Here is a 115,343-nt window from a genome sequence, read left to right as displayed (position 1 = left end):
TGCCGGGAAATATCTTTTAAGCGGATCAGGGAACCGGTTTGCTGATTGGCAGAAATAATGATATTGCCAAACTCTTCCGCATCCAGCAAACGCCCTTTTACTTTTACCGTATATTCAAAAGCCTGTTTGTTATTGGCAGGAGGAGCACCCAGTACACCGGCAGGCGCTTGTGTATTCTGTTCCTGTATGGCACGTGCTACATCTGAAGTAGTGATACCCAGCGAAGCCATCTTATCTGGGTTCAGCCATATGCGCATACTATAATCCTGTGAAAACGCATTCACATCACCCACTCCTTCGATCCGGGCAATTTCAGGTTTGATATAAATGTTCAGATAGTTATCGAGAAAGTTACGATCGTAAGAAGCGTTCGGTGAATTCAATGCTACCACCATCAACATATCATTAGAACGTTTCTTGGTAGTTACACCCACCCTTCTTACATCATCGGGAACAGATGGGAGTGCAAGACTTACCCGGTTCTGTACATCCAATGCACTGATATCCGGATTGGTACCAATGTTAAAAGTAACAGTGATACTCATGGAACCATCGTTTGCACTAACAGACTGGATGTACATGGCACCGGGTGTACCGTTCACCTGGTTTTCGATGGGAGTGGTCACTGTTTCTTCCACGGTGGTAGAGTTCGCTCCTATGTAGTTGGCACTTACTGCCACCACTGGGGGCGCAATATCCGGCAACTGTGCGATCGGCAGATTTACCATGCAGATGAGGCCCACAATCACCAGGATGATCGAAATCACAATAGTGGTGTTCTTCCTTTCTATGAATGTTTTTGAGATCATGCTGCGTTGTATTCTATTTAATATTCACCGTATCGCCCGGCCTGATTTTCTGAATGCCTTCCACTACCACCCTGTCTCCCGGCTGCAATCCGGAACGGATCAGCAGCAGGCTGTCTACAATGGGGCCTCTTACTATATTCCGTTGCTGCACTACGTTGTGCTGATCTACCACAAAAGCTTTTACTTCACCCAGCAACTCTACAATTGCTTTGGAGGGAATTGCCAGTGCCGTGTCTGCCGTATTATATTTTAACTGCACTACAGCAGACATACCTGACTTCAGTATTTCTTCCTTATTGGGGAAGGTGAGGCGTACACGGATGGTGCCGGTTTGCGGATCAATGATATTGTTGATCAGTAATACCTTTCCTTCCTGTTGATATACAGCGCCACCATCCTGCACAATAAAATATCTTTGCTGCCCGCCTTTTTTAAATTCGGCGTACCTGCTCTGGGGCAGGTCGATATCTGCATAGATGGGATCTTCATTCACGAGGGTGTTGATGGTTGTTTGCCCTGCACTCACCAGGTCGCCTACACGTACCAGGGCAATACCTATTTTCCCATTCACCGGGGCGCGGATCACGGCATGGCTGATATCTGTTCCGGACCTTGCCTGTGCTGCTTTGGCCGCAGCGAGATTTGCTTCTGCTGTTTTAACAAGTGTAGATGCCTGCTCTACTGTTTGCCGTGCAATGGCATCCTGCTTCAATAGGTTGGAATAACGTTCCAGGTCGCGCTGCTTTTGGGCAAGATCAGCTTCTGCCTGGGACACAGATGCTTTGGCCTGATCGTAACTTGCCATACTGCGGCTCCTGTCTATTTCATACAATACCTGTCCTTTTTTTACCGCACTGCCATCTTTTGCACGGATGGTTTCCAGGAAACCGGTCACATCAGAACGTATCTCCACAATGCTGTGAGCTGTTAAAGTAGCCGGGAAGGTTTCCGTAACAACATACGTGGCCGGTTTAACTTCAAAAGTGCTAACGGTGTTGCGGGGCATGGGACCCTGAGCGGGCTTCTGCTTTCCGCCACAGGCGCATAGCAGCAGACACATTGGTAAAGTGTAAATGCTCCTGGGGAGGTACATGGTAATTATTTTGATGATCGTTATTGTACTTTGATCTTGCCCATAGCCTGATCCAATTTCACTTTGCTGATCAGCGTATCAAGGAGGGCATTGATATAATCACTTTGCGCTTGTTTCAATTCATTGTCTGCAGACACCACATCCAAACTGCTGGAAACACCCTGGTCGAATTTCAGCACTACTCTGTCGTACACCCCCTGTGTAAGGGCCATGTTCTTTTCCTGGGTGAGCAGGGAAGTGGTATTGTTCTGATAATTGGTGTAAGCATCCCGCACTTCCAGTTGGATCTGCTGTGAAAGATTAGTGAGATCGTTTTCTGATTGCTTCAGTGTGATGCGGGACTGTGCTACCTGGTGGATCCTTTCCGTTCCCGTAAAAATGGGGAAGTTGAGGGTAAGTCCCATGGCTGAATTGCCATAGCCGGTTTTGTAGAGATCAGAGAACTGGGGGGCGAACCAGTTCACCCCATAATTAATGAAGGCGCTTAAAGTAGGTACAATGCCCAGGCGTTTGCTTTTAAGGTCCAGCCTGTTCAGTTCCACCTGTACCCGTTGCATATGATACTCCGGCCTGTCCTGGATATTATATTGCTGGCTGTCCGGCATTTCGCGGATACCGGCAAAGGATTTTACATCTTCTTCCAGTTCCAGGGTACTTTGCAGGGGCATGCCCATATTGAACTTCAATACATCCAGGGAATATTGCTGTAAGCGTTCCAGGTTGGCACGCTGGGTTTCTGCATTGTTAAAAGATACCTGCATACGGTCCACATCTATCCTTTCGGAAACACCTTCGTCATAACGGGCACGGGTATCTTTCAGGGTCTTTTGCAGGCGTACGATATTGGCATCCACCAGGCGGATGCTTTCCCGGCTCACGAGCACATTGAAATAAGCATTGCTTACCTGCACACGGGTATCGATGGCGGTACGTTCGAGATCGCGGACAGACAATTCATCATATACTTTAGCAGCTTTGAGGCCGAGAAAATAATCGCTGTTGAGGATGGTCTGGTTCACCTGGCCGGTAACAGCAGAGGCATATTTTGTACCGAACTGAACGGGTATTTTGTTATTAGGATCATTGGCAAAATCGGGGATAACGGAGGTCTGTAGTTTGAGGTTGTCGGTAAAACTTCCGGTGATATTAGCATGGGGTAATAACTTCCCGGTACTCTCCCTGATCCTTTCCCTGGAAGCCTCCCTACTTAACCGGGCATTTTGCACTTTAGGCTGGTTGGCCAGGGCATATTGGATACACTCCTCCAGCGAAAATTGATACGAACGGGCAGTATCCTGCTGGGCCTGCGCAGGCTGCAGGACGGCCATAGCAGTGGTAACCAGCAGTATTGCGCGAAGGGCAGTTGACGGGTTCCAGCTTTTCATGTTGACTAAAGTATTCATTTAGAGAACCGAAGGGTGTGCCTATACAACAACAATCTACCGAAAAATGTTCATTGTTCCCGGCCGCTTATGGAAAATATCAGGTGCCGCATCTTCCTTCAAAACAAACTGCCATGGAAACAACCAAACTCTTAAACTCCGACTTTATCGACATCCTTTTTGATGATCGTAACAAAGATTATGGTGCCTATGAGCTGCGCCGGAAATACAATAAGCGTGTGCGCAATGCAGTGATGGGAATGTCTGCTATTGTAGTAGTGGTTATTGGGGGGTATCTGATCAGTTCTAATCTGATCGCTTCTGATAAGACACATGAAGCGCTGACCATTTACGATGAGCCTGAAATGATAGAGGCGAAAATAAAGGAGGAACCGCCTGTTTACACTCCTCCTCCCGTAAGACAGGAACCGCCGCCAGCAGCAAAAGCAACGGTAGATGCGGCTATTTTCAGAATTGCGCCGGATGAAGATGTAAAACCTGAAGATGAAGTGCCAAAAAATGAAGATCTGATAGATAAGGTGATCGGTGTGGCAAATGCAGCTGGCGATCCTGACGGTGTTGATTTTGAGGTGCCGGATGGAGTGAAAGGAGGAACAGGAGTAATTGAAGCACCTAAAGCAAAAGAAAAAGAAGAGATATTCATGATTGTAGAAATGATGCCGGAGTTCCCGGGTGGGGAAGCTGCTTTGATGAAGTTCCTGCGGAATAATATGCATTATCCCAGCGTAGCCTCCGATAATGGCATCTCTGGAACTGTGTTCGTGAAATTTGTTGTAGACAAAAATGGAGAGATCAATAACGTAACCATAGAAGGAGCCAAAAAAGGAGGCGGGTTGGAAGAGGAAGCCATGCGGGTAGTGAAGAAAATGCCGAAATGGAAGCCTGGCAAACAAAATGGAGAGACCGTAGCCGTTTATTTCAACTTACCCATAAGATTTACACTCGCTGATCAATGATATTTATGGAATCATGCTCATTCCTGCATCATCTCCCCGACATCTATTATTAGCAGTAGATGACGCTAAATGTGGATATGATATTAGGGCCGGCCTTTTCAGGTTGGCCCTTTTTGTTAAATGCATACACTTATCAGAACTATCCCGCCTTTTTAGTATTTTTAAGGATGCGCTATCCAATTCTCCTTTTATCATCTATACTCTTCTTTTGCATGGCCTTCAGAAAGACTGACAAAGAACGCAGAAAACCTGTAGTGATCGCCTATGTTGGCGGCTATCGCGGATTGATCAAAGACCCTGCTTCCATAGAAGTGGAAAAACTCACCCATATCAATTACGCCTTTGTGGATGTGAAGAAAGGGCAGGCCTGGCTCACTAACGAAGCCACGGACTCCATCAACTTTCGTACACTTAATGCCCTCAAACAAAGGAACCCTGATCTTAAGATATTGATTTCCATTGGTGGATGGGCCTGGTCCGAGAACTTCTCAGATGCCGTACTCACAGAACAAGGCCAGCAGCTTTTTGCCGCTACGGCTGTGGACATCGTCCGGAAATATAAACTGGACGGAGTGGACATTGATTGGGAATATCCCGGTGTTCCCGGTGAAGAAGGTAATATCTACCGCCCGGAGGATAAAAAGAACTACACCCTTATGTTCAAAGCCATCCGCCTTTCACTGGATTCCCTGGAAAAGGAAACCGGTAAAAAGTACCAGCTCACCACAGCAGTAGGCGGCGGCCAGTATTTCATTGATCATACAGAGATGCACATCGCCCAGCAATACCTGGATTATGTGAACATCATGACCTACGATTATAAAACAGATGGTAAAGGCATTGCCGGTCACCATACTAACTTATATGGTTCAACGAAGGATTCTACAGAAGCTTCTGCGGACCGTTCCGTAAGACTGTATCTCCGGGCGGGCGTACCTGCAGAGAAACTCGTGATGGGTGTTGCATTTTATGGCCGCGGCTGGACGATGCCTAATGGCGAAAATAAAGGCCTTAACCGCCAGGCACTGAACAGTGCCCGCAGTGGAGGTTACACCCGTTTGAAAGACAGCCTGATGATTCAGGGTTATGACCGTCACTGGGATAAACGTGCCAAAGCACCTTACCTGTTTCACCCGGTGAATAACGTATTCATCACTTATGATGATGAACGTTCCGTGAAAGCGAAATGTAAGTATGTAAAGAAGCATAAACTCGGCGGAGTAATGTTCTGGGAATATTCCAGCGATCCGAAAGGATATCTCCTGCACGCCATTAATCAGTCATTTTAAAAGTAATTACAGCCCGATCGATTATGAATAACGGCCCGCTCAAGCCGTTATTCGTTTTTGATAACTGTAATTAAATCCTAATTATATGCAGCTCAGATTTTTGTTTGTTTGTTTACTATTCAGCTCTTTCGCCCAGGCGCAGAAAACGAATGGTTTGACTATTTCCTGGGAGTTGGTAGAGAATGGTTACCAGGGGAAGGCGCAGTCTTTATCCACGTTCACCATCACCAACAAAACGAAAAAAGCTTTTCCGGCTTCCGGCTGGACGATCTATTACAACTTCATCCGTTTTGTAACACCGGGAGAAGTGGCGCCCGGAATTGAAGCAGGGCACATCAACGGGCACCTGTACACTTTAAAACCAACGGCTGCTTTTAAAGGTATTGCTCCGGGGGATTCCTTAAAGATCAACATTGTTTCCGTGGCCTGGGTCACTAATTACACGGATGCGCCGGACGGGCCATACATCGTATGGGACCAGGAACCGGCAAAAGGGTATTCCTTTGCGGAATTCAAAGTGATCCCTTCCACACAGGAAAAGCAGTTGCGCAGGAATGCCGGGGATAAAAAATCACAGACCACCGCAGCAGATGTTTATCAAAAGAACAGTGCCACAAAAGATATTCCGGTAGAAGAGTTGCCGGCTATTTTCCCCACGCCTCTTACTTATGAAAAGAAAGAGGGCAGGTACCTGTTAGGTTCCGATGTAACTATCAGTGCTGATCCGGCTTTTGCACAGGAAGCTGGTTTCCTGGCAGCAGAATTATCTAAAGTGTTCGGCAAACCTGCTAAGCTGGGTAATGAGAAAGCCAACATCCGCATTACACAAGCCGCAATAAAAGACAGTTATACATTGAGCATTGATGATAACGGTATTGTGATCACGGCACCAAATGCAGAAGGTGCTTTTTATGGTGTGCAATCCCTTCGTTCTTTATTACCTGCCAGGGCCACAGCAGCTGTAACTTTGCAGCATGCACAGGTAGCAGATGCACCGCGTTTTCCTTTTCGTTCTTTTATGCTGGATGTTTCCCGCAACTTCCATGCAAAGGCAGAAATATTCAGGGTGCTGGATGTGATGGCGCTTTACAAGCTCAATGTTTTTCACCTGCATATGAGTGATGATGAAGGATGGCGGATAGAGATCCCCGGCTTACCTGAATTAACGGAAGTAGGAGGGCGCAGGGGGCATGATCTGCAGGAGTTGACTGCTATACAACCTTCTTATGGCTCCGGTCCTGATATCAATAACACCACCGGCTCCGGCTTCTACACAAAAGCAGATTACATAGAAATATTGCAGTACGCGAAAGCACGGCACATTAAAGTGATCCCTGAAATTGAAATGCCTGGTCATGCCCGCGCTGCGATTAAATCTATGGATGCCCGTTATGCAAAATTCATCAAGGCCGGCAATACTGCTGCGGCCAATGAATACCGGCTGAGCGATCCGGATGATAAAAGCCAGTACCGCTCTGTGCAGGAATGGAAAGATAACGTGATGAATGTAGCACTTCCTTCTACCTACAAATTCCTGGAAAAAGTAGTGGATGAACTGGTAGCGATGCATAAAGCAGCAGGGGCTCCTTTAGATGTTATTCACATGGGTGGTGATGAAACACCTGCAGGCGTATGGGAGAAGTCTCCCGTAGCGCAACAACTGATCAAAGACAATTCAGCATTGCAGCATACGGACGATCTGTGGTATTATTTCTACGATAAAGTGGCGCAGATTGTGAATAAACGTGGATTGCAATTATATGGTTGGGAAGAAGCAGGTATGCGCAAAACAAAAAAGGATGGGCATACCGTGATGATCGCCAATCCTGATTTTGGCAACCGCAATTTTCAGCTGGATGTATGGAACAATGTAATGGGCGGTGGTGTGGAAGACCTTACTTACCGTTTGGCCAATGCAGGTTATAAAGTGGTACTGTCCGGTGTAAGCAATTATTACTTTGATATGGCGTATACGCGTGACTATTATGAACCCGGTTTTTATTGGGGTGGTTATGTGGATATCGACAAACCCTTCTATTTTATTCCGTTTGACCTGTATAAAAATGCCAAAGAAGATGGAGCCGGTAATCCTTTACCTGCTTCCACTTTTGTGGGGAAAGACCGTTTAACGGAATATGGGCAGGATAACATTCCCGGTATCCAGGCTGCATTATGGTCTGAAACCGTTAAAACCCCTGCGCAGCTGGAATACCTGTTATTGCCCAAACTCCTGGGTATGGCAGAACGTGCCTGGGCAAAAGATCCTTCCTGGGCAAAAGAAAAGGATGAAGCAAAGGCCACCGCCCTGTATAATGAAGCCTGGAGCGTTTTTGCCAATGTGGTGGGTAAAAAGGAACTGCCCCGGCTGGCAACATGGAACGGAGGGTATGGATATCGCATCCCCACTGCGGGCGCAGTGGTGGAAGACGGAAAAGTTTTGGCCAACGTACAACTTCCCGGCCTGATCATCCGTTATACTATTGACGGGAAAGAGCCAACGGCTAAAAGTCCCGTTTATACGGCGCCGATAGCGCAGAAAGGGATCATAAAACTAAAAGTATATGATAGTGTGGGCAGAAGTGGCAGAACTGTTACCGTACAAAACTAAACCGGCATAAATTATTGAAAGGGGAGGGCGCAAACAGCGATTGTTTGCCCTTCCCTTTGTTTTTTTCCGGTAATCTGTATAATTGGTCAAAAAATTGTATTGTTGTTTACGAACTAGGGAATAATTGAAACTGTACTGGAAAATAAGCATCATTGCTACCCTTAGCTGTTACCTGATTTTGTTTTGTATGCCACAAAAGGCTGTTGCGCAGACGGATACTATCCCTGCGCAGGGCAAAAGGTGGTTCAAGAAGTTCAATACTTATGTCGACTCTCTGAAGAGCAGGCGTTACCGGGATTCTGTACTTTTTAAGCTTTCCCGGCACAATGACCCACCGCCTTCTACAGATGATAGCAGTATGATCAGGAGTGAACAGGGATTTTTGCCTCATACCGGCAAAACGATCCGCCGTATCTACTACCGCCGGGTAAAAGTGTTTGGCCCCCGGAACATCAATGATACCACCTTTACCACTTCCATGCGGCTGATCCATCTGGCCAACCGCCTCCATTTTGATTCGGAGGAATGGCTGATCAAACAATCCCTCTTTTTCCGGGAAAGGGATACGGTGAATGCCTACGAGTTTGCAGATAATGAAAGGTACCTCCGTAACAGGCCATTTATCCAGGATGCCCGGATCCTTATGGTGGTCACGCCTTTCTCGGATTCCGTGGATGTGATGGTGGTCACAAAAGATGTATTCGAATATGGTCTGGACCTCCGGGAAGCCAGTAATACTGCGGTGGCGGCTAAGGTGTTCAACAATAACCTCTTTGGAGCAGGGCAGGGTTTGATGTTCGGATTCCGCTGGAATAATGCGTTTGCCCGGCCCTGGGGTACGGAAGCGAGATATACAAAATATAATATATTAGGAACCTTTTTGGATGCTGCCGTAGGCTACACTCATCTGAACACACAGTTGCCACTGGACAGTAATGTATATGAAGGATCCTATTACCTGCAGGTGGAAAGACCGCTATACCGGAACTCCGCAAAGTTCGCCGGTGGTTTCTCCCTCTCCCGGAATTATTCTATCAACATTTATGGGCAGGCAGACAGTGTTTTCCGGGATTATGCCTATAAAGTACTGGATGTCTGGACGGGGTACAGTTTCTTAAACCGTTTCCGGAATGATGGAGAATCTGAGAACAAAGCTAACCTGGCTATCCTGGGCCGGTATTATAACCTGAAGTTTGATAAGAATCCTTCTCAGCCGGCATTCATCAAAGACCCCATCTATAATGACCGGCATTATTACCTGGGACAGTTATTGTTTTTTAAACAGGACTTCTTCAAAACCCATCAGTTCTTTGGTTTCGGCCGCACGGAGGATATTCCCTATGGTTACAGGATGGGCTTGTCTGCCGGCTGGGAGAACTGGATGGACAGGAAACGTTTCTATACAGGGCTGGAAGGAGAAAAAAACTGGCATACCCGGCTGAATGGCTTGCTTAGTATAGGTGCAGGCATTAGTAGTTTCTGGCAGCGGAATATTTCTGAGGATATGGTGATCAGCGCCAAGGCTGCTTATTACAGCCGCCTGATGCGTTTTTGGAAAGGAGCCTTCCGGTTATTTGTGAACATCGATTATCTCGGCAATCCTAACAATTACTTCTATAAACCACTGGATATAAATATGGAACGAGGTATCTGGGGATACAGGGATACCAAGGTGAGTGGTTTTCACCGGATCAACCTGCGTTCAGAGGGAGTCTATTACAGTCCCTGGAAAGTATATGGCTTCAAGTTTAATTTCTTTGCTTCCGTACAGGCATCACAGGTATCTTTCAAGAACAACTATTTACTGGAGAATCCTGTGTATACAGGATATGGGCTGGGGGTAAGGATCAGGAATGAAAACCTGCAATTGAACACTTTCAAACTGGGAGCGTATTATTATCCAGATGCCCCTCCCGGCCAGCGTAATGTATATTTTGAGATCACCACCGTGGTGGATTTCCGTTTCGATATTTTCGCGATGCGTGCCCCTTCTTTCCTGCAGTTCCGTTAAGGGCATTGTGATTCTGGCTTAGGTTTATTAATTTGACCGGACGAAACTGTCTACTTCTTACCTTAAATCTATTCAACGACATGCCACGTTTACTATCAACGTTCTTTCTTTTATTATGCTGCTTCTGCGCAACTGCTCAGATCCGCCTGCCTGCTGTGATTGCCAGTAATATGGTATTGCAGAGGAATTCTACTGTAAAACTCTGGGGCTGGGCGCATGCCGGTGAAAAGGTGAGGGTACATACTTCCTGGAATAATCAACTTGATTCAGTGGTGACCACCAGGGATGCTAAATGGAGTATCAATATTAAAACACCTGAAGCGGGCGGTCCTTATACCATCACTTTACAGGGAAACAACCTGCTGAAACTGGAAAACGTGCTGATAGGTGAAGTATGGGTTTGCAGCGGGCAGAGCAATATGGCCTGGAGTTCTTACCAGGGCCTGCAGGATGTGAAAGCAGAATTTCCTACCTGTGCAGATAGTAAGATCCGCTTTTTCCAGATCCCCAATACAACAGCAGCTTATCCGCAGGACGACTGCAGTGCCACCTGGGTAGCCTGTGATTCCAATACACTGAAAGGGTTCAGCGCGGTAGGGTATTTCTTTGGAAAGAAATTACGGCATGACCTCAACATTCCCATCGGCCTTATCAATACCAGCTGGGGAGGTACACCTGCAGAGGTTTGGACACCTGCGCCGGAAGTGGAAAAAGATCCAATCCTGAAAGAAGCTGCCACTAAACTCACACCGAGTAATGGCTGGCCGTTCACACCGGGTTATACTTACAATGCCATGATTGCGCCGATCACTAACTTTAGTATTGCAGGTGCTATCTGGTACCAGGGAGAAAGTAACACGGGGACCGCCAGTACCTATACGAAATTGATGGGTACCATGATCAGTTCCTGGCGCAAAGCATGGAACAAAGAATTCCCTTTTTACTTTGTACAGATCGCTCCTTACAACTATGGTAAGGGAACTATCAAAGGTGCCCTGCTGAGAGAAGCACAAACAGCAGCATTGCAGTTCCCGCGTACAGGCATGGCTGTTATTACAGACCTGGTAGCTGATACCGGAAACATTCATCCCACCAACAAACATGATGTAGGCCTTCGCCTGGCCAACTGGGCACTCAGCGATACATACGGCAAAACAGGCATTGCCTATAAAAGCCCGCAGTTTTCACAGATGGAGAAAAAGGATAACAAGATCATCCTGCACTTTGATAATGCGGAAGACGGCCTGGTGCTGAAAGGTAAAAAAGCAGAGCAGTTTTTTGTTGCCGGAGCAGACCATCAGTTTGTTCCTGCGGATGTTGTTGTGAAAGGTAATACGGTAACGGTATCTGCCAAAACAGTGAAGCAACCGGAAGCCGTACGGTTTGCATTTACGAATACAGCCATCGGGAATATCTTCAATAAAGCAGGTTTACCGGTGAACCCATTCCGTACTGATAACTGGGAAGAAAAGTAATGACATGAAGAAAATGATCCTCGCGGGCTGTGCGCTGCTGATAGCATTCAATGGTTTCGCCCAAACAAAGAAAAGACCTAATATCATTATGATCATGTCTGATGATCATGCGCAGAACGCCATCAGTACTTTTCACAAAGGACTGACAGAAACGCCGAACATAGACAGGATCGGAAAAGAAGGTTTGGTCTTTAAACGAAGCTATTGCACCAATTCTATCTGTGCGCCCAGCCGCGCGGTGATCATAACCGGTAAATTCTCTCACCTCAACGGGCACATTGATAACAATGTGCGGTTCGACAGTTCACAACAAACTTTCCCGAAGCTTCTGCAAAAGGCAGGTTACCAAACAGCCCTCGTAGGAAAGTGGCACCTGGTAAGCGAGCCAACCGGTTTCAATTACTGGACGGTAGTACCCGGACAGGGACAATATTACAATCCTGATTTCATCAAAATGGATGGAAAGCGGGAGCGGGTTGAGGGATATGCCACCAATATCATCACAGATAAGGCATTGAACTGGCTGGACGGAAGAGATACTACCCAGCCTTTTTGCCTGCTGTTGTACAACAAAGCCCCACATCGTACCTGGTTGCCGGATACGGCAGACTTCGATAAATTCCGTGGCCGCAAATATCCTTTGCCGCCTAATTTTTATGATAACTACGAAGGGCGCACAGCGGCTGGTTTACAGGAGATGACCATTGCCAATCATATGCACCTGGCTTCTGATCTGAAAGTGGATACCAGCAGTGATCCTAACCGTGAAAGGCCCTGGCAGCAGAAAGTATCCGGTACAGAAAGAATGAACGCTCAACAGAAGGCTGCATGGGACAAAGAATATAATCCCATCATTGCAGCATTCAAAAGGGATAAGCTAACAGGTAAAGCATTGGCAGAATGGAAATATCAGCGTTACATGGAAGATTACATGCGCTGCATTGCTTCTGTGGATCGTAATGTTGGCCGCGTGCTGGATTACCTGGATCAACATGGTCTCGCAGAAAACACCATTGTTATCTATACTTCAGATCAGGGTTTTTATATGGGAGAACATGGCTGGTATGATAAACGTTTTATGTATGAAGAGTCTTTGGTGATGCCTATGGTCATGCGTTATCCCGCTGGTATTAAGAAGAAGGGAGAAGTGAAGGAGATGGTGCAGAACATTGATTATGCGCCCACTTTCCTGGAGTATGCAGGTGTGAAATTACCTGTTGATCTGCAGGGCAGATCCATGAAACCTTTAATGGAAGGAAAGAAAACCGCCTGGCGTGATGCGATCTATTATCATTATTATGAATTCCCCGGAGAGCATAAAGTACGCAGGCATTACGGTGTGCGCACGGATCGTTATAAACTCATTCATTTCTATAACGACATAGATAAATGGGAGTTGTATGATCTGCAAAAGGACCCTACGGAAATGAAGAATGTGTATGGGGATCCCGCATATAAGGGTATTGCTGTAACATTGCATCAAAAACTGGAAGCGTTACGGAAGCAGTATAAAGATGATTCGAAATAGGGGCTTAATGGTACTATATTAACCAATATGGCTGACCGAAGGTGAACCGAACCTGAACCGAAGGAGAACCGAAGGTGAAGCCTATGTGAAGAGTGTGAAAATAGTATTATAACTATAGGGAGGGATACCCAAATATAAGAAAAAAGGAGCTATGTTATATCAGCGAATATGATCCTTTAATACAGTAATTTCGGCAACAAGGTGCACGTGTGTTTAATACAGTAATTTCCGCAGCAAGGTGCACATGTTTTTAATAAAGCAACTTCCGCATGTGTTTAATACAGTAATTTCCGCAGCAAGGTGCACATGTATTTAATAAAGCAACTTCCGCAGCAAGGTGTGCCCCCATTTATTAGTACAGCAGTTTCCGCAACAGGTCCGGCTGTACAATGCGTATACGCGTGCCCTGCATCTCAATCAGTTTCTCAGATTTGAAATCACTCAGCGTGCGGATCAGTGATTCAGTAGCTGTACCCACAAACCGTGCAATATCATCCCGGGATAATTCTATGAGCGCATCCGGCTGCTGTTCCAAATGCAGCTTGTCGTGAATAGCTAAAAGGCCATTGGCTACACGTTTACGGAGAGAATCGTAAGCCAGTTGCAGCAGGCGGTCTTCTTTTTCTCTTACTTCCATGGCAATACGTTTAATGAACGTACGCGCTACACTGATATCATTCAGCAATTGCTCCAGGAATACTTCTTTTGGTATTTGTACAAGTTCCGTCTGGTCCAGGGCTTCTGCATTTTCTTCATAAGGTTTGTCCTCCAGCAAAGGAACATAACCCAGGTAATCACCCTGGCTGAAAAGGTTGGTGATGTATTCCTTCCCGTCATCATTCAGGCGGTAAGCTTTTACTTTCCCGCTTTTCACATAATACAGGAATTGAGGGTGTTTACCTTCCCGGTATACAGGTTGTTTTTTGGCGTATTGGGCTACATCATAAGCTTCCATTTGCAGGTGTAGTAAACCGGAGGCCTGCCAGTCCTGCAACAGGCTGCCAATGGACTGTGTATGTGCAGCTGCGAATTTCTCCTGCAGGAATTGTTGTTTCTTTAATCTTGTTTCCACTGCATTCAGCAGTTCCACATCTTCAAAAGGTTTGGTGATATAGTCATCCGCACCCATTTCCATACCTCTTCTGAAATCACTCCTGTCTGTTTTAGCGGTAAGGAAGATGAAAGGGATATGTTCTGTTTCCGGGTATTTGCGCAGCATATGCAGCACACCGTAACCATCCAGCTCCGGCATCATGATATCACAAACGATCAGGTTAGGCAGATGTTCTTTAGCCATTTCTATGGCCTGTTTTCCATTCTCTGCTTCAAGGGTCTGGTAACCCGCAAGTGAGAGTATTTCCGCTACGTTTTCCCGTATACCGGGGTGATCGTCTACTACCATGATGGTGGCTGTCATTGTGCTTGCAGATTTGGAAAATTAATTAATATCCTGGTGCCTTTGCCCAGTTCGCTTTCCACGCTGATGCTGCCATGCAGCATATCCACATATCTTTTTACGATATGCAGGCCCAGACCTGTTCCCTGAATATTGGTGACATTGCGGGCGCGGAAAAAACTGGAAAAGAGATAGGTTTTGTCTTCTTCAGGTATACCCATGCCTTCATCTTCCACGATGGCGTGAATATAACCATTCTCTTCCCATAACTTCCAGCCGATGCGTGTTTCGGCGGGAGAGAACTTGGAGGCGTTGGTGAGCAGGTTTACGAAAATATGCTTCAGTAACCGTTTGTCTGACCATACATGCAGTTCCATCGGTACTTCAGAATGCAGGTGCTGCCCGGATTTCAGGAGGCCCTGTACTTCTTCCACTGTTTCCAGTGCAAAATTTTGCAGGGAGATCTTTTCAGGATGTACATGAATTTTACCTTCTTCTATCCGGCCAAGGGAAAGGAAGTCCTCCAGCAGTTCGTTCAGGTGGATCACGGAATCCCGTATTTTCTGTACATGCTTTTCCCTGCGTGGCTGATCTTCAGAGGTAGGATATTTCCCGATCAGGGCTGCGGAGGATAAGATAGCACTTAAAGGTGTTCTGAACTCATGAGAGGCCATAGATACAAAGCGCGACTTGATCTCACTCAGCTCTTTTTCTTTTTCCAGCGCATCCTTTAATTCGGCCTGTGAAGAGGCCAGGTGGGAGAGGGCAAGTTCCAGGTTGGCGGTTCTTTTCTCTACTTCTTTTTCTAATGCCTGGTTGAGTTCCTGCATGGTGCGGTAAAGACTTTTCAGGAACAATACCAGCAAAGTGGAACTGATCACGAGGATCAGGGAGAAGAAGTGTTCAATGAAAACCTCCGCCAGGTTGGGATTTTTATGCGGGAGGCAGGCAATCACCACTACCAGGATGGTACAGGCAATGCCCATAATCCTGGTAGGGGTGTCGTTCTTGATGAATATAGTAAGAAGGATGGCTGTGATAAGCCCTCCATCGAAAAAGTTGTAATCAGGCCGCCATACCAGCAAACACGCTGTCACCAGCATGATGAAAATGGAAATAACTAATGTTTGCCGCTGACCGAAATGAAACATGGGTGCTTATTTATCAGGGGCAAAGATAGCACATGCAGGTCTTATTGTTCCTGATCCAGGTCATGGCTGCGCTACATGGTAATCCCCGGACCTGACGGTAGGAAAGGTCACCACTTCCGCTTTATTGCCAGCCTGCGCCAATATCCTGCCTTGTGCATTGCGCACTGCTTTGCCGGCAGGTAACAGCAATCTGCAAAGGCCGCCTTTGCCGGAAGTGATCTTTGCCGTGATTAGTTTTCCTTTCTTCCAGTTCATATCTACGATAAATGCCCCGCGTGCATGCATTCCTTTTACACTACCACTTTCCCAATCTGCATCAGCAGGTAAGGCTGGCAGCATACGGATAGTCTGATCATCTCCATGGCTTTGCAGCAGCATTTCTCCGATACCGGAGGTGCCACCGAAATTCCCATCTATCTGAAACGGCGGATGCGCACTGAAAAGATTAGGATAGGATCCGCCACCAACAGGCTTTACAGGATCTACCGGGTGAAGCAGTTTATGGATCAGTACCAATGCATGATCACCATCGCCCAGCCTTGCCCAGAAATTAATCTTCCAGGCTAAAGACCATCCGGTGCCATCATCCCCACGCTGACGAAGGGTTTCACGTGCTGCAGCACTTAATTCCGGTGAAGCCCATGGTGTTATTTCATCATAAGGATGAAGGCCATAAAGCTGGCTAACATGACGGTGATGCGGTTCTCCGTCTTTCCAGTCATCCAGCCACTCATTCAGATCACCTGCTGCGCCCACCTGGTTAGGGGCTAGTTGCTTGCGTACTTCGCTTAATTCCGCCGCCCATGCGCCATCGACATTTAATATATTAGCTGCTTCAATGCAGGCGCCAAATAGTTCACGGCAGATCTGCATATCCATGGTAGGGCCCATCACCGTATTGGCCTGTGTGCCATCCGGCATGATGTAACTATGTTCCGGTGAATTGGAAGGAGCCGTCACCAGCCATCCATGTTTAGGTTCCTTGATCAGGATGGCGCGTAAGAAACTGGCTGCACCTTTCAGCACCGGGTAATATTGACGAAGGAATGCAGTGTCCTTTGTATAACGGAAATGTTCCCAGAGATGCTCACATAACCAGGCACCTCCTGTAAGTGTGGAACCCCATCCTGCTCCTTCTCCGGGAGAAGTGAACCCCCATGGATTAGTGATCACATGGGCTACCCATCCTGGTGCATTGTAATAGGCTTTCGCTGTTTTCATGCCAGGTTTTACCAGTCCTTTTATATACTGATGTACGGGAGCTGCAATGTCCGCCAGGCCGGTCATTGGTGCCAGCCAGTAATTCATCTGGAGGTTGATATCGATGTGGTAATCTCCATTCCAGGGTGTTTGATATTCCGGCGCCCAGAGTCCTTGCAGGTTAGCTGGTAAACCTCCGGGGCGGGAAGAACTGATCAGCAGGTACCGGCCATAATTGAAATACAAAACCGGCAATTGCGGATCAGGCTGTTTTGCATAATAACGGGCCAGCCGTTCCGGCGTGCTGAGTGTATCAGCAATATGCCCCTCAAGATAAAAGCGGCTGCGGTTAAAATATTGCGCGTAATGTTTGATGTGTTCATTCATCAGCGGCGAATATGGTTTGGATGCAGCAGATTGTACTGTGCTAAGCACACCGGGCAGGGGATCTCCTTTCCGCGTTGCAGAATTTGTGATGTTATAATCAGTGGCGGCGCTGAATATTAAAAGGCATTCATCCGCATTTTCTATTTGGATATCCTTGTCTGTGAGGATCTGTTTACCCCCGTTGCTCTTCACTTGTAAGGCTGCGGCATAACGCATGCCGGGTCTGTTGCCATTCGGTAATTGTCCCTGCATGAGGATGCGGTTATTCTGCATACTTACCTTCGCAAACTCCTTCCGGCTGAGGGTGGTGGATAAGGAGATCTTTCCTTTCTTAGAGGCAGTTATTTTTATGGCGAGGATATTGGCAGGGATACTGATCCATGCTTCCTGTTTATAAGTAACGCCATCCCGTTGCCAGGTAGTGGTAGCTACAGCTTTTTCCAGATCGAGGGTCCGTTGATAATCGCTCCAGGCAGTGATACTGTCTTTCCAGCGAAGGTGAAGGTCTCCCAGCACCTGGTAAGCTCCGAAAGCAACATTGGCGCCATTGCCATGGCCGGACCCTTCTCCTTTGCAGATAAAATATTTTTGCAACAGGTCCTGCGCTTCCCGGTTGCGGCCTTCTAACAGCAATTGCTGGATCCTGGGCAGCACACGGTAGGCCGTATCATTATCAGCATCCTGTACGCCACCAGACCAGAGGGAGATCTCATTCAGGGTGATCTTATCGTTCCAGGGATGGCCAGAGATCAATGCGCCTATCCGGCCATTGCCTAATGGCAATGCTTCCTGGTAATGCGCTGCAGGGGTTTTGAAACGAAGGGAAACATCCGGTTCCTGAGCGGACGCGGAAATAGATAAGGCCAGGAGGCCTGTAAATAGTAGCACGTGGTTCATAGGATTAAATTTAACAGCTAAATGCCTAATTATGAAGGGTTAGGTAAAGAAGACCGATAAATAGAGAATATTCCATCACTGAACATTACTCAGGAGGGAATCGTTAAATTGTAGCGGTTTTATTAATCCCGATGTGTATATGCGATTGACCAACCCCTTCCGGCAGGCGATCTGTTTCCTTTGTATCATGGTATGCTGTTATGCCTGTACGATCATCTCTAAAGATCCTGTATCGGTGGACTATGAGATATTGCCCAATCATCAGTTTTATCCATCCTGCGGCCAGGCGCGTATCTCCGGAGATCTGCCACATGGAGGGTACTATCTTGTATATGTGTTGAGCGATAGCCTGGATGTAAATAATTGTGTGAGCAGCCGCAGGGAAACCATCACCGGAAAAGATACAATGGCCATGCGTTTTGGAAGGGATTTTCTGATGACCATTGCGGTGCATGATGCGGAGAAGGATTGGTTCTTCAATTTTCAGCAGATGGAGGTGGTGGATAGTATGTTGCACATTCATCTCAGGGCATACCACCGGAGTGATAGTACGGTTAATAAACCTACCTATCATTTGTCTGATAATTATGTATGGAAGATCAACGGGCAGGGGGCCAAACTGATCAAGCTATATATAAACGGCAGCAACTATGCCTATGTTCCCGGGCCGCAATGGAGTGATGCTCCCATTAACTGGCAACATGCACATTGGGGGGAATAAATAATTCAGCGTTTTACTTTCTGATCATTATGAAAATAGGAGAGCGCTCCTGAGGGGCATTGCAGTATCTGTTCTATGATCTCTTCCGTAGTGCCGTTCTGTATATTGATCCAGGGTTCTGTATGTGGATCAAAAACGGCCCGCAAACCTTTTACGCATTGGGTGGAAAACTGGCAACGTAGCGGGCGCCACACAATAGTGATCTCTCCATTGGTGAACTCTTTGGGATTGTCTTTCTGCTCCTGTGCCATACCCTGGAAGATTTACGCTATAATGGGAAAAATGTGCAGGTGACTAAAGAGAGACCCGCAGGCGTCTTCGCATCATAGATTGATCATCTAATCTAAACCGCGTTATGAAAAAGCCTCTTTATTGCTACAGACGGCTTACCGGTAACTTGTTTAGAAAGCGGATCAAAACCATGAATAGAAATAAGGCAGGTAACTGAATAGAAACCCGCAAATCCCACACCGGTAACAGCATGGGATGCAGCAATTGAGTATTGCCATACTTTTTGGGGACATCACTGATGGACGGTTGGTTATTCATGTAATATCTTTTGCAGCTGCATATAGTATATAGCTTCGTTAGGCTCATAAAAATTCCGAGCAACAAAGTAGGTCACTGCAAAAAATCATGGAGTTAAAAAGTTGTTAAGCAGTTATGCAATCGTATGGCAAAAGCCATTTCACATACATGTATGCGCCATGATCATCAGGCACAGGATTGCAGCAGGCGAGGCGCCTGCAATGCTTTTGGTGAACTTGATGCTGAAGCCTCCTTTTTCACCGTAGTAATAACTTTCTTTGTATCTATCGTATTCTATGGGAGCGCCGAGATCTTTCATGAGTTTAAGGAACTCATATAGTGTTCGCTCTGAGATACGCAGGCGTTTTGCTAATTGCGCAGGTTTGCCTGTACCTTTAATACGAATAAGATAGTCTATCGTCTGTAGTCTTTCAAAATAGCGCTTGGGCATTGGATCAACAGGGGGTTTAAAAGCTAAATTGGAATTCGGGTTTTGTTCAACGAAATTATACTGCATTTTTATACCAGGAAGTTATTGTAATCACTGTTAAGCTGCATCTCATGTGCAGATAAGTGTATCTCCATGTCTAGGTTTACTACGGATTTTTCCTGGGTCTTTTAAAACTGTGTCTTATTATGGCTCAATAGTTAATCTAAGATAGCACACCACACTGCAATAATACCTCAGTTCAGTATATACGTACACAAAAAAAGCGACTGCTATCTATGGGGAAAATAGACGGCAGTCGCCATAATGAATAGTTAACTTGGAACGTAAAAAACTTATGGATGTATGATAGAATGTCATTGATATATTCAGATACAATGTTACAGGTATATGAGATTTTTGAATGTTAATGCCATGTTAAAGAATTGTCATATTTTTTGAGTGTTAACACCTATACAATTTGGGTTATAACCCTGCAACCTCTTCCTTCTTTCATAGTGTATATACCTCTTTTTTGACCCTTCCGGGAGGTGTCGGAAATTTCTTTTTATAATACATTCACCTTCGTTTCCCCTACACAAAAAAGAACATTGCCCACCGCATTCAAAAAATCTGTGTAATTCAGTGCAGTATTGATTTTCAGTCCTACAGAAAACAGCTGTCAAATGCAGACGCAAATGACAGCCGTTCACCTGAAGTTAAATCGGAGCACTAATTACTTAGCGCGAATAAAAACGCAAAAAAATAAGCTTTTATAAGCGTTAATTTCGAAGGACAATTTTACGGGGATTATATCTGTCTAAATGTTAATCGATTGTTAATGAGTTGTTAATTGAGATAAATGAAGATCCTGAAAGCCATGGTAATTAAATAACACACCCGGGCAAAATGCTATAAGCCGGAGCCATATGGTTGGATTACCTTGCCATGATATAAAACATATATGATGAAACGCACCAGCATCCTACTCTTTCTTTCCACGCTACTTACATTGAACAGCTTCGCCCAGGAGAAAAGACTCTTCTCCGAAACGCCCGAACAAAAAGAAAAACGCCTGGCCTGGTGGACAAACGACCGCTTCGGTATGTTCATCCACTGGGGGCTTTATGCATTACCCGCCCGCCATGAATGGGTTAAAAACCGGGAACGGATCTCTGACTCTGCTTACCAGAAGTACTTCGATTACTTCAACCCGGATCTTTACAACCCAAAGGAATGGGCCAAAATGGCCAAAGCTGCCGGTATGAAATATGCCGTGATCACCACCAAACACCACGAAGGTTTCTGCCTCTTCGATTCCAAATTCACGGATTATAAAGCCACGAATACACCCATCAAAAAAGACCTGATCAAAGAATACGTGGAAGCTTTCCGCGCGGAAGGAATTAAGATCGGCTTTTATTATTCCCTGATCGACTGGCACCATCCTGATTTCACAATAGATGGCACGCACTCTCAACGCCCTAATAACGATGCGGATTATGAACAACTGAATAAGAACCGGGATATGTCCAAATACCGCACTTACCTTCACAACCAGGTAAGGGAACTGCTCACCAATTATGGTAAGATAGATATCCTCTGGCTGGACTTCTCTTATCCCGGTAAACGTGGGAAAGATCATAACGACTGGAACTCGGTAGACCTGATTAAAATGGTACGCAAACTCCAGCCCGGTATTATTGTAAATGACCGCCTGGACCTGAAAGGGTATGCAGACGGGGGAGACTTTGTAACCCCGGAACAATATAAAGTAGCGGCCTGGCCTACCGAAAATGGTAAACGTGTGCCCTGGGAAACCTGCCAGACATTCTCCGGCTCCTGGGGCTACTACAGGGATGAAACAACCTGGAAAGATGTAAAACAATTACTGGTATTACTCATAGAATCTGTTAGTAAAGGCGGTAACGTATTATTGAATGTTGGTCCCACCGCCCGTGGTAAGATCGATTCCCGTGCACAAAGTGCACTGAAAGGAATGGGAGAGTGGATGGAAGTGAACAGCCGTGCTATCTACGGCTGCACACAGGCTCCGGATGAATATACCCGCCCTGATAACAGCCTGCTCACTTACAACCCTGTTACCAAACGTTTGTACGTTCACCTGCTGGATTACCCGCTGCAAAATTTCACCCTGCCCGGCTACAAAGGCAAGATCAAATATGCGCAGTTCCTGCACGATGGTTCTGAGATCCGTTTCAGTGCACCATCCGGATATGGCTACAAAACAAATGACCTCGGGCAGAACGACCTGAACCTCAGCCTGCCTGTTATTAAACCCGGTGTTGAGATCCCCGTGATTGAACTGATATTGGCAGACTAAAGATTAATATTTTTGTATCTTGATAGCGCTGCGGTATAAGAATGCCGCAGCGCTTTTTGTATGATAAAGAAACTCCTCGCTGCTGTATGCTGTTTAATAGCTACTTATAGTTTTATTCCCCAAAAGGAGAATAAGCCTAATGTCATTATCATTTTTATGGATGACATGGGATATGGTGATCCTGCCAGTTATGGTGGTGGCCCGTATAAAACGCCTAACCTGGACAGGATGGCGGCACAGGGGATCCGCTTTACACATTTCTACGCCGCACAGGCAGTATGTTCTGCTTCCCGTGCAGGATTGCTCACCGGCTGTTATCCTAACCGCATTGGTATTCATGGAGCCTTAATGCCTACTTCACCCATGGCATTGAACAATGATGAAGAAACCATTGCAGAACTGCTGAAGAACAGGGGATATAAAACAGGCATGGTGGGTAAATGGCATCTGGGCAGCAAACCTCCTTTCCTTCCTTTACAAAATGGTTTTGATGAATACCTGGGTCTGCCATATTCCAATGATATGTGGCCGGTACATTATGATGGAAAACCTTATACAGATACTACTAACAGCCGGAGCAAGTTTCCTCCGCTGCCCCTGATAGACGGTAACAATACCATCCGCATTATTAAAACACTGGAAGATCAGTCCGAATTAACTTCCATGTATACGGAACGTGCCTGCAAATTTATCCGTGAAAACAAGAAAGGTCCTTTCTTTCTTTACCTGGCGCATAGTATGCCGCATGTGCCCATTGCTGTTTCCAAATCCTTCCGCAATAAAAGTGGTGCCGGTGTTTTTGGAGACCTGATGCAGGAGCTGGATGCTTCTGTTGGAGCAGTGATGCGTACGCTGGAAGAACAGGGCCTCACAAAAAATACGCTGATCGTATTCACCAGTGACAATGGTCCCTGGTTGAACTATGGTAATCATGCCGGCAATACAGGTGGTTTGAGAGAAGGAAAAGGATCAAGCTGGGAAGGTGGTCAACGTGTTCCCTGCATTATGCGCTGGCCCGGAGAAATACCTGCCGGCGTAGTGAGCAGTGAAATTGCTTCCACCATCGATCTCCTGCCAACTGTGGCTACCATCTGCGGTGCCAGGTTACCGGCTAAGAAAATAGACGGGGTGAACATCCTCTCCTTATTACGCAATGAAAAAAATGTACATCCCAGGGATCATTTCGTCTATTATTATGGCGTGAACAACCTGGAAGGTATCCGCAAAGGAAAATACAAACTGGTATTTCCACATAAAGGCCGCACCTACAAGAACAACCTGCCGGGATATGATGGTTTCCCCGGCGCACAACCTAATGTGGATGTTCCCCTCGCATTATATGATCTCAGCATTGATCCCGGTGAAACACTGGATGTAAAAGAACGTTTCCCGGAAGTGGTAAAAGAGCTGGAAACACTCGCAGATACTTATCGCAACACATTGGGAGACGAACTGCGGAAAATACCCGGCACGGAGAGAAGAGAGCCGGGAAGGGTAGCGGTGAAGTGATAATCCCCTATCTTTGAAGTACGCATGTATGCAACTTCATTCCACGATGATGCCTCCGAATGGCAGGCTTTTATAACCGGAAGTCAGGCCTCCTGCGGAACCCTGTATGCCCGTTATGCACCGCAGTTATATAACTATGGCTGCAAGCTGCATGCAGACCGCTCATTGATAGAGGATTGCATTCAACAGTTGTTCCTCTACCTGCTAACGCACCGCAGTCATTTATCAGCCGTACAGAATGTAAAAGCATACCTCGTGAAAGCTTTTCGCCGCGATCTTTTACGCATGGCCGCAGAAAACAGGAAACAACAAGAGTTCCCGGCAGAAGGGTTTGATATCACCATTTCCCCTGAAACCCAGCTGATCAGTGATGAAAGTACCCTCGCAAGACGCCGGAAAGTAGCAGAGGAGATCAATGCACTGCCTCCCCGCATGAAAGAAGTGCTGTTCCTGCGCTTTTATGAAAACCTTTCTTTTGAAGACATAGCAGCTGTTATGAACATTCATCAGAAGTCTGTTTACAAAATGGTATACAAAGCCTTTGATAAACTCCGCCACCGCCTGATAGATTTTCCCTTATGGTTAGCCATGGGCTGGTTGCTCTGGAAATAAAAAAATATTTTCTCACGGAAGGGATAAAATCCCGCTAACCCTCCTCTATGTAAATATGGAATGGAAAGATTATGCGGAATACCGCCAGGAAGATTTCCTTACAGACGATTATTTTTCGGAATGGGTTTTGAGACCCAATAAGGAGAATAATGCTTTCTGGGAAGAATGGCAACAGTTATATCCTTCCAGGCAGCCCATTATCACGGAAGCCCGTAAGATCCTCCTTTCCCTGGAATATACCCGGGAAGAAATGCCTGCTGAAAGTTATGACCGGATATGGAGTGTGATAGCTGAAGAAATGGAAACAGCCGTTCCGGTAAAAAAAAGAAGATGGCCCCTGGCACTTGCTGCAGCCATGGTAACAGGTATGGTGGCCGTAGCTGCATTCTGGCTGTTACGGAGTAAACCTGTTCCGCCTGTTTATACCAGTCAGTTTGGCGAGAACAGAACACTGGTTTTGCCGGATAGCTCCAAAGTAATACTGGGACCACATTCCAGCCTGCGGTTGGGAGATTTTAAAGGCGTAAGGGAAGTGTGGCTGGAAGGAGAAGCTTATTTCAATGTACAGCATACCGCTGTTTCCGCCCAGCCCTTTATTGTGCATTCCCGCTCACTGGATATCGAAGTATTGGGCACCACATTTAATGTAAAAAACTACACAGGTAATACACAGGTAGTATTAAGTTCTGGAAAAATAGCCCTGCGCAGGCAGGATGAAAGACTGATCATGAAACCGGGAGACCTGGTTGAATATAAAGAAAAAGAAGAAAAGTATCTGCGTAAAGAAGTAAAGCCGGAACGTTACGCCTCCTGGGTGGAAGGTACGCTTGTTTTTGAAGACACTCCACTGGAAACAGTGGCTGCTGAAGTGTATCATCAATTCGGGATCAGGCTGGTGTTCAGGGATTCATCACTTGCAAAGGAAAAATTCAGCGCTACGTTAACATCGGCAGACCAGGCAGTAGTACTGGCTGCCATCAAAGAAGCTTTCAGCCTGGAATTAACACAGGGAGCTGATAGCACTTACATATTCACCCGGAAGTAAGACACGACCAAAACAGAAAATTGTTACTCCGTAAACACGTTCTTATGAAACTAAATCGATTACTATGCGGATGCATGTTACTCCTGCCATTTTGCGTACAGGCACAGGATGTAGGATATATTCCGCCACCATCATCAGAAACAGAGGAACCCGGAATGCCGCTCAGATCGGCACTTAATAAATTGGGCAAACTTCATAAGATCAGTTTTGCCTACAGCAGTAAATTAATAGACAGTAAAAAAGTTCCCGCAGTTTCCCCGGAGAAAAAATCATTACCGGAAGTATTGGACGATATGCTCACACCCCTTCATCTGCAATATAAAAAAATAGATGAAGGGCTGTATGTTATCCAGCCTGCATTGATCAGCGCGCAGAATATTGCCGTTCCCATAAAAGGAACTGTAAAGGATAAAGATGGGCAGCCCCTTCCCGGTGTAACCATCCAGGTGAAAGGCACCAGTGTGGGAACGGTTTCCACACCGGAAGGCAACTTTACACTGAATGCGCCGGATGCAAATGTAACATTACTGTTCTCTTATATCGGATATGATCCCCAGGAAATAGCATTGGAAGGCCGTACAGAATTGAACGTGGTAATGGCAACATCTTCCAGTCAGCTGGAACAGGTAGTGGTAGTTGGATATGGCACCCGCCGCAAAAGAGATCTCACAGGATCTATTGGTAGTGTACAGGGAGAAGAACTGACCAAACAACCGGTGAATACTGCAACGCAGGGCGTACAGGGAAAACTGGCAGGTGTACAGATCATTAGTTCCGGTGCACCGGGTTCACAGCCTTTGGTACGTGTGCGCGGTACCGGTAGTATGCTGGCCGGAGCAGAACCTTTATATGTAGTGGATGGTGTACTGACCAACGACATCAGGAATATCAATACGGCAGACATCGTTTCTATGGACATCCTGAAAGATGCATCTTCTGCCGCTATCTATGGTGTGCGTGCTGCAAACGGGGTTGTGATCATTACCACCAAACGTGGAAAGGTAGGGAAGATGGAAGTGAGCTATAATATGAATGCAGGATTCAGAGAGGTGGCACATCTTGTTAAAATGGCTAATAGCACACAATATACAGATTACCTGAAAGATGCAGCCCCCAATGTTACACTACCCGGCTATAATGTATCCACCAACTGGTACGATGCTATTCTGCGTAAGGGCTTTCAGCAGGTGCATAACATTTCCCTCTCCGGTGGATCAGAGAAATTCCTCTATTATTTCAATGCAGGATATCTCACAGATGAAGGGGTAGTGAACACAAATAAATACGACCGTTTAACTATCCGGTCCAACAATGAATACAATATCAATGATAAATTAAAATTCGTTGCACAGTTCTCTTACATGCGTTCCAATACAAAGTATGTGGACCTTGCAGGGATCTATACCAACACTTACCGCGCCTCTCCACTCATACCGGTGATGCAGAACGGAAAATACGGGAACACAGCGGCTTTTGGTAATGTGGGAAACCCCGTGCTCACCATCGATAAGAACAATGACAGGTTGCAGGAGGGCCGCGTACAGGGAACCACCTACCTGGAATATTCCCCCTGGAAGTTCCTGAAACTGCGTTCCAGCATGAGCGTGAACCAGTCTAATTTCAACAGGAAGAAATATAACTATCAATTCCTGAACGATGAAACAACTTTCCTCATAGCAGGTGGTAACCAGCAACGCCCGGAAAGCCAGCTCACCATGGTGAAAGAACAGAACCAGGAATGGCTCTGGGATAATACGGCCACTTTCCAGCAGCGTTTTGGAGATCATGATCTCACCGTACTGGCAGGGTATACTGCGCAAAAATACCAGGGAGAATATATTGAAGGTAGCAGGAGGAATGTACCTATCAGTACAGACCTCTGGTACCTGATAGCGGGTGATCCCAATACTTCCACCGTTACTGCAGATGGTGATAAGTATGCCCGTACTTCTATCCTGGGCCGTGTGAATTATAGTTATAAAGACAAATACCTCGCTACCATATCCTTCCGGAACGATGCCTCATCCCGCTTTCCATCAGAGAACCGCAATGGTTATTTCCCTGCTGTGGGTGTAGGCTGGGTACTTTCGCAGGAGTCTTTCCTCAAAGACCAGCAGATCTTCGACTTCCTGAAACTGCGTGCCAGCTGGGGACGCATTGGAAATGATAACATTGAATCCAATCTCTACGTGTTGACCGGCAGCACAGGCCAGCAGTATTTCTTTGATGGGAAAGCCACCTTGGGTACAAGCCTCGCCGATATTAAAAACCGTAATCTTAGATGGGAAACCACGGAAGAATATGATTTTGGACTGGAGTTCACCACCCTCAAACAAAAACTGACGGGGGAAATCAATTACTACAACAAGAAAACCATAGATGCACTGGTAGGCGTGAAGATCCCCGGTTTATTAGGTGACCCTGATAATGAATATATCACCAATGCGGGTTCATTCGTCAACAAAGGATGGGAATTCACATTGCAATGGAAAGATAAGATCAGTGACGACTTCGATTATACATTCGGCGGCAACCTCACCTTGAATGATAATGAGGTGACTGGTTTGAACCAGGGCCAGCCACTGTTAAAAGGCGGAGGGGGACAACAGGGACCAGTAACAAAAACAGCCAGCGGCCATCCCATCGGCAGCTTTTTTGTATATGATGCCCTGGGTGTATTTATAGACCAGGCAGCTGTAGATGCCTATCTGAATAAAGACGGTCAAAAAATACAACCAGACGCCAAACCGGGAGACCTGCGTTACAGGGATGTAAATAATGATGGCCGTATTACGGTAGATGATAAGATCTATGCAGGGTCCTACCAGCCTAAATTATATTATGGCCTCAATGCTGGTGTGAACTATAAGGGCATAGATCTGAGTGTGGATTTTTACGGCAACGCCGGAAACAAGATCTATAATGGTAAAAAAGCATTCCGTTATGAGGGCACGGATAATATAGAAGCCAGTTACGCTGATAAACGCTGGACGGCTACCCGCCCTTCTGCAACAGATCCACGGGTATTGAGCAATACCATGCCTGCTTCTACTTACTTCGTTGAATCCGGAAATTTCTTCCGCCTTAATAACATTACGCTGGGATATACATTACCGAAGCAATTACTGGAACGCATGAAAATGAACAGGCTAAGGGTATACCTCACCTCTCAGAACCTTTTCACGGTAAAACGTTTCAGCGGTTTCTCGCCTGAAATGATCTCCACCAATCCCAAAGCTGATGGTTTCATCTCTGCGCAGAATAATGCCAGTCCATTGGAAAGTGGCATAGAGTTGATGCCATATCCTACCACCAGAACATTTGCTGCGGGATTGAATGTTACATTTTAAACCACGTTATCATGAAAAGACTAATCAACATAAATATATTACTGATCTGTTTCCTGCTGATGTATGTCAGCTGCGGCAAGGGATTCCTGGATATTCCGCCGCAGGGCAGGGTAACGGAAGAAGAGATAAGGAATAATCCCAATGCAGCGGTAGACCTGGTGAATGGTGTGTATAACGTGATGTGGCTGGGAGGTTTTGGGCCTGACGTGCATGGTTTGCAAATGGTGGTACTCACCAGCATTGCAAGTGATGAAGGAGATAAAGGCAGCACGCCGCAGGATTATGGCCCTGCATTGGAGATAGATAATTTTACTTACACACCGTCCAATTCAAACGTGCAGAATTTCTGGACGGGCTATTATCAGGCCATTGCACGTACTAACCAGGCCCTGGATAAATTACCCTTAAGCCCGCTGGATGATGTTACTAAAAACAGGCTTATAGGCGAAGTGCGTTTCCTGCGCGGATATTTTTATTTTAACCTCGTGCGTACTTTTGGCGGTGTGCCTAAACTGGACCGTGTACCCAAACCGGAAGAAGCGAATGCAGATGAATTCCAGACCCGAGCTACTGCAACTGAGATCTATGATCTTATTATCAGCGATCTGCAGTTTGCTGTAGATAATCTTCCGCTGAAAGGTGCAACCCCTGTAGGCCGTGTTACCAAAGGAGCCGCGCAGGGCATGCTGGCCAAAGTATATCTTTATAAGAAAGACTATCAGAAAGCCTTTGACCTGTCAAAAGCCGTGATCGATTCAAGGTTGTATGATACGCTTTCCAATTATGCCGATATTTGGCGTGCAAAGGGAGCCAATTCAATGGAATCTATCTTTGAAGTGCAAACAGGTACCAATGCTGCGTGTAATGCTGCCATAGAATTGTATGCAAATTGTCAGGGCATCCGGGCAAGGAGAGGCTGGTCTGATTTCGGATTTGGATTTAATAATCCTACCGCAGATCTGGCTGCAGCTTACGAGCCTGGCGACAAACGTAAAGATGGTACCATCATTACTATTCAGCCAGGCGGCACTGTGTTGTGGGATGGTTTCAGGGTACCTTCCAGGGATTCTGTAGAAAATGATCGTTATAATTACAAAGCGTATCATAGCCGTACTCAGGAACCTTATTGCGGAAGTCCTGACCGTACGCCCAAAAACCTTCGCGTGCTGCGCTACGGAGAGGTGCTGCTGATCTATGCGGAAGCTGCCAATGAAATAAACAACCAGGGAGAGGCATTGGCCAAACTGAATATCATTCGTAAACGTGCAGGGTTGGTAGATGCACCTGCAGCAGGACAGGCCGACATGCGCCTGGCTATCTGGAAAGAGAGAAGAGTGGAACTGGCCATGGAGCATGATCGTTTCTGGGACCTGGTAAGGCAGGGACGTGCAGGCCAGGTGATGAGAGCACATGGGAAAAACTTTGTAGATGGTAAACATGAATTATTCCCCATTCCGCAGGAGCAAATACTCTTAAGCGGTGGGCGTTTAAAACAAAACCCGAATTACTGATGCGTTTAATCTTATTAAGCCTGCTTATCGGCTCCGTATTACCGGCAGCCGCACAGAAGAAACAGTTCCCCCGGCCACAGCTGGGGGACTCTGCTTTGCTGACCCTCGTGCAACAAAAAACCTTTGATTACTTCTGGAAGTTTGCGCATCCTTTATCAGGACTGGCTCCTGAACGTACCACCACTCCGGAAGTTGTTACCATTGGCGGTTCCGGTTTTGGTGTGATGGCTATTCTTGTGGGGATAGAACGAAAGTTCATTACCAGGGAGCAGGGGCTGGACCGTTTGTTGAAGATCATCCGTTTCCTTGAAAAAGCAGATCACTATCATGGCATCTGGCCACACTGGATGAATGGCGCTACAGGGAAAACTATTCCTTTCAGCCGTAAAGATGATGGGGGAGACCTTGTGGAATCTGCTTTTATGTTCCAGGGTTTATTGGCTGTGCAGCAGTATTTTGATCGCAATACGCCTAAAGAACAGGAATTAAGGAATAAGATCACCTGGCTCTGGAATGATGCAGAATGGAACTGGTACACGCAGGGAGGGCAGGATGTGTTATACTGGCACTGGTCGCCTAATAACGGATGGTCTATGAATCATACCATCCGTGGATGGAATGAGTGCCTTATTACTTATGTACTGGCAGCCTCCTCTCCTAAGTTTCCCATTTCTGCGAAGGCATATCATCAGGGCTGGGTAGTGAGTAATTACTTTAAGAACGGGAAAGATTTCTTTGGTATTAAACTGCCATTGGGTTTTGATTACGGCGGCCCGCTTTTCTTTGCGCATTATTCCTTCCTGGGTTTGGATCCCCGCGGGCTAAAAGACCAGTATGCAGATTACTGGGAGCAGAACACCAATCATACTCTGATCAACCGGCAGTATTGCATCAATAACCCAAAACAGTTCAAGGGCTATAGTGCAGACTGCTGGGGACTCACGGCCAGCGATAATCATGAATTCTACAATGCCCATTCTCCTACCAATGACCTGGGCGTTATAACACCTACTGCCGCATTATCCTCCTTTCCATATACTCCCGCCTATTCCATGCAGGCCCTTAAATATTTCTATAATAAAGTAGGGGCAAGGCTTTGGGGAGAATTTGGGTTCTATGATGCCTTTTCCGAAACCCATAACTGGTTCGATCATCAGTATCTGGCCATAGACCAGGGGCCCATTGTGGTAATGATAGAGAACTACCGTTCGGGGCTGCTTTGGCGCCTTTTTATGAGCCATCCGGATATTAAAAAAGGCCTCAAAGGATTGGGTTTTTCCAGCCCGGCTATTTGAAATGCGAATTCAATATTAAAAAAGGTTAAAATAGTGTGCATGAAAGTGCAACCGATTGCATAATTTGTGTTACGGATTCAATACCTTTATTGCGCAGAAGTGTCCTAAAGGATGCAAACGTTTGCAGAAAGTAAGACAACAAACTCTTTTTATATGCCCACGGGGGCACCGCGTTATGAAGATTAGACACGTTTTTTCATTACAATTAAGATCATGCTTTGCTGCTATTCACGGGCTGTACGGTTTGTAGATGCCGTACTTCCTGTGAAGGGCAGAAGCAGGTAAACCACGTTTCAACAGATCAACATTACATGAAGTTCCACGCAATTGTATTATTAACACTCGCGGCTGTCGGGGCCTATGGTCAACAAAGCAAACTGGTACAGACCGGAAGCAATGGAAAACTGATCTATGCTACCTACGCGAATGAAGGAGAGAGCAACAGTATTAATAAAATACCTGACTATTCTCATGCTGGTTACAAAGGAGGAGGCATCGCATTACCGCAGGTGCCCGTAAAGAAGACTTTAAGCCCACAGACAGGAGATAATCATAAATATATACAAGATGCCATTGATGCACTGGAAGAACTCCCACAGGACGCAAATGGCATCCGTGGAGCCATTCTGCTGAAAGCCGGTACTTATGAATTGAACGGACTGCTCACCATTAAAAAGAATGGGGTAGTATTAAGAGGAGAAGGACAGGGAGAGAATGGTACTATATTAAAAGACCTGGTTCCCGGTCAGCATAGTTTCATCCGCATCCAGGGAAGTGGCAAGGGCCATGGTAATGATGATAACCGCCATCATATCACTACTGAATATCTGCCCACCGGCGCAACCGTAGTGGAAGTAGATAATACCACGGGATTGAAAGCCGGAGACAGTATCATACTGGTAAGGCAACCTAATCAGCAATGGATAGATGCTTTGAACATGGCGCAGTTTGGTTGGAAACCAACCGGCTATAAAGCAGAATTTGAAAGGACCATCCTCAAAATATCCGGCAACCAGATCACCCTCAAAGAGCCTGTTGTGGATCCTATTCAGAAACAGTACGGCGGGGGATATATTTATAAAGCAAAACGAAGTGGGCGGATCAGCAATTGTGGCATTGAAAACATGCGCCTGGAATCTGCCTATAAAACAGATACCAGCGAAGATCATGGATGGGATGGAGTAGCATTGCTCAGGGCAGAAAATTGCTGGGTGAAAGAAGTAACAGCTAAGTATTTCGGTTATGCCTGCGTATCTATAGAGTCCCAGTCTGTTTACAACACAGTAGTGGAATGTGCGATGCTGGACCCTAAATCCATCACCACCGGTGGAAGGAAATATTCTTTTGTGGTAGAAAGCGGCTCTGCATTTAATTTCCTGAACCGTTGTTATACCCGCGGCGGAAGGCATGATCTTGTAACAGGTTCTGTTGTACCCGGTCCGAATGTATTCCTGGATTGTTATTCCACAGATACTTATGCAGACATTGGTCCGCATCACCGCTGGGCAACAGGTTTGCTCTTTGACAATGTATATGGAGGGCAGATCAGGGTACAAAATCGTGGAGCAATGGGTTCCGGCCATGGATGGTCTGGCGCACAGGTGATGTTCTGGAATAATTATTCTTACAAAAGTGACTTTAAAGTAAATAGTGCATTAGGATCAAAAAACTGGGCCATCGGTTGCTCCGGACAGAAACAGGATGGGCCTACCGGTTACTGGGAAAGCTGGGGAACATCTGTAACTCCCCGCAGCCTGTACCTTCAGCAGTTGAAAGACAGGTTAGGAGATAAAGCAGTACAGAACACAATTACTAAAGCACAGGAATCCGGAAATATCTGGGAATTACTGGCAGCATGGAAAGGAGAAGGTAAACTACGTTAATATGAGAAGTTTCGTTTTAGGATTGGTATTAATAAGCGCACCATTGCTTACACTGGGCCAGAAAGCAGATCCACTGCTCAGGCTCTGGTATCAGCAACCTGCCGCAAACTGGAATGAAGCCCTGCCTATAGGGAATGGCCGCATCGGTGCTATGATCTATGGCACCGTACAGGAAGAAAAAATGCAGTTGAACGAAGCTTTCTTATGGAGCGGTAGCCCAAAAGATGGCAACAATCCCGGTGCAAAAGCGCAACTGCCTGTTGTGCGGGAAGCCCTGTGGAATGCGGAATACATGAAGGCAGATTCCATCAGCCGTTTGATGCTGGGCACTTATTCCGCCAGGTATCTTACCCTCGGTAATTTATTGCTGCGCAATGATCAGCCGGTAGCAAATGCTACAAAATATGAAAGAGAGCTCAACCTGAATAATGCTGTTGCTAAAGTAAAATACAGTTCAAACGGTGTGGAGTATACAAGAGAAACATTTGTAAGTTATCCGGATCAGTTACTCGTGATCCGCTGGCGCAGCTCAAAAGCAGGTGCCCTGAACTTTCATGTGGCTTTCGATAATCCCATGCCTACTAAACTTACTAAACGTAATAACAGTCATATTGTATTAAGCGGTCAATGTCCTTCTTACGTGCCACACCGCCCATATGAAACAAGGAAGTTTGAATACGATCCTAAGAATGGCATTAAGTATGAAGTACATGTACAGGCTATATTGAAAAGCGGCAGCAGTGTGGCAGATGAAAACGGTTTGCAGGTAAAGAATGCAACTGAGGCAGTGCTGCTTGTTTCCATTGGAACCAGTTTCAACGGGGCTTTGAAAAACCCGGTGAGTGAAGGCAAAGACCCTGCTGCAGAAGCATTAAAATACCTGGACAAGCCAAAAGAATACAACACCTTATTACAACAGCACATTGCTGACTATACAAAACTATTCAACCGTGTAAAACTGGACCTTGGTGATGATGGTTCCGGGCCAAAAGCAACGGATGTACGCCTGAAGGAATATACCAAAGCAGGTGGTAACAGGGATCCGCAACTGACCACCCTGTTATTCCAATACGGCCGTTACCTGATGATTGCCGGTTCCCGTAAAGGTGGTCCCGCTATGAACCTGCAGGGTATCTGGAATGATAAGATGCAGCCACCATGGGGTTCTAACTATACCACCAACATCAACACGGAAATGAACTACTGGCCCGCTGAAACTGCTAACCTTTCTGAATGTGCGGATCCGCTGTTCGATTTTATTCAGCAGATCTCAGTAACAGGAAAGAAAACAGCAGAAGTGAATTATGGTATGAAGGGCTGGGCGGTACACCATAACGTAGATATCTGGGCATTGTCTTCTCCCTCCGGCGGCTTCGACTGGAAAGATCCGAAAGGTGATCCGCGCTGGGGCATCTGGCCAATGGCAGGCGCCTGGTTGTGCAGGCATTTGTGGGAACATTATACTTACACAGGAGATGAAAAATTCCTGCGGGATAAAGCATATCCCCTGATGAAAGGCGCTACGGAGTTTATGCTGGACTGGCTGGTGAAAAATCCACAAGGTCAATGGGTAACTAATCCTTCCACTTCTCCGGAAAATAATTTCCTGATCAATGGTGCCAGGAAAGGTAGTGTAAGCATTGCCTCTACAATGGATATCTCTATCATTCATGATCTGTTGAACAGAACAGCAGAGGCGGCGAATGAATTAAATACAGATAAAGCATTCGTTGCACAAATAAATAAAGTATTAAAAGACTTGTACCCCTTCCATGCAGGCCGCCTGGGTCAGTTGCAGGAATGGTACCTGGATTGGGATGATCCGAAAGACAGCCACCGGCACTTATCACATCTCTATGGAGTGTTCCCTGGTAATATCATCACACCACGCCGTCAGCCTGAACTGGCTGCTGCTGCAAAACGCAGTTTAGAGCTGCGTGGAGATGGAGGCACCGGATGGTCTAAAGCATGGAAGATCAACTGGTGGGCCAGACTTGAAGATGGAGATCATGCTTATACCATGTTAAACAAACAACTCTTCTATGCATCAATAGATTCTGTGAGTGTGGCAGATAACAGCGGAGGTTCTTACGCCAATCTTTTTGATGCGCATCCGCCTTTCCAGATAGATGGCAACTTTGGCGTTACTTCCGGTATCATCGAAATGCTGGTACAGAGCCATGATGGCGTGATCCATTTATTACCCGCATTACCTTCTGTATGGCCAAACGGCAGTGTAAAAGGACTGAAAGTAAAGGGCGGTTTTGAAGTGGATATCATCTGGAAAGATAAACGTTTGGTGAAAGCTGTGATCCGTTCTTCTCATAATGGAGGCGAGCAGGTGATCCGCACATCTGAACCGGTGCAGATAAAATCTCCTGTTGGTGCGGTGAAAAAGGCAGACCGTGCTCCAGTGAAAGATTATGGTTATGCTGTAAATAAAGAAATTAAAGATGCATCCAAATTACCAGCGCTGAACCTGAAAAAAGTATATGACCAAAATGTGATGCTCATTGCAGGCGCACATGAGATAACTATAAAATGAACGGAGTAAGAACATACATAGCAGCATCACTACTGGCTGTATCAGCCAATGCCTCTGCCCAGTTCAAGGGAGATGATGATGGCATCCTGATGCAGAAAGCAGCATTGCGGGACAGTATTGCGATTGCTGATGCTATGAACGGTTGGTGGACAGCCTCCATGAAAGATCATGATAAAAGGATCGAATGGTGGAGAGATGCAAAGTTCGGCTGTTTCATTCACTGGGGTGTTTATTCTGTGCCCGGTGGTGAATGGAAAGGAAAGAAAGTAGGCGGATATGCAGAACACCTGATGCGGAAAGAAAAGATCCCCCGCCAAGAGTATAAAGACCAATTGATCAGAACTTTCAATCCCACTGAGTTTAATGCGGACGAATGGGTGAAGCTGATCAAATCGGCAGGCATGCGTTACCTCATCATCACTTCCAAACATCACGATGGTGTAACCATGTATCCTTCTGCCATAGGAGATTACACGTTAAAGCAATCCGCTTTCAAAAGGGATCCTATGCAGGAGCTGTCAGCCGCCTGTAAGAAATATGGTATCAAATTCGGGTTCTATTATTCCCATGCATTCGACTGGGAGGATCCCAACGCACCCGGTAACGATTGGGATTACAACAATCCCGGTGGTGATAAGAACCTCTTCGGTGGTGCCCGCTGGTATGATGAACATTCTGAACTCCTGCCAAAAGCAGTAAAGTATGTGGATGAAAAATCCATCCCGCAGATCCAGGAGTTACTGCGTAAATATCATCCGGATATCCTCTGGTTTGATACACCGCATAAACTGCCTTTATCTGAAAACATCAGGATCCTCAAAGCTATTCGTGAAGTAGATAACAATGTAGTAGTAAATGGCCGCCTTGCCCGTACAGCTGCTATTTCATTCGGTGATTATAAAAACACGGCAGACCGTCCTGCAGAGTTTTACCCGGTAACAGGAGATTGGGAAGCCATTCCTACTACCAATGAATCATATGGATATTCCCGGTACGATAACAGTCACAAACCCGCAGGGTTCTTTATACAACTCATGGCAAAGGCTGCTGCAAAAGGCGGTAACCTGCTGATGAATATCGGGCCGATGGGAAACGGGCTCATCGATCCAAGGGATACCGTGATCCTGCATAAGGTAGGAGCGTGGTTAATTCCAAATGGTGAAAGTATTTACGGCACTGAGGGTGTTTTTGAAGTACCACAGCCCTGGGGTGTTATAACACAGAAAGGCGATAAGAAATACCTGCATGTTTTCAAATGGCCGAAGGATGGTAAGTTATTCGTGAATGGTATCCATCAGGTCAACAACGCAAAACTGCTGATCGGCAATAAAGCATTAACTGTAAAAAAGATCAGTCCTTTCAACTGGGAGATCACCGTTCCGCAGCAAACGCCGGATGAAAATAATACGGTACTGGTGCTGGAAACCACTAAAGGCCCGGCACCGGAGAGCAAGGCAGAAAGACTGTTCACAAAGGATTATGCCAACACATTATTAGCATTCGATGCCATACAGCAGGGAAAAGGTTTTGGATTTGGCGATGGAAAAACGAACAGGTATTATGTACAGAACTGGACGAAGGATAACCAATCACTGCAATGGCTTATCCGCAACGATGAACCGGTAACCTATGCCGTAAAACTGAAGTACGAAGCAGAGGGCGGAGGAAGTTATACGTTATCAGCCGGGGATAAAAAAATCAGGGCAGAAGTATTACCGGGTTTACAGGAACAGGAGATTGGAAATATCACCTTACCAAAAGGAGAACATACGCTGGAAATTAAACCGGAGAAAATAGCCGGAAAGGAATTGATGAAGTTAATGGAAGTGACGCTAACACCAATAAAATGAGAAGGAGTATTCTAATCATATTATGTATACTAACTGCCCAGCTTACAAAAGCTGACTGGCTGAAACAAGCGCTGGACGCCCGTAAAGCAGACATTCAAAAGAAAGCAGAATGGGCTATGCAGCAAAAGCCTGTTACAGTCACCGCTGCAAAGTCGGACCGCAGCGCCGGAGGCCTGCATGATTTTTATTCTGAAGGAGATTACTGGTGGCCTAATCCTGCCAGTGCAGATAGTCCATATATTCAAAAGGATGGCCAGACCAACCCGCAGAATTTTGTGGCGCATCGCCAGGCCATGGTACGTTTCAGCAGAGTGGTGGGAAATCTGGCCGCAGCTTATGTAGCCAATGGCAACAAGCGTTACCTGGATCATGCATTGGTGCATATTAAAGCATGGTTCGTGAATCCGGATACAAGAATGAATCCTAATTTACTGTATGCACAGGCTATCAAAGGCCGCCATACAGGCCGTGGGATCGGTATCATTGATACCATTCATTTTATAGAAATAGCACAGGCTTTACGTATCATGGAAAAGGCGGGTATGATCCCTCCGAAAGATCTGGTGGCTATCAGGGAATGGTTTGCTGCTTATCTGAAATGGATGACGGAACATAAGTATGGTCAGGATGAAATGAATGCAGCTAATAACCATGGTACCTGCTGGGTAATGCAGGTGGCAGCTTTCGCTACTTTCCTGAAAGATCAGCATTGGATAGAATTTTGCCGTAACAGGTATAAAGAGGTTTTATTGCCTAAACAGATGGCAGACGATGGAAGTTTTCCGCTGGAAATCCGTAGAACAAAACCTTATGGTTATGCGTTATTCAATTTAGATGCAATGGCAACAGTATGCCAGATACTCAGCACCAAAACAGATGATCTCTGGAAGTATACTGCATCAACAAAGGCAATTAGCAAAGGCATTGCATATATGTATCCATATGTGCTGAACAAAGAGAGCTGGCCGTTTGCAAAAGATGTGATGTATTGGGATGAATGGCCGGTGGCCCACCCTTTCCTCCTTTTTGGTGCAGCTGCCTATAACAATCCAGTCTACTTTTCATTATGGAAAAAACTTGAGCATGATCCTCAGGTGGAAGAAGTATTGCGTAATCTGCCGATACGGAATCCTGAGATCTTCATGGTTACCATTTAACCTAAAAAAGATAATCATAAACGTACTAAAGATTTTACTGTAGACGTGGAATATGATAACGCCGGTCTCGTCTGAGCCGGCATCTTTTTTTCTATAAGCTGTTCGGGAGAGAGTTTGTATCTGTTATGGGACCGGCAGCTGATCACTATTCAGCCGCCGTTGTGTCACTCACTTCAGCGGTTTGTTTTCTACTGAACGTTGTAGATTTTTTATTGACGCCATTGAATTAGTTCCGGCTATTGAACGGTATAGATTTTTTATTGATGTCATTGAATTACTCCCGGCTGTTTCTTGTGCAGATGTTGTTATTTTTTGCAGGTCTTTTGCGTTTTCCTTTCAGCAGGTTTGTTCGCTATTGAATGTTGTGGATTTTTATTGAAGCCATTGAATTACTCCTGGTTATTTCTTACAGGCATTCCTTGGTTATCTTCCTCCTACAGATCCCCCAATAACTCCTGTGCCTTATCATAGTTCTCTGCATTCTCCGGTATCTTCAGCAACCACTCCCTGCATTTAGCGGTATTCTTTTCTTTCAGGTAACTCAGCGCAGTAAAGAAAGCCCCTTCATATTTAAAAACAGATTCTCCATTATAGATCGCTTCCAGGTCAGGGCGTGCCTTTTCGGGCTGATCGTCTTCGAGGTAAGAAAGCCCGCGGTAATAACGTGCATAAGCATCACCAGGCTGATCGGCTAATAATTTGTCCAGTGTAACAATCGCTGCTTTATAATGACGGTGATTGAATTGCTCCGCTGCCTGCGCCGCCAGGGAATCTTTAACAGAACCCCGTTCTGCAGGAGAGATCATTTCTTCTATGGCATATTGGGAATAAAGGTCTTTCTTCCAGGGGCTCCAGTACATCAGCGCCGCAATCAATACGGCCACTGAAGCTGCCGCTGTCATAAACCTGCGGATGGAAACAACCTTACCTTTCTCTTTGAACTGGTTACGGTTGCTTTGCAGTGTTTGTATTAAAGCCTCCCGCTGGGGATCAGCCTGCAGGGATTGACGTAATGTATCGCTCACATCAGACCAGGTGGCTACCATCTCCCGGAATTCAGGATCCGCCTGCCTGCGGTTTTCAAAAGCCGCCAGTTCTTCCGGTGTCATCTGGCCGGAGAAGTAATGCTCTATCAGTTCGTAATCGATGTCGTTCATGTCAATCCCCATTTTGAAAGGTTATCTTTAATAGCACTGATCAGGGAGGCCATACATTCAGATTTCTTCTTACGAAGGTATCCGTAGGTTACACCCAGTTTGGCGGCGATCTCTTCCTGCGGTTTATCCGTCAGCGAAAGCCGGATGATCTCCTGGCAGCGTTCTCCCATCTGTCCCAGCATGGTTTTAAAGAGCCGGGCCTTTTCATTGTCTGCCCAGGTCTTTTCCGCATCCCGGAAGCTATCCTCGCCAACATTAAATTGCTCATCGAGGTCTTTTGTTACCCCCTGGCGTCCTCTTTTTTTGAGTTCGTTGAGCCACTTGCGTTTACACACCATTAAAAGGAATGCCTCAAAAGGACAGGTAAGGAGGAGACCCTTGTATTTGGCCTGGTTGTAAATATCCACCAGCGATTCCTGGAAGATATCGGCTGCATCGTCAGCGGAGCCGCTGTTCTGCAACACGTAGTATTTCACCTTGGGCGCAAAACGTTGGTAGATCTCTCCCACCACCTGCGTTTCATTATGCAGGAGCGCCTGGATATAATATTGATCTGCGTGTACGAATTGGGTGGACATATAAAAATAAAGATATTAAAAATCCGGGGGTAACAAATCAGGGCTATGGGTTATCTATTGGCAACAGCTCCGTTCCTGTTAACGCCAGATACACCCAAAAGGCCTCCTGTAATTCACAGGAGGGCCTTTTGTCGTTACAGTTAAAATGATATATATTACTGAGGTTTAAACTGTCGGAGCAAGAGAGCCTCAACTATATATATCCTAAATACCGCTTTATGTCGAAATATCTATTCGCCTCCATACTCTTGCTGATACTTACAGGATCCGCCATGGGACAGCAAAGAGTAGCGCCGGATACCATTCCCGCCACCATAGATGTGGAGCAGGATGAGAATAAGACCGTCATAAAAGCCGGCCTGCGGCCTCTCCGCCAGATAGCCGGAGCACCCGAAGCCTTTTATACTTACTTCTGGGAATTCGGGGATGGCACGTTCAGCTTTGCCCCGCAACCTGTACACAATTACAAAGATACCGGCGACTATGAGATCCGCCTCTATGCTACCAATAACTATGATGATGGCAAGGCCCCCAAAGGAAAACCCCGCCGTATCAAAGTAAAAAAGACCATGTACGCAGCCGCGGATGCCCCCTCGTCTTTCTTTGCCGCCTCAGATATGCTGGCCATGAAAACAAACCGGATGCCCAAACCCGGAGAGGAAATGGTGACCATCGTTGGTTATCGTCATCCCGGAGGAACGAGTGCTGTCAGCGGTTCCCTGTTATTGTTCTATAACGAAAAGCAGTTTGCCCAAAAGAACTTCGTCCTCTCCGAAGAACGTAAATACAACAATGAACGCAAGTTTGGATTGGACTCCCTGATGGCGATGGCTCCTTCGGAAGATCTGTATGTACCCCTGGCCGGAGGCCCTTCTAATGCCGCATGGATAGACCCTGTAAGAAAAACGGCGCTGGCGGGTATGCTGTCGGAAAAGAAAACCCTGTTCCGGGAACAACACATCTGGCGGGTAGAAGACCTGAAGGCAGGAGAAGAAAAATTCCTCTTCCTCTCCATGGAAACAACCCCTGAAATGATCAAAGACACGAATGCCGTAGTTACCATCAGTGGAATGTTTGTACCGGATGATCCTGCTTATCCTATCTCTCAATACAACCTGGATATGCAGATCGTGGCCTCACATGATCCCAACAGGATGCAGCTGAAGAACAGGCGCATGAATTACCGCTTCGTGAGTAAGTCGAAAGAATTAAGTTATAAAGTACAGTTTCAGAATACGGGTAAAGGCCCCGCCAGCAAAGTGGCCATTGGTGTTGCGGTGCCCGGAATGCTGAATGGCCAGTCCCTGGAGATTACAGACTATTCCCCTAAATGCGTGATGTGCGATTCTGCTTATGAGCGCCAGAGCTGCCTGGATACTATTATCCGGAAGGACAGTATCTTTTTCGTCTTCAATAATATCTACCTCAAAGGTGTAAAACAGGAAGGTGTGGAAGACCAGGATTCTACGAAAGGGTTTATCAAATACAGGATACGTTTCAGTAAAGAGCTGAAAAAACTCCCCTTCACCAGTCAGGCTGCTATTGTGTTCGACAGGAATGAACCGGTGATCACCAACCGTTCCAAAGGAAGATTTAAACCCGGCCTTTCACCCGGTGTGATCTTAGGTTATGGCAAAGGAATGAGTAATGGAGAATTGCCCTTAGGTATCCCTGCCGGAACACTGGGTTTTACGGTTTCTGCATTTGCTCCTTATAAGCCATACTTTCAGGCTGAGTTGTATTTCAATGTGCAGCAGAAGAATGAAACGCTGCGATCATTTTCCCGGGACCAGCGGGATACAACGATCGGTACCGGCAAATACCTGGTGATAGGCAGAGAGAATTATGAGGTGGTGAGCAGAACAACGATGGATGTAGTGCCTTTACATTTGCGTTATAATATTACCGGCTGGTTAGGAGTGGGTGCAGGTATAATGGTGAGTGTGGTGACTTCTGAAAAAACACAGGAGAAAAAAGTAGTGCAGGCAACAGAAATGGTAGTCCCTCCCTCCGGCACTGTACAGCGCTTTCAAAACCTGGCAGGCGCCATCACCAAAAACTTCTCCGCAGCAGACGGAGCTATATTCGCAGATCTGAATATTGGTAAAGTAAGAGCCGGCCCGGCTCTGGGTATACGCCTCCTGCAATATATAAAAGACCCGCAACAGCGGTTGTTCTTTTATGGCATCTGGAGATTTTAGTTGGCTGAGATTTCTTGTGGCCGTTGTTCTTTTACGGAGTCTGGAAGTTTTAGTTGTTGCCTGAGATTCCCTGACTGCCGCCGTGCTTTTACGGCATCTGGAGATTTTAATTATCTTTAAGAGGGAGGTACCTCCTTCTTAAAACATGATCCGGATCTGTTTTCTTCTCTCTTTCCTATTCTGTATATCGGCAACTGCCGATTTTAGTTTCGTGGGCTTTCCTGAAACATTGAAGAAGAAAACAGCACAACTCAAACAGGACGATAACCTGGAAGAGTGGATCTACTACATGCTCGATTATGTATACGAGCAACCCCTCACCCGCGTAACCGTACTAAATGAAATAGATAACTGGGCATGGCGCAAACCCAAAAATGAAGACGAACGCGCCGCCTGGCTGGATATGCTCATAGCCCAGGGATATTACCTCATGTATGAAGGCAACATCCTTCCTTCCATTGAAACCTACGAAGAAGCCTATCGCTTTTATAACGCCGCACCTTTTCCCGGAACAGATATCCTCGAATACATACTGAAGCCCCTGGGCAATAACTACACCCGCCTCGGAGATTATGAAAGAGCTGCATTCATTCATACCAAAGCATTGGAAATAGCCCGTAAGGAAGGAAATATAAGACAGATTGCAGGTGTATACAATAACCTGGCAGTGGTATTCCAGATGCAGGACATGTTTCCCGATGCCATCCGTTCAGGACTCGCAGGTTTACAGTATGCTCCCGCCAACAGCAGCATAGCAGGGTTGCTGCATTCCTCTTTAGCTGATGTGTATTTAAAAGCCGGCAAAACAGACAGTGCAGCCCTGAGTGCAGCACAGGCTGTAAAGATCTTACGGCAGCCGGGTATCCTGAAAGAAGAGAATGCACCTTACTGGTTATCTTCTGCTTTACAGATGTCCGGCGATGTAGCGTTTAGCCAGCATCGTTACAAAGAAGCGCAGGTTTTCTTTAAAGAAGGATGGAAGGTAATGGAATCCCATTACGCCGGTGCACGTAAAAGAGAAAAAGCAAGACTACTGGAGAAATCCGGCCGCGTAGCTTTACATCTGAAAGAAAAAGCAGACGATTTTGATAAAGGCATTCATTTACTCATACCCGAAAAACTGGCAGGAGGCATCTGGCCACAGGAGAACCAGTTGTACGGAGAATTTATGCTGGCAGATGCATTGGAAGGAAAAGCAGATGCCCTGGTGCAATCAGGACAATTAAAAGATGCATTGACCGGCTACATGCTGATCTTTTCCATAGAAAAATCATTACGAAGAGAATTCTTCAGCCGCGCCACACGATTACTGCATCAGAAGCAAAGCCATGCACTCGCTGAAAAAGCCATGAACACAGCCTTTCAATTATGGGAGCAAAGCGGTGATCAGCAATATGCTTTTACCATGCTGGACATCATGGAGAAGAGTAAAGCACAGGTATTGCTGGAAGAGCAGCAGTTCAATATGCAGAACAGCCAGTTGCAGGTAAAGGATAGTTTGCTGGACCGGCAAAGAAAATTGCAGCAGGCGATTGCATATTACGATAGAGAAAAAGCACTCACCGGTAAAACCGGAGGCGATAGAACAGAACTGGCCTACGCACTTTCACAAATACAATTACAGATCAAAAGAAAGTACCCGGACTTTTTTGAACCGGTAAACCCTTCTCCGCTTTTTGTTCCATTCCTCCCGGGTAAAGACCTCCCGCAGGGTTTGATCGTAAAGAATTTTTTCGCCGGAACAGATCACCTCTATATTATCGATCTGCAAAAACAAGGTATCCTCTCTATTAAAAGATTACCGGATGCGGCACAGAAACTGGATGCCATTCACCAGTTCGTCACCCGCTTCTTTCACAATGGCCCGCAAGCCATGCAGAACGATCCGCAAACGTATTATAAACAGGGATACCAGATCTGGCGCTGGCTGTGGAACGATACCATTGCTGGCAACAAGTATTTATTAGTACCCGATGGCGGATTGGGATACCTGCCATTTGATGCACTACCAACAGACAGTGTATATAATCGTGATCTGAGCAAATGGCCTTTCCTGTTAAAAAAAGCAGCCACCGGTCTGGCCTATTCCATGCAAACCTGGTTACAGCAACAACAGCAGAGCAATGGAAAAACAAATGGCATTACAGGGTTCTTTATTTCAAAAGCCAGTGAAGGTATCACGCTACCTGCAGTACAGCAGGAGTTTGAAGCAGTGAGCCATGCCGCCAAAGGAAACTATTATCAGAATGAAAAGGCCACACTTGCAGCCTTCAGAGAACAATTGGGAAAGAACAGCATCCTGCATCTCAGCACCCATGCATCTTTGGAAGGTGCACAGCAATTACCCGCTATCCAGTTGGCAGACGGGCCTTTCTTCCTGTTTGAATTATATGCCCGTAAATTCCAACCAGGCCTCATTATGTTAAGTGCCTGCAGAACAGGGCAGGGCATGCTGGCAGAAGGAGAGGGGATCATTTCGCTGGCGCGCGAATTTTCTGCATCCGGCGCTACAGGTATCGTTGCCGGCTTGTGGAATGTACACGATGTTACAGTAGCGCAGTTAACCGGTAATTTCTATCAGCAGCTGCCTGCTGCGGAAAGCCCTATGATGGCCCTGCACAATGCAAAGAAAGCATGGCTGGAAGATAAGGATACCAAACAACAGCTAAAGCTGCCCTATTACTGGGCAGCACTTACCTATATTGGTCATCATCATGCTGTGATCCTGGAAAAACCGGAAAAAGAACGGAATTATCTGAAGTGGATCGGGGCTGGCGGGGCCTTGATTATATTGATCTTATTACTTCGCTACAGCAGGAGGTAATATCCCCTCTACCAATCTGAATAAAATATCCCTTAATATTTCTGTATCCTTTTCCCCAATGATATTCGTATAGCCACGCTGAATATCCTGCACACAGGCAGAAGAATCGATCACCAGCTGTTTACCCTTGTCACTTAAATAAATAACAGTGGCCCGGTTGTCCGTTTCATGTTTACGGGTGAATATGAAACCATTCGATTCCAGGTTTTTCACCACCTTGCTCATAGCCTGTTTGGTGATCCTGGCCTTTTTTGCCAGTTCATTGTTAATGGTACCCTCGGGAGATATATTCGCCAGTAATACCATGTCCCCTATCTTAAAGTCCTTATAACCACGCTGTTGTAACTGCTCAATGAGCTGGAAATCAAAGTCCTTCTTAACAATGCTTAATAGCTTGATCAATAAACGCGGCCGCATGGCCACCACATCCATAAATTTCTGCTCCAAAGACGGTGTCGTCATAGTTATATTATTATATACGTTGTAGGCTTTGTCCCTAAAATACTCCCTTTTGTCATGCAAAGATAATCTTTTTATAAATAGACAAATTAGTTGTCTATTATGTCAACTTGGTTTACCTTTGTTCCCATAAAATAAAATCGTACAAAACACACACTACAATGGAAACAACAAAAGCCAATCCCCGGAAAGGGAAGTTAGCAGTGCGCCTTATTTTCATCGGCATCCTTATCCTCGCAGGTATTTTCGGCATCCGCCAATGGATGTACGCCAGTCACCATGAAACAACAGACAATGCACAGGTAGAAGGACATTCCGCTCCTGTGATCGCCCGGGTTTCCGGTTACGTAAAGAACCTGTATGTACAGGACTACGGAAATGTAAAACAAAAGGACACTTTATTAGCTATTGACGATGAGGAATACCGCATCGCATTACAACAGGCCGAAGCGGATTACCAGCAGGCGCAGGCGGACTTATTATCTGCCCGTGCAAGTTTAGGAAATGCCAATGCAGGTATCAGTGTAGCTTCCGCAAATGCACAGGTAGCCCTGGTGCGGAAAGAAAAGGCCAACGCAGATCTCCGCAGAGATCAAAGTCTTTTTGACGATCAGGCCATCACCAACCGCCAGCTGGACGATACCAAATCTGCCAGTCTCACCAACGAAAAACAATACCTCGCCGCACAGGACAATATCACGCTGGCCCGTTCCAGTGTATCCGTAGCAGCCGCAAAAGTAACACAGGCAGAAGCTTTGGTGGCCAGTAAAAAAGCACAGATCGATCAGATGAAACTCAAACTGGGCTATACCAATATCACCGCCAATATCACAGGTAAGATCGGAAGAAAGAATGTAGAGCCCGGTCAGTTTGTACAAGCTGGTCAAAGCCTTTTCACTATTGTGGATGAGAATGGATTTTACATCGTAGCGAACTTCAAAGAAACACAATTACCGCATATCACAGTAGGGCAGGAAGCAGAAATTGAGATAGACGGATTCAGTGATCTTCACCTGAAAGGCCATGTAGCAGCTATTTCAAGAGCCACCGGTGCTAAGTTTTCTTTGCTGCCTCCGGATAATGCTACCGGTAACTTCGTAAAGATCGTGCAAAGGGTTCCTGTTAAGATCTCTATTGATAACGCAGACCAATACCTCGACAAGCTTCGCGCAGGCCTGAGCGTAGAAGTAGCTTTAAAATACTAATAGTATGGCACCCAAACCGCAAGGCTTTGCCAAATGGATCATAGTGGCCACCGTTATTTCTGCCACTATGTTGGAGCTGATCGATACTACGATCGTAAACGTTGCATTATCGCAGATCAGCGGTAACCTTGGAGCAACTATTGAAGATGCTTCCTGGGTGATCACTGCTTACGCGATCGCAAACGTGATCGTTATCCCCATGACGGGTTTTCTGGCTTCCTACTTCGGAAGAAAGAACTACTATCTCGCCTCCATTATCATTTTTACGTTCGCTTCTTATATGTGCGGCGTTTCCGGTTCTCTTTGGGAATTAGTTGCATGGCGTTTTATACAAGGTATAGGTGGTGGTGCTTTATTGTCCACTTCCCAATCCATCCTGTTCGATGCGTTTGAAATATCCGAAAGGCCTACCGCCTCTGCCATCTTTGGTATGGGTGTGATCATCGGGCCAACGATAGGACCAACATTGGGTGGTGTGATCGTAGATAACTTCCACTGGTCACTCATCTTCGACATCAACGTACCTGTAGGTATCATCGCAGCATTCCTGGTGTTTACGTTTATCGACAAACAGGAACACGAGTACAACATCAACCGGAAAGCTATCAAGATAGATTATCTCGGTATTGCTTTACTCATCAGCTGGGTGGGCAGCCTGCAATATATACTGGAGAAAGGGCAGTCGGAAGACTGGTTTGCAGCCACACATATTATAGTGCTTACCGTGGTCGCAGCCATTTCTTTTATTGGATTTATCTGGTGGGAACTAACAACAGACGCACCGGCCGTGAACCTCAAAGTGATGAAGAACCGAACGCTGGCCATTACCACCTTGCTCACTTTTATCATGGGCTTAGGGATGTATTGTTCCATGTTCGTATACCCTGTATGGATGCAAAGAGTAATGAGCTATACACCTACGCTTACAGGAGAATCATTACTTCCGGGAGCTATTGTGGCAGCTATTATGATGCCCATAGCAGGTAAGGCTATGCAAAAAGGACTTCCGTCCAAATACCTCATTTCATCCGGGTTCATCATTTTCGCCATCTTCTGTTTCTGGATGTCTACTGCCAGTCCTGAAGCCGGAGTTGCCTTCTTTTTTGTGCCGCTTTTATTACGTGGGCTGGGAGCAGCTACCTTAACAGTTCCGCTTACTTCTCAGGCAGTGTCTGGCTTAACACCCATGGAAATGCCACAGGGTATTGCCATCAATAATATGTTACGGCAATTGGGTGGTGCCTTTGGTATTGCATTCATGAACACTTATGTAGCGAAGCAATATGCAGAGCACCGTACACAGTTACTGAATTATATCACACCTGATAGTCCTGAAGCAGTAGCCCGTTTGCAACAAACCACCAACGCACTCGCATCTAAAGGGATGGATGCTGCGCAGGCACATCATGTGGGTTTGAATATGCTGGATGGAATTGTATCAAAGCAGGCTTATATCCTTTCTTATCTGGATACATTCCGGATTGTAGGGATCTTCTTTATATGCGTGTTACCATTGATGTTCTTTGTAAAGAAACGTAATCTGAGCGCAGCAGCCATCAAAGAAGCGGCGGAACATGCGCACTAAACAAACTTGTTAAACAAAATGAAAAAGATATTCATCACCATACTCGCTTTTACTGCACTCAGCGCATCTGCACAAACAGTGCCTGATGACCTGAAAGTGATGGTACAGCAAACATTTGATCACCATGCAAAGATCAAATCGATGGAAACCCAGCAGCGTATCGCTGCAGGGCAGATAGAACTTTCAAAAGCCAACCGCCTTCCAACAGTGAATGGTGCTGCCAGTTACAGTCATGTGTACCCCGTGCCGAAAGTACAGCTCCCCGGAAGTGACTTCACCTTCCAGCCTGTGCCTTCCGAAAATGTGAATGCAGGCATCGAAGCCCGCCAGTTATTGCTGGACTTTGGAAAAAGCGGCAGCCAGATCAAACAAAGCCAGGCAGAAGCAAACCTGCTGGGTTCACAAACTACAGAAGCGAAAGATCAACTGGCTTACGATGTAGCCAATGTTTACCTGAACATTGCCTACCTCTATAATAATATTAATGTGCAGGAAGCCAACATCAAACTGTTGGAAGAAACCGAGCGCATGGTAGAGGCCAAACTAAAACACGGCGATGCGATTGATCTTGATCTGATCAATACCCGCGTGAAACTGGAATCTTACCGGAACAGGAAAGTAGATTATGTCAATTCCCTGCAAAAGCAAATGGCTACGCTGGAATATTTAACCGGCGAACATCCGAAAGACTCTATTCATGCAGGTTTTGAATGGCCGGTATCCGGTTCGCTCACTGACCAGGAGTTAAAAAACAACCCTGCGATCAGAACTGCTATGGAGAGAGAAAAGGTAGCTGCCACAGGTGTAGAAATTGCCAAAGCACAATACAAACCCTCTTTATTCCTGGATGCAGGTACCGGTTTTAAAAATGGCTACCTGCCTGATATCGGCGTTGCCAAGTTCAATTACAATGCAGGTGTGAGCCTGAGCGTGCCCATCTTCCATGGTAAGAAATTACGCACGCAGGAAAAGATGGCAGCACAGCAGGTAGAAGTAGCGAAGTGGAATACACAGGACGTGAAAAGCAATTTACAGAAAGAAGTGATACAACAGCAGTCGGATATCGCAGCCAGCAAGGAGCGTTTGCTCACTGCAGAGTCATTATTGCAACAGGCACAACGTGCTTTGCAGTTGGCGCAGAGTCGTTATAAAAATGGTGTGATCACATACCTGGATCTGCAGAATGCGCAGACGAGTATGTTGGAGGCGCAGTTGTCAAAAATACAATATCAATACCAGCTGTCTTTATCCAGCCTGGCGTTGTTACAACTGAACGGCAATGAATTCTGGAAATAGGGTTCATTGTTTTTGTAGTGTGTGTTAAAAAAAAGAAGCCCGGTACGTCTGTACCGGGCTTACTTTATATTTTTAAGCTGAAAATATCTTTACTTCAAAAAGCACACTTCTAAAAAAGTCCTGCAAAAAATACCTTTCTAAAAAAGCTCTGCCTGCAAAAAGGGCCTCTCAAAATAAAGAACACCCTCTTGAAAAAATAAAAGACCGCCTTTTGCAGCGCGGCCCAAATTCAGTCTTACTTCATCCCCCCGGCAATCCCTAACTCCAGTCCCCTCAACTCCGCCAATCCTCTCAAACGCCCAATGGCACTATAACCTGGGTTCGTTTTCTTATGCAGATCATCCAGCATCTGATGCCCATGGTCCGGCCGCATAGGAATGGAAACATTCCGTTTCTGCATCACTGCCAGGATATTCTTCACTACGCTATACATATCTACATCCCCTTCAAGGTGGTTCGCTTCATAGAAATTCCCCTGTGCATCTCTTTTAGTAGCGCGCAGGTGAATAAAGTGAATATGATCCCCTAGGCGTTCTACCATTCCGGCCAGATCATTATCTTCCCGCACCCCGTAAGAGCCGGTACAGAAACACAGCCCGTTAGCAGGAGATGCAGCCGTAGCCAGTAATTCACGGGCATCCTGCTCCGTGCTAACCACTCTTGGCAATCCAAGGATAGGGAATGGAGGATCATCAGGATGTATTGCCAGCTTAATCCCCACTTCCTCTGCAACCGGTACAATCTGTTGAAGGAAATAGAAGAGATGCAGCTTCAGCTTGATCGCATCCACATCTTTATATTTATCCAGGGCCTGCTGGAATTGTTCCAGAGTGAAACTCTCTTCAGAACCCGGCAAACCCGCAATGATATTCCGTTGCAGCAGGCTCTTCTCATCATCCGTCATACTGTCGAACTGCTCTTTGGCGCGGGAGATCTCCTCTTCAGGATAATCATTTTCCGCACCTGGTCTTTGCAACATGAACAGGTCAAATGCCATGAACTGTGCTTTATCGAAGCGGAGGGCTTTGGAACCATCTTCCACCGTATAGGCTAAGTCAGTCCGCGTCCAGTCCAGAACAGGCATGAAATTATAGGTAACAATATTAATACCGCAGGCAGCCAGGTTACGCAGGCTCTGCTGATAGTTCTTGATGTATTCCTTAAACCGGCCGGTTTGTGTTTTAATATCTTCATGAACGGGAACACTTTCTACTACAGACCAGGTAAGACCTGCTGCTTCGATCTCGTGTTTTCTCTGTAGGATCTCTTCTTTTGTCCATACAACGCCGTTAGGGACATGATGCAGTGCAGTAACGATACCTGTGGCGCCCGCTTGCCGGATATCTGACAAGCTAACGGGGTCTTTCGGACCGAACCACCGCCAGGTCTGTTCCATTCTCAACATATTCAAAGCTTTTTTTAGTTACCCAAAAATAGAATCAAATGTGGGATATGCAAATAATCCGCAAGAAATATCCAATCGATTTCAAAAAAGTATTACTTCCTGTTAATAGCTATTAACAGGCTTCTGGAGGAGGATGATCATAATATCCATCACATTAGTATGCGTATGGCCGGTTCTGATAAGGCTTCCCGCGGATTCAAAGAAATGCCAGGCATCATTATTCTCTAAATAGGAAAAGGGATCTTCAGGGGCATGCTGCATAATATCTGCACTCACAATGGCTCCGGCAGCATCAGTAGGCCCATCTATCCCATCCGTTCCGGCAGACAGGAAAGTGATATGGGGCGCATCTTTTAGTTGAATTCCCGCTGCCAGCGTCAGTTCCTGGTTTCTGCCTCCACGGCCGGAACCTTTTACCTGTACTGTAGTTTCACCCCCTGCCAGTATGCAGGCCGGAAAGGGGCCTTTGTAATCAATGGCCAATTGAGCAAGACGGGCACCCGCCTGAGATGCCTCGCCGACAATCAGCTCCGGCAATATTATAGTATGAAAACCCATCTCAGAAGCCTTCTCATTGGCTGCTTTCAGGGCAGTATAATTACTGGCGGCTATGGTAAAAAGGGAATTCGGTAATACTTTAGGCGTTTCCGGTAGTAGCCCTTCCATTCCTTGTTTAACGTATTCCTTCAAACCAGAGGAGATCTGGTATTTTTCCAGCACCGCCCAGGCATCCGCAAAAGTAGAAGGGTCAGGAATGGTAGGCCCCGAGCCAATTACAGCCGGATCATCTCCCGGCACATCTGAAAGGATAATGGTGTAAACCTTCGCCGGGCTTAGCTTTTGAGCCAGCTGCCCTCCCTTGATGGCACTCAGGTGCTTACGCACGGCATTCATTTCTTTGATATTGGCCCCGCTTTTAAGCAAACTGTTGAACAGTTGCTGTACTTCCTCCATGGATGCGCCATCCGGTACATCAGCCAATAGGGAAGAGGCCCCGCCGGAAAGGAGGAAAATAACAACGTCATCAGGATGTATGCCCCCGGCCACTTCCAGCATAGTGGTAGTGGCAATCAGGCTGTTGAGGTCAGGCACCGGATGCCCTGCAATAATAGAAGTGATCTTTTTTAAATGGAAAGGAGTAGGTTGATGAGTGACTACAAAACCTTGTGTGATCCGGTCTCCCAGGATATCTTCTGCCTCTTTGGCCATGGAGGCTGCTGCTTTTCCTGCGCCAAGAACATAAATGCGGCCACTGACTGGCAGGGTTTCTCCCAGAACAGTATCCTCCGTTAAACAGGCACGCATAAACTGCCGCGGTTGCACAGCCGCAACGGCACTTTCAAAAATGGAAATGGCTTGCTGTATGTGCTGGTCCATCAACGATTTGCTTTGCGGGCTTGTCTTTTATCCTGTTTTCGGTCCATTTTAGCTTCCAGCTGCTCTTTCTTCTTCAGTTCCCAGTCATTCCATTTCTTATACTGGGCAGGTGTCAGCACTGTTTTAAAACGATTGCTCCTTTCTGCGTCCAGCGTTTGCCGCACTTTCATGAGGTCACGTGCTTTGAGACTGGTATCTTTTTTAGCCGCTTCCCGGCGGCGGGAGATATCTTCATTAATATCATGGATCTTTTTATTTTGTTCTTTTGTGAGATCCAGTTCGCGATACAATTTATCGCTCATTTTGTCTGCCTTGTCAGCCGCATCCCATTTGGTTTTTTGTTGTGCCCGGGCACTAAACACCGTGAGAAGGAGGAGCATGATGATCGGCCAATTCTTCTTTTTCATATTGACTAGGTTAAGCTGGTTGCCGCAAGTATTATACCGTTCGTAAAATTTATACTAAAATAGTACGGCAAGCGATCAATGATTTGTTAAATTTAACACTTGTAGCTGTAATGCCGGCATTTTCTATCTAAACCTGTCATCAGCCATCATCTAACGCTCTAAATTGAAACTTACATGAAATCAAATCCGTTCCCTGCCGGTGCCTTACCGGTAAAAAGGAAGACCCAACGGCACCTCTTCCGGATGTCGTCCCTATGCGGCGCTATCGGGTTATTACTGGCCGGCTTTAATGCCAGTGCCCAGGAAACCTGGCCCGTAAATGGCGTATCTGAACCTAAAGAAGCCTGCTATGCTTTTACCCATGCCACCATTATTAAAGATGCACAAACCACACTCAGTAACTCCGTTCTCGTGATCCGCGATGGAAAGATCGTAGGAGCCGGCCCGAACGTAGCCATCCCTAAAGATGCCGTAGTCATTGATTGTAAAGGGAAATACATCTACCCTTCTTTTGTGGACATCTATAGTGATTATGGAATGCCCGCTCAGCAAAGAGGCGGCCGTACTTTTGGAGCAGCCCCCCAGATGTTCACTGCTACCAAAGGTGCAGTGGGCTGGAACCAGGCTATTAAAAGTGAAGTGAATGCCATCCAGTTATTCTCCGCAGATGAGCCCAAAGCTAAAAACCTCCGCGAAGCTGGTTTTGGTACCGTGCTGACCCATCAGGCTGATGGCATTGCCCGTGGTACCGGAGCATTGGTAACCCTCTCTGCTGAAAAAGAAAGCCAGACGGTTATCCGCGAAAAAGCATCCGCACATTATTCTTTCGATAAAGGTTCCTCCACACAGGATTATCCCGGATCCTTAATGGGAATGATTGCCCTGCTCCGCCAGCAATACCTGGATGCGCAATGGTATAAAACACAACCTGCTAAAGAAGGACTGAACCTCAGCCTGCAATCCTGGAATGATAATCAATCACTCATACAGATCTTTGAAGCCAATGATAAATGGAATGCCCTGCGTGCAGACAAGATCGGCGATGAATTCGGAGTGCAGTATGTGATCAAAGCCGGAGGTAATGAATATCAGCGTATCCCTGAAATAGCAGCCACGAAAGCTACTTACATCCTGCCACTGAATTTCCCCCAGGCTATGGATGTGGAAGATCCGAACGATGCCCGTTTCGTAGCCCTCGCAGATATGAAACATTGGGAACTGGCTCCTACAGAACCAGCCGCTTTTGAAAAAGCGAACATCCCTTTCTGTTTAACCGCGGCGGAACTGAAGGATGTGAAATCATTTATCGCCAGTGTGCGCAAAGCCATTGAATATGGTCTCACTGAACAAAAAGCCCTCGAAGCTTTAACTAAAACACCCGCCACCGTTTTAAAGGCCTATGATAAAGTAGGAAGTCTTGATGCCGGTAAACTGGCCAACTTCATCATCACTTCAGGCCCTGTATTCCAGGAAAACACCGTGTTGTATCAAAACTGGGTACAAGGGAATAAGTACATCATAAAAGAAGAAGGATGGAGTGATATCAGGGGCACTTACGCTTTACAGTTTGGTGGTGTTACTTACCCCATCGAAATTAAAGGAACACAAGCTGCACCTGCTTTATCTTACCAGGGTAAAGATACCATCGCCGGTAAAATTGATATCGATGGGCAACTTGTAAAACTGAACATCCCGCTTACAAAAGACAGCAAGCAACAATTACGCCTCAGTGGTGTGATCGGAACAGATAACAAATGGAGTGGTTCTGGTGTAGATGATAAAGGTAAATACAGCAACTGGACTGCCACCTTCTCCAAAGCCTTTGTTGCAAAACCAGACACTGCTAAAAAGAAAGAAACACCGCAATACGGTAAAATATATTTTCCTTTCTCCGGTTATGGATATGAAACATTGCCCAAAGCAGAAGATCTGCTGATCCGCAATGCTACTGTATGGACCAATGAAAAAGAAGGAAAACTCGAAGGAACAGATGTACTGGTCCGCAACGGCAAGATCGCACAGATAGGAAAAGGGCTTGCTGCCGGCAATGCCAAAGTAATAGATGGTACCGGTAAACACCTCACACCCGGTATTTTGGATGAACACTCCCACATCGCCATTTCACGTGGTGTAAATGAAGGTTCCCAATCCGTTACATCGGAAGTACGTATTGCAGATGTGATCAATCCGGACGATGTAAATATCTACCGCCAGTTAAGTGGCGGTGTTACTTCCTCTCACCTGTTGCATGGCTCTGCTAACACCATTGGTGGTCAAAGCCAGCTGATCAAATTGCGCTGGGGTGCAGATGCAGAAGAGCTGAAGTTCCAGAACTGGGGAGGTTTCATCAAGTTCGCCTTAGGTGAAAACGTGAAACAATCCAACTGGGGCGACAGGCAACGTGTACGTTTCCCGCAAACCCGTATGGGAGTTGAACAGGTATTGGTAGATGCTTTCACCCGTGCAAAAGATTATGAGAAAGCAGGTGCAGGCAAACGCCGCGACCTGGAACTGGATGCGCTCGTGGAGATCCTCAACAATAAACGTTTCATCACCTGTCACTCTTATGTACAGAGCGAGATCAATATGTTACTGAAAGTAGCAGACCGCTTCAACTTCAAAGTAAACACCTTCACCCACATCCTTGAAGGATACAAGGTGGCAGATAAAATGAAAGCACAGGGCGCAGGCGCTTCCACGTTTGCAGACTGGTGGGCTTACAAAATGGAAGTGGTTGATGCCATCCCGCAGAATGCCACTATCATGCAACGTGTTGGTCTCACTGTAGCCATCAACTCAGACGATGCCGAAATGGCCCGCCGCCTGAACCAGGAAGCTGCGAAGAGTGTGAAATATGGTTCCATGGCTGAAGAAGATGCATTGAAGATGGTGACCTTAAACCCTGCACAGTTATTGCATGTGGCAGACCGCATCGGTAGTGTGAAAACAGGTAAGGATGCCGACCTGGTACTCTGGAGCGATCATCCCCTCAGCATTTATGCAAAAGCAGATAAAACCATTGTAGACGGTATCGTGTATTTCGATCGCGATAAAGACCTCGAACTGCGCGCCCGCATAGCAGCAGAGCGTACCCGCTTGATCGGTAAGATGCTGGGTGAGAAAAAGAAAGGTGCTCCTATGGCAAGGCCTACACCAAGCCGCGAAGAGATCTGGCATTGCGAAGATCTTCAGGCAGGCCACCAACATCATATCATGCGTGATGTGAACCATGAAGCAGAAGACGCTAAATAATGTAACCAGTAAATTCGCATTCAACATGAAAAAATTATTCTTATATATACTTGGATTTACCGCCAGTTACACTTCCCTGCATGCGCAGGAAACAGTGTACCCTGCTCCTGCGCAGAAGGGCCTGGTGTTTCTGAAGAACGCCACCATCCACGTAGGGAATGGCCAGGTGATCAATAACGGTACCATTGGTTTTAACAATGGAAAGATCACTGCTATCGGTGCAGATGTAGCGATACCTGCAGACGATGTGAAAGTTTTTGATGTAAATGGTCAGCACATCTATCCCGGCCTCATAGCCCCGGAAAGTAACCTCGGCCTCACAGAAGTAGAAAGCGTACGCGCTACCAACGACTTCTCAGAAGTAGGAGAGATCAATCCTTCCGTTCGCTCTATTGTTTCTTATAATACAGATTCCAAGATCATTGCTACCCTTCGTACAAATGGCATACTCTTAGCACAGGTAGTACCACAAGGCGGTCTGCTTAGCGGAAGTTCTTCCGTAGTACAGCTCGATGCATGGAACTGGGAAGATGCTGCCTACAAAACAGATAATGGCTTTCACTTCTACATGCCCCGCCTGATGCCACGTGGTAATCCTTTTGGTGCGCCTGCTGCCGGTCCCGGTAATGATGCCATCAAAGCTGCCATGGCAGAGATCGCCAGCGTGAAAGCTTTCTTCCGCGAAGCAAAAGCTTACTCTCTTGCTCAAAAACACGATGCGGTGAACCTGAAATATGAAACGGTAAAAGGCTTATTTGATCGCACGCAGAAACTCTTCATTCACTGCGATCTGGTGAAGGAACTGGTGGTAGCGACAGACATCGCCAAAGAATTCAATTTCGATGTAGTGATCGTTGGTGGTACGGATGCATGGCTGATCACCGATGTGCTCAAACAAAACAACATCCCCGTGATCCTCACCCAGCCGCACAGCCTCCCTGTGATGCAGGACGATGATGTGGACCAGCCCTATAAAACAGCTGCCCAGTTGCAGAAAGCAGGCATCCTGTTCTGCATCAGCAACGAAGGTTTCTGGCAGCAACGTAACCTGCCTTTTAATGCAGGTACAGCAGGAGCTTATGGTTTGAGCAAAGAGGAAGCCCTCAGCGCTATCACCCTCAACGCAGCTAAGATATTAGGCATTGGAGATAAAACGGGTTCGCTGGAAGTAGGGAAGGATGCGAACATTGTAGTGAGCACCGGGGATATATTGGATATGAAATCCAGTGTGATCACGAAAGCTTATATCCAGGGAAGAGAAGTGAGTTTGGAGGATAAACATAAACAGTTGTACGAAAGGTACAAGTACAAGTATGGTTTGAAATAAGTTTTTATAAGAAAGAGGGCATTCCGGATGGGATGCCTTCTTTTCTTAGCTTCTTATTTTCACACAGGCTTTATAAATGTCCAGTGTGATCTGTGCTATACGTGTTTCAACCAAATGTGAGCATCCTGCTAAAGAATAGGTGTTGTCCTGCGGGGAAGGTTCCGCGCTTACCCTGATCCGCTCTATTTCATGACTTCCATATTCCTTTGTTGTATCTGTTGAAAGATGTATGGAAATATAGTCGGTTTCAAAAGAACGCCGGGTTTTTGCCTTGCTGAGATCGAAAGTATGCCAAAAGGACTTGTCTTTATCATAAGGTACCAATGGCTGATACCGGTTAAGTGCCTCCTCTATATTTGTTTGCAGGTCCTGGAATTTGCAGGGCCATGTATCCACGATAATATTTTCCTGTTCTACATGCAGGCCGATATCAGCCTCCCAAAAGGGACAAACAGGATCTGTTGGTACTTTTCACTGATATAGATGTTGCAGGCTCTGTAAGGATATTTGCCTGCTTGAGATCGTTTCTTTTTAAACCAGAACATAGGTAAAGCTAAAAATAATTCCTAAAACAACAACGCCTCCACCCTCCCCCCAAGTTCATACAGATCAACACCCCCTGAATTCGTCAGAAGGATAATTGTATATCCCTGCCTGGGATAATAATTATTCATCGCATGCCACCCGGAACTATCCCCCGAATGCCCAATGCTTTTATCATTAATGATCCAGATATAACCAAAGTGCGAACCTTCCCATGCAGAAGTATGTTTGGTCATCATTTGCGAGAGGTACTTTCCATGTACAACTTTGCCGGAGAATACCGCTTTGTCAAATTTATAAATATCTTCCACACTACTCCATGCCCCGCCAGCCGATAAGGGAATAGATCCGTTATCATAGTTATAAGGAATGGCTTCATCATTCTTGCGATAGCCGATAGCATATTTTCTCTGCGTGTCATCCAGTGCCCAGTAAGGAGTAAAACTGGTATTGGTTAAGCCCAGGGGATCAATAAATGTCGTCTTGATATAATTCTGGAAACTCATCCCCGTGATCTTTTCAATAATGGCCCCTAATACAATGCAGTCACCTGTTGAATAGATACAACTATCTCCTGGCGGATACACCGATGGTAATGATCTCATAAAAGTCAGCATGTCGATGCAATTCCTTACTTTATTATAACTGAAATCTTTGGCGTTGAAGAAATCATCCAAACCCGCAGAATGGGTGAGCATTTGATGGATGGTTATACCGGAAGGAAACCCTTTGATGTATTGCCCCAGCGTATCGGTAAATTTCAATTTCCCTTGCTGGGCCAGATAAGTAATGGCCGTACCCGTAAATACCTTTGATGCCGATGACATGCTAAACCTCGTGGCGGGAGTATTTTTAATTTTGTTTGCCCTGTCGGCATAGCCATAACCTTTCGATAACAATATCCCTGAACTGTCTGCAATGAGAACTGCACCGGAAAAGGACATCTTAATTAACAGCTGGTCAACCGACGCAATATTCTTTGACTGACCATACAGGGGCATTGTTCCAATTAAAAGGACTATAAATGATAGGGTGATTTTTTTCATCTTCAAAAAGATGAATTTACTCCTTTTTACTCATAAGGCGGTGCCCCTACAGGAATCCTCTTCGGTCCCATACGCTTCAATATCTTCTCAGCAGAGTCCAGGTGTTTATAGAACATCGCCAACTGATCCGCCGCAAAAGCCTTCACTTCACTATCGGTTGCATCCCTTGCAGCTTTCTGAAATTCCCTGATATCTTTCCTGTGATCATCCACCATGAGGTTTATATAAGCCCTGTCAAAATCACCATTAGGTTCTTTCAGTAGTTTATCTTTTTGCTTTTGCTGTGCGGCAGATATAGAATCCGGCAATACAACGTTTTTAGCTATAGCGAGCCTTTTAAGCTTTTCTCCACCTTCTTCATGGTCTTTGACCATCATACTACCAAATGCTCTCACCTGTTCACTGGTTGATTTGTTCTGCGCCATGTGCCCCAATTGAATTTCCATATTTCCTCCACTCGCAGCCTCCACAAGAAAATCAGCATCTGATCTGCTAAGCGAAACAGGTCCTTCATTCAAACTAGCCTGGCTATCGATCCTTTCCCTGTTTTCTTGCTTCGCTCTTTTTTCGCTATCTGCAGGTCTGTTATTACAACTGATCAACAGTAGTATTAACAGCAATGAAAGTGACTTTTTCATAATAGCCTCCTTTTCTGATAAAGACTTCAAAACACATGCCTTAAATTCCCTATACTCGTCGGAAATTCCCTGGGTGGCTATGTTGCCATTCTATGCACCCATCAGTATCCCGAAAAAGTAGCCCGTTTAGTCTTTACCGGCAGTTCAGGTCTTTATGAAAACAACAGCATGGGTGGTTACCCCCCACCGGATGTAGCACAGGAATTCTTAAGGATGTTACCTGATTCACAGTTAGTTATGATCGAAAAGTGTGGTCATGCCCCCATGATGGAACGGCTCGCACAATTCAACCGTATCCTGGAAAATTTCCTGAAAACCTAAAATAAATTTGCGCAGTTGAATGACTGCACATATATTTGCAGTCAAACGGCTGCACAATGGGAATCAGAAGAGACGTATTTCAAGCAATAGCAGACCCTACACGTAGGGCCATCATTACTTTGGTCGCTATACAGGCCATGACGCCTGGCGCTATAGCAGAGAATTTCAATTCATCCAGGCAAACGATTTCGAAACATATACAGATCCTGACAGAATGTGAACTACTGAGGCAGGAGCAGACAGGCAGAGAAATTTATTATCACATCAATGCAAAAAAAATGAAAGAGGTAGCAGATTTTATAGAACCGTTCCGCAAACTCTGGGACGACCGTTTTAATAAACTGGAAGACGTTATGAAAAAGTATAAACCAAAGAAATAGTATATTATGGAACGTAAAACAAAAGTTACTGCCGAAAAAGGCAGACACGACCTGACTATCACAAGGGAATTTGATCTGCCATTGGAGCTGCTGTTCAAAGCATATACTGAACCCGAGCTTATTGAACAATGGATGGGCACCAAAGTGCTGAGACTTGACAACCAAAAGTACGGCGGCTGGCATTTTCAGACCTCATACGAAGGTAATGTAGTGTTCGAAGCCAGCGGCGCCTATCATGAGTTTATTCCGGAGCAAAAGATCATCCGCACGCATGAAATGCACAACGCTGATTTTGATGTAGTACTCGAATTCTCAGCATTCGAAAAACTCACGGACGACACCAGCAAACTCACTATGCAAATGGTGTACAGATCAGTAGAACACAGAGATAAAAACCTGAAGTTACCTTTTTCATATGGTATCAACATGGCCCACGATGCATTGGAAAAAGTTGTCAGTAAACTCAAACTTAAATAAAACGTTATGACAAAGAGAAACAAGATCATCTACTGGATTGCCACTATCTGGCTTGCATTGGGAATGGTGTCAACCGGCATTGTTCAATTACTCAGGCATGAAGCAGAAACAGCCATGATGGGAAGATTGGGTTACCCTGTTTATTTCCTCACCATCATTGGTATCTGGAAACTATTGGGAGTAATAGCCATCTTAGTTCCTAAATACCCCTTGGTAAAGGAATGGGCCTACGCCGGTTTTTTCTTTGTAATGTCTGGCGCTATTTTTTCACATATTGCAGTGGGAAGTCCCGCTATGGATCTGTTTGGCCCGTCATTGCTGATAGTACTTACAATAGTATCATGGTATTTCAGACCCGCAACCAGAAAAGTTTAACCTATAAAACAAATAAGCATGAATCCTAAAGTTGATTTTTATTTCAAGAAAGCCAAAAAGTGGCAGAAGGAACTGGAGCAATTGAGGTCTATCATGCTGGATTGTCACCTCAATGAAGAGTTGAAATGGGGCGTTCCCTGTTACACGTTCGAGAAAAGTAACATCGTATTGATCCACGACTTCAAAGATTATTGCGCACTCCTGTTTCACAAAGGCGCTTTGATGAAAGACCCTCATGGCATATTGATCCAGCAAACAGAGAATGTTCAATCCGCCCGCCAGGTAAGGTTTACCAGCCTTGCAGAAATAAAAAAGCTGGAACCCATCCTGAAAGAATATGTGTTTGAAGCCATTGAAATAAAAGAAGCTGGTTTGAAAGTGGAGTTTAAAAAAGTCTCCGAATACAAGGTGCCCGAAGAGTTTGAAAAGAAACTGGCGGAGATGCCTGCACTGAAAAAAGCTTTTTATGCATTGACACCGGGCCGGCAAAGAGGATACCTTCTTCATTTTTCCTCCGCCAAACAATCCAAAACCCGCGAGTCAAGGATCGAAAAAGTGCTGCGGCAGATCCTTGACGGAAAAGGCCTGGAAGATTAGATCAGAACTGATCTAGGAATTGTTTGATCCTGTTTTCCAGTTCAGGATTGTTGTCTGCCATATCAGCATGCCCCCTGTCATAAGAAAAGAAGGTAAAAGCAGCGCCCGATCCTGACTGGTTAATTTCCTCCTGTAATGCATGTCCTTGTGCAATGGGTACATTTTTGTCTTTTATGCCCATGTGAATTTGCGTGGCAGGCAATTTATCAGCAAAGTAAAGTGGAGAGCTGGCAATCATCTTAAGCCTGGTGGAAGCCATGCTGGCCTGCTGATGCACTAAGGCATCCAGGAATTGACATTGATAGGTTGCATCGTTTTCACTCACGGCAGTTAAGGCCATCAGATCAGTGGGGCCAACAACGTTCACCACGGCTTTGACCCTTTTGTCCCTGATGCCTGCCAATAGTGCAACCGTTCCGCCACGGCTGCCGCCTCTTACCGATGTGCGGTTAATATCAGCTTTGTTTTCCGTTGCCTGTATGAGGTTCAGAAAGGCGATCACATCATCTGTTGCGCCGTCAAACGCATCGCAATGTTTTCCTTCAGAAAGGGGAGAAGAATACGCTGTGCCATTGACAGTAAGCGCCAGCTTTTGGCCACGTAATGCAGGAATAGCCAATATAAAAGGTTGATCGGAGTTATCTCCTATTGCAATGATCCGCGAAGTCACAGCATGATCAATGCTGAAGCCGCTGATCATCACTCTTACAGGAACAGGCGTATTTGTTTTAGGAATGATGAGTGCGCCATATTCTTTAATACCTGCTACAGTAAAGGATACTATCTTGAATGTATACTTACCGTCTGATAATGGTGTTTCCTGCACTACGGCGTAACCCGTAGGCGTAAGGTTCCTCGATTGCCATTCATTCAGAACGGCATCTGTTTCAACAGCAGAAGGAGCTGCAAACAAGGCGCGCTTATCGAACCCTGCTAAGAAATCTTTTTTCTTACAGGAAACAGAAATGCACAGGAGAAAGAATAGGGCAAGGGACCGCATGGCTTTTTTTTTCAAATGTACCCAGCCAAATGTTAAGCAGAACCTAAAATTGGATTAACCCGCCAACCGGTAAACCACTGGGAACGGATGCTGGCATTTTTTTATCATAATTACCATCATTCAGGGTATTGAGGAACTCAACAATGGCATTGATATCCTTAAATTCAACTTTCATTTCCTGCGCCAGCGGGTCTAATTGTGTTCTTGCTACATGCTGGTTCTGCAATGGTTTCCCATGCAGATCTTCATAAAGGAATAACACATCCTTGAGAGTGGCTATCTTTCCATTGTGCATATAGGGTCTTGTAAGCTGAAGGTTCCGGAGAGAAGGCGTCCTGAATGCATAGGTACTTTGATAACCGGAATCAGAAAAGGGTAATTTCTCATTATCAGCAACGCCCAGCACATGAGGTTTGAAGTCCGACAGCATAGGCCCGCTATGGCACCTTGCGCAGCCTGCCTTGAGGAACAGGTTCATGCCTTCCACTTCCTGATCAGATAATGCGGACCTGTCTCCACGCATATATTGATCAAACCGGGAGTTATTGGCAATAAGGGATCTTTGAAAAGCGCCCAATGCTTTGGAGATATTAAGCAGGTTTATAGAATCATTTTCAGGGAACGCCTTTTCAAATAAGCGCTTATATTCCGCAATGGCTGCCACTCTTTTCACCACTTCATCCGCAATATTCTCTTCAGCAAATCCATGTCCCCGCATTTCTTCCAGTGCTTTCACGGGAAAAGTTGCCTGATCCTCCAGTCCTTTAGCCCGAAGATCCCAGAACATAGGAGCATCCTCCGGCGTATAATGCCCATCCGGCCCTATGCCGTTAAAAGCTATATTGAGAAGAGATTGTGAATTCCGCTTAGTAAAAGGAATATCATTCTTAAAATTAAATTTCCGATGCTCTCCCAACCCCTTCCCATTTACCCCAATAGACAGATCAAGGTTTTCCGCGTACCCAAAATCAGGATGATGGCAGGTAGCACAAGACACATCCCTTCCTCCGGATAGCACAGGATCATAAAACAACAACCTCCCTAATTCAATCTTTTCCACCGAAGAAGGGTTATCAGCCGGAGATCTATAATTAGCCGGCAATGCGTCAATACTCCCCAGGCCTAATGGCTCCCTTTTTGCAGCAGGAGGTTTAGCCCTATCCTGGCAAGCAAATAGCAACACAACAAAAGATATCCGAACCAGCGAACGCATGCAGAAAAGTAGCATTATTTATTTGCTTATCAAAGCACAATTTAATATTTTAGATAGGCTTGACATAGGCTCAAGATAGGGTACCTCTTCTCTCATCCTATACCCATCCCCCCAACTCCCACCCAAAAGCCCACCAGCGGAAATAAGCATAAAAAAAATTCGTCCGAAAACTGTTCCCCATTGCCTTTTATAACCATTGGGCTAGTTTTTTCGGTCGAATTTTTTTTATGCTTATTGGGAGCGGAGCGGGAACTAAAAAAGGCCATCCCTCTCAGGACAGCCCTTCAATATGATTAAGAAAGCAACTCACACCACCTTCACCAGTATATAATTTTTCTTCCCTTTCTGAAAGAGAATATTCTTCCCAATGATCAACGCCTCATCATTGATCACCAGGTCAATCCCCGTGATCTTACTCCCATTCATACTCACTCCACCACCCTGTATCGTCTTCCGCGCCTCTCCCTTACTCGGAAACACCTTCGCATCCGCCAGAAAACTCACCACATCCTTCCCCGCAGCAAATTCCGCCATCGGCACCTCAAACGTAGGAACCCCCGCCATCACCTTCAGCAACTGATCTTCAGACAATGATTTCAACACCTCCACAGACGCATTGCCAAACAATATCTGCGAAGTCTTCACCGCAAATTCATATTCCTCAACACCATGGATAAAGGAAGTCACATGCTGCGCCAATACCTTCTGCAAAGCCCGTTTCCCCGGATCAAGCCTATGCTCCGCAATAAGCGAATTAACAGTTGGCTCATCCAGGAAAGTAAAGGTTTTAATATAACTCTCCGCATCATCATCACTCGCATTCAGCCAGAACTGATAGAATTCATAAGGACTCGTTTTCTTCGGATCCAGCCAGATATTCCCCTTTTCAGACTTACCGAACTTGGTTCCATCCGCTTTCTTGACAAGAGGGCACGTAAAAGCATACGCCTCACCACCTCCGATCCGCCTGATCAACTCAGTGCCTGTAACAATATTCCCCCACTGGTCAGAACCACCCATTTGCAATTTGCAGTTCTTAGCCGTATAGAGATGATGGAAATCATAGCCTTGTATCATCTGGTAAGAGAACTCCGTAAAAGACATCCCACTATCGCCTTCCAGCCTTTTCTTCACAGAATCCTTCGCCATCATATAGTTCACCGTGATATGTTTACCCACATCCCGGATGAAGTTCAGGAAACTGATCCCCTTGAACCAGTCGTAGTTATTCACCATTTCAGCCGCATTTGGCTTGGAAGGGTCAAAATCCAGGAACTTTTCCAATTGAGCTTTGATCCCTTTCTGATTCAGCAGCAGGGTTTCTTCGTCCAGCATCTTTCTTTCCTCCGCCTTAAAAGAGGGATCTCCCACCATACCGGTAGCCCCGCCAACCAGCGCCAGGGGTTTATGCCCGGCTTTCTGAAGATGTACCAGCAGCATGATCGGCACCAGGCTGCCCACGTGCAGAGAGTCTGCCGTAGGGTCAAAACCAATATACCCCGTGGTCATTTCCTTTTGCAGTTGCTCCTCAGTTCCAGGCTTGATATCCTGCACCATGCCCCGCCAGCTTAATTCCTTGATAAGATTCATGAAAGATGATAAAATTTTGTGCAAACCTACAATTTTCTAGGGACATGCTTTATCTTGGAAATAATCGTATATTAGGAAAGTATGAAATGTCTCTGGATAACCACCACGTTGTTATTGTTTGCAGTTATAACTGCCACCGCACAGGATTGTAAGAATTTTTACTACATGACGAACAACGCCGTTGTGGAAATGAGTATCTACAACGACAAAGAGGAGTTGATGGGTAAACAGCTTTACAAGATTGCGGAGGTTGAAAAAAAGGGAAGCGATTTGGTGTCTACCTTCACTACTTCCTTTTTAGACAAGAATGGGAAAGAGATCTCTCAGTCCGCGGGTACATTCAAATGTAATGGTATTACTATCGGGGTGGACATGAAGATGAATATTCCCGGGGCTTCCGCAGGGAATATGAGTGCTAAGATGAAGTCTTCAGACTCCTATCTTATGTATCCCACAACATTAACAGTAGGGAAGTTCCTCGCTGATGGGGCTTTCCATATGGAATCAGAAGTGAACGGGATGCCCATGGTCATGGATTTTAAAATAACACAGCGGAAAGTAGAAGCAAAGGAATCCATTACCACAACAGCCGGTACCTGGGATTGCTTTAAGATCAGCTACAACATTGAATCCAAAGTATCTGTAATGGGAGCGGGCGTACCTATGGAATTAAAGGCTACAGAATGGTTCGCACCTGGCTTTGGAATGGTTAAAACCATAAGTTATAATAAGAACGGGAAGTTGATGGGCAGTACGCAGATCACTAAACTGGAGAAGTAAGTTTATACCCTTGGCTTCCAGGGAATTTCTTCTACCTGTAATTGATGACCCACATAACGGGCAAGCACAAACAGGTAATCACTCAGGCGGTTAATATATTGTAACACCAGCGGTTCTACAAAAGTATCCTGCTCCTGCATCTCCACACACAACCTTTCCGCCCTGCGGCAAACGCAGCGGGCAATATGACAATGGGATACGGCTACATGCCCTCCAGGTATGATAAAGAACTTCATCTCCGGTAACACGGTATCCATTTCGTCCATCTTATCTTCCAGTAGTTTAACATCGGCCTCATGAAGGTCGGGGATCTTCATTTTGGTACCCTTATCAGGGTCAGTAGCCAGTGAAGCGCCTATGGTGAACAGGCGGTCCTGTATATATTTGTTGAATGTGATGATGGCCGGCTCCGTCATATGGTCGTTCACCAAACCCAGCCAGGAGTTCAGTTCATCTACCGTGCCATATGTTTCAATGCGAAGGTGACTTTTAGAAACCTTCGTACCCCCAATGAGCGAGGTTTTGCCCTTGTCACCTGTTTTGGTGTAGATCTTCATTGCCATATAGCGAAGATAAAAAAAAGGTAACAGCCACCGGCCATTACCTTTCAATATGATTTTTGAGTTATGCTCTTTTAATGCGCCAAGGCCATTTCAGTCCGAGATTGCTTTCTTTCTGATTCTGTCCTTCTCTTTAATGCGCCAAGGCCATTTCAGTCCGAGATTGCTTTCTTTCTGATTCTGTCCTTCTCTTTAATGCGCTAAAACCTCATTTCAGTCCGGCATTGTTTTCTTTCTGATTCTGTCCTTCTCCCTTTAATACTTTAAAACCTCATTTCAATCCGGCATTGCTTTTTTATCTTTTCTGATGCAGTCCTTCTTCTTAATGCGCCACTACTTCCTTCACTGCATTCATCTTATCAGACTCGATCACCCCATCCCGCAGGCGGATGATCCGTTTCGCATGTGCAGCAATATCTTCCTCATGCGTAACCAATATCACCGTATTCCCGGAAGCATGGATCGTACTGAAAATATCCATGATCTCAATGGAAGTTTTGGTATCCAGGTTACCTGTTGGCTCATCCGCCAGAATGATAGAAGGATCATTTACCAGTGCCCTGGCTATAGCCACCCGCTGGCACTGTCCACCGGACAGCTCATTGGGTTTATGTTTATAACGGTCTCCCAATCCCACTTTCTCCAGCATCGCCCTGGCCTTATCTTCCCTTTCCTTTTTGCCGACACCGCCATAGATCAGCGGCACCGCCACATTTTCGAGGGCAGACAAACGAGGCATCAGGTTAAATTGCTGAAATACGAAACCGATCTCCTGATTACGGATACGTGCCAGTTCATTGTCTTCCATACTGCTCACATCATGCCCGCTCAGTACATACTTGCCGCTGGTAGGAGTATCCAGGCAACCGAGAATATTCATGAGGGTAGACTTTCCGGAACCGGAGGGCCCCATCAGTGCTACATATTCATTCCTGTTGATATTCAGGGAAACACCCTTCAATACAGGCAACTCGTTCTTGCCAATGAAATAGCTTTTACGGATCTGATCGAGTAGGATAACAGTCTGGGACATATTTATTTCTTGATTACTTTAGGGACGCTGAAATACTCTGCCGTATGGGCTGGGGCGTTCTGTAAACCCTCTTCCCGGCTGATATTCGGCAGAACAGTATCCTCCCGGAGGATATTGGTGTCTGCCGTCATAAACAACATAGGTTTCACGTTGGCGGTATCCAGCTCACTTAACTTTTCAACGAATGTGATCATTCGCTGTAAGTCGTGCCGGATCTCTTCACGCTCTCCGGCATTGAATTCCAGCCTTGCCAGGGTGGCTAATTGCTGAATCAGTGCATCATTCACTTCCATGAGTTCAATATTAATGAATTAAAGCTAATAAATAGTGTTAAAATATAGGATAATATGTAGCAATTCGCAAAAATATGCAATTCCGTCATCGTCAATCTTAAATTTCTTAAATTGCGCCCCGATATGGGAACAGAAAAAGAAATCGTTGTCAGCGGCATCCGCTCCACAGGTATTTTGCACTTAGGGAATTATTTTGGCGCCATCCGTAATTATATCCGGATGCAGGAAGAGTTTAACTGTTACTTCTTTGTGGCAGACTGGCACGCGCTTACAACACACCCTGATCCAAAAGAACTGCGCGGCAACGTATACCGGGTACTGGCTGAAAACATCGCCTCCGGTCTGGATCCCGAGAAGGTGACCCTCTATGTACAAAGCGATATTCCCGAAATAGCAGAACTCTACCTGCTCCTGAATATGATGGCCTATAAAGGAGAACTGGAAAAAGTACCCACTTTCAAGGATAAAGTAAGGCAGAACCCGGATAACGTGAATGCCGGCCTGTTAACCTATCCCGTATTGATGACGGCTGATATCCTCGTTCACAGAGGCCTGAAAGTACCCGTGGGGAAAGACCAGGAGCAGCACCTGGAAATGAGCCGCAACTTTGCCCAAAGGTTTAATAACCGCTATGGTTACCTCTTCCCGGAACCTGTGCCCTTCAATTATGGCGATGATCTGATCAAGATCAACAGCCTGGACGGGGTAGGGAAAATGAGCAAAAGCGAGAACCAGAACTCCACTATCTTCCTGAACGACAGCGATGACGATATCCGGTATAAAATAAAAAGAGCCAAAACAGACAGCGGTCCCCAGGAACCCAATTCCGCCAAACCTGACTATATCGCGAACCTCTTTACTATGATGGGCCTGGTTTCTACGCCGGATACCATCAAACACTTCGAAGATACCTTTAACAACTGCACCATCCGCTACGGCGATATGAAAAAGCAACTGGCAGAGGATATGGTGACCTTTATAGCCCCGATCCGTGAAAAAGCCGAAGCCATTCAGCAGGATACTGCCTATTTGACCCGCATTATGCGCTACGGGGCTGAAAAGGCCAGGGCATCAGCGGCACAAACTTTGCAGGAAGCACGTAAATTAATGGGTATTAACTTTTATTGATTTATTTTATCTTGTTACTTACAATATTCCCCCATGCATGGCAAAAAATAAGATCAAGCACATAGCGATTGCCGGAAATATCGGCGCCGGAAAAACCACCTTAACCGAAATGCTGTCTAAGCACTATAGGTGGATTCCCCAATATGAAGATGTTGAGCACAACCCTTACCTGAGCGACTTTTATGATGATATGCCACGCTGGTCTTTCAATCTGCAGGTCTACTTCCTACATAGCAGGCTCAAGCAACTGGTAGATATTCAACATGGAAAAGATACCGTTATCCAGGACCGTACCATCTATGAGGATGCGCACATTTTCGCGCCCAACCTATACGAAATGGGCCTGATGACCAAGCGGGACTTTGATAACTACTTCAATTTCTTCGAAACCCTGAAGTCCATGGTAAAACCTCCGGACTTACTCATTTACCTGCAGGCATCCGTTCCAACACTCGTGGCGCAGATCCAGAAAAGGGGAAGGGAGTATGAAGAAAATATTCGTTTGGACTATCTCAAACGCCTAAACGAGTTCTACAATACATGGATTGAAAAATACAAAGATGGTCCTTTGCTGATCATTGATGTTGACAAGAATAAATTCCCTGAAAACGATGAGCACCTGGGTGAGATCATCTCCCGTGTAGACTCAGAGTTGTACGGTTTGTTTTAGTTTTTCAGGAAGCTATTAATCTCCGAATTTCGTGGTATAACCTCCGGAATTCGGAGATATTTATTTTGGAGCAGATCGTAATTGCCATTAATTTTATCCCCGTTGTTTGTTCACCAAAATGCGATCTACATGTTAGGAATTATTTGTAGCCTTTGTGCGCTGTTATTATTGGCGCAACCTCCGCGGCTCCCGTCTATTGGAGTTTACAGCCTTAAGTTTACCGAAGTATTTGCTGCCGATAGAAACCCCGCAGCCTTAGCCGGTATAAAAAAATATACAGCAGGCATATATGCAGAACGCCGTTTTATGTTGAAAGAAATGAGCGGGTATGCATTGAATGGCGCATTACCTGTAGCAGCAGGAACAATGGGCATACGCATTAAACAGTTTGGGTTTAGCTTATACAAAGAACAAATGTTCGGCCTGGGATATGCGCTGCCATTGGGGAAAAAACTCAAGGCGGGCATTCATCTGAACTACAACATGCAACGCGCACCACAATTTAACGAAGCAGGAATGATAGCAGAATGTGGTGTACTCTGGCAGATAGCAGAACAGGTTGGCATAGGTGTAAATGTTTTCAATCCTGCCGGCAAAGGACTGAAGTTATATACATTGGGCATGGGATATGCACCTTCTTCACAACTCCTGATAGAAGCAGAATGCAGAAAGGAAGAAGGTAAACCCCTCAGCACCCTGGTTGATGGTGTATACCGTCCCTTGCAGAGATTCTGGTTATTGGGAGGTTTTGCCACACAGCCTGTGTACCAGTTTGCCGGCTTAGGTTTTGTGTTAAGGAATATGCGCATCAGTGTTACTGGTAGCCGCCATCAGTTATTAGGTTTCACACCAGGCATCACTGTAATATGGGAAGCAGAGTAACATGGTGTTTGTTGTTGTTAATATGCAACAGTGTATATGCACAGGAAGAAGAACCCATGCAGCTTTCAGAGCAACAGGAACAAACCCTGCCGGAAAATGATGAACAAACCCAGCAACTGCAATCATACGCATGCAGAAAACTAAACCTGAACACGGCGGATGCCGCAGCACTGGAATCACTAGGCCTGTTGCATGCCTTACAGATAGAACAATTCCTGTTGTATCGCCGCACACTGGGTCCTTTGATCAGCATTTATGAATTGCAGGCAGTACCGGGTTTTAATGTGCCGCTGATCAGAACATTGTTGCCTTATGTACAGGCGGGGAATGGCTTAGAGCCCTACTACACCTGGAAGGATTATGTGCAACGCGGCAAACATTCCCTGCTGCTGAGATACACACATCCCTTTCAAAGTGAAGGGAAATATAATGGTAGTCCTGATAAAATGATGTTACGCTACAGGTACCAGTTCTCCCGTTACGCCAGCTGGGGCATCGTTATGGAAAAGGATGCCGGAGAAGAATTATTTGCAGGAAAACAAAAGAGCGGATTTGATCATTACGGCATCCATCTGTTCTTTAGAAATATAGGGCGAATAAAAGCATTAGCGCTGGGAGATTACACTGTGAACATGGGACAGGGGCTCATACAATGGCATGGGCTTGCATTCGGAAAAAGCAGTGCCGTGATGCACACAAAAAGGGAGGGAGATGTATTAAGGCCCTATGCCTCCGCCGGTGAATTCTTTTTCTACAGGGGAGCAGGCATCACTTATCAAACCGGGCCTTTTACTTTCACCGCATTTCTTTCCGGCAGGAAGCTGGATGCAAGGATAGGAGAGATCCCAGACTCAGCGGGCACCCTGATTAGCACAGGTTACCACCGCACCGATGCTGAAGCTGCATTAAAGGGAAACATTACACAAAGCTCCGCAGGTACAGTGCTCAAGTGGTCTGCAGCAAAAGGGCATGTAGCATGGAACGTTATCGCGCATCAGTTTTCTAAACCCTTAAGCAAAGGAGATAAAGCCTACCAGCTATATACAGCAACAGGAAGCCAGTGGCTGAACACCAGCATAGATCATGCTTTCAACTGGCGCAACCTCCACTTCTTTGGAGAAACCGCCATCAGCAAACAGGGCAAAATGGCTATCCTGCAAGGTGCCATGATCACCCTCGCACACAATGTGGATATGGGAATACTATACCGCAAAGAAAGTACAGCCTATGAAACACTCTACGGGAATACATTTGGTGAAAATGCAATGCCCGGAAATGAGTCAGGCCTTTACACAGCTGTATCATTGCGATGGGGAGCAAAATGGGAACTCTCTGCATATGCAGATGTATTCCGTTTCCCCTGGCTGAAATACAGGATAAACAACCCCTCAGAAGGATATGATGTTTTAATGTCCATGACCTGGCGCCCCGATAAAACCACGGAATTGAATGCGCAATTCCGGTATGATGATAAACCACTAATGCAGCGTCAACAACTCCGCGCTCAATGGAGCATGAAAATAACAGACGAAGTCATTTGGAGATCGAAAGTACAAGTAAGTAAAGTGAGAAATATCCCACAATCAAATACCGAAAACTCTCTAAACCGAATACCTTTTGTAAACGAAGAACTAAACCTGTCACATCCGGCAAACCCGGCAACCACCTCCTTCCTGGCCCACCACCAATGCCAGGCCAAATGGAAACACTGGCGCCTCATAGCAGGATATACCTGGTTCGATACCGCCGAAACAGAAGGCCTCTACCTCAGCGGCCAGCAATTTCCCGGCGATAACGCTTTATCCCGATTCTCAGGAAAAGGATATTCCACCCGCCTGGCCATCCAGTTCCATAAGATCTGGTGCCACTGGGTAAGAACTGTCACAAAAGAAGTGAACACTGCCGTTATGCTGCAGTACCAATTATAGCACTAATAATATTTTAACGCCTTGGATCAACGAAAATCCCACATTTTAATAATCATATCTGCACGTTTCGCATTCGCAACAAACACCGAAACAGCAGCAAATTTTTAGGCATTTTCACTAGATAAGATTAAGCAAAGAAGTATGCGAAGAATTTTTTTTATGAATTTTTCAGATGCTATCTGCTTGAAAAACAATGGAGTATAAACTTATCTTGTGATAGTTTTAACAAAAGGTTAACCAGAAAATTTTGTGAGTTGAAAAAAATACTAACTTACAAGAGTCATCCAAAAGCAGTATAAATAAATTCATCCAAAGTACGAAAGTGGTAAAATACCATCTTCACCCCTATTTGAAATGCCAAACGACAAAATCAACGCTCTAAACTAAACTTCTAAAATCTAAATCGATCTATTCATGCTCAAAGCATCGACCTCTTAACCTTAAGCTTGTTTTCAATCAGATAAAAAAGAACAGCCATTCTTTTAACCTATCGTTGCATTTAAATAACCCGGAACCTACATAAAAACAATCCGTTTTTATGCTGGAATACTATTGCCACTTACCTAACGATGCTGTCAACCACTAAACACTGCCAAAAAAATAGCATACCATATGACCTGATTAAAAAACTAACAGACAACAAAGCCATTTACTAAGAACAACAAGTTCAATTCATCCAAAATCTGAATCTTTTTTTATGAAAAAAGCGTTACTTCTATGCACCATACCGATGGTGACAGTCAGCCTGGCGTTTGCACAACAACGCCAGGTGACAGGGAAAGTGGCAGGTGACGACGGCGCACCGATCTCATTTGCCACCATCCAGATTAAGGGAACCACAACGGGAACCACCTCTGACCAAAACGGAAATTTTAAACTGAATGTTTCGGGTAACAACGTAGTACTGATCTTCAGAAGCGTAGGTTACGCACTCAAAGAAGTACCTGTAGGCAGCAACTCCGATCTCTCTGTTACATTGATCACAGACAACAAAAGCCTCCAGGAAGTAGTAGTGACAGCACTCGGTATCAAACGCTCGCAGAAATCTGTTTCCTATTCCGTGCAACAGATCAATGCAGACAAACTCACACAAACAAGGGAAACCAACATCAGCACTGCTTTGGCTGGTAAGATCGCCGGTGTGCAGATCCAGGGCCAGTCCGGAGCAAAGATCGGCGAAGGTGCCGTGATCCGTTTAAGAGGCGCCGGCTCTCTGGTGGATAAAAATCCATTGTTCGTATTGGATGGTACACCTATCAGTCCGGACGACATCAATATGGATGACGTGGAAAGTGTTTCCGTCCTCAAAGGCCCCACCGCTACAGCTTTGTACGGCCAACGTGCAGACGCAGGTGTGGTGATAGTTACCTCCAAAAAAGGGAAACTGCAATCCGGCATTGGCCTGGAAATAAATCAAACCACCACATTCGATCGCGTGTATCTCATCCCTGATTATCAGAACAGGTATTCTGGCGGAGGTAACTCCGAACTCACGCAATACAAATGGGCAGCCGGCCAGCCGGAAGAATGGAAAGCGCTGGACGGAAAGTATTATCACGACTATTCCGATGATGCCAGCTGGGGTCCAGAAATGACAGGCCAGGAATATATTCCATGGTACGCCTGGTATCCCGGTGCAAACTTTGGTAAAACAGCATCCCTGACCCCCCAGAAAAATAACGTCAAAGATTTCTACAGGACCGGCCTTTCACTCAATAACAATGTGCAGTTCAGCCAGGGTGGCGATAACTACACCGTAAGAGTATCGTTCACTAATCTGCAACGTTCTGGTGTAATGCCCGGAACCAGCATAGATAAGAACAGTATCTCCACGCAGAACTCATTTAACCTCGGCAAACATTTCACCATCGCATCCAACATTTTCTACACCACTGAAAAGTTGAAAGGGGAGTTTGTGGATGGATATTCCAATAACTCTACCGGGTCATTCAACCAGTGGTTTCACCGGGATCTGGATATGAAGAAAATGAAAGAACTTAGAGATCTCCGTTCTCCGCAAGGTGCATTGGGAAGCTGGAACCATAACAACCCCGAATCCTACTCCGCATCCAACCCCAAAGCTTTCTACGGGCCTAACTACTGGTACAATCCATTCAGCTATTTTGATAACGTGGATAACCAGGCAAACAGGAACCGCCTGATCGGAGATATCAACCTTACCTATAAACTCAACGATCACTTCAGGATAGCAGGGTTCCTGAGAAGGAATGAACTGAATACCAGTTTCGAGAATAAAATACCCTACATCCTGGAAGTAAGCGCTAACCAAACAGGCGTAAAACAAAGTTATTCCACCAGGCAAACTTTTGCCCGTGAGGATAACTATGAAGTATTGGCCACCTACAATAATAAATTCTTTAATGATCTCTCTGTAGATCTGAACATCGGTGGAAACGTAAGAAAGAATACCACTTCCTTTATTGCCGCAAATACGAACCAGGGTTTAACTGTACCCAACCTCTTTGCACTGAGCAATTCTGTCGATCCTATCAGTTACTCAAATACCCGCACCAGGAAAACAGTAAGAAGTGCTTACGGAAGAGGTACACTGGGCTGGAAGGAAACGTTCTTTGTAGACTTCTCTATCCGGAACGACATCAGCTCTGCATTACCCAAGGATAATAACTCCTATTGGTATCCTTCCGTGGGTGCCAGTATTGTATTCAGTGAATTCCTGAAAGAAAGTTTCCCTGCACTTACATTTGGTAAAGTAAGAGCCAGCTGGGCACAGATAGGATCTGACCTTGATCCTTATGGCCTGGACCTGTTATATACTTTAGGCCAGAACCCATTCGGCCCGGGCAACTCTGTGATGACCACGCCGAATATCCAACCCAATGATGGTATCCTGCCTTCTCTTTCTTCTTCCGGAGAACTGGGCCTTGACCTGAGATTCTTTAATAGCCGCGTGGGCGCCAGTTTCACCTATTATCACGAGGATAAAAGGAATGAGATCCTGGATGTGAATATTTCAAACGCCAGTGGATTTTTATCCAAAACCATCAATGCCGGCAGCGTTGTAAGAAGTGGTGTGGAAATACAGTTGAATGGTACACCTGTTGCCAGCAAGAACTTCAGCTGGGAAACGATTGTGAACTTTTCAAAAGGTACTTCCAAAGTTGTAAAACTGGCTCCGAACCTCAGTACCTATACCTTGCCTAATACAGATAGAGGAGGTGCTGCACCTGCATTTAGCGCAGTACAGGTAGTACATTCTGTAGATAACCAGGAATGGGGACAATTACGTGGTAACGGTATCAAACGCAATGAAGCAGGTGTACCCATCTTAAAAGCGGATGGTACATTCGAAATGGCACCGAATCTCTATTTCGGTTCTGTATTACCTGAATTCACAGGCGGATGGTTCAATACTTTCACTTACAAAGACATTACACTGAGTGCAGTGGTCGATTTTCAGAAAGGGGGTAAATACTTCTCCCTGTCTGATTTCTGGGGTTCTTTCTCCGGCCTGATGGCTAAAACTGCCGTTAACAATGATAAAGGTAATCCTGTACGGGATCCCGTTGCAGATGGTGGTGGTGTAAATGTATCCGGTGTAGATAAAGATGGAAAACCGGTGAAGATGTATGTAGATGCACAATTATACTGGCATCAGTTCCGTACCAATTCCAACATGGCTGAGATGTCTATCTACGATGCATCCTTCATCAAACTGCGGGAAGTATCATTGGGTTATAATTTCCCTGTAGCTAATATGGCCCGCAAGATCTTCACACGCGCTAATATTTCAGTAGTAGCCAGGAATGTATTAATGATCTACGCAGATGAAAAAGGATTCGATCCATCCGAACTCTCTGGCCGCTTCGGTGAAAATGGTCAGATGCCGGGTGTACGTTCCATTGGTATTAATCTCAGGTTAGGATTCTAAAATTTACGACAATGAAAAAATTACTCTATATAGGAATACTGAGCGCCACATTGATCAGCGCACCGGCCTGCAAGGATTTTGGAGACCTGAACGTTTCCCCGAACTCTGCTACCGGGCCTGTTACATCCGCACTCTTAACAAACTCACTCGCCTACTTTGGCAGCGGCAGAAGTATGACGGTTACTTATGCATTTGACGTGCGCTTCTTAAATGAAGGCGCTATGTATGCACAGTATACTTCGCAAACACAGTATCCGGATGAATCACAGTATTCAGTTACTGCAAGAGGCTGGTCCCAATTTTATGCAGGCCCGCTGGAAGATCTCACCAATATCATTAAGTATAATACAGACGCTGATAAAAAAGGATTGGCAACAGTTACTTCCGGTGGTTCTAATAATAACCAGATAGCCATTGCCCGGATCCTGAGGGTGTATTACTTTGCACTGCTCACAGATCAGTGGGGAGATATACCTTACACGGAAGCATTATCTGAAACACCAACACCTAAGTACGATACCCAGAAAGATATCTATACAGATCTCTTTAAGGAACTAAAAGAGGCAATGGCGCAGTTCGACAATGGTGCTGCTGTTAAAGGAGATATCCTGTTTGGCGGCGATGCGGCACAATGGAAACGTTTTGCCAACACTTTCCGTTTGATAATGGCACTCCGCCTCTCCAAAAGGAATACGGATATGGGCAACCTTCCTAAAACCGAATTTGCCGCAGCATTGGCAGATCCTGCAGGGCTCATAGATGCCAACAGCAAAAACGTGATCATGAAATGGCCCGGCAGTTCTTTTAAAAACCCCTGGTTCCAGATGTATGACGGCCGTTCTGACTATGCCATCTCCAATACACTGGCAGATACCCTGGGCGCTTATAATGATCCCCGTGTAAACGCATTTGCGGATGCAATTGCCGGTGGTGTCATTAAACCGGTGCCGTATGGTCTTACCCGCCAGTTGCTGATTGAATGGTCTGCCCTTAACCCTGTATATTCTAAAGTAGGCAAGAATATTACAGGCCAAACATCTCCGGATTATGTGATCACGGCTGCACAGGTATTATTATCCCGCGCAGAAGCAGCAACATTAGGCTGGACGGCCGAAAACGCAGGACAATTGTACAACGATGCTATCAAGGCATCCTGGGAACAATGGGGCGTTTTCACCCAGGCGGCTTATGATGCCTATATTGCTAATCCAAAAACATCCTGGGCAGGAGGGGAAACTCCCCGCAAGCTGGGTACCCAGAAATGGATAGCGCTGTATCCCAATGGCTGGGAAGGATGGGCAGAATGGAGAAGAAGTGGTTTCCCTGCATTGAAACCAACTATTTATGCGGTGAATTCAAGTAAACAGATCCCCCGCAGATATGCATACCCGGTAAATGAAGCCACCCTGAACGAGCCAGCCTATAAAGAAGCTGTTGCCCGCCAGGGTGCAGATACCCACGATACCCGTGTCTGGTGGGATAAACAATGATCTTGAAAACCCCAAATAGTGTCCCGATAATCAAAAAGTAGCAACTTGTAAAAAACAGTCTCCAAATGCGGGGGCTGTTTTTTACTTTTGTACCACATTAAAGCACAAATAATGGAAAATCAGGAAGAGCAGCAGCAGTTGAACATAGAGCTGACCGAAGAAATTGCAGACGGAACTTATGCTAATCTGGCTATTATTACCCACTCCCCGTCTGAGTTTGTGGTAGATTTTATTAATGTGATGCCTGGTTTACCCAAAGCAAAAGTAAAATCAAGGATCATCCTCACGCCCCAGCATGCCAAAAGGCTGATGAAGGCACTGGCGGATAACGTTAAGAAATATGAATCGCAGCATGGTACCATTCAGGACCAGGAACCGGTTTCATCTATTCCCATGAATTTCGGAGGGCCAACAGCGCAAGCATAATGGAACAGGTTTTTCCCTACGAACATCTCCACGCTTTTACCCGGGACGTTTTTATAAAAATGGGCTGTTCCCCCGAACATGCAGAACTGGCCTCCACGGTATTGCTTTCTGCGGATCTCAGGGGAATAGACTCTCATGGCGTGGCACGCCTTTCCGGTTATATCCGTCTCTGGGAAGCCGGCCGTATCAACGCCAAACCGGATATTAAGATCGTTCACGAAACCCCCAGCACTGCTGTGGTGGATGGTGATAGCGGCCTTGGCCTGGTAGTGGCCCCTTTTGCCATGCAGGTGGCCATCGATAAAGCTAAAATTGCCGGTACCGGCTGGGTAAGTGTCCGTAATTCCAATCACTTCGGTATTGCAGGTTATCATGCTATGATGGCCCTGCAGCAGGATATGATCGGAATGGCAATGACCAATGCCAGCCCCCTCGTAGCGCCCACTTTTGCCACGGAACGTATGCTGGGCACCAATCCCATTGCCGTAGCCATCCCGGCTAATCAGCAACCGGCTTTTGTGGCGGATTTTGCCACCACTACGGCTGCTAACGGCAAACTGGAAATATTACAAAGAAAAGAACAGGAAGCCCCACTGGGCTGGATCCAGGATAAACACGGTGCTCCCAGCACAAATCCCAACGAACTCAAGAGTGGCGGGGCTTTGCTGCCTTTGGGAGGCGACCGGGAACATGGAAGCCACAAAGGATATTGCCTCGGATCTGTGGTAGATATTTTTTCTGCCGTACTTTCGGGCGCAAATTATGGTCCATGGGCGCCGCCATTCGTTAGTTTCTTACCTTTGCCGCCCGATCCGGTGGGAAAAGGACTGGGACATTTCTTCGGAGCCATGCGGGTAGACGCTTTCAGGCCGGCAGACGAATTTAAAGACCATATGGATAAATGGATCGGCAGGTTCAGAAGTGCCGAAACGGTGGAAGGAGAAGAAAAAGTACTGATCCCCGGCGATCCGGAAAGGGAAATGGAAGCAGACAGGAGAGTAACTGGTGTTCCTTTATTGGACCCTGTAGTAAGGGACCTCTCCGAAATAGCCATGAGATTTAAAATCGATTTTTAAGCAACATATACCGTAACAATTAATGAAAGTCTTGAAATTTGGCGGAACCTCGGTTGGAAAACCAGAGCGTATGCATGCCGTAGCGAAGTTGATAACAGCGGATAACGATGCCAAGATTGTGGTATTATCCGCCTTATCTGGCACAACCAATTCCCTCGTTGAGATCAGTCAATCGCTCGCAGAAGGAAAGAAGGACGTGGCTAAACAGCAGATAGACAAGCTGGAAGCACACTACCGTACTTTCTGTGATGAATTGGTGAAAAGTGATGCCGGCCGCCAAAAGGCTAAAGCCATCGTAGACGAACATTTTGAGTTCCTCAACATCATCCTCCGCATCTCTTTCAACGAAGCCTTGAATAAAGATATCCTGGCACAGGGTGAACTGCTCTCTACCAAACTCTTCTGCGCTTACCTGGAAGATGCCGGTATCAAAGCAGTTTTGCTCCCCGCACTGGAATTCATGAGTATCGATGAGTTTGAAGAACCTGAGATCCCACGCATGAAAGTCCGCCTCAGTGCTTTGGTTGATCAGGAAAAAGGTCATACGCTCTTCATCACGCAAGGATACATCTGCCGCAATGCACGCGGTGAAATTGATAACCTCAAGAGAGGTGGCAGTGATTACTCTGCATCCCTGATAGGTGCCGCTATCCAGGCTTCTGAAATTCAGATCTGGACGGACATTGATGGTATGCATAATAACGATCCCCGTGTTGTAAAGAAAACTTTCCCCATCGATCAGCTGTCTTTCGATGAAGCAGCTGAGCTGGCTTATTTCGGCGCCAAGATCCTGCACCCTGCATCTATCTGGCCTGCACAGCATTTTAACATCCCTGTTAAATTGCTCAACACCATGCAGCCGGAAGCAAAAGGTACCATCATCACGGAAATGCCGGATGGTAACGGTGCAAAAGCTATCGCTGCAAAAGATGGTATCATCGCTATCAAGATCAAGAGCAGCCGTATGCTGCTGGCCTACGGTTTCCTCCGTAAGATCTTTGAAGTGTTTGAAAAATACCGCACACCCATCGATATGATCACTACTTCCGAAGTAGCTGTTTCTATCACCATCGATGATAAAAAACACCTGGAGCAGATCCTGAAAGAACTGCAGCCCTTTGGCTCTGTGGAACTGGATCACCACCAGGCGATTGTTTCTATCGTAGGAAATGAAGTAGCCGCTACGCCTTCCATCATCAAGAAGTTATTTGAATCACTGGAAGAAGTGCCTTTGCGCATGATCTCCTATGGTGGCAGCAGGCATAACATCTCTATCCTCGTAGGTGGACAGTATAAGGAACAAACCTTACGCTTACTGAACAAAGGATTATTCAATCTCGATTAATAGAATAAAAGAAACAAAAAGAACAGGCTGTATCCATAAAAGGGTACAGCCTGTTTTGATGTATATATGATGGAGAAAAGCCTACCTCGCCATCATCTGTACGGCGGCACCAGGAGTTTTATCCTCAAAGTACCCGATCTTCCGCATCACATGTACATCTAAGGTATACACCCCAAATTCCTCCATTACCCTGCCTTCCATAATATAGAAACCACTTTTCATAAATGGATATTGCCGCAGGCTGTCCGGAAAATGTACGGTGTCCATGAAGTCACCTTCCTTGTCCAGGAAAGTACCAAAACACATGGGTTCGTTTTTACTGGTGTATACATGTTTTAAACATACCAGGTAACCGATCGTATGCACATGCCTTCCAAGGTTCTGCGAAAAATCCCTGGCAGGCATATATCTGCGATGGTCATGTTCCAGTATGTCGAATGGGGAACACAATGGAAATCCCAGTAATTCTATTTCATCAAAAGCATCTTCATGCTGGCGATAGGAGAGCATGGGAAGATCCCAGCTGCGGGAAGGTTCTGCAAAGAGCCGGGGTTTGTTTTCATCCGGTGGCGCTGTTCTCAATAAAACAGCACTCTTCCAGAGCAGTTCTTTTTTAGTGTAGCCGGTAAAGTTAAATGCCCCGATACGGATAAGGATCTCCAGTTGCTCCGCACCGGGATCGGTTCTTTCCACAAAATGCTCAAGACTGCTGTAAAGCCCGTTGTGCTTACGGTCCAGGAGTACTCGTTCCATCCATGCCTGCTCCAGTCTTTCTACATGAATGAAACCCACAAATACCTGCCGGCCTTTGATATTGGTAGCATAATCACTGTTATTGATGCAGGGAGGAAATAAGGCCACACCTGTTTTCTGCAATTCCCGGAAGTACAATTCTCTGTTATAGAACCCGCCGAAATTATTGATCACCGCTACCATGAATTCCGCAGGGAAAAATGTTTTCAGGTATAAGCTCTGGTAACTCTCTACTGCAAAACTGGCGGAGTGTGCTTTTGAAAAAGAGAAGTTCGCGAAGCTGGCTATCTGCCGCCATACCTCCTGGCTTATCTCTTCAGGATGTCCTATCCTGGCGCAGTTATCAAAGAACAGTTTTTTGATCTTCTCGAAATTATTCTGTCCCCGGTATTTACCTGCCATCGCTCTTCTTAAAATATCTGCATCAGCAAGGTCCATATCTGCAAAATGATGTGCTACTTTGATCACATCCTCCTGGTACACCATTACGCCATATGTTTCTCCCAGCAGGGATTTCATAATAGGGTGAAGGTATTTCACCTTATCCGGCGCATGGAAGTTCAGTACATATTGCCGCATCATACCAGCCTGTGCAACGCCGGGCCGGATAATAGAACTCGCTGCCACCAGGGTAATGTAATCATCACATTTCAGTTTCAGCAGCAGCTGTCGCATGGCAGGAGATTCTATGTAAAAGCAACCGATAGTGTTAACCGTTCTCAAGGCATTTTTTACATCTTCATTTTCCATGAAGGTTTTTACATCATTGATATCAACCTCCTGACCTTTGTTTTCACGGATAAGGTCCATGGTATCCCTGATATGCCCCAGCCCTCGCTGGCTCAGGAGATCAAATTTGAATAAGCCGATGGCTTCTGCCATATGCATATCCAGTTGCGCCGTACTGAATCCTTTTGGCGGCATATGCGTTGCGCAATATTGATGAATGGGAGCATCACTGATCAGGATACCGCCTGCGTGAATACTGAGGTGATTGGGAAAACGGTCCAGCTTCCTGCCGTATTGGATAATACGCTGATGCACGCCGTCTTCCCCAAGTTTCACCTGGTAAGGGTTCTCAAGGATTTTGTCCAATTCTTTTTTAGGCAATCCGTATACCTTGCCCAATTCCCTTACGATAGCGTTTGTTTGGAATGTAGTAACCGTGCCTAACAAGGCAGCGTGTGCTGTTGTGTATTTATCAAAAACATATTGGATCACTTCGTCCCTGTCCCGCCAGGAAAAATCAATATCAAAATCAGGAGGAGAGGTACGATGCGGATTAAGGAAACGTTCGAAATAAAGATCCAGTTCAATGGGATCCACATTCGTGATCTCCATGCAATACGCGATCACGGAATTGGCGCCACTTCCACGCCCTACATGAAAAAAGCCCCTGTTCCTGGCATAACGCACAATGTCCCAGGTAATGAGGAAATAAGCGTTGAAATCCTGCTGGTCAATGATCTGCAATTCCTTTTCCACTCTTTCCTTCGCTTCTTTATTATCCGGGCCGTAACGGTAGATCATACCCCGCATGGCTTCACTTCGTAATAATTCCCGGTCTCCTTCCCGGCTGTCTGTAAAACGTTGTTTATTTAAATGATTGCCGAACCGGAAGCGGATCTCACAGGCTTCCATGATCGTTAGCGTGTTCTTTACAATGTCCGGCAATTCCCTAAAATGTTCCAGTAACTGATACGGTGAAATAAAACATTCATCCAGGCCTGCTACTTCTTCCGCAGGAAGCTGACTGATCAACAGATTATTGTCTACCGCCCTTAATACCCGGTGCAGTTGTTGTGCTTCCTTGTCCTGGAAAGTGAGTGGTTGTAATACCACGAGTTTATGTGCCCATTTTTTGGTGTCAAAACGGAAGAGTTTGTTCACTTCCCTTGGCCGTACGCCCATCAATTCGTGTTCAGCAAGATCCTGCAGCGGACGGCTTCCCCATGCATAGATCACAAATGTATGCGGGAGAAAAGGTGCATTCTCGGGAAAGGGTGTTTCTGTTTGCAGATGATGTGATAAGAAACGATTGATCTCCAGCCAGCCCTCCATGTTACGGGCCAGGATCACATAACGGAAGGCGGCGCCGTTCCTGCATTCCAGCCCAAGGATAGGTTTAATGTCCCGCTGCATACATTCCTGTATGAACATCCAGGCATCTGTAGTGGCATTGATATTGGTGAGTGCCAGGGAAGTGATCCCGCACTGCTGTGCCAATGCCGCTAATTCATCTGTTCTGATCGTGCCATAGCGAAGGCTGAACCAGGTTTTGCAATTCAGGTACATAAGCTATTTGGGGTAACGGCGTTTCATGGTGAATGTTTCTTTCTTCTGATAAGGCTGTAGCTCCTCTTCAAACCTGCCGCCACTGCTACTGCCACGCATCAGCAATTGCCAGCCATACTGACTTTTGATACTATCGATCGCCTGGTATAAAGAGATCATTTCATGCGTGTCTTCAAAAAGACTGATCTGGTAATTACCGGACACCATATGGCTGAAACGCACGCCTATCAGCCGGATCAGCAAACGGCGGTCGTACAGTTTAGAGAAGAGTTCTTTTACTTTTTCCAGCAATACATGATCGCTGGCGGTATAGGCAATACTCATTTGTTTGGTAACGGTTTCAAAATCCGAGTACCGGATCTTAACTGTCACACAACCTGCTAACCTGTTCTGCTGGCGGAGTTCAAATGCCACTTTTTCCGTCATGCGCACCAGTTCACTATGAATAAAATCCATATCGATAGTATCCGTAGAGAAAGTACTTTCCGTAGAAATAGATTTTTGTTCGTGGAAAGGGACCACCGGAGTTTCATCAATACCGTTGGCTTTGTTCCAAAGGGAAATACCGTTTTTACCCAACCAGGCTTCCAGTAAACCAATGGGGATCTCACTGAGTGTTTTCACTGTTTCCACTCCGCGGCGCCTTAATTGTGCCGCGGTTTCTTTTCCTACCATGGGTATCTTGTCAATAGGCATCGGTGCCAGGAATATTTTTTCCTGCCCGAAAGGGATGGATAACTGACCACTTGGTTTGGCTTCATTTGTGGCGACTTTCGACACCATTTTGTTGGAAGCAAGCCCCAATGAAATAGGCAGTTTGGTTTCGCGCATGATCTTTTGCCGCAATTCACTTGCCCATTTCAGCGAACCAAAATATTTATCCATGCCGCTGATATCCAGGTAAAATTCATCAATGGACGATTTCTCATATAATGGGGCATTACCTGCAATAATATCGGTAACATGACGGGAGAAATTGCTGTATTCTTCCATATCCCCGCCGCGGATGATAGCATGAGGGCATAGGCGGAGGGCCATTTTCATGGGCATGGCGGAATGGATCCCAAAAGTACGGGCTTCATAACTACAGGCGGCTACTACAGCTCTGTCTCCACGCCCGCCTACCAATACGGGTTTTCCTTTCAGACTGCGATCCTTAAGACACTCCACGGACACGAAGAAACAATCCATGTCGATATGAGCTATGGTTCTCTGTCCATCTAGTAGCATACACACTTATTTGAACCAAAAATACTAAATAATTTAGTATTGCTAATGTAGTTAGTAGAAAATAAACCTTTTTAAACTTAATTGGCCCGAATAATGTAGATATATATGTACAACTAATCCTTTTTCATATGAAACATCCGGATTACGTTAAAGAACTACTGCTGTTACTGCTTGTATTTGTGCCCATGGTTTATCTGGGCGTTATCTGGAACAGCCTCCCGGAGATCATTCCCACCAATTATAATCTGAACGGCGTGCCTGACAGGGTAGGGGATAAGCAGGAATTTCTGCTGCTGATGATCTTTCTTTTTTTCACAAACGGCCTGCTGTATTTTCTGTTCCGGTATATCCCCAAACCGGACGAAAAGGAAGAGCCGGCTATTGAAACGGCCAACCACATAAAGGCGTACTATCGTATCCGTTTCAGGATCCATATTTACCTGGCGGTATTCACTACCATTATTATATACCTGGTGAGCGTGGGCCGGGGAATATTCCTGGAAAAATGGGTATTTATCGGGGTGGGATTACTGATCTCGATGATCGGTTTAGTACTGCGGAACCTGAAGCCCAATAACTTTGTGGGGGTCCGAACACCCTGGACCATGCAAAGTGATGAGATCTGGCTGAAAGTACATGCTTTTGCGGGCAAATTGTGGCTGTATGCGGGGATCGTGATCGTTATAGCCGGGATGTTCCTGACAGTGGTGAGCGGCGTGTTCATGTTTATTTTTGCCGCCATGGCTTTGGCTGCATTGCCTTATATCTATTCATACCGACTTTTCTATGTTACACATGGGTAATGCATTATGAACCAGAAGAGCAGGGTTGATGGCAAGCACCCGCTCCTATTTTTACGAGGCCGTCTGGTAAGACGGTCTCTTTTAAACAAAAAAGCCGGGTACTCACAGCGTACCCGGCTTTTTTATATCAATGAATTATTTAGAAGGAAGGAACCAACGCTCTGCCAACAGCCTCACGTCCGGGCCATGGGATCAGGGCCAGGATCAGGATCAGGGCAAGACCGAAAAAGATCAGCGCTGTTTTATGTTTTTTGGCATCGGAAGCAGATTTTTTGATCTTGCTACGGCCGATATGTACAAGGGCTAAAGCCACTAATGCCATCAGGGTGTGCTCCACGGTAAAGAAACGGAGACCGGCATTTTTCATAGCGGCACCCATATCTGACGTAGCAGCTTTGATCAGCGGGCTTACGATGAACAGGATAATACCCAGCAGGAACTGAATATCTAAAAAGATCATAAAGAAAAGGCCGGCTTTAGTATCCGCTGCGGTATAGGCAGATTTGCTACTAACGCCCATCACTGCACGAATAACAGCCCATACACCGAATAACAGGATCAGCCATCTAACCACTGAGTGAATACCTAACAAAGTATCTTGCATAATAATTGAGTTTGTCTGCAACAAAAATAAGTGAACAACCCAAGAATAATTTGGTAATTATAAAAAATAATTGCTAATTTTGTTAGCATTACCATACTAAATTATTTAGGGATGTCTACTGTTTGTCGTAATCTTAAATATCTGCGCAAGCAAAAAGGCTGGACGCAGCAGGAGTTCGCCGACCGTCTTTCCATTAAACGTTCCCTGTTGGGAGCATATGAAGAAGAACGGGCAGAACCACGTACCGAAGTACTGGAGCAGGTTTCAGACATGTTCCGTGTATCCATCGATGATCTGTTACGCCGCGATCTGAGTTCCTCGAAGGAAAGCTTCCTGGAAAGACGCCGCCAGCAAAAGATGGGAGGTAGCAAAGACCGGCAGAATGTTGTTTTCGTTCCCGTTAAAGCCGCTGCCGGTTACCTGGCAGGTTTTAATGATGACGAATTCATCGAAGAACTGAACACCTTCACCTTACCCATGTTAGGTGCCGGAAGTTACAGGGCTTTCGAAATAGCCGGAGACTCCATGTTACCGACACCATCAGGCTCTGTAGTAGTCTGCCACAAAGTGGATGGCTGGGAAGATATCCGCAATAACGAAGCGTATATCGTAGTCACCAACCGCGAAGGCATTGTGTACAAGCGCGTGGTGAAAAGCAACCGCTCCAAAAGTAAAGTAACGCTCGTTTCAGATAACCCGCAGTACGATCCATACCCCGTAAACATGGAAGAAGTACTCGAGATCTGGCAGGCAGATGCCGTGATCCAGAAAATGGGCCAGCAGCACCGCCTGAGTGTAAACCACCTCGCAGGCATGGTCAGCCAGCTGCAGGATCAGGTGAGCATGCTCAAGAAACAGATGAAGAACTAAAGATCTTGCCATAGGATAGCATCGTATCGTATGCAAGGGAACTAAAAAGGGTTCTGACATAAGATATCACAGTATCGTATGCAGGAGAACTAAAAGTCCTGCCATAAGATATCATAGCATCATATACAAGGGACTAAAGATTTTGACATAGGTTGATACCAATGTCATATGCAAGGGAACTAAAGAATGCATTGTTTGCCCCCAGTTAACCATTAAAGTGTCGGGAGTTTTCTCCTGACACTTTTTCTATGTAGGATGAACAGGATCCCATAAAAAAAGGACGGCCGAAGCCATCCTTTTAACTATTCTCAAAGAAAGAAAACTAATTCCAGGTCTTCTCCCCCTTCTTCATCTTATTAAGCGTCTCTTCCAAAGGCTTCTTATCCTTCGCGAGGCTCACCGCTTTCTCCTGCACGGCAATCGCTTCATCTTTACGGCCCAGCTTGTAAAGCAGGTTCGCATAAGTATCCATGAAATTCGGATCCTGGTTTTCAGCAAAAGAACGTTTACTCCATTCCAGCGCCTCTTCCACACACTTCATATCCTTGCAGCTTTCAAAGATCGTCCAGGCAAACTGGTTCAGATCCATTGGACTGGCCTTGTCGCTATATTTCTTCATATAAGCTACAATGCTGTTCACAGAATTCTCAGCATCTTTTTTATTGGCATAATAGATCACTTTGCTTTTAGCTATCAGCTCATCCGCCAGCTTAGGATATTTAGCAGTCAGCTCAGATTGCAGTACAGCCCAGTCCGGAGCTCCGGCATCTTTCTTAAAGACCTTGGGATATATTTCTTCATTGCTGACAATGCTACCTACAATTCCTTCCGCTTTGCCCTTACCCAATATTTTATTGGCCTTGGCAGACTCATTCAGGAAAATAGCAAACCCTTTGTCCTTGCTGGTACGGGTGAACTTAGCCAGCATCTCCAGGTTGTCTTTCGTGAAAAGATCTTTCTGTGTATCAAAGTATTCTTTGGATACTGCCTGTGCTGTTTTTGAATCATAGGCATTTAATGCAGTCAAAGCAAAACTGCGGAGGAAGGCCTCGTCTTTATTGCCTTGTTCATATTTGGCCAGTTGCACATAATATTGTTTTGTGGGATCCAGCGCTTCTTTACTGCGGGCAATGAAAGCTTCTGCTTCGCCACCACCTACCATGCGGTGTACCACTTTGCCATCCGGCGCAAAGAAGAGGAAAGTAGGATAGGCCCTAACGCTATATTGCTCTCCAATAGCCTTGGCATCTTCATACCATTTTTTCACTTCTTCATTATCCCCTTCCGTTACATCCATCTGTAATTTTACGTTGATGAATTTACTATTGAAGAAATCACCTACTTCCTGCTGTGGAAAAATGTTGGCGGTCATATACTTGCAGGGGCCGCACCAGGTAGTGAAGCAATCAATGAAGATATATTTGTTTTCAGCTTTGGCTTTAGCCTGTATTTCTTTCCAGGATAATCCATGTTCAAAGTGTATACCCTTGTCCTGGGCTATAGCAAACAGGGGTAGGAGGAATAGAAGGAATAATGCTTTTTTCATGTCGGTTTTTTGATGATGTTGTAAAATCGGGTTAGAGCGTATGTGTTCTAATTTACTGAAATATCCGGAATATCTTCTTTTCCGCAATTACAAACACTGCGGATTCCGGTTCCGGGTGCAGGGAATACAAACCGGTAAATCCGCTGAATGCCGGCAGAACAGCCCCTTCCATCCCAAAATAAAAACAGGGCAGCCGTAAACTCTGCCTTCCGGCTCCTATCATCCTGATCCCCGGATGGATATGCCCGGAAATGAGGTAATGGCCTTCCAGCACGGAAGGTTTATCCTCCCGGTCATGCACAAAATAGAAATTACGGAGGGAGAGTACCTGGTGAAGATTGATCTGGAGGTCTTCGTATAAGGATGGTTCCAGGATGTCGTGATTCCCTTCAATCAGTTCAAAGGCAATATGTGCAAACTGCCGCCGCCAGATCTTAAAGTATTGCACTTCGTTATTGGCGGAGCTGTGGAACATATCTCCCACGATCAGTACTTTTTCCGGATGGTATTTGGTGATCAGTTGCTGCAAACGGTATAGGTCTTCCTGCACAATGTTCGCAGGCACGGCAATCCCTGCTTTCCGGAAGTGGGCAGACTTTCCCACATGCAGGTCTGCCACAATCAATGCGTTCTCTTCTTCCCAGTAAATAGCCCTTCCGGCTGAGAGCCGCCAATGCTGGCCCTTAAACTCAAATGCGGTATCCTCTAAGCTCATTCGTACGTAAATAAAGTCATTTTTTTGATGCGGTCTTCCAGTTTTTCGCTGGTTAATTGTTCCCGCAGGCTGTCCACTTTGATCGGGAAGCAGAAAGGGGTAAGGCGTTGCGGGAAAGTGATCACAATCTTGTTATGATAGATCCTGTCCATCGATTCGCGCAGCCGTGCTTCTTCCATCTGGTAAAAGAAGGCTTCATTGAATGCCTGCCGCAGCAGGATATTCTGGGAATCGTAATCGTTAAACACATTGAACAGCAGGGAAGCAGAAGATTGCAGGTGACGGTTGGCTTTGGCCTTTCCGGGGAATCCCTGGAATATCAGTCCTGCTATCACGGCAATATCACGGAATTTGCGCCTTGCCATTTCTGTGGCATTCACACTGCGTTGCAGGTCGAGGGTCAGATTATCCAGGGCGAAATATTCCTGGGCGTTTGTATCGTCTACGGGAATGGGCTGGTCTGAAAGTAATTCAAAACCATAATCATTCATGGCGATGGAAAAAGTAATGGGATGTTTTTGGCTGATGCGCCATGCGAGGAGCGTGGCCATTACTTCATGTACCAATCTTCCTTCAAAAGGGTAGACGAAAAGGTGATAGCCATCCTGTGTTTCGATCTGCTCCATGAGCAGTTCATCTTCCTTAGGAATATGGGAGAGTAATTGCTGCAGATCGAATAAAGGTTGCAGGGTAAGAATCTCCTCTTCCCGTGCTGTACCTGCCATGGCTTCATGGAATTTGCGCCGCAGCATTTTACCCAGGTTGGCGGAAAGGGGCATGCGCCCGCCATTCCAACTGGGTACGATACTTTTCTTCGATTTCGATTTGCGTACCAGCACCGTCATATCCTTGATCATCACAAATTCCAGGTTCTGCCCACTGAGGCTGAAGCTGTCTCCTGCGGTTAAGCGGGAGATAAAATATTCTTCTATTACACCAATGTAGCCACCTGTGAGAAAACGCACTTTGAGCATGGCATCACTCACAATGGTACCAATATGCAAACGGTGGCGCATGGCCTGTTGCCGGCTTACGCAATGATAGCTGTTGCCTACTTTATGCAGTTTGTGGAATTCATCATAGCTCTGCAATGCTTCCCCGCCCGTGGTAAGGAAGGAAATGATCCACTGCCATTCATCGGCAGTGAGGTCACGGAAACAGAAGGTGCCTTTTACTTCCTGCCATATTTCGTTGGCCTCAAAACCATCAGACACGCCGAGGGTCATCAGGTATTGCAGGAGTACATCATATGCCAGGATCACCGGCATGCGGCTTTCTATCATATTAGCCTTCATGGCATCTTTGAGGGCTGCGGCTTCTACTAATTCCAGCGAATGGGTAGGCAGGAACCATATCTTGCTCACAGCATCAGGGCGGTGACCACTTCTGCCTGCACGTTGTAAAAAACGCGCAACCCCTTTGGGGCTGCCCACTTGTATCACAGTGTCCACCGGGCGAAAATCCACACCCAGGTCAAGACTGGAAGTGCAGACCACCAGTTTCAAAGTGCCGGTATGCAAAGCTTCTTCCACCCATATCCGCAATTCCGCATCAATGGAACCATGGTGTAAAGCAATGGCCCCTGCTAACTCCGGACAGGCTTTGAGGATCTGCTGATACCATATTTCAGATTGGGAACGGGTATTGGTGAAGAGCAGGGTGGTATTGCTTTCCATGATCACCGGCAAAGCTTTGTGTAATAGTCTGATGCCCAGGTGCCCTGCCCAGGGGTATTTCTCAATTTCATCCGGGAGGATGCATTGCACATCAATGGCTTTGTGTACATCGGCCCGCACAATCGCTGTTTGCTGAGATGTGTTGCCCATCAATACATCCAGTGCTTCTTCCAGGTTGCCGATGGTGGCAGAGATCCCCCAGGTCTGCAATCCCTTGTTCATGCCGCGGAGGCGGCTCAGCGCTAATTCCACCATCACCCCTCTTTTGCTGCCCAGCAGTTCATGCCACTCGTCCACCACCACGGTATGCAAACCGGCAAAGCGCAGTGGATATTCCTTCTGCGACATTAAAATGTGAATGGATTCCGGCGTGATGATCAGTATTTCCGGCATCTGGCGTTTCTGCTGTTCCCGTACACTGAGTGTGGTATCTCCACTGCGGATGCCCACTTTCCAGGGAATGTGCAATTCATGGAGCGCTTCTTCCATGGCGCGGCCAATATCTTTGGCGAGTGCGCGTAAGGGAGTGACCCAGAGTAATTGTAAGCCATTGTGCTTTTTAGTGCGGTATTCCGGCTCCTCATTGATCCACCTGATCACTGCCCCCAGGAATAAAGAAAACGTTTTACCGAAGCCCGTAGGGGCATTTACAAGGCCGGAATAGCCCTGCAGGTAATGTTCCCAAGCTTCTTCCTGGAAGGTGAACGGCTTTAATTCTTTTGCCGCCAGCCACTGTTCTATCGCTTTCCAGCCGGGTGTGTTTTTCATGCTTTTCGAAATTAGGAAAATTTAAGTCAAACCCTACCTTTGCTTTATGCGCGATATCTTTCGTTTACACGAAAACGGTACTACTGTTAAGAAAGAACTGCTGGCAGGCCTTACTACTTTTTCCACAATGGCTTATATCCTGGCGGTGAATCCCATGATCCTCTCCAAAACAGGGATGGATTTTAATGCCCTGATCACTGCTACAGCGCTGGCTGCAGCTATCGGTACACTGGTGATGGGATTGTATGCCAAACTGCCCATTGGTTTGGCACCGGGTATGGGACTGAACGCTTTTTTTGCGTATACCATTGTGCTGGGCATGGGATATAGCTGGCAATTTGCTTTAACGGCTGTTTTCCTGGAAGGCATTATTTTTATTTTCCTCTCCCTCTTTCATATCCGCGAAGCGATCATTAACAGCATTCCTGAAAATCTCAAACACGCTATTTCAGTAGGCATCGGGCTATTGATCGCATTGATAGGAATGGCGAATGCCGGGATTATTGAAACCGGCATGCGGCATATAGGAAATGATAAACTGGATGGTGTGATCCTGAAGATAGGGGATATCACCAGCGCAGGGCCTTTGATTGCATTAACGGGTTTGATCGTAAGCGCTGTGCTGATGTACCGCAAAGTGAATGCTGCTTTACTGATCGGGATATTGGTAGCCACGCTGGCAGGCATATTATTAGGCGTAACTACAATAGGCCCCATAATAAGCTTACCACCATCATTAGCCCCAATAGCATTCAAACTGGAGTTCAGCAAAATATTTACCATGGATATGGTAGTGATCTTATTCACACTATTAATGGTAAACCTCTTCGACACAGTAGGCACCCTCATTGGCTTATGCAGTAAAGCAGGATTGCTGGACAGCCAGGGCCGTATCCCAAGAGCCAAACAGGCTTTATTTGCAGATGCAGTTGGCACTACTGCTGGTGCATTATTGGGTACCAGTGTGGTAACAGCCTACGTGGAAAGCGCCAGTGGCATTGCCTCCGGTGGCAGAACAGGTTTAACGGCTGTTACGGTAGCGGGCATGTTCCTGCTCTCGCTATTCTTTGCACCATTATTTGCCATGATCCCTCCGGCCGCTACCGCACCAGCTTTGATCATTGTAGGGATGTTGATGATGAGTGCAGTAGTGAAGATCGATTTTGAAGATGCTACGGAAGCGATCCCTGCTTTTCTTGCAATCGTGATGATGCCATATACTTACAGTATTGCGGAAGGCATTGTATTCGGCATGCTTTCTTATGTATTGCTGAAAGTATTTACAGGAAGATACCGGGAGATCAGCCCGGTGATGTATGTGTTGGCAATATTGTTTGTACTGAGTTTCTTATTACATTAAGTGAGGATCAACCGCACGCCAACGATCAGCAAAGCCCCGGCCAGCGCAAGGATGATGCCTTTGGGTTTTACGCGGGAAGAAAGCCCCGCTCCCAGTTGCGCACCAATCACTACACCAACGCCAATAGATAAAGCAGTTTGCCAGCCTTCCCAGAAACTCCCCTGGATCATATGTACGATAGTACCCGCCAGCGCCATGATGGCCAGTATCAGGTGAGAAGTGGCTGTGGCTACATGTATCGGGAAATTCAGCAGGCTGATCAGTGCCGGCACGTGAATAATACCGCCACCGATACCTAATAAACTACTGATAAAACCAACGAGAAAGCTAATACCAATGCCCGTCCAGATATTAAAAGAGAAACGGTGTTCTTCACCACTGCGTTCTGTTACGCAACGGTCCACGCAACGGCCTTTGTTAGCTCTTCCTGCATAAGCACCCTGTTGGGGTTTCAGCATCAGGAAGCCGGCTACCACTATCAGCAATGCGCCTAAAATAATATTGAAAACGTGACGGGATAATAAAGTAGTGGTGAATGCCCCGATAATAGCACCGGGTAAGGTGGCCAGCGCAAATATCAGCGCAGAGCGGTAATCAATGCGTTTCTTACGGGCATAGGCAATGGAGCCGGAAGAAGCATTCAGAAATACTACGGCCAGGGAAATACTCGTCAATACATCCGGAGACATATCAGGGTACATTAACAACAGCAGCGGCATCAGGATGAATCCGCCACCAGCACCAATGAGTGTTCCAAAGGTACCAATGAAGAATCCTAAGCCTACTAATAACAATGCATTCAGCGCATCCATTCGTGAAATAGTTAACGGCAGGTGGTTGGTTTTTTCCTGCGAAATAAAACAATTGCGTATTCTTAACGTTGGTTCTGTAATGCAAATGTAGGGGGTTATATCAACACATAATCTGTAGACTAAAGGGGTATGGTTCAGACCAGTTTTTTAAGATCGTCTAAAGTATTGATCTCCTCCACTGGCTTGTCTTTCCGCCATCTGTGGATCCTGGGGAAACGAACGGCGATCCCGGATTTATGCCTGCTGGAAAGCCCTATGCCCTCAAAGGCAATTTCAAACACCAGTTCCGGTTTCACGGTACGCACCGGCCCAAACTTTTCCAGTGAATTGCGCTTCACCCAATTGTCCACTTCAGCAATTTCCTTATCTGTTAATCCGGAATAAGCTTTGGCAAAAGGCACCAGCTGATCACCATTCTTCACAGCAAAAGTATAATCTGTATAAAGGTTAGAACGTCTGCCATGGCCCTTTTGCGCGTAGATCATCACGGCATCCACGGTGTAGGGATCTATCTTCCATTTCCACCAGTCGCCACGCCTGCGGCCGGTTTGATACACAGAGCTAAGTTTTTTCAGCATCAGCCCTTCACTGCCATTGTTCCTGGATTGTTCTCGTAAAGAGATCAACTCATCCCATGCGCTGAAAGCAATCGCAGGAGAGAGTTTCAGGGCAGGCTGGTTCACGGTGTTCACTAACTTTTCCAACAACGCCCTGCGGTCCAGCAATGGTAAAAGGCGCAGATCCTGTTTGTCAAACTCCAGCAGATCGTAGCTGTGAAAGATCACGGGGGCTTCCTGTAATTGTTTTTTGGTGAGGTTCTTTCTGCCGATGCGCGTCTGTAATGCCTGGAAGGGTAAAGGACGGTCCGTTGAGAGATCGTATGCTAATATCTCCCCGTCAATAGCGCAACCATCCGGCAGGAAATCCAATAGCGCCGTGATCTCCGGGAATTTATCTGTAATGAGTTCTTCCCCGCGGCTCCAGATAAAGAGCTGTCCGTTTCTTTTGATCACCTGCCCGCGGATGCCATCCCATTTCCATTCCGCCTGCCATTCTTCGGGATCGCCCAATGTTTCAGGGCCTCCTTCCAATGCATAAGCAAGGAAAAAAGGATAAGGTTTGGAGTCATCTATGGTACTGGTTTCTTCATTCAGCAAGGCAGCCATGGTAATCTGCTGCGGGTCCCAGTTTCCACTGATAAGATGAGAAACGGTGGCGGGTACAATGTTGTATGTTTTTGCCAGGGCATTCACAATCGTGCTTTGGGAAACACCTATCCTGAATCCGCCGGTGATCAGTTTATTGAATACAAATCTTTCCCGGTATTCCATCTGGTCCCAGGCATTGCGTACAAAGCCGGCTTTTTCTTCTTCACTGGCTTTATCCAGCCGCAGCAATCCATCCAGCCAGTGATGCAGGGGATAGGAGCCGGCTTTTGTTTCAGGTGGTGGTAATAATAATGCGATTGTTTCTGCGAGGTCACCTACGGTATGGTAACATTCATTAAACAACCATTCAGGTAAACCGGTAAGCTCCATACTCCATTGCCGCATCTGCGCAGAATTCACTACCCGCTTGGGTCTTCTGCCACTGAACAGTGCAAGCACCCAGGGTTTATCTTTTTCATCTGCCGTAGCAAAATAACGACTGAGTGCCTCCAGCTTTTCGTTGGTTTTAGTGCTTTGCGCCAGGGTGGATATGAGTTGTGAGAATTGCTGCATCAGGCTGTTGTTTCTTCTTCTTCACTACCATAGGCCGTTTTTACTTCTTCGGCCGATAAACCATTTTCCTGCAGGTAACGTGCCAGTACACTGGTGAAACCATGTGTTACAAATATTTTTTCTGCACCGGTCTGTTTGATCGTATCTAGTAATCCCCGCCAGTCCGCATGATCTGATATGGGAAAACCTGCATCTACATTACTTCTTCGTGCATTTCCCCTTACCTGCATCCAGCCGCTGCAAACACCCAGTGAATAAGGGTTGAAACGTTTCATCCAGGCCGAGTCTGCTGCTGAAGGCGGCGCAATGATCAGGCTGCCTTTATAACTTTCTTTGGGTGTTTCCGGTGTGATCAGTTCTGCCTGGGGAAGTGGCCATCCATTCTGGAGGCATACTTCATGTGCATTGAAAATAGCACCATGCACTAAAAAACGGGAAACGTGCTGTTGCATATTATACAGTAACCGTTGTGCTTTGCCCAGGCTGTAAGCCACCAGTACACTGTTCTTCCCCGCCTGCTCATTTTCATTCATCCAGTTACGGATATCGCTGAAAATAGATGATTGCGGTTTCCAGTGATATATTGGTAATCCAAATGTAGATTCTGTAATGAACACATGGCATTTTTGCGGTTCAAATGCACCGGAGATCCCGTCATTTTCTACTTTATAATCTCCGCTGGCCACCCAGGTCTGTCCCTTATACGTCACCTTCACTTGTGCAGAACCGATCATATGACCCGCAGGATGAAAGGATACGGTTACGCCGTTGATATAGATCTCTTCTCCATAAGCCAGACCCTGCACACTGATCTCTTTGCCGAGGCGTAATTGCAGAAAAGGAACACTGTCTTTTGTACAGAGATAATGCTGATTCCCCCAGCGGGCATGATCTGAATGGGCATGCGTGATCACCGCCTTGGGAACAGGTTTCCATGGATCGATATAAAAATCGCCCGCAGCACAGTAGATGCCTTTGTCTGTAAAAGTGAGCATGCTTTATAAATATAACATAAAAACAAAAGGGACAACCAGTTGGTCGTCCCTTTTATAAATACAGCAATACATCTTACAGGGCTGAATTCATCTTGAAGTCAGCACTGTCTCCCTTTTGGATAATGTAAATATTTTTATTCTCGAAGTAAGCCGGTACTACATCTCCTTCTTTCAGATACACGGGTTGAAAATTGTAGGAAGTGAACATCCGGTTGCCTGGTTTATTAATATCCTTGTTGAAATAAACACCATCCTGCGCGAGTAGTTTTACAAAGTAGTACGTCAGTTCAAAACCTTTGAAAGCCATGTCTGACGGGCGGGATTTGTAAACATTCTTGAAGTGGTCTATTACATACTTACTATAGATATCTGTTTTGTCGTTGTAATAAGGAGAAGAATAATACATGGTGATACCTGAAAATTCAGGCTCCTTGAACTTCATCACATCCCAGGTAGGCATCCCGAAGATATGCATCGGGTAAGTGGCTTTTTGCGTGGCCAGTTTACGGAGGATGGTTTTTGCACCCAATTCATCCAATGCTGTTACGATCAGAAGATTAGGACGGTCCGTCAGCAGGTATTGCGTGAGTTGCAGATCGGTGGTGGTTTCACTCCAAACCACTTCCCTTATCCTTGCCTTCTTATCATAGTTCATCTTCTCGTAAGCATGTTTGATCTGGTTGGCAATATCAGCTTCAAAAGCAGTACCTCTTCTTACAATAAGGATGTTCTTATTGGCAAATCCTTTCTGTGTGTAATCATGAATGGCTTCCACATGAGACTTGAGGGTGCTGCTGCCGATCAGCAGGAAAGGATTATCTGAGATGCCGGCGGCATTAGGGTAAGTAGCGGAAACGAGGTTGATCTCTTTTTGTTTGGCAAAATCGCTCAGTTGTTTCAGCTCCGGCGTACTCACTGCGCCGATGATCAGATCTACTGCATCCAGCTGGCGGTTGCGGATCAGGGCTGCAACATCTGCCTGGCGGGCTTTGTTATCAAACACCTGTACGTTCAAACGCAAGCCTTGCCTGCTCAGGGAGTCCAATGCCAGTTGCGCACCTTCGTAGAATTCCAGTCCGGGCAGCACATACCTTGGCATGGTGCGGCCGGGGATGTCCAGGCTGGTGGCAAAAACAGAATCCAGGTACATCGGGGCAAAAATGGCCACATTGTAACTGGCGCGTTTTACTTCTTTTGCAAACGCGGGTACATTAAATGGCGCCTTTACTTCCGGTTGTTTTTCTTCTGGTTTCTTTTCTTCCGTTTTAGGCTTGTTCAATACTGGCGGCGGACCGTCAGTTTTTGCCGGAGCCTTCCGGAAGACGCTACAGGCTTGCATGAGTATCAAACATGATACTGCTATTACAAGTCTGGTGATTGTTCTCGATCGGTTCATATCGTGCCAAAATTGCAAAAATCGTTCCTTAATTCAATCCTATTCCCATTCTATTGTTGCCGGAGGTTTGGAGCTGATGTCGTACACCACCCGGTTAATTCCTTTCACCTTATTAATAATGTCGTTGGAAACTTTGGCGAGGAACTCGTAAGGAAGGTGAGCCCAGTCTGCCGTCATACCATCTGTAGAAGTTACCGCGCGGAGGGCAACACAGAACTCGTAGGTTCTTTCATCTCCCATAACGCCCACACTCTGAACCGGTAACAGGATGGTACCTGCCTGCCAAACCTGGTTGTACAGGCCGGATTCTTTCAGGTTTTCAATATAAATGGCGTCTGCTTCCTGCAGCATATCCACTTTTTCAGGCGTGATATCTCCCAGGATGCGGATAGCCAGTCCGGGACCGGGGAAAGGATGGCGGGCCAGGAAAATATCGCTGATGCCGATCTCTTTGCCCACGCGGCGTACCTCATCTTTGAAAAGAAAACGCAGGGGCTCAACAAGACCCATCTTCATTTTCTCCGGCAGGCCGCCCACATTGTGGTGTGATTTAATGGTGGCAGAAGGGCCATTCACGGAAACGGATTCGATCACGTCCGGATAAATGGTGCCCTGCCCCAGGAAGGCGATATCTTTTAATTCATTGGATTCCTGCTGGAATACCTCAATAAAGAGGCGGCCAATGATCTTGCGTTTTTCTTCAGGATCTTTTACACCACTCAGCTGGCCATAGAACAGGTCTTTGGCATTTACCCCTTTCACATTGAGTCCCATATGTTTATAGGAGTCCAGCACGGTTGCATACTCGTCTTTGCGTAAAAGACCATTATCTACAAATACGCAATACAGGTTGCTGCCAATGGCTTTGTGAATGAGTTCTGCTGCTACGGTTGAATCTACGCCGCCGCTCAGGGCCATCACCACTTTTTTATCGCCCACCTGTTCTTTGATGCGGGCTACGGTTTCCTGTACAAAAGCTGCCGGCGTCCAGTCCTGCTTAATACCGCAGATATGGATCAGGAAGTTGCGGTAGATCTGTTTGCCTTCCAGGGAGTGGGTTACTTCCGGGTGGAACTGTAAACCGAAAAGCGGGTGTTTGGCGAGTGTGAAACTCTTAAAAGCCGCTACGGGTATATTTTCTGTATGAGCAATAGGCGTGAAGGCTTCCGGGAGACGTTTAATAGTGTCCGCATGGCTCATCCAAACCTGGCTCTTGGAAGAAATGTCATATAATAATGGTTCCTCTTTGTCATTGTGCTCCATAAAGGCACGGCCATATTCACGGGTACTGCTTTTAGCTACTTCTCCGCCAAATACTTTGGCCATCAGCTGTGCGCCATAGCAAACGCCTAAAACCGGTACTTTTTCACCCATGGCGGCAATGTCCACTACGGGGGCCTGCGGGTCGTTCACGGAAAATGGTGAACCGGAGAGAATGATGCCTTTAATACTGTCTTCCCAGGTAATGGGCTTCGTACATGGTTGTATTTCACAATAAACATTCAGTTCCCTTATGCTTCTTGCAATCAATTGAGTGTACTGGGAACCGAAATCGAGGATCAAGATCTTTTCTGTCATGGTGCGGCAAAGATAGTGGAATTTCGGATTTTGCTTTTCCCGAATTGGGGACAATGATGTGAAATGCATGCGGAACGCGGAATTCTTTGTAAATTTCGGCATCTAGTCCCAAACCCTTAAACCCAGGTTATGCTTACGAATTTGAAATATTTTGCATTAATGCTTCTTTTGGCACCCGCTTTTGTGTCTTGCGATGAAGTGCGTGGCAGCGGCAACGTTAGTAAAGAAGAACATGATCTTAGTAAATTCTCTGTTGTAGAGGCATCCGGTTCCATGGATGTATATATTACCAAAGGCAATGCTTCTCATGCTACCATAGAGGCGGAAGACAATATCCTCCCCCTTATAGAGCTGATAGAAGAAAACGGCCGCCTGGAAGTGCGTTTCAAAAGAAATGTGCGTGTAAATACCCGTAAACAGGTGAAGGTTTTCCTCACAACAGCCCAACTGGAGGCCGCCAGCCTTTCCGGTTCCGGGGACCTGGAAATTGAGAGCCATTTCGAAACACCCGTTCCGGTACACCTGAGCCTTTCCGGCAGCGGTAACCTGAACGCCAGTTTCACTGCGCCGGAATTGAATATCGACCTTGCCGGATCTGGTAACTTAAAAATAAAGGGAGACACCCGCGATCTGAAATTAAACCTGGCCGGAAGCGGAGATGCACACCTGGAAGACCTGAAAACGGAAACAGCTGATCTGGACATTGCCGGCAGCGGGGATGTGGACCTCCATGCCAGCCGTACCCTGAAAGCCAATATTGTAGGTTCCGGAGATGTTAATTATAAAGGAAATCCTACCGTAACGGTGAATAAGATCGGTTCCGGCTCCGTGAAGAAGCAGTAAGACAAATTGGAAATCTTTTGTATGTTTGCACGCTTTTTATATAGACTTTCCGAACCAACTTATGACGCAAAAACCTAAGATATTAGTGGTGTATTTCACCCAAACCGGTCAGCTGCGGAGAATTATTGATCATGTGACAGCACCTTTGCAGGGCAAGGCAGATATTGTGTTCGAGGAACTGGTACCTATTCAGCCATTTCCCTTTCCCTGGTCCAAACAGGAGTTCTTTGATGCCATGCCTGAAACAGTGCTGGCAAAACCGCGTCATATTATGCCACTGAAAGTGGACCCGAATGCGCATTTTGATCTGGTGATCCTGGCATATCAGCCATGGTTCTTATCACCATCCCAACCGGTGGCAGCATTTTTGCAAAGTGAGGAAGGTAAACGTTTGCTGAAAGGCAAACCCGTGATCACCCTGCTCGGTTGCCGGAATATGTGGATCAATGCACAGGAGAAAACCAAACGGTACCTGCAGCAGGCAGCAGCCAAACTGGTAGGGAATATCGTGCTGGTGGATAAAAACCCCAACCTGGTATCCCTGATCACCATCATCCGCTGGGCCACCAAAGGGAAAAAAGAGGCTTTCTTTTTATTTCCGCCCGCAGGTGTACAGGAAAAAGAGATTACGGAGTCCGGTAAGTTTGCAGGTCCCATCCTGCAGGCGCTGGAGCAGCATAATTATGACCAGCTGCATACACAATTACTGGCGCTGGAAAGCGTTGAGTTAAAACCAAGCCTGGTGGTACTGGAATTCAGAGGGGTAAAACCTTTCCGGTTCTGGGCAAATTATATCAGCGAAAAAGGCGGCCCGGGTGACGCAGGAAGGCAGGGGCGCGTTTCCATGTACAGGACCATCTTGCTGGTGGCCATTCCTGTATTGTCTCCTTTTACAACCATTGCCTCCTGGTTAAAACTGTTACTGCAAAAGAAGCAACTGGCAGAGGATGTTACATATTATAAAGGAGTGGGTCTCCGGGAAGCATGAACTTCATAGATTTGTAATGTTGTGTGATATTCGATTATCCATTCAAAATTTTATCTTTACGCCCGCTTAAACTTTTTTAAATCCTGACATGAAAGAAGTATATATTACGAGGCTCTCCAAATTTTTGCCGAACGAGCCAGTAGGGAATGATGAAATGGAAAGCATCCTCGGAATGGTGGACGGAAAGCCGTCCCGGGCCAGGACGATGATCTTGGGAAACAACAAGATCAAAACACGCTACTATGCATTGGATAAACAAGGAAAAACTACCCATTCCAATGCAGAGATGACTGCTGAAGCAGTACGGAACCTGTTTGATGAAAAGTATCCGATCAGCAAGCTGCAGCTGTTAGCTTGCGGTACTACCTCTCCCGATCAATTGTTGCCCAACCATGCCGCAATGGTACATGGTATACTGAAATGCCAGCCCGTAGAGCTGATCGCCGCAACCGGCGCCTGTGCTGCAGGTATGCAGGCTTTCAAGTATGCGTTCATGTCTATTAAATGCGGAAACACCAGCAATGCCGTAAGTACCGGCTCCGAAAAATTCTCCAGCTGGATGCTGTCACAGAAATTTGAACCGGAAACCGAAAACCTGAAAAGCCTTGCTGAGAACCCGATCATCGCTTTCGAAAAAGACTTTTTAAGATGGATGCTCTCCGATGGCGCCAGCGCGGCCCTCTTCCAGGATAAACCTAACGAAGAAGGCCTCTCGCTCCGCGTGGATTGGGTAGAGATCGCATCATATGCCAACGAACTGGACACCTGCATGTATGCCGGTGCCATTAAAAACGGTGACGGTTCTACGAAAGGATGGACAGATATGACCCCTGAAGAGTGGGCTGCCAACAGCGTATTTTCCTTCAAACAGGATACCCGCCTGCTCGGCAAAAACATTGTTCCTTCCGGTTCACAGATGTGGAAGGACCTGGTGGAGAAATACAACATCAATATTGATGAACTCACTTATTTCCTGCCGCACCTTTCTTCTGAATATTTCCGCTTTAAGATAGATGAAGAGATTGCAAGGCTGGGTGTACACATTCCACAGGAAAAATGGTTCACCAACCTCACCCGCGTAGGAAATGTTGGTACTGCTTCTCCTTATTTTATGCTGGAAGAACTGCTCAACCAGGACCTGTTGAAGAAAGGTGATAAGATTGTGATGATGGTGCCGGAGAGCGCAAGGTTCTCTTATGCATACGCACACATTACCGTAGTATAGGAAATTCATTACGAGCACAATATAAAATGCAGCAGGGGCCGGAATTAAGGGCTCCTGCTGCATTTCAGTAATATCCTTCAAAACTGCAACAATGAAAAAAGAAGAAGTTCCGCAGGATGGCGACAACCTGCACAAAGGCACCTTTAAACAACTTTTTTATGCAGTAGATCAATCCGGTGAATACAAAGAACCTGTGACCAGCGTAGGCTGGGAACCGGAAAATGTAGCACTGGGGCAGGCCTGGGAAGAAGTAGAGCACCGTGTGAATGAAACCAGGGAGCAGGTATTGGCCGGGCAGAAAAGTCCTATTGCATACTATATGGAAAGAACTTTGCTGGATCTGCCTTTGCTGGCCAGTAAAGCCGGTAAGTTCGGCTGGCAGGTAAAACGGCATATGAAACCTGCCGTATTTAAAAAGCTGAGTGCCGCCATGATCGCAAAATATGCAGCCATCTTTTCCATTCCTGCAGAGGTATTACAAAAGGGTGAATTGTTGCCATTCCAACGACCCCAATAAAAAACTTTCATGACAGCGTTCAATCACGTACAAACAGCTCATTGCGAAAGCGGCGTAGTTTCTAACTTGTTCCGCCATTATGGTTTGAAGATCAGCGAGCCCATGGCATTCGGCATAGGCGCAGGCATTTTCTTCGGCCATCTTCCTTTTGTGAAAGTGAACGGGGTACCCGGCACCACTTACCGCATCTGGCCCGGCGCTATTTTTTCCAGGGTTTGCAAACGCCTCGGCGTGAAAATGGAATCCCGTAAATTCAGCACGCCGGAAAAAGCACAAACGGCGCTGGATGAAGTGATCGGGAAAGGAATTCCGGTAGGCATGCAATCCAGCGTGTACTATCTGCCTTACTTCCCCGCATCCTACAGGTTCCACTTCAATGCACACAACCTGGTGGTGTTCGGTAAAGAAGGAAGTGATTACCTGGTGAGCGACCCTGTAATGGACACTGTTACGAAAATAGACCCCGGTAGCCTTGCACAGGCCCGTTTTGCAAAAGGGTTCCCGGAACCTAAAGGCAAAATGTACTATCCCGTAAGCGTTCCCCAGAACGTTGATTTCACAGGGCCCATTAAAGCAGGCATCAAACAGGCCTGTTATTTTATGTTGAAGGTGCCCATGCCGCAATTCGGCATAAAAGGCATCCGCTATCTCGCCAAACGTGTAAAACAATATCCTGAAAAACAGGGAGAAAGACGCGCAGCATTGTACCTCGGCAATATCATCCGCATGCAGGAAGAAATTGGTACCGGCGGTGCAGGCTTCCGTTTCATGTATGCCGCTTTCTTACAGGAAGCCGGTACTTTATTGAAGAATGAAGAACTGATCACTATCGGAAAAGACCTTACACTGGTAGGTGACCTCTGGCGCAACTTTGCATTTGCTGCCGGCCGCGTGTGTAAAGCCCGTGTGGTGGATAACAGTCCATATAATGAACTGGGAGATATGCTGCTGCATATTGCAGACGAGGAAGAAAAGATCTTCCGCCGTTTATCAAAAGTGAAGATATGATGAGCATAGCCGTAAAGGATCTGCATAAAACTTACGCAGGAGCATTAACGCCCAGCCTGGAAGGGCTGAGCTTCTCCTTCCCGGAAGGAAAGATCGTAGGTTTGCTGGGCCCCAACGGTGCCGGTAAAACCACTACTATCTCTATTTTATGCGGACTGGTAAAAGCAGGCAGCGGCACTGTGAAGATCTTTGATATCACACAGGATGCATCCCGCCGTGAAGCCATCAAACGCCTCATTGGCATTGTGCCGCAGCAGATAGCATTGTTCCCGCAGCTTACAGCAAAAGAGAACCTCTGCTACTTCGGCAACCTCTACGGTTTTAAAGGCAAAGCCCTGAAGCAAAAAGTAGATCATCACCTGGAAATATTCGGGCTGGAAAAAGCAGCGAATAAAGAAGTAGGCAAGTTTTCAGGCGGTATGAAAAGGCGCACGAATATCATTGCGGCTATCTTACACGAACCCCGCCTGCTCATCCTGGATGAACCTACAGCGGGTGTGGATGTGCAATCACGCAGCATGATCCTCCAATTCTTAAAAGAATATAATCAGAAAGGGAATAGCGTAGTATATACTTCTCATTTACTGGACGAAGCACAGCAGATCTGCGAAGACGTAGCAATTATTGATGAAGGAAAGCTGGTGGTACAGGGTAATCCGATAGACCTGATCAAACAGCATCCGGAATGCAGGAACCTCGAAGATGTGTTTTTACATTATACAGGGCACGCAGTTAGAGATTAAAAAAACATGTTAAGGCTCATTGCAACAATACGAAAAGAATGGCTGCTGCTCCTGAGGGATAAAGCGGGACTGGCATTGCTCTTTGCAATGCCCCTGATCCTCATCACGGTAATGGCCCTTATACAGGATGCGCCATTTAAAGATTACCAGGAAGTGAAGTTCGATATCCTCACCGTGGATAACGATCATGGCAGGCTGGGGCGTTACATCAGGGAAGGCTTGGGTAGCAGCGGGCAATTTAATGTGATAGATTCATTAAATAACCAGCCTGTAAGTGAAGCAACAGCTAAAACATTAATAGGAGAAGGGCATTATAAGATCAGCATCGTTATCCCCAAAGGCAGCACGGCAGAGATTGTCAGCAATGCCAATAAGATAGTGAACGATATCTCCAAAAGAATGGGCATTCCGGCACAGCTGCCGGTAAAGGCCATCGCCTCAGATTCACTGGCAGTACAACTTTACTTCGACCCCGCAGCCAAGAAAGCATTCAAAAGCGCTATCCGCCAGGCCCTGGATAATTTTCTCACGCAGGTACAAACAGACCTGCTGCTGGAACGCATCCAGATGCAATTGAGGAGTAAGGACAGTACGGCAACAGATACCTTCCCTGCCATCAAACTTAAAGCAGTAGGCTTGCAGGAAACCAACCTGGGCAAAAACCAGGAGATAGATGTGATCTCCAATTCCGTGCAGCACAATGTACCGGCATGGAGCATCTTCGCCATGTTCTTCATTGTGATCCCCATTGCAGGTAACATGATCCGCGAAAGGGAAGACGGCAGCCTGGTGAGGATGAAACTCATTCCCGGTAATTATCTTTCTATCCTCTCCGGCAAACTCCTGTTCTTTGTGGGCATCTGCGTAATACAATTCTACCTGATGATTGCCGTGGGCATTTACGGTATGCCACTGCTGGGCCTCCCGGCATTGCAACTGGGAGTGGACCATTGGGCAGGATTCATAACAGCTTTAAGTATCAGCATTACAGCTACGGCATATGGCATTCTGATCGGTACGATATTTAAAACACCCAACCAGGCACTGAACTTTGGTGCTATTTCCATTGTGATCCTGAGCGCCATCGGCGGCATCTGGATACCACTGGAGATCATGCCGGAGAAGATCCAGACCATAGGAAGGTTATCTCCTTTGAGCTGGGGCCTGGATGCGATAAATGATGTTTATTTAAGGAATGGAGATATAAAGTTCATCTTGCAGGACATTACCCGTTTACTGGCCTGTGGCCTGGTGATGCTGGGAATTGCGGCATGGGTGGAACAGAGAAGGATCAATTAACAGAGAATAAACATTTTCTTAACACAGGTAAAACAATTAATTTTACTCCCTTGGAGAGGCGCCACGAGCGTGAAACCTACAACATTATGGAAGCGTTAAAACTGAAATTGAAACAGCAGATCATTGAAGCTCTGAACCTGCAGGACACCCGCCCTGAAGATATTGACGACAATGCTGCATTGTTCGGCGAAGGATTGGGATTGGACAGTATCGATTCACTGGAATTGATGGTGTTGCTGGAAAGGCAATACAAGATCAAAGTAGAAGATCCCCGCGAAGGGCGCAAAATTTTGCAGTCTGTACAAAGCATGGCTGAGTTTATCCAGAGCAAACAACCAGCTTAACGAAGGCATGGCAGAACGTGTGTTTATAACCGGTGTAGGTATAATCTCTGCCATTGGTAACAATGTGCAGGAAAATCTCCATCATCTGCGTGAGCAGAAGAGCGGATTGGGATACACCCGTCATATCGATACCATTCATAAGGATGTACTGCCTGTTGGAGAAGTAAGGGCAGATACGCCAACACTGGCCGCTATGGCCGGTGTGCAGGATACTCCCGGTTACACCCGTACTACCCTCTTAGGCCTGGTGGCCATACAGGAAGCCCTGCAATCTGCCGGTATAAAGGATGCACGGGAATTACCCACAGCCTTCATCAATGCCTCCACGGTGGGCGGCATGTGTGATACGGAGAAAGTATATTTCGATATCCTGGACCCCAACAAAGAAGGAGACTTCCTCAAATACATAGATACGCTGGACTGTGCCGATTGCACACAACGCATCGCAGATGCTGTTGGTATCGATGAATATGTAACCACTATCAGCACAGCCTGTTCTTCTTCTGCCAATGCCCTGATGTACGGCGCACGCCTCATTCAGCAGGGCCTGGTGCAACGTGCCATCTGTGGTGGCACGGAAGCACTCACCCGTTTCACCATGAACGGTTTTAATTCCCTCAAGAACATCGATAAGCAATTCTGCCGCCCCTTTGATCAGCAGCGTAATGGGCTGAACCTGGGAGAGGGCGCCGCTTACCTTGTACTGGAAAGTGAATCGCTGGTGAAAGAACGTAAGGCACAGGTGCTGGCAGAACTGAGTGGCTGGAATAATACCAACGAAGCTTTTCATCCCACAGCTCCTTCTCCGGAAGGAGATGGCGCATATGAAGCCATGAAGAATGCGTTGAAGATGAGTGGCAGAAGTACGGCAGATGTGCAGTATGTGAATGTACACGGCACCGCTACTTTAAACAATGATATCTCAGAAGGGATTGCCCTGGAGCGTTTATTTGGTACACAGGTGCCTAAATTCAGTTCCACCAAAGCATTCACCGGACATACCTTAGCCGCCGCAGGCGCTATAGAAGCTATTTTTGGCGTACTCGCCATCAGGGAAGCGTTGATCTTTCCGAATCTTCATTTCTCCCAGAAGATGGAAGAACTGAACATTACACCTGAAACACAATTGCTGGAAAACTATCCCGTGAACAATGTGATCTCCAACTCTTTTGGTTTCGGTGGGAATAATGCATCACTCGTGATCAGTAAATATGAAGGGTAAATACTACATACAGGCCAGCGCCGCTATCTCTCCCCAGGAGAGCTTTTCCGGCCCTTTTATTCCACAGCTGCCCGTGCTGGCGGATAAGAACCTGTTGCGTATACAGGAACCGGATTACAGCGGTTTCATTCCTCCCAATAGTTTACGCCGCATGAGCCGCGTGCTCAAAATGGGACTGGTAGCAGCATTGCAATGTTTACGCAACGGCGGTGTGAATATGCCCGGCGCTATTATTACCGGCACCGGTAAAGGCAGTTTGCAGGATACCGAACGTTTCCTCAAGAACATCACAGAGTACGCAGAAACTGCGCTCAACCCTACGCCCTTCATTCAATCCACCTATAATTCTGTGAACGGCCTCATTGCCCTGCAGCAGAAGTATATGCAATACAACAACACCTTCGTTCACCGTGGTTTTTCCTTTGAACACGCCCTGCTGGATAGCATGATGCAACTCAACGAAGGCAATACAGATGTAGTGCTGGTGGGTGCTTTCGAAGAAATATCCGATGAGCATTTTTATATCAAAGGCCGCATTGGTTACTGGAAAGAAGCACTCACGCAACCCGCAGAACTGCTGACCAGCAATACCCCAGGCACCATTGCCGGAGAGGGATCTGCTTTCTTCCTGTTGGGCAATCAACCCGGAAACGATCCACAGGCCTGCATTGAAGGCATGAAGATGTTGTATAAACCTACGGAGGAAAAATTACATGCTGCACTGGAAACCTTCCTCTCGCAACACAATCTTCAACCTTCAGATATTGATCTGCTGATCACCGGCCAGAACGGCGATACCAATCACGATCACTATTATCACAACCTGGTAGTGCAATATTTTCCTGCTACGAATTCCCTTCCTTTTAAAACCTTATGCGGAGAATATGATACGGCTGCTGCCTTTGCGCTGTGGATCGCTACGCGTGTGATAAAGGAGCAGGGTTTGAAGAAGGTACTTATCTATAATCATTTCTACGGAGATCAGCATACTTTCCTGTTGCTGAGTAAGTGAACGCATTGCAATAATAGCAATCACTTTACCCGTTACTCCTGATTGTTACTAAAACGAAAAAATATTTCTTTCCAGGAAAGTGAAGACAATGTATTTTTGAGGGCATGACACAGGACGGATCCCTGGAAAAGGAACAATTGGTTTATTTTAAGATCGGTGGCATCATAAGGAAATACAGAAAGGAAAAGGACATGAAGCTGTTAGACCTTTCTGCCATTACCGGTATCGGCTCTGCCATGCTTTCCAAGATTGAAAATGGCAGGATGATCCCTACTATTCCCACACTTTTCACCATTATCCAGAAACTGGGTATTTCACCGGAAGTGTTTTTTTCGCAATTGAATCCGGACAATAAATTTCCGGGGTATTATTTTCTTCCCAAGGATCAGTTCACTGCGTATGAGAAGGAAGAAGGGGCTAAAGGGTTTGAATATTTCTCCATCCTGGAGCATAGTATGGAAACCGGCGGGGCTTTTCAGATCTCCATCCTGCAATTGAAGCCAGGTGCCAGTCGCCCGCTGGTAACTACTTCTGCGTATGAATTTATTTATGTGTTAAAGGGGAAGGTTGATTACATGCTGGAGGACACATCTTTTGAAATGACAGAAGGAGATGCATTATTCTTCGATGGCAACATTGCGCATGTACCGGTTAATAAATCCAGGCAAACGGTTTCCCTGCTGGTATTCTATCTTTTTACAGATGCCAGATCATAGATCTTCAGTAACTCCGGGTTAGAAAAGTAGTCTACCGGGTCATAGAACAATGCAATGTATTCCTTGTTATCCTGTGCTTTAAACCGCGCTACAGACAGGGTTTCCAATGTATGATCATAGGTGAATGCAGCTTTGTCGAAAGTGCTCTGCCCTTGCTCAATCAATGACTGGGCCAGTGCATAGTTCGCATCATTGAACTCTACATTAAAGTAGACCTCAAAGGATCTGAATCCGGTAATGAAGAAAGTTTTATCCTGCAGGATCTCCTTTTGCAGCAGCTCTTCGAACGAAGGCCCTGATTTAGGAACTGTTCCACCGCCAAAGATCCTGGATATATATTGAAAGAAACGATTACTCACTTTTACTTACCTTTTTACTTTTATAAAACTTCGATATCGCCCACACAGCAGCTGCTGTCACAATACTGACCCAGCCTTTCCCCAGCGAAAGCAACGTTATACCAATACCTGCAAGGAAGATCTCCGTTAAGGTAGGCTCCGTTGCTGTATTCTTCACTTCCTGCCGGTTAAAGAACATCAGCCGGATGGCAAAGATGATATGCACTGCAATGATAACAATAGTAATAGGGATCATCAAAGGTTATTTCAAAGGATCAGGGAAATGCAGTAAATATATTATAATAATTCCAATGTTAACTCCCGCTCAATTTTAAAAGGTACCTCGCGCTGGCATTGTTTGTAAGTACTGTCGCAGTTCAGTTTTACTTTCAGGTTCAGGAGGTTGTGCATGTGGGCCTTTTCAATCCTGCCATCTGTGGTACGGATGAAAGTGTTGATGGTAAAGAACTCACGGCCATACTGTACATTATATAACCCCGCCGCGCCCGGGCGCACCATCTGAAAATTATTCAGCGTGTCTTTGATCACTGGCTCTTTCATCTCTGGTAACAGGAGATCAAGACAGGGGCTGGCAGGAGGGAGGAATTGTGTTGTAATAACGGCTTGTTGTTTGTTGATGGCAGAAAGACTGGAAATAACCTGCAAACAATCATGCCCTGTAAGAATGGTGGTGCCATTGGAAAAATCACCTTTCACCAGATCTGGTTTCACCACTTTATCCCCTGCTTTTTTCAACTGCTGCAATCCAAGTTGTGGACCTACAGCTACATAGAAGGTGTGAAAATCAGTGATGGGGCCGGTCATGCCTGCTACATTTATCTTGGGCAGAGCAAGGTTGCCGCGGCTGTCCAGCGAAAGGGTGTAGGGTTTCACAGCCAATGCAGTAGCTGATTCATCCGTAGTATCTGTTCCTTTGATGCTTTTTAGGCTGATCCATTTCACTTCTTCGAAAGGAACCCCTTTCTCATCCTTGCCGGTAGTTACTTCACAAACCGCCAGTGAAGAAGGTTGTGGCTGCCCGTTATAGCTGAAAGAAGTGAGCAACTGATAACGGTGTTTGGCACCGGTTTTATATTGCAATGCTGGTACCTGTGCCAGAGCGGCATTGCTCATAAACAAAAGGAGTAAGGATAAGGGTTTCATATAGAGGGATTTATTACTTAACAATACGATACACAGGATAACGCATAAACCCGGGTTCGTTCCAGGGAGAATTGCGGTATACAAAATTCAGCTGTGCAGATGCGCTTTGTGCAAATGTGCTGTCCTCCGCTCTTTTCTTCTCCAATTCTTTCTTCACTTCAGGGTGCTGCTTGAGGAACTCAGCTGCTGTATCTTCAAACACATACGTTGAATAACCTTCTTTCTGCCCAAGTATGGCATCAAAGAAATTCCATGCAAAGAAGGAGTCACCACCTGTTGGTTCCAGTGTTTCTATGAGGTACCTGTTAGCAGTCTGATTCATAGGAACATAATAATCCCCTTTCAGGAATTTGAGCTTTTGCTTGCTGGTACTCACTTTCACACTATTATGAATGTAGTGTTTTTCATAAGGGCGTTGAGGTGTTTTGTAATCTTCGATCTTATAAGCCTCTACTTCAATGGTGGTATCATTCGCCAGCTGCTGCATTTTCACTTTATTATTCTGCAGTAGTTCTATCACTGCCCACCAGCCCTGCGGAATAATGTAAGCTTCCGGTTTATTCACGTAATCACCACCTGTGAAGGTGTTGAATATTTTAATCTGTTTCTCGTAAGGTTGATTGCGATCATAATAGAGCCGGGGTAATCCGGAGATCTCACTGGGTTTTCTTCCAGCTTTAAACCCTTTGAAGGTATAATACTCAAACCGGGTCATATCAGCTGCCCAGCTGAGCGGGAACCTTTCCTGTGTTTTTACAGCTTCTTTTGTTTGTTTACGCAGCCTGCTGATCTCTTCACTGTTTTCGCTGGTGAACCGGATGAAGCATTCCATAAGTGCATATGTTGCCTCTACCCGTTGTTTGTAAGGCTTCAGCATATGGGTTTCCGGTACAAAGCCGAAACTGTGGAAGAGGGTAGAATAACCGCTGGAATATCTTGGGCCATCTGCATAAGCTACCCAGCCACTATCCGGCGTATCTCCAAAGTGGTTGACGTAAGGGAGAAGATCGTAACCCTTTTCCTTCATCAAACGGTACAGGCCGGGTTCAAAGGTTTTGTGGATGAATTCGCCCATCACGCCACCCAGTTTACCGTGCTGGGTAGTGAGTAATGTCATGATGTGTTGATAATCAGCGCCATTGCTCACGTGGTTGTCTACAAACACATCCGGGTCTGTCATCTGGTAGATCTGCTGGAAGGCCCGGGCATTCCGGGAATCAGCTTTGATAAAATCCCGGTTCAGATCAAGGTTCTGGGCATTGCCTCGGGAACCGAACTCCTCGGGGCCATTCTGGTCTACCCGGTAAAAAGCACTCCGGTTCAGGGAGCCGCCTATGTTATACAGCGGGATCACTGCCAGTACCACATTCGCCGGTAATTTCTTCTTTCCCTGTACAATGTCCCGCAGGAGCATCATACTGGCATCAATACCATCTGGTTCGCCGGGATGTATACCATTGTTTATCAGGATGATACGTTTATTTTTTCTATGGAGGCTTTCGAAGTTGAAGTCTTTGTCCTGGGAGAGAACAACCAGGTGCAGGGGGTAACCTGCATCGGTTTTCCCTACTTCCAGCATTTTAAGCTGGGGATAGCGTTTTACGAGGGCTTTGTAGTAAGCAATGCATTCGTGGTAAGTAACGGTCTCTTTTGTGTTGGTACGTTCATATTTGGTGGTGAAATCCTGGGCTGAAACGGAGATGGTCAGGCAGGATAGCAGCAGCGTAATGGAGAAATTCCTCATGGGCATAAAAATACAGGGTTAGGGCTGAAAATCCCTGCCTTCTTCGTGGGAAATTTTAAAGCTACCCCTGGATAAAGACATAATAAGCCCTCCTTTACTTGTAGATAAGTCGTAGATAAGCCGTATCTATTAGGGACGGCTTATCTACGGCTTATATACGGGTTATATACGACTTATATACGGCTTATCCTATCTCAAAATAGCCATAGAAGGGGCTTGACAGACAGATCATCTGCGGATAAAAGGTTGTAAATCAGTGATTTTTATAAAGGAATGTAAGAGGAGTTGAGGCCTAGCTCAGGGTAAAGGGCTGTAATCAGCTATTGGTTAACACAAATAAAAAAAGCTCTTCCCTTTACCAGGGAAGAGCTGAAGTATGTTTACGCAGCGCAGCTTAAGCCAGGGTGTTCACCTTGGAAGAGAGTTTGCTCTTCAGGTTCGCAGCCTTGTTCTTATGGATAATGTTGCGCTTAGCGAGTTTGTCGATCATGGAGATAACTTCAGGTAAGTTCTCTGAAGCAGCCGCCTTATCAGTCAGCTTTTTCAGGTCCCGTATGGCATTACGGGTAGTTTTACCGTAGTAACGGTTCCGCTCATTTCGCTTGCTGCTTTGACGTACGTCTTTTTTCGTTGCTTTATGGTTTGCCATTGTGTAATTTTCAAGTTTCGGAGGGCAAAGGTATGTTTTTACTTATTACAAACAAAATAAAAAGAAGGCTTTTCCTCCGAAGCCGGAGAAATAACCTTCCGAAGAGCCGGCTCAAAGATAACAAAATATATACATATTAAGCCTTGAAATCCTCATAAAACCGCTGTGGAAATACCATAAAATCCCAAATCTTTAGCGATATTTGCAATCCCATATCCCGTTTTATTTGTTAGATAACTACGGAATGTGTTAAAGAATCAAAGACCAAGCTTAAATTTCGTTGTAAATGAAGGACTTTTCGTTTGTCACCAACTCGCACCCGGCGTATATCGAATCGCTGTACAAAGAGTATAGTACAGATCCGGCCAGTGTAGATCCGGAATGGATCCGGTTTTTTGAAGGATTTGACTTTGCGGTGAGCAATACTAACGGTAAAGCGGCAGCCCCTGCTGCTGGTGGCACGGCAACTCTGCCGGTGAGTAGCGAACAGCTTGTTAAGGAACTGGGCGTATATCGCCTCATTCAGGCCTATCGCAAAAAAGGCCATTTAGTGGCCAATACCAATCCCATTCGTCCCCGGAAGGACCGTCAACCTAACCTCGACCTCCATTTTTTCGGCCTGACAGACGCAGACCTTAAAACAGAATTTTTTGCC

At 46.1% G+C, this 115,343-nt stretch carries 94 protein-coding genes (2 of these 94 only partly in view); 55 read left to right on the top strand and 39 right to left on the bottom strand.

Annotated elements, in window-relative coordinates:
• The 3 genes in view from AAHN97_RS19910 to AAHN97_RS19900 are tightly spaced (at most 53 nt apart) and all read right to left on the bottom strand, a layout consistent with a single transcriptional unit that may run on beyond the window.
• Nucleotides 1-809, bottom strand: partial view of an efflux RND transporter permease subunit gene (locus AAHN97_RS19910; protein WP_343303834.1) — the 5' portion only. It extends 2,386 nt beyond the left edge of the window; the window shows 809 of its 3,195 coding nt (coding positions 1-809); it begins with the start codon at nt 807-809; the stop codon falls past the left edge of the window.
• A gap of 13 nt (nt 810-822) precedes the next feature.
• A complete protein-coding gene (locus tag AAHN97_RS19905) occupies nt 823-1,869 on the bottom strand; it encodes an efflux RND transporter periplasmic adaptor subunit (protein WP_343303832.1) in 1,047 nt (348 codons plus the stop codon).
• A gap of 53 nt (nt 1,870-1,922) precedes the next feature.
• Nucleotides 1,923-3,287, bottom strand: a complete 1,365-nt coding sequence (locus AAHN97_RS19900; protein WP_343303831.1) for a TolC family protein — start codon at nt 3,285-3,287, stop codon at nt 1,923-1,925.
• A gap of 131 nt (nt 3,288-3,418) precedes the next feature.
• Here AAHN97_RS19900 and AAHN97_RS19895 point away from each other — a divergent pair, with 131 nt between their 5' ends.
• The 6 genes from AAHN97_RS19895 to AAHN97_RS19870 all read left to right on the top strand — a co-directional run bounded on the left by AAHN97_RS19895 (nt 3,419) and on the right by AAHN97_RS19870 (nt 13,172).
• Nucleotides 3,419-4,261: an energy transducer TonB gene (locus tag AAHN97_RS19895; RefSeq protein ID WP_343303830.1), complete on the top strand. Its 843-nt coding sequence runs from the start codon at nt 3,419-3,421 to the stop codon at nt 4,259-4,261.
• Between the two features lie 212 nt (nt 4,262-4,473).
• Entirely contained in the window at nt 4,474-5,550 is a 1,077-nt protein-coding gene (locus AAHN97_RS19890) for a glycoside hydrolase family 18 protein (RefSeq protein WP_343303829.1), read from the top strand.
• Nucleotides 5,551-5,635: 85 nt separating this feature from the next.
• Nucleotides 5,636-8,158 carry a family 20 glycosylhydrolase gene (locus tag AAHN97_RS19885; RefSeq protein ID WP_343303828.1) on the top strand — a complete coding sequence of 841 codons (2,523 nt, stop codon included), beginning with the start codon at nt 5,636-5,638 and terminating at the stop codon, nt 8,156-8,158.
• A 187-nt stretch (nt 8,159-8,345) separates the two neighbouring features.
• Nucleotides 8,346-10,169, top strand: a complete 1,824-nt coding sequence (locus tag AAHN97_RS19880) for a hypothetical protein (protein ID WP_343303827.1) — start codon at nt 8,346-8,348, stop codon at nt 10,167-10,169.
• An 80-nt stretch (nt 10,170-10,249) separates the two neighbouring features.
• Nucleotides 10,250-11,644: a sialate O-acetylesterase gene (locus tag AAHN97_RS19875; protein ID WP_343303826.1), complete on the top strand. Its 1,395-nt coding sequence runs from the start codon at nt 10,250-10,252 to the stop codon at nt 11,642-11,644.
• A gap of 4 nt (nt 11,645-11,648) precedes the next feature.
• Nucleotides 11,649-13,172 (top strand): sulfatase family protein, encoded by a 1,524-nt coding sequence (locus AAHN97_RS19870; RefSeq protein ID WP_343303825.1) that lies wholly within the window; start codon nt 11,649-11,651, stop codon nt 13,170-13,172.
• A gap of 352 nt (nt 13,173-13,524) precedes the next feature.
• On the opposite strand, the gene AAHN97_RS19865 is transcribed toward AAHN97_RS19870, so the two are convergent.
• From AAHN97_RS19865 to AAHN97_RS19855, 3 genes are read right to left on the bottom strand one after another with little or no spacing between them, the layout of a single operon-like run.
• Nucleotides 13,525-14,589, bottom strand: coding sequence for a response regulator (locus AAHN97_RS19865; RefSeq protein ID WP_343303824.1), 1,065 nt, complete (start codon nt 14,587-14,589; stop codon nt 13,525-13,527).
• The gene (locus tag AAHN97_RS19860; protein WP_343303823.1) at nt 14,586-15,719 is read right to left on the bottom strand and encodes a sensor histidine kinase; all 1,134 of its coding nucleotides are present in this window, start codon (nt 15,717-15,719) and stop codon (nt 14,586-14,588) included. Before AAHN97_RS19860 ends, AAHN97_RS19865 begins: the two co-directional genes overlap by 4 nt.
• A 60-nt stretch (nt 15,720-15,779) precedes the next feature.
• Nucleotides 15,780-18,203, bottom strand: coding sequence for a glycosyl hydrolase family 95 catalytic domain-containing protein (locus AAHN97_RS19855; RefSeq protein WP_343303822.1), 2,424 nt, complete (start codon nt 18,201-18,203; stop codon nt 15,780-15,782).
• Nucleotides 18,204-18,342: 139 nt separating this feature from the next.
• Between AAHN97_RS19855 and AAHN97_RS19850 the strand changes: the two genes are divergently transcribed.
• The gene (locus AAHN97_RS19850; RefSeq protein WP_343303821.1) at nt 18,343-18,924 is read left to right on the top strand and encodes a hypothetical protein; all 582 of its coding nucleotides are present in this window, start codon (nt 18,343-18,345) and stop codon (nt 18,922-18,924) included.
• Nucleotides 18,925-18,929: 5 nt separating this feature from the next.
• Here the strand turns inward: AAHN97_RS19850 and AAHN97_RS19845 are convergent, their stop codons facing one another.
• On the bottom strand, nt 18,930-19,175 hold the full coding sequence (locus tag AAHN97_RS19845) for a (4Fe-4S)-binding protein (protein ID WP_343303820.1): 246 nt from the start codon (nt 19,173-19,175) through the stop codon (nt 18,930-18,932).
• Between the two features lie 437 nt (nt 19,176-19,612).
• Entirely contained in the window at nt 19,613-19,903 is a 291-nt protein-coding gene (locus AAHN97_RS19840; protein WP_153662621.1) for an HTH domain-containing protein, read from the bottom strand.
• A 943-nt stretch (nt 19,904-20,846) separates the two neighbouring features.
• Between AAHN97_RS19840 and AAHN97_RS19835 the strand changes: the two genes are divergently transcribed.
• The 11 genes from AAHN97_RS19835 to AAHN97_RS19785 all read left to right on the top strand — a co-directional run bounded on the left by AAHN97_RS19835 (nt 20,847) and on the right by AAHN97_RS19785 (nt 38,980).
• Nucleotides 20,847-22,223 carry an alpha-L-fucosidase gene (locus tag AAHN97_RS19835; RefSeq protein WP_343303819.1) on the top strand — a complete coding sequence of 459 codons (1,377 nt, stop codon included), beginning with the start codon at nt 20,847-20,849 and terminating at the stop codon, nt 22,221-22,223.
• A 60-nt stretch (nt 22,224-22,283) separates the two neighbouring features.
• Nucleotides 22,284-23,732 (top strand): sulfatase family protein, encoded by a 1,449-nt coding sequence (locus tag AAHN97_RS19830; protein WP_343303818.1) that lies wholly within the window; start codon nt 22,284-22,286, stop codon nt 23,730-23,732.
• 24 nt (nt 23,733-23,756) lie between these two features.
• Nucleotides 23,757-24,344 (top strand): RNA polymerase sigma factor, encoded by a 588-nt coding sequence (locus AAHN97_RS19825; protein WP_343303817.1) that lies wholly within the window; start codon nt 23,757-23,759, stop codon nt 24,342-24,344.
• Between the two features lie 55 nt (nt 24,345-24,399).
• On the top strand, nt 24,400-25,389 hold the full coding sequence (locus tag AAHN97_RS19820; protein WP_343303816.1) for a FecR family protein: 990 nt from the start codon (nt 24,400-24,402) through the stop codon (nt 25,387-25,389).
• A gap of 44 nt (nt 25,390-25,433) precedes the next feature.
• Nucleotides 25,434-28,739 carry a SusC/RagA family TonB-linked outer membrane protein gene (locus tag AAHN97_RS19815; RefSeq protein ID WP_343303815.1) on the top strand — a complete coding sequence of 1,102 codons (3,306 nt, stop codon included), beginning with the start codon at nt 25,434-25,436 and terminating at the stop codon, nt 28,737-28,739.
• A gap of 11 nt (nt 28,740-28,750) precedes the next feature.
• Nucleotides 28,751-30,250 (top strand): RagB/SusD family nutrient uptake outer membrane protein, encoded by a 1,500-nt coding sequence (locus tag AAHN97_RS19810; RefSeq protein ID WP_343303814.1) that lies wholly within the window; start codon nt 28,751-28,753, stop codon nt 30,248-30,250.
• The gene (locus AAHN97_RS19805) at nt 30,250-31,545 is read left to right on the top strand and encodes a glucoamylase family protein (RefSeq protein WP_343303813.1); all 1,296 of its coding nucleotides are present in this window, start codon (nt 30,250-30,252) and stop codon (nt 31,543-31,545) included. The genes AAHN97_RS19810 and AAHN97_RS19805 overlap by 1 nt, the downstream gene beginning before the upstream one ends.
• A 311-nt stretch (nt 31,546-31,856) precedes the next feature.
• On the top strand, nt 31,857-33,428 hold the full coding sequence (locus tag AAHN97_RS19800; RefSeq protein WP_343303812.1) for a hypothetical protein: 1,572 nt from the start codon (nt 31,857-31,859) through the stop codon (nt 33,426-33,428).
• A 1-nt stretch (nt 33,429) separates the two neighbouring features.
• Entirely contained in the window at nt 33,430-35,973 is a 2,544-nt protein-coding gene (locus AAHN97_RS19795; protein WP_343303811.1) for a glycoside hydrolase family 95 protein, read from the top strand.
• Complete coding sequence (locus AAHN97_RS19790) at nt 35,970-37,823, top strand: alpha-L-fucosidase (RefSeq protein ID WP_343303810.1); 1,854 nt, start codon at nt 35,970-35,972, stop codon at nt 37,821-37,823. The genes AAHN97_RS19795 and AAHN97_RS19790 overlap by 4 nt, the downstream gene beginning before the upstream one ends.
• Nucleotides 37,820-38,980: an alginate lyase family protein gene (locus AAHN97_RS19785; RefSeq protein WP_343303809.1), complete on the top strand. Its 1,161-nt coding sequence runs from the start codon at nt 37,820-37,822 to the stop codon at nt 38,978-38,980. The genes AAHN97_RS19790 and AAHN97_RS19785 overlap by 4 nt, the downstream gene beginning before the upstream one ends.
• A 434-nt stretch (nt 38,981-39,414) precedes the next feature.
• Here AAHN97_RS19785 and AAHN97_RS19780 read toward each other — a convergent pair whose 3' ends face one another.
• Together AAHN97_RS19780 and AAHN97_RS19775 are read right to left on the bottom strand one after the other, a co-directional pair.
• The gene (locus AAHN97_RS19780) at nt 39,415-40,137 is read right to left on the bottom strand and encodes a hypothetical protein (protein WP_343303808.1); all 723 of its coding nucleotides are present in this window, start codon (nt 40,135-40,137) and stop codon (nt 39,415-39,417) included.
• Nucleotides 40,134-40,715, bottom strand: a complete 582-nt coding sequence (locus AAHN97_RS19775; RefSeq protein WP_343303807.1) for an RNA polymerase sigma factor — start codon at nt 40,713-40,715, stop codon at nt 40,134-40,136. The genes AAHN97_RS19780 and AAHN97_RS19775 overlap by 4 nt, the downstream gene beginning before the upstream one ends.
• A gap of 218 nt (nt 40,716-40,933) precedes the next feature.
• Between AAHN97_RS19775 and AAHN97_RS19770 the strand changes: the two genes are divergently transcribed.
• Both AAHN97_RS19770 and AAHN97_RS19765 read left to right on the top strand, forming a co-directional pair.
• Nucleotides 40,934-42,916 (top strand): PKD domain-containing protein, encoded by a 1,983-nt coding sequence (locus AAHN97_RS19770; protein WP_343303806.1) that lies wholly within the window; start codon nt 40,934-40,936, stop codon nt 42,914-42,916.
• A 229-nt stretch (nt 42,917-43,145) separates the two neighbouring features.
• Nucleotides 43,146-45,740 carry a CHAT domain-containing protein gene (locus tag AAHN97_RS19765; RefSeq protein ID WP_343303805.1) on the top strand — a complete coding sequence of 865 codons (2,595 nt, stop codon included), beginning with the start codon at nt 43,146-43,148 and terminating at the stop codon, nt 45,738-45,740.
• Here the strand turns inward: AAHN97_RS19765 and AAHN97_RS19760 are convergent.
• On the bottom strand, nt 45,717-46,202 hold the full coding sequence (locus AAHN97_RS19760) for a MarR family winged helix-turn-helix transcriptional regulator (RefSeq protein ID WP_343303804.1): 486 nt from the start codon (nt 46,200-46,202) through the stop codon (nt 45,717-45,719). The genes AAHN97_RS19765 and AAHN97_RS19760 overlap by 24 nt on opposite strands.
• A gap of 158 nt (nt 46,203-46,360) precedes the next feature.
• Between AAHN97_RS19760 and AAHN97_RS19755 the strand changes: the two genes are divergently transcribed.
• The 3 genes from AAHN97_RS19755 to AAHN97_RS19745 are packed head-to-tail and all read left to right on the top strand — an operon-like array spanning nt 46,361 to nt 50,285.
• Entirely contained in the window at nt 46,361-47,404 is a 1,044-nt protein-coding gene (locus AAHN97_RS19755) for an HlyD family secretion protein (protein WP_343303803.1), read from the top strand.
• 4 nt (nt 47,405-47,408) lie between these two features.
• Nucleotides 47,409-48,989 (top strand): DHA2 family efflux MFS transporter permease subunit, encoded by a 1,581-nt coding sequence (locus AAHN97_RS19750; protein ID WP_343303802.1) that lies wholly within the window; start codon nt 47,409-47,411, stop codon nt 48,987-48,989.
• A gap of 18 nt (nt 48,990-49,007) precedes the next feature.
• Nucleotides 49,008-50,285, top strand: a complete 1,278-nt coding sequence (locus AAHN97_RS19745; RefSeq protein WP_343303801.1) for a TolC family protein — start codon at nt 49,008-49,010, stop codon at nt 50,283-50,285.
• Between the two features lie 235 nt (nt 50,286-50,520).
• Here the strand turns inward: AAHN97_RS19745 and uxuA are convergent, their stop codons facing one another.
• From uxuA to AAHN97_RS19730, 3 genes are all read right to left on the bottom strand, one after another.
• The gene (uxuA, locus tag AAHN97_RS19740) at nt 50,521-51,690 is read right to left on the bottom strand and encodes a mannonate dehydratase (RefSeq protein ID WP_343303800.1); all 1,170 of its coding nucleotides are present in this window, start codon (nt 51,688-51,690) and stop codon (nt 50,521-50,523) included.
• Nucleotides 51,691-51,792: 102 nt separating this feature from the next.
• On the bottom strand, nt 51,793-53,067 hold the full coding sequence (locus AAHN97_RS19735; RefSeq protein ID WP_343303799.1) for a glycerate kinase type-2 family protein: 1,275 nt from the start codon (nt 53,065-53,067) through the stop codon (nt 51,793-51,795).
• Complete coding sequence (locus AAHN97_RS19730; RefSeq protein ID WP_343303798.1) at nt 53,067-53,474, bottom strand: hypothetical protein; 408 nt, start codon at nt 53,472-53,474, stop codon at nt 53,067-53,069. Before AAHN97_RS19730 ends, AAHN97_RS19735 begins: the two co-directional genes overlap by 1 nt.
• 174 nt (nt 53,475-53,648) lie before the next feature.
• Between AAHN97_RS19730 and AAHN97_RS19725 the strand changes: the two genes are divergently transcribed.
• Nucleotides 53,649-56,726, top strand: a complete 3,078-nt coding sequence (locus AAHN97_RS19725; RefSeq protein ID WP_343303797.1) for an amidohydrolase family protein — start codon at nt 53,649-53,651, stop codon at nt 56,724-56,726.
• A 25-nt stretch (nt 56,727-56,751) separates the two neighbouring features.
• Nucleotides 56,752-58,053 carry an amidohydrolase family protein gene (locus tag AAHN97_RS19720; RefSeq protein ID WP_343303796.1) on the top strand — a complete coding sequence of 434 codons (1,302 nt, stop codon included), beginning with the start codon at nt 56,752-56,754 and terminating at the stop codon, nt 58,051-58,053.
• Nucleotides 58,054-58,098: 45 nt separating this feature from the next.
• Here the strand turns inward: AAHN97_RS19720 and AAHN97_RS19715 are convergent, their stop codons facing one another.
• The 3 genes from AAHN97_RS19715 to AAHN97_RS19705 form a co-directional block, all read right to left on the bottom strand.
• Complete coding sequence (locus AAHN97_RS19715) at nt 58,099-58,449, bottom strand: hypothetical protein (protein WP_343303795.1); 351 nt, start codon at nt 58,447-58,449, stop codon at nt 58,099-58,101.
• Nucleotides 58,450-58,619: 170 nt separating this feature from the next.
• Entirely contained in the window at nt 58,620-59,642 is a 1,023-nt protein-coding gene (locus tag AAHN97_RS19710) for a serine hydrolase domain-containing protein (protein WP_343303794.1), read from the bottom strand.
• A gap of 26 nt (nt 59,643-59,668) precedes the next feature.
• Nucleotides 59,669-60,280 (bottom strand): DUF4142 domain-containing protein, encoded by a 612-nt coding sequence (locus AAHN97_RS19705; protein WP_343303793.1) that lies wholly within the window; start codon nt 60,278-60,280, stop codon nt 59,669-59,671.
• 168 nt (nt 60,281-60,448) lie between these two features.
• Here AAHN97_RS19705 and AAHN97_RS19700 point away from each other — a divergent pair, with 168 nt between their 5' ends.
• The 5 genes from AAHN97_RS19700 to AAHN97_RS19680 are packed head-to-tail and all read left to right on the top strand — an operon-like array spanning nt 60,449 to nt 62,430.
• Nucleotides 60,449-60,601, top strand: a complete 153-nt coding sequence (locus AAHN97_RS19700) for an alpha/beta fold hydrolase (protein ID WP_343303792.1) — start codon at nt 60,449-60,451, stop codon at nt 60,599-60,601.
• Nucleotides 60,602-60,657: 56 nt separating this feature from the next.
• Nucleotides 60,658-60,981, top strand: coding sequence for an ArsR/SmtB family transcription factor (locus tag AAHN97_RS19695; RefSeq protein ID WP_343303790.1), 324 nt, complete (start codon nt 60,658-60,660; stop codon nt 60,979-60,981).
• Between the two features lie 6 nt (nt 60,982-60,987).
• Nucleotides 60,988-61,458, top strand: coding sequence for an SRPBCC domain-containing protein (locus tag AAHN97_RS19690; RefSeq protein WP_343303789.1), 471 nt, complete (start codon nt 60,988-60,990; stop codon nt 61,456-61,458).
• A 6-nt stretch (nt 61,459-61,464) separates the two neighbouring features.
• Nucleotides 61,465-61,833, top strand: a complete 369-nt coding sequence (locus AAHN97_RS19685) for a DoxX family protein (RefSeq protein ID WP_343303788.1) — start codon at nt 61,465-61,467, stop codon at nt 61,831-61,833.
• Between the two features lie 18 nt (nt 61,834-61,851).
• Nucleotides 61,852-62,430, top strand: coding sequence for a YdeI/OmpD-associated family protein (locus AAHN97_RS19680; RefSeq protein ID WP_343303787.1), 579 nt, complete (start codon nt 61,852-61,854; stop codon nt 62,428-62,430).
• A 1-nt stretch (nt 62,431) separates the two neighbouring features.
• On the opposite strand, the gene AAHN97_RS19675 is transcribed toward AAHN97_RS19680, so the two are convergent.
• The 3 genes from AAHN97_RS19675 to tyrS all read right to left on the bottom strand — a co-directional run bounded on the left by AAHN97_RS19675 (nt 62,432) and on the right by tyrS (nt 66,233).
• Complete coding sequence (locus tag AAHN97_RS19675) at nt 62,432-63,430, bottom strand: alpha/beta hydrolase family protein (RefSeq protein ID WP_343303786.1); 999 nt, start codon at nt 63,428-63,430, stop codon at nt 62,432-62,434.
• A gap of 43 nt (nt 63,431-63,473) precedes the next feature.
• Nucleotides 63,474-64,613: a cytochrome-c peroxidase gene (locus AAHN97_RS19670; RefSeq protein ID WP_343303785.1), complete on the bottom strand. Its 1,140-nt coding sequence runs from the start codon at nt 64,611-64,613 to the stop codon at nt 63,474-63,476.
• 336 nt (nt 64,614-64,949) lie between these two features.
• Nucleotides 64,950-66,233 (bottom strand): tyrosine--tRNA ligase, encoded by a 1,284-nt coding sequence (gene tyrS, locus AAHN97_RS19665; RefSeq protein ID WP_343303784.1) that lies wholly within the window; start codon nt 66,231-66,233, stop codon nt 64,950-64,952.
• Nucleotides 66,234-66,314: 81 nt separating this feature from the next.
• Here tyrS and AAHN97_RS19660 point away from each other — a divergent pair, with 81 nt between their 5' ends.
• Nucleotides 66,315-67,013 carry a TapB family protein gene (locus AAHN97_RS19660; RefSeq protein WP_343303783.1) on the top strand — a complete coding sequence of 233 codons (699 nt, stop codon included), beginning with the start codon at nt 66,315-66,317 and terminating at the stop codon, nt 67,011-67,013.
• Between the two features lie 2 nt (nt 67,014-67,015).
• Here the strand turns inward: AAHN97_RS19660 and AAHN97_RS19655 are convergent, their stop codons facing one another.
• The 3 genes from AAHN97_RS19655 to gatC all read right to left on the bottom strand — a co-directional run bounded on the left by AAHN97_RS19655 (nt 67,016) and on the right by gatC (nt 68,899).
• Nucleotides 67,016-67,576, bottom strand: coding sequence for a cob(I)yrinic acid a,c-diamide adenosyltransferase (locus tag AAHN97_RS19655; protein ID WP_343303782.1), 561 nt, complete (start codon nt 67,574-67,576; stop codon nt 67,016-67,018).
• A 319-nt stretch (nt 67,577-67,895) separates the two neighbouring features.
• A complete protein-coding gene (locus tag AAHN97_RS19650; protein ID WP_343303781.1) occupies nt 67,896-68,606 on the bottom strand; it encodes an ABC transporter ATP-binding protein in 711 nt (236 codons plus the stop codon).
• A gap of 2 nt (nt 68,607-68,608) precedes the next feature.
• Nucleotides 68,609-68,899, bottom strand: coding sequence for an Asp-tRNA(Asn)/Glu-tRNA(Gln) amidotransferase subunit GatC (gene gatC, locus AAHN97_RS19645; RefSeq protein ID WP_343303780.1), 291 nt, complete (start codon nt 68,897-68,899; stop codon nt 68,609-68,611).
• Between the two features lie 123 nt (nt 68,900-69,022).
• On the opposite strand from gatC, the gene trpS reads away from it, so the two are divergent.
• From trpS to AAHN97_RS19600, 9 genes are all read left to right on the top strand, one after another.
• Nucleotides 69,023-70,027, top strand: a complete 1,005-nt coding sequence (gene trpS, locus AAHN97_RS19640; protein ID WP_343303779.1) for a tryptophan--tRNA ligase — start codon at nt 69,023-69,025, stop codon at nt 70,025-70,027.
• Nucleotides 70,028-70,064: 37 nt separating this feature from the next.
• Nucleotides 70,065-70,697: a deoxynucleoside kinase gene (locus AAHN97_RS19635; protein WP_343303778.1), complete on the top strand. Its 633-nt coding sequence runs from the start codon at nt 70,065-70,067 to the stop codon at nt 70,695-70,697.
• Between the two features lie 129 nt (nt 70,698-70,826).
• Entirely contained in the window at nt 70,827-71,579 is a 753-nt protein-coding gene (locus tag AAHN97_RS19630) for a hypothetical protein (RefSeq protein ID WP_343303777.1), read from the top strand.
• On the top strand, nt 71,564-73,507 hold the full coding sequence (locus tag AAHN97_RS19625; RefSeq protein ID WP_343303776.1) for a ComEA family DNA-binding protein: 1,944 nt from the start codon (nt 71,564-71,566) through the stop codon (nt 73,505-73,507). The genes AAHN97_RS19630 and AAHN97_RS19625 overlap by 16 nt, the downstream gene beginning before the upstream one ends.
• Before the next feature lie 697 nt (nt 73,508-74,204).
• On the top strand, nt 74,205-77,417 hold the full coding sequence (locus AAHN97_RS19620) for a SusC/RagA family TonB-linked outer membrane protein (RefSeq protein WP_343303775.1): 3,213 nt from the start codon (nt 74,205-74,207) through the stop codon (nt 77,415-77,417).
• A gap of 11 nt (nt 77,418-77,428) precedes the next feature.
• On the top strand, nt 77,429-78,907 hold the full coding sequence (locus tag AAHN97_RS19615; protein WP_343303774.1) for a SusD/RagB family nutrient-binding outer membrane lipoprotein: 1,479 nt from the start codon (nt 77,429-77,431) through the stop codon (nt 78,905-78,907).
• A 111-nt stretch (nt 78,908-79,018) separates the two neighbouring features.
• Nucleotides 79,019-79,333: a DUF3467 domain-containing protein gene (locus AAHN97_RS19610; protein ID WP_343303773.1), complete on the top strand. Its 315-nt coding sequence runs from the start codon at nt 79,019-79,021 to the stop codon at nt 79,331-79,333.
• Nucleotides 79,333-80,409 (top strand): Ldh family oxidoreductase, encoded by a 1,077-nt coding sequence (locus AAHN97_RS19605; protein ID WP_343303772.1) that lies wholly within the window; start codon nt 79,333-79,335, stop codon nt 80,407-80,409. Before AAHN97_RS19610 ends, AAHN97_RS19605 begins: the two co-directional genes overlap by 1 nt.
• A gap of 22 nt (nt 80,410-80,431) precedes the next feature.
• Entirely contained in the window at nt 80,432-81,754 is a 1,323-nt protein-coding gene (locus AAHN97_RS19600) for an aspartate kinase (RefSeq protein ID WP_343303771.1), read from the top strand.
• An 81-nt stretch (nt 81,755-81,835) separates the two neighbouring features.
• Here AAHN97_RS19600 and AAHN97_RS19595 read toward each other — a convergent pair whose 3' ends face one another.
• Both AAHN97_RS19595 and dinB read right to left on the bottom strand, forming a co-directional pair.
• Nucleotides 81,836-84,802, bottom strand: a complete 2,967-nt coding sequence (locus AAHN97_RS19595; RefSeq protein WP_343303770.1) for a DNA polymerase III subunit alpha — start codon at nt 84,800-84,802, stop codon at nt 81,836-81,838.
• Between the two features lie 3 nt (nt 84,803-84,805).
• Nucleotides 84,806-86,032: a DNA polymerase IV gene (gene dinB, locus AAHN97_RS19590; RefSeq protein ID WP_343303769.1), complete on the bottom strand. Its 1,227-nt coding sequence runs from the start codon at nt 86,030-86,032 to the stop codon at nt 84,806-84,808.
• 128 nt (nt 86,033-86,160) lie between these two features.
• Here dinB and AAHN97_RS19585 point away from each other — a divergent pair, with 128 nt between their 5' ends.
• A complete protein-coding gene (locus AAHN97_RS19585) occupies nt 86,161-86,835 on the top strand; it encodes an SdpI family protein (RefSeq protein ID WP_343303768.1) in 675 nt (224 codons plus the stop codon).
• 139 nt (nt 86,836-86,974) lie between these two features.
• Here AAHN97_RS19585 and AAHN97_RS19580 read toward each other — a convergent pair whose 3' ends face one another.
• On the bottom strand, nt 86,975-87,439 hold the full coding sequence (locus tag AAHN97_RS19580) for a hypothetical protein (RefSeq protein WP_343303767.1): 465 nt from the start codon (nt 87,437-87,439) through the stop codon (nt 86,975-86,977).
• 111 nt (nt 87,440-87,550) lie between these two features.
• Here AAHN97_RS19580 and AAHN97_RS19575 point away from each other — a divergent pair, with 111 nt between their 5' ends.
• Entirely contained in the window at nt 87,551-88,309 is a 759-nt protein-coding gene (locus tag AAHN97_RS19575; RefSeq protein ID WP_074242554.1) for an XRE family transcriptional regulator, read from the top strand.
• 322 nt (nt 88,310-88,631) lie between these two features.
• On the opposite strand, the gene AAHN97_RS19570 is transcribed toward AAHN97_RS19575, so the two are convergent.
• From AAHN97_RS19570 to AAHN97_RS19560, 3 genes are read right to left on the bottom strand one after another with little or no spacing between them, the layout of a single operon-like run.
• Complete coding sequence (locus AAHN97_RS19570; RefSeq protein ID WP_343303766.1) at nt 88,632-89,855, bottom strand: thioredoxin family protein; 1,224 nt, start codon at nt 89,853-89,855, stop codon at nt 88,632-88,634.
• Between the two features lie 52 nt (nt 89,856-89,907).
• Nucleotides 89,908-90,570, bottom strand: coding sequence for a ligase-associated DNA damage response endonuclease PdeM (gene pdeM / locus AAHN97_RS19565; protein WP_343303765.1), 663 nt, complete (start codon nt 90,568-90,570; stop codon nt 89,908-89,910).
• Nucleotides 90,567-93,014, bottom strand: a complete 2,448-nt coding sequence (locus tag AAHN97_RS19560) for a ligase-associated DNA damage response DEXH box helicase (protein WP_343303764.1) — start codon at nt 93,012-93,014, stop codon at nt 90,567-90,569. Before AAHN97_RS19560 ends, pdeM begins: the two co-directional genes overlap by 4 nt.
• A 46-nt stretch (nt 93,015-93,060) precedes the next feature.
• On the opposite strand from AAHN97_RS19560, the gene AAHN97_RS19555 reads away from it, so the two are divergent.
• A complete protein-coding gene (locus AAHN97_RS19555; RefSeq protein WP_343303763.1) occupies nt 93,061-94,374 on the top strand; it encodes an NCS2 family permease in 1,314 nt (437 codons plus the stop codon).
• Here the strand turns inward: AAHN97_RS19555 and AAHN97_RS19550 are convergent.
• From AAHN97_RS19550 to guaA, 5 genes are all read right to left on the bottom strand, one after another.
• Nucleotides 94,371-95,186 carry a sulfite exporter TauE/SafE family protein gene (locus AAHN97_RS19550; protein WP_343303762.1) on the bottom strand — a complete coding sequence of 272 codons (816 nt, stop codon included), beginning with the start codon at nt 95,184-95,186 and terminating at the stop codon, nt 94,371-94,373. The two genes, AAHN97_RS19555 and AAHN97_RS19550, sit on opposite strands and share 4 nt — an antisense overlap.
• A gap of 134 nt (nt 95,187-95,320) precedes the next feature.
• On the bottom strand, nt 95,321-96,907 hold the full coding sequence (locus AAHN97_RS19545) for an ATP-dependent DNA ligase (protein WP_343303761.1): 1,587 nt from the start codon (nt 96,905-96,907) through the stop codon (nt 95,321-95,323).
• Nucleotides 96,907-97,902, bottom strand: a complete 996-nt coding sequence (locus tag AAHN97_RS19540) for a ligase-associated DNA damage response exonuclease (protein WP_343303760.1) — start codon at nt 97,900-97,902, stop codon at nt 96,907-96,909. Before AAHN97_RS19540 ends, AAHN97_RS19545 begins: the two co-directional genes overlap by 1 nt.
• 73 nt (nt 97,903-97,975) lie before the next feature.
• Nucleotides 97,976-99,241 carry an ABC transporter substrate-binding protein gene (locus AAHN97_RS19535; RefSeq protein WP_343303758.1) on the bottom strand — a complete coding sequence of 422 codons (1,266 nt, stop codon included), beginning with the start codon at nt 99,239-99,241 and terminating at the stop codon, nt 97,976-97,978.
• Nucleotides 99,242-99,337: 96 nt separating this feature from the next.
• Nucleotides 99,338-100,876 (bottom strand): glutamine-hydrolyzing GMP synthase, encoded by a 1,539-nt coding sequence (gene guaA / locus AAHN97_RS19530; protein WP_343303757.1) that lies wholly within the window; start codon nt 100,874-100,876, stop codon nt 99,338-99,340.
• A 129-nt stretch (nt 100,877-101,005) separates the two neighbouring features.
• On the opposite strand from guaA, the gene AAHN97_RS19525 reads away from it, so the two are divergent.
• From AAHN97_RS19525 to AAHN97_RS19475, 11 genes are all read left to right on the top strand, one after another.
• Nucleotides 101,006-101,719: a head GIN domain-containing protein gene (locus AAHN97_RS19525; RefSeq protein WP_343303755.1), complete on the top strand. Its 714-nt coding sequence runs from the start codon at nt 101,006-101,008 to the stop codon at nt 101,717-101,719.
• 61 nt (nt 101,720-101,780) lie between these two features.
• On the top strand, nt 101,781-102,707 hold the full coding sequence (locus AAHN97_RS19520) for a hypothetical protein (protein ID WP_343303754.1): 927 nt from the start codon (nt 101,781-101,783) through the stop codon (nt 102,705-102,707).
• An 88-nt stretch (nt 102,708-102,795) separates the two neighbouring features.
• The gene (locus AAHN97_RS19515) at nt 102,796-103,932 is read left to right on the top strand and encodes a beta-ketoacyl-ACP synthase III (protein WP_343303753.1); all 1,137 of its coding nucleotides are present in this window, start codon (nt 102,796-102,798) and stop codon (nt 103,930-103,932) included.
• A 91-nt stretch (nt 103,933-104,023) separates the two neighbouring features.
• Nucleotides 104,024-104,449, top strand: a complete 426-nt coding sequence (locus AAHN97_RS19510) for a hypothetical protein (protein WP_343303752.1) — start codon at nt 104,024-104,026, stop codon at nt 104,447-104,449.
• Between the two features lie 9 nt (nt 104,450-104,458).
• On the top strand, nt 104,459-105,457 hold the full coding sequence (locus tag AAHN97_RS19505; protein ID WP_343303751.1) for a BtrH N-terminal domain-containing protein: 999 nt from the start codon (nt 104,459-104,461) through the stop codon (nt 105,455-105,457).
• A complete protein-coding gene (locus tag AAHN97_RS19500; RefSeq protein WP_343303750.1) occupies nt 105,454-106,200 on the top strand; it encodes an ABC transporter ATP-binding protein in 747 nt (248 codons plus the stop codon). Before AAHN97_RS19505 ends, AAHN97_RS19500 begins: the two co-directional genes overlap by 4 nt.
• Nucleotides 106,201-106,206: 6 nt before the next feature.
• Nucleotides 106,207-107,499: an ABC transporter permease gene (locus AAHN97_RS19495; protein WP_343303749.1), complete on the top strand. Its 1,293-nt coding sequence runs from the start codon at nt 106,207-106,209 to the stop codon at nt 107,497-107,499.
• The gene (locus AAHN97_RS19490) at nt 107,472-107,843 is read left to right on the top strand and encodes a phosphopantetheine-binding protein (protein ID WP_343303748.1); all 372 of its coding nucleotides are present in this window, start codon (nt 107,472-107,474) and stop codon (nt 107,841-107,843) included. Before AAHN97_RS19495 ends, AAHN97_RS19490 begins: the two co-directional genes overlap by 28 nt.
• A gap of 7 nt (nt 107,844-107,850) precedes the next feature.
• The gene (locus AAHN97_RS19485; RefSeq protein ID WP_343303747.1) at nt 107,851-109,065 is read left to right on the top strand and encodes a beta-ketoacyl-[acyl-carrier-protein] synthase family protein; all 1,215 of its coding nucleotides are present in this window, start codon (nt 107,851-107,853) and stop codon (nt 109,063-109,065) included.
• Nucleotides 109,055-110,077 (top strand): beta-ketoacyl synthase chain length factor, encoded by a 1,023-nt coding sequence (locus tag AAHN97_RS19480; RefSeq protein WP_343303746.1) that lies wholly within the window; start codon nt 109,055-109,057, stop codon nt 110,075-110,077. Before AAHN97_RS19485 ends, AAHN97_RS19480 begins: the two co-directional genes overlap by 11 nt.
• Before the next feature lie 104 nt (nt 110,078-110,181).
• Entirely contained in the window at nt 110,182-110,793 is a 612-nt protein-coding gene (locus tag AAHN97_RS19475) for a helix-turn-helix domain-containing protein (RefSeq protein ID WP_343303745.1), read from the top strand.
• Here the strand turns inward: AAHN97_RS19475 and AAHN97_RS19470 are convergent.
• From AAHN97_RS19470 to rpsT, 5 genes are all read right to left on the bottom strand, one after another.
• Nucleotides 110,766-111,152 (bottom strand): hypothetical protein, encoded by a 387-nt coding sequence (locus AAHN97_RS19470; RefSeq protein ID WP_343303744.1) that lies wholly within the window; start codon nt 111,150-111,152, stop codon nt 110,766-110,768. The two genes, AAHN97_RS19475 and AAHN97_RS19470, sit on opposite strands and share 28 nt — an antisense overlap.
• Nucleotides 111,145-111,387 carry a hypothetical protein gene (locus AAHN97_RS19465; RefSeq protein WP_343303743.1) on the bottom strand — a complete coding sequence of 81 codons (243 nt, stop codon included), beginning with the start codon at nt 111,385-111,387 and terminating at the stop codon, nt 111,145-111,147. The genes AAHN97_RS19470 and AAHN97_RS19465 overlap by 8 nt, the downstream gene beginning before the upstream one ends.
• 41 nt (nt 111,388-111,428) lie before the next feature.
• On the bottom strand, nt 111,429-112,295 hold the full coding sequence (locus AAHN97_RS19460; RefSeq protein ID WP_343303742.1) for a hypothetical protein: 867 nt from the start codon (nt 112,293-112,295) through the stop codon (nt 111,429-111,431).
• Between the two features lie 13 nt (nt 112,296-112,308).
• The gene (locus AAHN97_RS19455; RefSeq protein ID WP_343303741.1) at nt 112,309-114,045 is read right to left on the bottom strand and encodes a M14 family metallopeptidase; all 1,737 of its coding nucleotides are present in this window, start codon (nt 114,043-114,045) and stop codon (nt 112,309-112,311) included.
• A 388-nt stretch (nt 114,046-114,433) separates the two neighbouring features.
• Nucleotides 114,434-114,688, bottom strand: a complete 255-nt coding sequence (gene rpsT, locus AAHN97_RS19450) for a 30S ribosomal protein S20 (protein WP_343303740.1) — start codon at nt 114,686-114,688, stop codon at nt 114,434-114,436.
• Nucleotides 114,689-114,974: 286 nt separating this feature from the next.
• Between rpsT and AAHN97_RS19445 the strand changes: the two genes are divergently transcribed.
• Nucleotides 114,975-115,343 carry the beginning of a 2-oxoglutarate dehydrogenase E1 component gene (locus AAHN97_RS19445; RefSeq protein ID WP_343303739.1) on the top strand. The gene runs 2,394 nt beyond the window's last position, so 369 of the gene's 2,763 nt are visible here — the first part of the coding sequence; it begins with the start codon at nt 114,975-114,977; its stop codon lies beyond the right edge, outside the window.

The sequence above is a fragment of the Chitinophaga niabensis genome (genome assembly GCF_039545795.1).
GTDB lineage: Bacteria > Bacteroidota > Bacteroidia > Chitinophagales > Chitinophagaceae > Chitinophaga > Chitinophaga niabensis_B.
This window is presented reverse-complemented; position numbering and strand designations above follow the sequence as displayed.

Excerpts from the sequence above, each read along its gene's own strand:
- AAHN97_RS19600 (WP_343303771.1), top strand. The coding sequence starts at position 80,432 with ATGAAAGTCTTGAAATTTGGCGGAACCTCGGTTGGAAAACCAGAGCGT.
- AAHN97_RS19605 (WP_343303772.1), top strand. The coding sequence starts at position 79,333 with ATGGAACAGGTTTTTCCCTACGAACATCTCCACGCTTTTACCCGGGAC.
- AAHN97_RS19820 (WP_343303816.1), top strand. The coding sequence starts at position 24,400 with ATGGAATGGAAAGATTATGCGGAATACCGCCAGGAAGATTTCCTTACA.
- AAHN97_RS19710 (WP_343303794.1), bottom strand. The coding sequence starts at position 59,642 with ATGAAAAAAATCACCCTATCATTTATAGTCCTTTTAATTGGAACAATG.
- AAHN97_RS19525 (WP_343303755.1), top strand. The coding sequence starts at position 101,006 with ATGCTTACGAATTTGAAATATTTTGCATTAATGCTTCTTTTGGCACCC.
- AAHN97_RS19650 (WP_343303781.1), bottom strand. The coding sequence starts at position 68,606 with ATGTCCCAGACTGTTATCCTACTCGATCAGATCCGTAAAAGCTATTTC.
- AAHN97_RS19905 (WP_343303832.1), bottom strand. The coding sequence starts at position 1,869 with ATGTGTCTGCTGCTATGCGCCTGTGGCGGAAAGCAGAAGCCCGCTCAG.
- AAHN97_RS19540 (WP_343303760.1), bottom strand. The coding sequence starts at position 97,902 with ATGCTCACTTTTACAGACAAAGGCATCTACTGTGCTGCGGGCGATTTT.
- AAHN97_RS19855 (WP_343303822.1), bottom strand. The coding sequence starts at position 18,203 with ATGAACCACGTGCTACTATTTACAGGCCTCCTGGCCTTATCTATTTCC.
- AAHN97_RS19615 (WP_343303774.1), top strand. The coding sequence starts at position 77,429 with ATGAAAAAATTACTCTATATAGGAATACTGAGCGCCACATTGATCAGC.
- AAHN97_RS19595 (WP_343303770.1), bottom strand. The coding sequence starts at position 84,802 with ATGTACCTGAATTGCAAAACCTGGTTCAGCCTTCGCTATGGCACGATC.
- AAHN97_RS19455 (WP_343303741.1), bottom strand. The coding sequence starts at position 114,045 with ATGCCCATGAGGAATTTCTCCATTACGCTGCTGCTATCCTGCCTGACC.
- AAHN97_RS19725 (WP_343303797.1), top strand. The coding sequence starts at position 53,649 with ATGAAATCAAATCCGTTCCCTGCCGGTGCCTTACCGGTAAAAAGGAAG.
- AAHN97_RS19720 (WP_343303796.1), top strand. The coding sequence starts at position 56,752 with ATGAAAAAATTATTCTTATATATACTTGGATTTACCGCCAGTTACACT.
- AAHN97_RS19890 (WP_343303829.1), top strand. The coding sequence starts at position 4,474 with ATGGCCTTCAGAAAGACTGACAAAGAACGCAGAAAACCTGTAGTGATC.
- AAHN97_RS19660 (WP_343303783.1), top strand. The coding sequence starts at position 66,315 with ATGAAATGTCTCTGGATAACCACCACGTTGTTATTGTTTGCAGTTATA.
- AAHN97_RS19845 (WP_343303820.1), bottom strand. The coding sequence starts at position 19,175 with ATGGCACAGGAGCAGAAAGACAATCCCAAAGAGTTCACCAATGGAGAG.
- AAHN97_RS19500 (WP_343303750.1), top strand. The coding sequence starts at position 105,454 with ATGATGAGCATAGCCGTAAAGGATCTGCATAAAACTTACGCAGGAGCA.
- AAHN97_RS19520 (WP_343303754.1), top strand. The coding sequence starts at position 101,781 with ATGACGCAAAAACCTAAGATATTAGTGGTGTATTTCACCCAAACCGGT.
- AAHN97_RS19900 (WP_343303831.1), bottom strand. The coding sequence starts at position 3,287 with ATGAAAAGCTGGAACCCGTCAACTGCCCTTCGCGCAATACTGCTGGTT.
- gatC (WP_343303780.1), bottom strand. The coding sequence starts at position 68,899 with ATGGAAGTGAATGATGCACTGATTCAGCAATTAGCCACCCTGGCAAGG.
- AAHN97_RS19755 (WP_343303803.1), top strand. The coding sequence starts at position 46,361 with ATGGAAACAACAAAAGCCAATCCCCGGAAAGGGAAGTTAGCAGTGCGC.
- AAHN97_RS19885 (WP_343303828.1), top strand. The coding sequence starts at position 5,636 with ATGCAGCTCAGATTTTTGTTTGTTTGTTTACTATTCAGCTCTTTCGCC.
- AAHN97_RS19835 (WP_343303819.1), top strand. The coding sequence starts at position 20,847 with ATGAAACGCACCAGCATCCTACTCTTTCTTTCCACGCTACTTACATTG.
- tyrS (WP_343303784.1), bottom strand. The coding sequence starts at position 66,233 with ATGAATCTTATCAAGGAATTAAGCTGGCGGGGCATGGTGCAGGATATC.
- pdeM (WP_343303765.1), bottom strand. The coding sequence starts at position 90,570 with ATGAGCTTAGAGGATACCGCATTTGAGTTTAAGGGCCAGCATTGGCGG.
- rpsT (WP_343303740.1), bottom strand. The coding sequence starts at position 114,688 with ATGGCAAACCATAAAGCAACGAAAAAAGACGTACGTCAAAGCAGCAAG.
- AAHN97_RS19785 (WP_343303809.1), top strand. The coding sequence starts at position 37,820 with ATGAGAAGGAGTATTCTAATCATATTATGTATACTAACTGCCCAGCTT.
- AAHN97_RS19510 (WP_343303752.1), top strand. The coding sequence starts at position 104,024 with ATGAAAAAAGAAGAAGTTCCGCAGGATGGCGACAACCTGCACAAAGGC.
- AAHN97_RS19505 (WP_343303751.1), top strand. The coding sequence starts at position 104,459 with ATGACAGCGTTCAATCACGTACAAACAGCTCATTGCGAAAGCGGCGTA.
- AAHN97_RS19465 (WP_343303743.1), bottom strand. The coding sequence starts at position 111,387 with ATGATCCCTATTACTATTGTTATCATTGCAGTGCATATCATCTTTGCC.
- AAHN97_RS19550 (WP_343303762.1), bottom strand. The coding sequence starts at position 95,186 with ATGGATGCGCTGAATGCATTGTTATTAGTAGGCTTAGGATTCTTCATT.
- AAHN97_RS19875 (WP_343303826.1), top strand. The coding sequence starts at position 10,250 with ATGCCACGTTTACTATCAACGTTCTTTCTTTTATTATGCTGCTTCTGC.
- AAHN97_RS19610 (WP_343303773.1), top strand. The coding sequence starts at position 79,019 with ATGGAAAATCAGGAAGAGCAGCAGCAGTTGAACATAGAGCTGACCGAA.
- AAHN97_RS19865 (WP_343303824.1), bottom strand. The coding sequence starts at position 14,589 with ATGACAGCCACCATCATGGTAGTAGACGATCACCCCGGTATACGGGAA.
- AAHN97_RS19795 (WP_343303811.1), top strand. The coding sequence starts at position 33,430 with ATGAGAAGTTTCGTTTTAGGATTGGTATTAATAAGCGCACCATTGCTT.
- AAHN97_RS19800 (WP_343303812.1), top strand. The coding sequence starts at position 31,857 with ATGAAGTTCCACGCAATTGTATTATTAACACTCGCGGCTGTCGGGGCC.
- AAHN97_RS19675 (WP_343303786.1), bottom strand. The coding sequence starts at position 63,430 with ATGCGGTCCCTTGCCCTATTCTTTCTCCTGTGCATTTCTGTTTCCTGT.
- AAHN97_RS19535 (WP_343303758.1), bottom strand. The coding sequence starts at position 99,241 with ATGCAAGCCTGTAGCGTCTTCCGGAAGGCTCCGGCAAAAACTGACGGT.
- AAHN97_RS19810 (WP_343303814.1), top strand. The coding sequence starts at position 28,751 with ATGAAAAGACTAATCAACATAAATATATTACTGATCTGTTTCCTGCTG.
- AAHN97_RS19735 (WP_343303799.1), bottom strand. The coding sequence starts at position 53,067 with ATGGACCAGCACATACAGCAAGCCATTTCCATTTTTGAAAGTGCCGTT.
- dinB (WP_343303769.1), bottom strand. The coding sequence starts at position 86,032 with ATGCTACTAGATGGACAGAGAACCATAGCTCATATCGACATGGATTGT.
- AAHN97_RS19480 (WP_343303746.1), top strand. The coding sequence starts at position 109,055 with ATGAAGGGTAAATACTACATACAGGCCAGCGCCGCTATCTCTCCCCAG.
- AAHN97_RS19570 (WP_343303766.1), bottom strand. The coding sequence starts at position 89,855 with ATGAAAAAAGCATTATTCCTTCTATTCCTCCTACCCCTGTTTGCTATA.
- AAHN97_RS19805 (WP_343303813.1), top strand. The coding sequence starts at position 30,250 with ATGCGTTTAATCTTATTAAGCCTGCTTATCGGCTCCGTATTACCGGCA.
- AAHN97_RS19585 (WP_343303768.1), top strand. The coding sequence starts at position 86,161 with ATGAAACATCCGGATTACGTTAAAGAACTACTGCTGTTACTGCTTGTA.
- AAHN97_RS19555 (WP_343303763.1), top strand. The coding sequence starts at position 93,061 with ATGCGCGATATCTTTCGTTTACACGAAAACGGTACTACTGTTAAGAAA.
- AAHN97_RS19760 (WP_343303804.1), bottom strand. The coding sequence starts at position 46,202 with ATGACGACACCGTCTTTGGAGCAGAAATTTATGGATGTGGTGGCCATG.
- AAHN97_RS19475 (WP_343303745.1), top strand. The coding sequence starts at position 110,182 with ATGACACAGGACGGATCCCTGGAAAAGGAACAATTGGTTTATTTTAAG.
- AAHN97_RS19635 (WP_343303778.1), top strand. The coding sequence starts at position 70,065 with ATGGCAAAAAATAAGATCAAGCACATAGCGATTGCCGGAAATATCGGC.
- AAHN97_RS19495 (WP_343303749.1), top strand. The coding sequence starts at position 106,207 with ATGTTAAGGCTCATTGCAACAATACGAAAAGAATGGCTGCTGCTCCTG.
- uxuA (WP_343303800.1), bottom strand. The coding sequence starts at position 51,690 with ATGTTGAGAATGGAACAGACCTGGCGGTGGTTCGGTCCGAAAGACCCC.
- AAHN97_RS19700 (WP_343303792.1), top strand. The coding sequence starts at position 60,449 with ATGGGTGGTTACCCCCCACCGGATGTAGCACAGGAATTCTTAAGGATG.
- AAHN97_RS19880 (WP_343303827.1), top strand. The coding sequence starts at position 8,346 with ATGCCACAAAAGGCTGTTGCGCAGACGGATACTATCCCTGCGCAGGGC.
- AAHN97_RS19825 (WP_343303817.1), top strand. The coding sequence starts at position 23,757 with ATGTATGCAACTTCATTCCACGATGATGCCTCCGAATGGCAGGCTTTT.
- AAHN97_RS19485 (WP_343303747.1), top strand. The coding sequence starts at position 107,851 with ATGGCAGAACGTGTGTTTATAACCGGTGTAGGTATAATCTCTGCCATT.
- AAHN97_RS19625 (WP_343303776.1), top strand. The coding sequence starts at position 71,564 with ATGGGAAGCAGAGTAACATGGTGTTTGTTGTTGTTAATATGCAACAGT.
- AAHN97_RS19895 (WP_343303830.1), top strand. The coding sequence starts at position 3,419 with ATGGAAACAACCAAACTCTTAAACTCCGACTTTATCGACATCCTTTTT.
- AAHN97_RS19780 (WP_343303808.1), bottom strand. The coding sequence starts at position 40,137 with ATGAACGACATCGATTACGAACTGATAGAGCATTACTTCTCCGGCCAG.
- AAHN97_RS19515 (WP_343303753.1), top strand. The coding sequence starts at position 102,796 with ATGAAAGAAGTATATATTACGAGGCTCTCCAAATTTTTGCCGAACGAG.
- AAHN97_RS19580 (WP_343303767.1), bottom strand. The coding sequence starts at position 87,439 with ATGCAAGATACTTTGTTAGGTATTCACTCAGTGGTTAGATGGCTGATC.
- AAHN97_RS19490 (WP_343303748.1), top strand. The coding sequence starts at position 107,472 with ATGGGTGGAACAGAGAAGGATCAATTAACAGAGAATAAACATTTTCTT.
- AAHN97_RS19790 (WP_343303810.1), top strand. The coding sequence starts at position 35,970 with ATGAACGGAGTAAGAACATACATAGCAGCATCACTACTGGCTGTATCA.
- AAHN97_RS19460 (WP_343303742.1), bottom strand. The coding sequence starts at position 112,295 with ATGAAACCCTTATCCTTACTCCTTTTGTTTATGAGCAATGCCGCTCTG.
- trpS (WP_343303779.1), top strand. The coding sequence starts at position 69,023 with ATGGGAACAGAAAAAGAAATCGTTGTCAGCGGCATCCGCTCCACAGGT.
- AAHN97_RS19620 (WP_343303775.1), top strand. The coding sequence starts at position 74,205 with ATGAAAAAAGCGTTACTTCTATGCACCATACCGATGGTGACAGTCAGC.
- guaA (WP_343303757.1), bottom strand. The coding sequence starts at position 100,876 with ATGACAGAAAAGATCTTGATCCTCGATTTCGGTTCCCAGTACACTCAA.
- AAHN97_RS19770 (WP_343303806.1), top strand. The coding sequence starts at position 40,934 with ATGTCGAAATATCTATTCGCCTCCATACTCTTGCTGATACTTACAGGA.
- AAHN97_RS19850 (WP_343303821.1), top strand. The coding sequence starts at position 18,343 with ATGCGATTGACCAACCCCTTCCGGCAGGCGATCTGTTTCCTTTGTATC.
- AAHN97_RS19575 (WP_074242554.1), top strand. The coding sequence starts at position 87,551 with ATGTCTACTGTTTGTCGTAATCTTAAATATCTGCGCAAGCAAAAAGGC.
- AAHN97_RS19815 (WP_343303815.1), top strand. The coding sequence starts at position 25,434 with ATGAAACTAAATCGATTACTATGCGGATGCATGTTACTCCTGCCATTT.
- AAHN97_RS19685 (WP_343303788.1), top strand. The coding sequence starts at position 61,465 with ATGACAAAGAGAAACAAGATCATCTACTGGATTGCCACTATCTGGCTT.
- AAHN97_RS19870 (WP_343303825.1), top strand. The coding sequence starts at position 11,649 with ATGAAGAAAATGATCCTCGCGGGCTGTGCGCTGCTGATAGCATTCAAT.
- AAHN97_RS19745 (WP_343303801.1), top strand. The coding sequence starts at position 49,008 with ATGAAAAAGATATTCATCACCATACTCGCTTTTACTGCACTCAGCGCA.
- AAHN97_RS19840 (WP_153662621.1), bottom strand. The coding sequence starts at position 19,903 with ATGCCCAAGCGCTATTTTGAAAGACTACAGACGATAGACTATCTTATT.
- AAHN97_RS19860 (WP_343303823.1), bottom strand. The coding sequence starts at position 15,719 with ATGTTTCATTTCGGTCAGCGGCAAACATTAGTTATTTCCATTTTCATC.
- AAHN97_RS19655 (WP_343303782.1), bottom strand. The coding sequence starts at position 67,576 with ATGGCAATGAAGATCTACACCAAAACAGGTGACAAGGGCAAAACCTCG.
- AAHN97_RS19830 (WP_343303818.1), top strand. The coding sequence starts at position 22,284 with ATGATAAAGAAACTCCTCGCTGCTGTATGCTGTTTAATAGCTACTTAT.
- AAHN97_RS19630 (WP_343303777.1), top strand. The coding sequence starts at position 70,827 with ATGTTAGGAATTATTTGTAGCCTTTGTGCGCTGTTATTATTGGCGCAA.
- AAHN97_RS19705 (WP_343303793.1), bottom strand. The coding sequence starts at position 60,280 with ATGAAAAAGTCACTTTCATTGCTGTTAATACTACTGTTGATCAGTTGT.
- AAHN97_RS19560 (WP_343303764.1), bottom strand. The coding sequence starts at position 93,014 with ATGAAAAACACACCCGGCTGGAAAGCGATAGAACAGTGGCTGGCGGCA.
- AAHN97_RS19730 (WP_343303798.1), bottom strand. The coding sequence starts at position 53,474 with ATGAAAAAGAAGAATTGGCCGATCATCATGCTCCTCCTTCTCACGGTG.
- AAHN97_RS19690 (WP_343303789.1), top strand. The coding sequence starts at position 60,988 with ATGGAACGTAAAACAAAAGTTACTGCCGAAAAAGGCAGACACGACCTG.
- AAHN97_RS19775 (WP_343303807.1), bottom strand. The coding sequence starts at position 40,715 with ATGTCCACCCAATTCGTACACGCAGATCAATATTATATCCAGGCGCTC.
- AAHN97_RS19750 (WP_343303802.1), top strand. The coding sequence starts at position 47,409 with ATGGCACCCAAACCGCAAGGCTTTGCCAAATGGATCATAGTGGCCACC.
- AAHN97_RS19680 (WP_343303787.1), top strand. The coding sequence starts at position 61,852 with ATGAATCCTAAAGTTGATTTTTATTTCAAGAAAGCCAAAAAGTGGCAG.
- AAHN97_RS19545 (WP_343303761.1), bottom strand. The coding sequence starts at position 96,907 with ATGCAGCAATTCTCACAACTCATATCCACCCTGGCGCAAAGCACTAAA.
- AAHN97_RS19695 (WP_343303790.1), top strand. The coding sequence starts at position 60,658 with ATGGGAATCAGAAGAGACGTATTTCAAGCAATAGCAGACCCTACACGT.